The organism is Brevibacillus sp. FSL K6-0770 (genome assembly GCF_038000275.1).
GTDB classification, from domain to species: domain Bacteria; phylum Bacillota; class Bacilli; order Brevibacillales; family Brevibacillaceae; genus Brevibacillus; species Brevibacillus parabrevis.
In genome coordinates, this window is sequence record NZ_JBBOBQ010000001.1 from 4697844 (window position 1) to 4812827 (window position 114984).

Genomic DNA, 114984 nt, shown 5'->3' on the forward strand with positions numbered 1-114984 from the left:
CATGCCGTGTTCCTCACGAATCCTTTTTTCAGATTGCACCCGCTGGCTAGTCATTGTCGCTGTTCATCGCTTTTGCAATTGCTGCACATGCTGCAAGCTGTTGCTCAACACCTCCTGAAAGGGCGGAGCTACGACTTTTTTCCAGCCAACTACAGGTAACTCGCTTTGCGGTCCATCGATTGCTACATACACCAAAACTTTTGGCTGGTCACTCGGCGCGAATCCGATCACCGAAACGGTATATTTCCCATCAAGTGCCTTCCCTTTCGGATCGGTTTTCTCGACTACACTGTGCTTCGCTGCCACCGTGACATTTGGCAAGCCAAGTCCAATTCCTGAGCCACGCTCGCCTGCAACCACCGATTCCAGTATGTCGCGTACCTTCCGGGCGGTTTCTTCCGAGACAACCTGCCGAACCATGTACCGATTGTGTTCGTCCGTACCTGCCTGCTTGTACAGATGCGGCTGCATCAGCTTTCCGCCATTAGCGATGGCCCCCACAGCTGCCATCTGTTGAAGCGGAGTTGCCGCACCGCCCAGCCCCGTTGCCGCCAATGCCGCCTGCCTCGGTTCGTCCATATTCGGCAGCTTCCCCGCCTCTTCGTTCGCTGCCTCCACCCCTGTTTCGCGTCCGAAACCGAACCGTTCGAAGTATTCCAGCAACGTATCCCCGTGCAAACGTTCGTGGACGAGCTTGGCAAATGCTACGTTGGATGAGCGCAGAAATCCTTCCAGAAACGTGATCTTCCCCCAGCCGATGCCGTTGTTGAAATCTTTGATCGGTTCGCCGGGAATCCCTTTATATGTACCGGACTCGTATATCTCCCGAGGGTCGAACTTCCCCTCTTGAATCGCTGCCGCCAGTGTCACGATCTGATAGGCTGCACCAGGATTAGGCTGCGCTTTTCCTGCGGCGGCAAAACGTTCCGCATCGTCCGTCGCTCCGTTTTTGCTTCGGCTGCCGATCGCCAAAATCTCGCCTGTGCCCGGATCGGAGACAATCACCGTCATTCGCTCCGGATGAACAGCGTCAAATGTCTTCGCGATTGTTTGCTCTATCGAAGTCTGGATTTGCGCATCAATCGTCAGCACAGCAGCTTCTTTCCCTGCTTCTGCTGGCTGCCCGTTGACGTCTGCCCTTGCTGCCTGCGTGCTCTGGCCGCCTGAATGAGCAGGCGCCAGGGAGGATGGGGATGGCAAAAACGGCGAAGCGAACCACAGCATGCCCAATAATGCGGCTACGCCTCCGCCTCCGATGACGTAGCGATACGCAGCACGCCCCCTCCGCTTTTTGAGCAGCTCTTTTTCACGTCGCAGCTGCTGGATCACCTCGCGTTGCTTTTCCTCCTCCATCCTGAGCGTCGGAAAAGATTGCAGCAGACTGCTAACCTGTTTTTCTTCAAAAGATGGCGTCATGCAGATGAACCTCCTTGCCGCTATTGGACATGCGTTTTTGCAGAGCTTTGACTGCCCGGTGCAGCGTGGTGCTGACTTTTGCTTCGCTCCATCCCAAAATTTCGGCTGTCTCTTCCGTCGATATGCCTTCGATCAGGCGCAAGATCAAAACTTCCCGATACGTTCTTTTGAGCTGGTTCATCGTGTGGTAAACCTCTTGCAACTGCTCTTTCAGCACTAAGGCATTTTCGGGCGAGCGCTCTTTGGAGCGGAGAAATCCAAGGACCGTCTCCGGGAACCAGTCGATCATTTTTTGCTTGCGGCTATGGTCAATCGCTGCGTGACGCGCGATGGACAGCAGCCACGTCCGCGGTTGCGCCCTGCCCTCGTAACCGGATAAAGCCTTGAGCGCCTTCGTGAACACTTCCTGAACCAAATCTTCCACATCTCTTCTTCCCGTAAAATACGCCAAATACTGGTACACGTCGTTGCCGTATCGGAGAAACCATTGCTCGATTCTGTCATCCGGCTCCATTGCTTCGCTCCTTTGTTACAGCTTTGTATTGGATTAGACGAAAAAATCCGATTTGCTTACAGTTTTTGTCCAAAAAATGTTCGGGAATAAAAAAACAGGCCGCCAGCTTCGCAGCCAGGCGACCTTTGTGTGCTTATTTTAGCTCGTTCAGGCGCTCTTCCAGGCGATCCCACGTTTCGGTGATGCCTTGCAGCATGCCCATGTCCATAACGGTTTTGAGCGCCTCTGCCGACACGTACTCGGCGCGGTTGACCAGCTTCGTCCGCCCTTCCTGGTCAATAAATTCCAGCGTGACTCTGGTCGATGGCATCTCCGCATTCGCGTTTCCTTCGGCGTCCGAGAAATAGTCGGTGTACACAATCCGGTTCGGCTCGTCGATTTCCTCGTACACGCCTTTGCCCCACGATTCCATGCCGTAAAACTCGCCCTGATTTTGGTCGACACATTTCATGCAGTAGTGCCACACTCCTTCCGGACGAAAATCGATATGACAAACCGGAACTTCCCAGCCTCTTGGCCCCCACCAGCGTTTCAGGTGCTCTGGCTCTTTAAACATTTGGAACACAAGCTCGCGCGGCGCGTCGAAAATACGCTCCAGCACCAGGACACGCTCACCCTCAACTCGCGAAACGATTGCATTTCTGGACATGGTTATTCCTCCTTGTTTTCGTGCATTTGTTCAGGACGATTTTGGCCCTGCAATTCCCGCAAGTAATCCTCTAGGTTGTCGTACCTTTCCTCCATGACTCGCTGGAACGATTTCACCCAGGCATCAAGCGCTTGAAATGGCTCTGGCCGGAGTCTGTAGATTCGACGGTTGGCTTCGGCCTTTACTTCCACGATGCCGTTTTCGCTGAGTACCTTCAGATGCTTGGAAGCCTGGGGCTGACGCAACCCGAGCCGCTCGGCGATTTCGCCTACAGTTAGCGGACCTTCGCGCAAAAGCTCCACGATATTCAGTCGATTCGGCTCAGCCAAAGCGCCAAGCGTCGTCATGCCCATGTCCGGAATGTCCCCTGACATGTTGTTCACCTCATTACGTGATGACCTCCAGATTGCCGTCTCCTATCTCATCATTGTGGTCATCTTTCTGTTATCCTAAATATACACGAAAAGGAATATTCCTTCAAGAGAATGTTTTAAAAAAAGAAAAAGACCGGAAAAAAATTCGTTTTTCTCCGGCCTTGCTTGCTGTCACGCTTGCGTTCCCGACAGCCCGATCCTTTTTCCAGCTCAGCTTGAACGCTTATTGCTTTTTCAGCAACATGCCGCCAATCTCGTCGAGCAGCATTTCCTTGCCGAGCGGGCCAAACGCTTTTGTATTGAATGTTTCGTTCGTTACTTCATAGAGATGGTTTTGTTGAACGGCCTTGTTGCTTTTCCACACCGGACTCTTTTTCAGCTCCGCGTAAACTTCATCCGCCTTGCCGCCAAAATTGACGAGGAACAGATGGTCAGGCTGGAACTTCGTCAAACCTTCCAGCTCGATCATTTCCATCGTTTTATCGGCAGGTGTGCCTTTTGCCGGCTTCAGTCCGAGATCGGTGAACAAAATATCGGCATATCCGTAGTTGCCGTACACGCGGAACAGCTTCGGCGTTACAGCCAGGAACATAAAGGACTGATCGCCGTAAGCTTGCTTGAGCTGCTCACGCATTCCTTTCGTCTTCTCGTCGTAGCCAGCCAGCCATTTGTTCACGTCTTCTTCTTGTCCGAACAAGCGACCGATTTCCTTGAACTTGTCGCGCCATTTGTCCATGTCAGTTTCCAGCACGACGGTCGGCGCGATTTTCGCCATTTGCTCGTACAGCTTTTGCTGACGGTTGTTCATGATGATCAAGTCTGGCTTCGCTTCGATCACTGCCTCCATATTGATCGAGTCATCCCACATCCAGCCGACAGGTTTGACGTCTGGCAGCTTGTCCGTCAGGTGGGACATGACTTTTGTTTTGTATGTATTGGCCGTAGCAATCGGCTTGTGCCCCAAAATCAGCAGCTCCTCGGCTGCTCCCGATACGTCGGCAATCCGTTTTGGCTCTGCCGGAATCGTCACTTCCCCCATCAAATGCTTGACTACGCGCGTCGCAGGCTTCTTGTCCGCCTCCGGTGCCGTTTGGTTGCTTCCACAACCGGCAAAAACAGCTGTGACTGCTGCAATCAAGCAGGCCAGTACGATTCGTGTTCCTTTTTTCATACGCTCTTTTCTCCTTGCCACTTGGTGTTTTGTGTGAAACAGTTTTCTGATAATAATTCTCATTATCAGCGACAGAGTAGATAATCACATATTCGAACGCTTATGTCAATGGTTTTTATTTATGTCGTGAATATAAAAAAGGCTGTCCCATTGTCTTTCGACTTTGGGAACAGCCTCTTTTTCCTTTCAAAAAGCCACTCTATGCGGTACGAGCTTGCGCTTTTCGCCCTGGCTCAGCGCACGTTTGGCGGTCAAACCTGGACAGCACCTGTCAGGCGTTTCGCCGTCTTTTCATGCGTGGCGATGGTGATCGCGGTCAAAAAATTTGTTTGGCATCAGGAGCAAGCTGTGAAACACGATGCAAGTAGCTCGTCACGCGCTCGTCATCGTCGTGCGGGTACTCGTAGCCGAAAGCGTCTGCTACCTCCCCCGCGACTTCGCGGAACAGCTCGCCCATCGCGAACAGTGCCGTCCAGACGCCTTCGTAGCTGCCGCCCGGATAAGTGGACAAAAGCTTTTGCCAGCGTTCGGCAGACAAGTGTGCTTCCAAATATTTGCCGCTCTTCCCGATGCTCACGGAAAAATCGGTTTGAATGCCCACCCGCCACTCGATCATTTTCAGCAGCATCGGTCGCACGTACCGATCCAGATGCTCGATGGCAAACAAAATTTCTTTTCGCCACAAGCCTTTTGCCACATACGTCGACACCCACCAAAACTCGTTGCAGCAGTCGCGGAAGAATGCGGCAGAAGGGCGTTTCACCCAGTAGTCTTCATCCGTCGGCGCAGGTACGTGCGGCAAGCATTGATCCTTGTCGAGCAGCACGACCAATAGCTTGTCCTCCTGGCAATACGCGTCCTTTTCCTCAAGCGGGATCAAGGTCAAGTCGATCCGGTTCCCGTCGGCAAACAGCATCAGGTAGGAAAAGCGCTCGCCCAGCTCTGGCGGAAACATGCTCATCGCTTCTGGGGTTTGCAAAATGATTCTCTCGCCGAATCGATCAATCCATGTCGGCTCGTCGAGAAACGACTGCATATCGGTGACGAGAAAGCTGATGTCGTAATCTTGAAACATGTCCTTGGGAGCGCGCGGATTGGTCCGCGAGCCTTCCAGTGTCACCGCGCGAATCCGTTCGTCTGCCCGCGCAAAATCGAGTACCAGCGCCATCATTTCACGTTCTGTTCTCATCGTCTGCAACCACCCTTTTTGCGTGACAACTGCCTCGCCATTTTCCTTCATGCGGATGCGAATACAGCCGCTTGCGGTCGGTCGGCGAAACCGTCACGTCCAATTTGTTTTTTGACTTGCCTTCCGCAAAAAACAAAGTCTGGCGGGCGGGCCGCGAATCTGAGTGAGACGATGAGCGTGTTACACGATCAACAGCGACACGAACGACTCCCGGTCGAGATTGCCGAAAAACTCCTGCAAGTTGACCAGAGCGATCCGCTCGCTGACAGAGGGACGGTCGTACGGCGTGTCGCGCAGCAGCGCTTCCAGCTCCGCCACGTCTCTCACGCCGAAGAAATCGCCGTATATTTTGGCGTCCTTGATTTTTCCTTTTTCGATATCCAGTTGCACTTCGATGCTGCCGACGTTTTCGAATCGCTTGGATTGGCGATAGTTGCTCTTCGGCGATTTGCCGTAGTTCCAGTCCCAGCTTTGGTAGCGGGCTTTGGACAGCTCGTGAATCTTGTCCCAGTCTTCGGCGGTCAGCTTGTACTCTTCCACTTCTCCCTCTCCGAAAATCGAGTGGAGAATCGCCAGGCGAAACTCTGCAATCGTCATGCTTTCCGGCAAAAATTCCGAGATATTCGCAACCCGGCTGCGGATCGATTTGATCCCTTTGGACTGGATTTTCTCGGCGTTTACTTTCAGTGCCGAGACGACGTTTTCCATTTCCGAATCAAACAAGAGAGTACCGTGGCTGAACATCCGGCCTTTGGTCGAATACTGCGCATTGCCAGAAATTTTCCGCTCTCCAACCTGGATGTCGTTGCGCCCGGTCAGTTCGGCTTCGACGCCGAGCTTTTTCAGCGCCTGCACAACCGGCTCGGTAAATTTGCGGAAGTTGTGAAACGATTGGCCGTCATCGTTCGTGATGAAGCTGAAGTTCAGGTTGCCGAGGTCGTGGTAGACGGCCCCGCCGCCAGACAGCCTGCGAACGACGTGGATATGGTTCTCCTCCACATAGGCAGAGTTGATCTCTTCAATCGTATTCTGGTTTTTTCCGATGATGATCGATGGTTCGTTTATGTAAAACAGCAAATAGTCGTCACTTGCAGGCAAATTTTTCAATGCGTATTCCTCAATAGCCAGATTCATGCGAGGGTCCGTAATTCCCTGGTTATCTATGAATTTCATCACGCTGCCTCCATCCCGATTGGATTTACATCCTTTCTATCATACCATGAGTCGCTGGCAAACACCGCAGTTGCTTTCCCTATCATTTCCAGAAGCTGCAATCCTTTCAACGCCAGACCCAAAACGTTCCAAAAACTTTTGGAAAATACGCCAGAACAGACTAAAACAGTGCTTTACTTCTGTCGATAAAAGTCATAAGCATCGTAGTAAAACTCCAGATGGATCGGTTTCCCCTGCTGTGAATCCACAACAAAAAAGCGTCAGCCTGTGGTGATCATCTTGGTGTTTCCTTCATGTCCGAAATCTTTTGAAGCAGCGAGGTGTTCATTTATGAAAGCAGCCAAGCAAGCCAAGTTCGTTTCCTTGCGCACGAAGCTCGTGATGATGTGTTTGCTGTTACTGGCAATCCCTAGCTTAGTCATCGGTTTTCAAGGCTACAATTCCGCCAGCGCCGGAATGAGCGACTTGGGTTCGCGCATCCTGAAAAACAACGTGCATTTGACGATCGAAATGATCGACGCCCTGCAAAAACAGGTCGATGCCGGCAAACTCAGCAAAGAAGATGCGCAAGAGCAAGTAAAGGAGCATATTCTTGGCCCCAGGCAAGCGGACGGCAAACGCCCCATCAACCCCAATATTGATTCCGGTGCAAGCGGCTACATGTTCGTAGTCGATCAACAAGGAATCATGCTCGCCTCTCCTTCCATCGAAGGGCAAAACCAATGGGACAAAAAAGGTCCTGACGGCGTGTACTTTACCCAGGAAATAATCAAGCAGGGCTTGAATGGCGGCGGGTTTACGTACTACCAGTGGACCAAGCCAAACGAACCTGATGTGATGTATCCGAAAGTAGCCTACTCCAAAGCTGATCCGCACTGGGGCTGGATCGTAAGCGCGAGCAGCTACATGGAAGACTTTGACGGTCCCGCCAACAAAGTATTGTACGATCTTTTGATTACCCTCGGCATTTTCCTGCTAATCGGCTTCGCAGTTTCCTGGATTTATTCCGGTCATATTTCCAAACCGATTGTGCAAATGGCAACGCGAGCAAAACAAGTAGCAGAAGGCGACCTTACCGGAGAAAAAATCGAGATCAAAAATCGGGACGAACTCGGTCAGTTGGCTGATGACTTCGCACTCATGACCGACAATTTGCGCCAGTTGATTTCGCGTGTGCGCCTCGGCTCGGAGCAAGTCGCTTCCACCTCTGAACAGTTGACCGCAAGCGCGGAGCAGACGAGCAGAGCCACCGAACAAATCGCCGTCACCATGCAGGAGATGGCGGTAGGAACAGAAGACCAGGCGAAAACGGTCGATGCCACATCCGAAACGATCAATGAAATGTCGGCTCGGATGCAAGACATTGTAGACAATACCGAGCTGGCGACGCGCACTGTAGAGACAGCCGCCAAAACCGTAACCAGCGGAAACCAGGCGATTGAGACTGCTATCGCGCAGATGAACTCGATCAGCACCACCGTAAGCGGCTTGGCCGAATCGATCAAGCTGCTCGGCGACCGTTCAGCCGAGATCAGCAAAATCGTCGAAGTGATCACTTCCATCGCGGAGCAAACCAACCTGCTCGCATTGAATGCGGCTATTGAGGCTGCGCGTGCGGGTGAACACGGACGCGGCTTTGCCGTCGTCGCCAATGAAGTGCGGATTCTCGCGGAGCAGTCTGCCAAGTCGACCCAGCAGATCAAAGACTTGATTGCTGCCATTCAGATCGACACGAACAGCGCCGTTCTGGCGATGGAATCGACGACTTCCGAAGTGTCGGCCGGAATCGAAGTGGTGAATGACGCAGGCAAGGCGTTCCACGGCATTTTGTCCGGTACGCAAGAAGTCGCCAGTCAAATCCAGGAAGTGTCCAACGCGACCCATCTCATGTCGGAAGGCTCTGCGCAAGTCGTGTATGCCATCGAAACCATCGCCAAAACAGCAGAATCGACCGCGTTTGGCACGCAAAACGTTTCCGCCGCTGCCGAAGAACAGCTTGCCTCGATGGAAGAAATCTCTTCCTCTGCTGCTGCCCTGTCCGAGATGGCGGAAGAATTGCAGGATTTGGTCAAACAGTTCAAAGTTTAGCTTTATGCTTACGCTCAGCCGCCAGCTTGTTTTTCCAGGCTTGGCGGCTGCGTTGTTTTCCAAGTGATAGCAATGACCGTCCCTTGCCCTTTGGCAGTCTCGACCTCAATCGAGCCGCCCAACGCTTCCACCAACGCTTTCGTGACGGCCATGCCGAGGCCCGATCCCTCTCCACGTGTTTCGGTATCCGTACCGCGGAAGTACCTCTCGAACAAGCGCTCCGCCGTTTCCTCGTCCATTCCTTTTCCATTGTCGGCAAAAGTCAGCTGAACCGTGGACGATCCGCTTTTACGAAACCCGATTGTGACAGTCGTGCCCGCTTCGTTATGCAACAAGGCGTTGGCGACCAGATTTTCCACAATCCGCTGAAACCACGGCTTGTATACGTGCATGTAAAGTGACGTCTCAGCCGCTGGTTCAAAGCGAATCGAACCCGCCGCGTACGCAGGATGGTTCGCTACTTCCCTGACTACCTCTCTCGTGTAGCTGTTCAACTCCACAAGCTCGACAGCCGGAGCTTCTTGTCCGTTTCGCAATCGATACGTAAGCGTCAAGTCATTGATCAACTCATCGAGGTAAGCGGACTTGTCCAAAATGATTTCCGCAAACGAACGCGTCTCCTCTGCACTCCAGTTGTACGCCTCATTTCCCAGCAAGTGCGCGTACCCTTTGATCGAGGACAGCGGCGTTTTCAAATCGTGGGATACTCCCGCGATCCATTCGTCGCGGATGCGCTCGGTTTCCTCCCTCAGCTTCTCGTTGCGGTGCAGCGATTGCGACAAGGAATCCAGCGAATCCATGACGTCCTGATACACGCGGTAGTTGCGCTTTCGCCGTCCGCGCTTGTCCATGCTTCGCGCCATTCCGTTTGCGCCCGCAGGCTCGGCATAGCGCCCCCTGCGCAGGTGGGTCAGCCATTTCATCATGTGGACGATCGGGGCGCCAAAGCGTTGTCCCAGCCAGTACGCCACAACCAGAATGACCAGCATCGAGCCAGCCAAAAGCGAACCTAAGCCAACGAGCAAAACTTGAATCTCCGGTTCCAGCAGCGGCTTTTGCCCAGGCTTCATGCCTGCAAGCGGGGTGCTCAACACCCACGTTTGCCGCTTTTCCTTGTCATAGTAGGAAACGAGCTTCGTTCCGTACCGATCCGGATACACGGAGCGCAAAGCCAACTCTTGCAGCGAAAAGTCGTGAATCGCTTCCGGCGGCTTGTTGAAAGAAGCCAGCTCGTTGCCTTTTTCATCGAGCAATTGCAGCCAGGCGCCCTCGCTTCTCACTCTGTCCGCCAAGTCGGCATCAACTGCAATCTCGGCGCCTGTAACCGTAGAACTGTCGATGAGCAGCTTTAAAAACTGTTCCTGCTTTTTGCCTACTCCGTACACCAGCGTGTGCCGGACGCCATTTTTCTCCTGTATCCACAAAAACAACTGGTACGGAAACGGACTTTTTCCCAGCCAATAAGCGGCAAGCTCTCCCGGCCCATACGCGTGCGGCACGTCATCGGGCGTGAAAAACGAATCGGTGACTTTTCCCGATTCATCCAGGCGTTGCAGCCAGCCCCCGCTCTCGCGAATCAGCTCCAGCAGTTGCGGATCAAAGTAAAGCTGCCCGTCACGTGATTCAAGCGTTTGAATCAACTGGTACAGCCCGGCATTTTCAAACTGGCGGTTCGCTTCAATCTGCGTCATGCGATCGATGATCCAGAAAAGCGCCACGCCACCCAGGATCGATAGCAACAACCCGACAATCACCAGCCAGGAGATCAGCCGGATCGCCAGCCGATTTTTAAAGTTCATGCGGCAGCCCTTTCTTCACCAGCTTGTAGCCCAGCCCGCGCACGTTCACCAAATATTCCGGTTGCGCCGGATCAGGCTCGATTCGCTCGCGAATCCGATGAATGTGCACCATGATCGTATTGTCGTCGCGAATGCTGTGTTCTCCCCACACCCGCTCATACAGCTCACTTTTGGCAAAAATGCGATTCGGATTTTTGCACAGAAACAACAGCAACTGAAACACGAGCGATGGGCACGCGATCAGCTTGCCTTCCACATACAGCTCTCCGGCGATTTCGTGCACCTGGAAGCGTCCGAAATCAAAAACGCCGTTGACCGCGCTGGCATCCACAGGCTGCAATTTGCGCGAACGGCGCAGCAACGCCCGAATGCGGGCGACAATTTCCATCGGATTAAACGGCTTCGTCACATAATCGTCTCCGCCCACGGCAAAGCCCGTCAGCTTGTCGAAGTCCGTATTTCTCGCACTCAAAAACAAGATCGGCGCTTCCGTCAGTCTGCGGATGAACGGACATGCGTCGATTCCGCTCATCTGCGGGAGCGTCACGTCAAGGACGATCAGGTCGTAGGCTTTTTTCTCGCAAGCAGCCAGTGCCTCTTCCGCTGTTTTGGCCTTGTCGATCGTTTCGAATCCTTCTTTGCGCAGCACCGTCTCCAGCAACTGGAGGATCGCCTGCTCGTCGTCCACAAGAAGAATAGCGGCATCCTTCACCTTGCATCCGCTCCTTTTTCTAGCTTCATCCCTCATTTTACCATGTCCCTTGCGCCCGCAGCTTTTCAAGCTACCTTAACGGAATCATAATTTTGCCTGTCCGATTTAAGTCGGGCGTAAGTTTCCGTTTCTTTGTGGATAAGAGTAGCTTTTTATAATGGAGGCAACCAAGACGCGAGAGGATGGAAACAGAACATGAAGAAAGTCTCACTGCTGTTAGGAGCGTACGCTATGCTGCTGGTCGGTTGCGGAACCGCTACGCAATACCTCGGGAAGCCGCCCACTCAAGCTGGAACAGCGCAGGGCGCAGCAGAACAAGCGGCGGCAAAGCCAATCAAAGCTGAACAGCTCGGGCAAGCTCTCCTTGCCGGAAAAGCCGCTGCCGTCTACGATCAGACCAGCGCCGATTTCAAGCAAAGCATCTCCAAAACCGATTTTGAAAACACGTTTCAACAGTTGAACGCGACGATAAAAGAATGGAAGCACCATTCGCAGCTTCGTTTGAACGGCGACAACTTTTACGACACCTGGCTGGATCAGGACGGGAAGTTCGCCCTTACCGCTGTTACGGACTCGAAAGGGACGATTACCACCCTGCTGGTCAAGCCGCTGGAAACCTTCCCGGCTACGGACAACACCTTGACGAAGCTTTCCTATCAGGCGCCGTTCAAGGGCGACTGGTACGTGTTCTGGGGCGGACAGGATGTGCTGTCGAACTACCATTACGCGATACCGAGCCAGCGCTATGCCTACGACATCATCAAAATCAAGGACGGCTACTCCTACTCGGGAGATGCCACGAAAAACGAAAGCTACTACGCCTTCGGGCAAGAAATTCTCGCGCCGCAGGACGGAACAGTCGTGCATGTCGTGAGCGATATTCCCGACAACGTTCCCGTCGGCATCATGAACGACAAGCAGCCTGCCGGAAACGTGGTCGTCATCGATCATGGAAACGGCGAGTTCAGCTATCTCGCCCACCTGAAGCAAGGCTCGGCAAAAGTAAGCGTTGGCGATCGGGTGAAAAAAGGCGATCCTCTCGGCTTGTGCGGCAACTCCGGCTCTTCCAGCGAGCCACATCTGCATTACCAGGTTTCCGACGGCAAAGAATTGTTCTTTAGCAAGTCGATCCGCGTGCAATGGGAAGGCGGGCTGAATCCGCGTCAGGGTGAAACCGTAAAAGCTGGCAGCTAGTCCACCATGAACAAGAGCATCGAATGAAAATGCAAAAGTCCGCCCTCGGCCCTGTCCCGGCCAAGTGACGGACTTTTGCATTGTCTTCACACATACATTTCGTTTATGATCGAATTATCAATGTGAAAGCAGGTGGATCGAGATGAGTACCAGTCCGAATATCGCCGAGCTTGCCTCCCTGATCGGCGAGCCATCCCGTGTGATGATGCTGGTCAGCCTGCTCGGAGGAAAAGCGCTCCCTGCGAGCGAGCTGGCGCAAAGCGCCAAAGTGACGCCGCAAACAGCCAGCACGCATCTGGGAAAGCTCGTCGAAGGCGGACTTTTGACCAGCGAATCGCATGGCAGACATCGCTACTATCGGTTGGCGAGCCCCGAGGTGGCCCATGCGCTGGAGGCGCTTTTGACCATTTCTGCTCCCCAGCCCGTTCGCTCCTTGCGCGAGTCCGATCAGATGCGGGCGATCCGCTATGCGCGTACGTGCTACGATCACCTCGCCGGAGAAGTCGGCGTCGCCTTGACGCAAAAGCTGATCGCGCTCGGCATGATCGAGGCATCCGGACAAGATTTTGTCCTGAACGAAGCCGGAAAAAGCAAGCTGCGGTCACTCGGCGTCGAGGTCGAGAGCAGCCCGAAAAGCAGACGGCGGTTTGCCCGTCAATGCCTGGACTGGAGCGAGCGTCGCCACCATCTCGCTGGCAGCCTGGGGGCTTCGCTCACCAACCGCTTGTTTGAACTGGGCTGGATCGAACGAATCCCCGGCGGACGTGCCGTGCGCGTCACACCAAAAGGCACAAGCGGGTTCATCGCGGAGTTCGGCCTTGACGTCACAGGCGAAAAAGAACGCGTCTAGGCGAGCTTTCCCGACTCTTCGCGCTGCTTCCGGGGCGCAAACGTCCAGTTGACGAGAAAAATTCCGGCAAAAATCAGGCAACCTCCGGCGTATACGTTCCACAACACAACCTCCCCGAGCAACAGCCAGCCGGACAGCACGCCAAAAAACGGGGCGAGAAACAAAAAAGCGCTGGTGCGCCCAGGATCGCCGTGGCTGAGCAAGTAAAACCAGGTGGCAAACTGCACGATGGACGCCATGATCGCCAGCCAGAGCACGATGAAGATCGACTCCGGCGTAACGATCAGCTTGGGCGTCTCCAGCGTCACGCCCATGATCAAGAGCAAAATTCCGCCGCACAGCATCTGGTAGGCCGTCAGCACCCAAACATGAAACTGCACGCCCCAGCGCTTGACCAAAATCGTCGCGATCGACCAAGCGAGGGCCGAGCCGATTCCGAACAGCGTTCCCGTCTCCCATTGCAGATGCGAGCCAAGTGTCAAAAATACGCCGGCAAGGCCGATCAGCACCCCGAGCCACTGGGAAAAACGGTAGGCCACTCCCAGAAACAACGTTCCCCAGATGACGACCAGAAGCGGATTCATGAAGGTCAAAATCGACGATTCCCCGGCAGTAATCGTTCGCAAGCTCAAAAAAATACAGCCCATGACCGCCGCCGTCTGCAAAAATCCGATCAGGCCGATCTTCGCCCATTCCTTTCCCGAGCGGGGCAGCGGCTTTTTCCACACCCACAGAGCCATGAGCAGCCCGGCGAGTGTGAAGCGCAAACCGACAAGCAGCAGCGGCGAAAAGTAAGCCAAGCCGATTTTTCCCACCGCAAACGATGAACCCATGAGTGAAGTCGTGACTACGACCAATGTTCCGAACAAGAGCCGATTCATGTAATCCTTCCCCCTTCAAGCAAATGCTTCGCTGCTTTTCAGTGTATAGGGAAGAAGTTACGATCCGCGTCGAAGTGTGTATGAAAAGGCACTACAACTCGTATTTTTCCACCAATTTGATCCCGATTCGCTCAAGCAATACGGCAAGCGTCTGCCAAATCCACCGCCGATAAACAGGCAGGTGCTTGACGTACACAGCCGTGTATTCCGTCTCCCCGACGGCCCCCCTGTCTGCCTTGAACGCCCCGACTCCCGCGCTCTGGTGCAGCAAAAGGCTTCGCCGCTGTGCCTCCTGCACCAAAAGACTCGACAGCATCCGGTACAACCCCGTCTCTTTGGGCAGTCTGGTATCGTAGCCAAACAAAGGAGTCGTCATCACGCCGTTGCGGACGAAATAACCGAGTATGCCGTCCAGCCGCCCGTCCTTTTCCAGTCCGATCAGCGTGAGTGTCCGCTTGCGCATCGCAAGCCTGATAAAGTCCTCCGTAAACTGAGGGTTCAGCCGGGAGTATTTGTCCAGGTACAGAGCGTTGTACAGCTCGACGATCCGCCCTGCCTGCCCTGCTTCCAGCTCATCGTGCCAAAGCACCCGGTAGCCGGACTTCTCCAGCATTTTCCGATCGCGGGACAGCGTATTGCGCACCCGCCACGTCCCTTTGCCTGGCCATTCCGGGTGAAACAAGTACACGTAGCGGCTCGGGACCATCAGGCAGCCTGCATCCTTCAGCCCTTTGTACAGCTCGGGACTCAGCTTCTGGCAAACGGAGCGGAACGCGATGATGTGCCGCGGCAGCTTTTTCGCGCAAAAGTGTGTGATTTCCCGCGCTTCCTGCACCGTCCAGTCGTGGTACAAATTCGTGGACAACAGCCAGTTGTTCACAATCGCGATCCGGTTGCAGCGGCTTGCCTTCATCCATAAGCCAAGCGCGGCCAGCACAGGCGCGAGCAGCCTTTTCCACAGCATGGAATCGAGCATGTCCAGCTCTTCGCGGGCGTAAGTGACAAAATGGGTGTACGGTGAACAAACATACGAATTGGTGTACTCCTGCTCATTCACCGTCACGGGCACGAGACGCCCTCCTGCGCGCAGGCCCAGCAGCTTTGTTTGCACGTTTTGGATGTGGCGCTCAGGAGAATCTGTCGCGAGTGTCGTCAAATAGTCGCGGGCGTAGTCGCCATCTGCAAGCTGCGTCCAGTCCAGCGCCAAAAGCTCGTCAGGCTCATACAGCCTAATCTCGTCCTTTTTGCTCATCGAAAGCAAACACCCTCTCTACGCGCCGCAATTTTTTAGCGCCCGAATGAGGCTGGTACGGCACAAAATGGATCGCGGGCACGACAGCGCCGTAGGAGCGAATGACAGCCGCGAGACTTTGCCGCACCTCTTCCTGCACCTCTTGCTCGGAGTGCTGCCCGTTTACCAACAGCGCGACTTCCACCTGCTCTGCACCAAGCTGGCGAACCGTGTATTCCTCGATCTTCGCGGATGCCACCATCACAGCCCGCCGGATGAAATCCGGGAAGATGGAAATCCAGCGATCCTCGTTTTCATGCCCATGCCGGAACCAAAACAGATCGTCCGAGCGCCCTTCTATCGCTTCCAGTGCCATGAACACGGAGCCGCATGGACACGGCGTGCGCCGCTCCGTCAAAATGTCGTTCAGGCGGTAGCGGATAATCGGCTGCGTCTCGCGGGAAAAGTCGGTCAAAATCGGGAAAAACCGCTCCTTCTGCTCATCGAGATACTCTTTTTCCATCACGACGATATCTTCGTTTACGTGCAAAGTGCCGTGCTCGCACGTGACAGCCAGAAGCCCTTCCGTGCACTGGTACACTTGATGAACGAGCTGAGCGAAGCTGTCCTGGATGTACGCCTGATCAAGCGGGTCGAGCACTTCCGCGACCGAAATGACTTTGATCGGCGATACTCGCAGTGTTCCTTGCCGCTTGGCTGTTGCCAGCATGCGCAGCATCGATGCCGGGGCGACCAGCACAGTCGGCTGATAACGATTCAGCCGCTCGACGTGCTCTGCTAACGAATTTTGCAGATCAAAAAAAGCAAACTGAATACGCCGTCTGTCTACGGCTGTGTACAAATTGCTGTTCGCCCGCAGGAAAAAGGCGATCCGTTGCTCAGACCAGAGCGGCCCGGGCAGCATTTTGGCCATAATCGTCCCGGCCCATTTGGCCTGCTCTTTTGGCCCGACGAGAAACAGCCCGCGATTGCCGGATGTACCGGACGACAAGCCGACCGTGACTCCTTTGAGCTGTGGCGTAAAATCGCGCGTGTTCTCCGCCTGCAGCGCCAGACGGAACGCCTCTTCTTTGGCGATGCGCCGCGTATTCAGCTCGTCAAAATGCGCCATCATCAGCTTTTTGTCAATCGGCGCGAGCTTTCTCCACTCTGCCTTGGACAAAGCGCCCATTCTTTTCAAGTAAAACGGCGACACAGGCAGTATCCGGTTCAGCAGCGCCTTGACCTGGCGATCTTGCCATTTTTCCAGCTGTTCTCGCGTGGAAAAGCGCCGGGCGAGCCACTTCGTCCGCACATACTGCGCAAGCAGCGTCATGATCTCCATGAAAAATCCCCGCCCTCTTTCGTCGTCTCCCACACTTCGCTGCAATGCGTCGGCATGATCCGCAAGTCTGCTCGATTGCGCGACAGGACATGCAGCTTGTGCAGCTCGTCGCGGTATGCCTTGCGGTCGGACATGATCAGCCTGGCAAGCGGATGCGGCAGCAAAAAGCGGCGGTACGCCTCGCTCGACCAGGCGGCATCCGCGCACAAAAACAGTTCGCCGTGATCGCGGTCACGCACAAACACGCCAAACTGGCCTTGTGCATGCCCGGGCAGATCGACCACCCAAGCGCTCTGGTCGCCAAACAGATCGTATCCTTTTGCATACGGCGCGTACCGCGCTGGCAGCTCAACCGGGGCCAGCCGATCCACAAATGTCACGCGTTCGGCAAAATCGGCAGGCATTAAATCAGGCAAGTACGCCTCGCGCACAGCAGCCAGCCCTGTCTTGTCCTTGATATGCAGATAGGCGCTCTCGTAGCAGTACAGACGCGCTTTGGGAAAATCGCGCAATCCGCCGATGTGATCCGCATGAAAATGGGAGAGCAAAATGCCTTTTACCTCATCTGCCGCGATCCCCCGCTGGTTGAGCTGGGCCAGCACGCTTTGCTCAGGCGCTGTCACGACAGGCGTCAAGCTGGCGTAAAGCGAGTACGGAAACGATTGGGTCGCCTGGAAAAACCGCGGCGAGTAGCCTGTATCAAACAGCCAAATGCCGTGCTGCGGGTGCTCGATCAGCCCGGCAAGCGCGTGAAAGCGAATCATTTTCACCCTGCCGCCTTTGCGCGAGAACAGTTCCAGCTGTCGGCAGTAGCCAGTGTCCAGCCACGTCAATTTAACGTCCATGTTCTGCCCTCCACCATGCCGTAAAAGTTTCAATCCCTTGCGCTATGCTCACGCGCGGCTCGTACCCAAGCTCCTGCCGCGCTTTCGTAATATCGAGCGTCTGCGACTTGGCGAGTACCCCGACGGAATAACGGGTCAGGATCGGCTCGCGGTAGCCGAGCACGGTGCGGGACAACAGCTCCAGCACCCAGGCCGCTCCGTACGCTTGCCAGTACGGCACCTCTTTCGCTCGCAGCGGCATGTCCAGTCGCCGGAACACATCCGTCAGTACGTCGATCAGCGTGACAGCCTCCCCGTTTGTAATGTTGTAGGCTCGGCCGAATGTGCTTGCAGGTGAATCCATGCACAGCACGAGCGCATCCACGACATTGTCCACGTAAGTCAAATCGATGAGCGCTTTTCCGCCCCCAATCAGCGGCACGTATTTTTGTTCGTTGGCGCGAATCAGTCTGGGCAAAATCGCATTGTCGCCCGGCCCGAACAAGGCGCGCGGGCGCAGCGTAATCGTCGGCAGCCCCTGCCGATGCGCCTTGTCCACTTCCAGTTCGGCCAAATGCTTCGTTTGCGCATACACGTTGGCAAAACGTTCTGGCAGCGGCGCATCTTCCCGGATGCCGTACGCATCGGCAAACGCAAAGTAAATGCTCGGACTGGACACGTGCACCAGCCGCTCAATCCCGTGCTTGTCGCATCCAGCAATGACATGGACGGTTCCGCTCACGTTCGTCTCGTACATGTCGCGAAACCTTCCCCACGGCGAGGAAAACGCGGCAACGTGATAGACGATCTCCTGACTGCGGCATGCGTCTGCTACCGCCTCCCTGTCTCTAATATCTGTACGGACAAAACGGATGCCCTGCTCTCGCAGCTGCCGCCCGATGCCCTCATCCCGTCCCAGCGCAGTCACCTCGTGGCCTTGCTCATGCAGCCGCTGCACCAGCTTTTGTCCGAGAAAACCCGTTCCTCCTGTGACGAGCACACGTTTTTTCATGTGCCTTCTCCCATCCTTTCCAAAGAAACCCGCTCAGCGCGGCACTTCCCCGTTCCATTCGATATCGCTCGTACTGCATGCGAGCATGCTTGTTCTCGTGCTCACGCTTTGCCAGGCCAGATCGCCGAGCATGGCAAACTGGTCAAAAAACGGGCGCAGATCGTCCAGGCGAAAGAGCACATCCCGCGCGCCGGACAGGTCGCGCGCCCACCTTTTCCAGCCCGACCAGCCCTTGACATTTGCCAGTCCGTAGCTCAGCATGGCAAGGCCAAGCATATAGGATCGTCCTGTCTCTGGCACGAGCACCTCTTTTCCACCTGCAAAAAAGGCATCCGCCACCTGTTGCTCCGCAAACAGATGAATCCCGCTCGTCAGCCGCGGATTGCATTCGAGCACATACAGTTCGCCTGCATCGCTCTCGATCAGGTCAAAAGCGATCTGCCCGTTGAACTTGTGCCTGCGGACAAACCGCGTGACAAAATCGTATACTCCGCCATGTCCGGCAGAGGCAAAATGAATCGTCGCCCCTTGCCCGGCCGTGTGCACCGTCTCATAGTCCGCATACAGCGCAAGCTCTCCTTCATGGGCGACCGCGTAGCTGCACAGCTGGCGTCCTGCGATGAACTGCTGGACGAGCCACGGCTGAGCGGCAGACGGGACAGGAAGCCTGGACAACTCCACCCTGGACAGATCGCGGATGATCTGGACATGGGCGGCGAAGCGGGAGTAGACAGGCTTCAGCACGATCGGGCCACTCGCTTGGCGAATCGCTTCATCCCGTTCGTGCGCAGATTCCACCCGAATCGTATGCGGAACTTTCGCCCCTGCTGCCTGTGCCCGTTCCTGAAACAGCCATTTGTCATGCAAAGCGCGCAGCACAGGAAGCGGCTCCACCAGCACGGCGCCATATGCCCGCAACCGCTCGCGGCCGTGCGCGACGTAAAAAATTTCCTCGCAAGTCGGAACGAGCAGGTCGACGCGCTCCTTTTGCATGATCTGGCACAGCTCGGCGATATAGGCATCCGTCTTCGTCCGGGGTGGCGGAACGCGATAGGAGCGGGCTACATAGCGCGAATGAGCGCACAGGTGCCGCCCCGCGCTTTCCGCTACAACGACGCGGTGTCCGCCCGCGTGAAACAGCCGGGCCAACTCCAGCGTGGCAGGTGCCCTCCCTCCTGTCAAAAGGACCGTCCGCTCAGTATTCAAGCACAATCCCTCCGAGCGACAACCCGGCGGAAGTACCGAGCAAAAGCAGGCAATCTCCCCTTTCTACCCGCTTCTGGCTGATCGCCTCGTGCAAAGCCATCGGGATCGAAGCGGCAATGACGTTGCCGTGGTCTGCCATGATGTCGACCATTTGCTGCTCCATAAAACCGAGCTTCGTTCTCATGATGCGCAGCGCCATCCCGCTCGCCTGGTGGGGAATGACGGCCTGCAGCTGCTTTTTGCTCACGGACGCTTTCGCGAGCAAGCTGTCGACAAAGCCGGTAATCAACTGCGAGGTCAAACGAAAAATTTTGCGTCCGTCCATGTCAAAAGCGAAGTCATCCTCGTGTCCGTTCGCATAGTGGCGCGGGTGCACCATCGTTCCGCCGCCGCGAATTTCCGAATAGTGCGCCCCTTCGCTGTAGGTTTGCATCGCTGAGCTTATAATGCGGGACGACTCGCCTTCCGGTGTCTGCCCCACGACGACCGCTGCCGCGCCATCGCCAAACAGCACGCAGCTTTCTTTTTGCTTCCAGTTCAGTCCCATCGAAGCGATCTCCGTCGAGACGATCAGCACGCGCTTGTATACACCCGCAGCCATCGCGCAAGACATGACGTCGAGCGCAGTCACGAAGCTCAGGCAAGTCGAATTGATATCAAAGCAAGGAATCCCGGTACGGGAAAGCCCCAGCTCTTCCTGGATCAAGGCCGCTGTGCACGGAATTTCTTGCTGCGCCGTTCCGCTCGCACAGACGATGCAGTCAAGCTCCTGCAACGAGACTCCTGCCGCTTCCGCCGCTCGTTTGGCGGCAATCGCCCCCATCTGCGCGGCTGTTTCCGTTGTAACATAATGGCGAATCCGAACCCCGGATTTTTTTTCGGTCCATCCTGTAGCCAGCCCGAGCTGTTCATCCAGCTCTGCCGCTGTCACGACTCGCGCGGGCAAGTATTTTCCCGTGCCCAGCAATTTTACTCTTCTCTCCATGGTCTGGTTCTCCCTCGATTGTCTGTCTCTCACACTGTATGCTGTCACTGACACCCATTTTACGCAAAAGAATGGCAGCTTGTGGAGGGCATACGCAAAAAAGACTACCTTTCGCCTACGCAAAAGATAGTCTACTGTTACAAAGACGTATGTTCAGCTTTTTCGTTTCCCCCACGGCTTGAACACCGACAAAAGAAACAACAGAATCAGCGAAAGCAGCTGCAAGACAATCCCGATCCAGAGCTTTTCGCTGTTGACGATAAACGCGGGATTGCCCATCGCTTCCAACCCTTGCGCCCAGGCCAGGCTGACCGCTGGCAACGTCCAGACGTACATGGCGACGGGACCGAGCAGGATCGTGACGAGCGTCAGCACTTCTTTGGCGATGAGCCAGTAATAGCGAAACAGCCCCCAATGCGTCCAGACGGAAAGCAGCACGCCTGTGACGATCGTGCCGATGGTCGACGCGCGCACGCTTGTTTTCGCCAAGGTGTGCATCGCGGTGTAACAGGCGGCAAATATCCCGGCATCGTCCGTATTCGCCGCCACGATGCTCAAAACGAGAAACAGAACCGCTCCGCCCAGCATAATCGCTGAAAAGAGCAAATGCAGGAGCAGCAGCCACTTCTTCCCTTTCATGCCCAGCTTGTACATGCTTTCACCTCTTTTGAGCCTCTGTGAGCCGCCGCAGCTACATAGCTACACCTACAGTTGAAAACGGTACCCGACTCCCCAAACCGTTTCGATATACTGCGGCTTCGTCGGGTCGATCTCGATTTTTTCGCGCAGCTTGCTGATGTGCACGGTCACGGTAGCAATATCGCCAAGGGAATCCAGTCCCCAAATTTTCTCGAACAAATCGTTTTTGCTGAACACCCAGTTCGGATGCGTCGCCAAAAACAGCAGCAGCTCATATTCTTTCGACGTAAAGGCAACTTCTTGTCCACGGACGTACACCTTGCGGGCGAGCTTGTCGATCCGCAAGCCACGCATGCGAATTTCGTCCTGCGGCGCTCGCTGGCTCTGGGAACCATCGGAAACGAGGCGGTCGTAGCGGGCCAGGTGCGCTTTTACTCTCGCCACCAGTTCGCCCAGGCTGAACGGTTTGCTAATATGATCATCCGCGCCAAGCCCCAAGCCGCGGATCTTGTCGATGTCCTCTTTTTTGGCGGAGACGAGCAGGATCGGGATGTTTTTCGCCTCACGCACCTCGCGCAAAATGGCAAAGCCGTCTACCACAGGCAGCATCAAGTCGAGGATGATCAGATCGTATGGCTCTGTCAGCGCTTTTTGCAAGCCGACCTCTCCCGAATGGGCGAGCTCGACTGTATAGCCGTTTGCTTCCAGGTAGTCTTTTTCCACCTCTGCGATTACCGTGTCGTCCTCAACGATCAATATGTGCTTCATCCGCTCCACCTTCCGTCCCTTTTTGCAGCGGCAAGGAAAAACAGATGTCCGTTCCGCTGCCGACCTCGCTGCGCGCCCAGACGCGTCCTCCGTGCCCTTCTACCAATTGCTTGACGATCGCAAGTCCCAGTCCGCTGCCGCCCGTTGTCGTGTTGCGCGCAGGGTCCGCCCGGTAAAAGCGGTCAAAAATGTGCGGCATCGCTTCCTCCGCAATACCCGCTCCATTGTCGGCAATCGTCACAATAACTTCGTCTGCTGTCCGCTCCACTCGCACGTCGATTTGTTTCAGTGGTTTGTCCATGTATTTCATGCTGTTGTCGATCATGTTCATCAGCACCCGATGCAGCTTTTCCCGATCTGCCATGACGGCAAGCGGGCCGCCGTCTGTTCCCGCCACGTTCAGCCGTACGTCAGACATACCAGGCTCCAGACGCAGCGCCTGCACCCAATCGGTCAGGTAGGCCCGAATATTGACCGGCTCCAGATGAAAAGGCAGACGGTTCAAGTCCAGCCGCGAGTACAAAAGCAGCTCGTCGATGAGCCGATCCATTTGCGCGGATTTGCTGGCGATCATCCGCATGTATTTCTCCCGTTTCGGCTGCGTATCGGCAATTCCGTCCAGCACAGCCTCCACGCACGCCTTGATTCCGGTAATCGGCGTCTTCAAATCGTGCGAGATGCTCGCAATCAGCTCTTTGCGGCTTTCCTCGTATTGTAGCTGCATGCGAATCGAGTCGTACAACCGGACGCGCATCTCCTCAAAAGCCTCGCCCAGCTCGCCCAGCTCATCTTTTCGCCCGAGTTGCACAGGCCGCTCCAGATGGCCCTCCTTGATCTCGTGAGCCGCCTGTTTGAGCGCGTACAGCGGACGGATGATGCTCTTGGACACCAAATACGTCAAAATCCCGTTCGTCAGCCCGATAATGACGAGGAAGCTGACGATCATGAGCGCAAAGAAAGAGATTCCTGACGAAAACAAGGAGCTGTCGTCAGCCAGAAAATAAAGAGTGCCCTGACTCTTGTCGGCGAAGGAAAACGCATACGTCCTGGCGACATGCCTGTCGCTTTCCCATGGCGGCCACTGGCGCGGGCGTTCTTCAACCGCAGCGGACTGCATGTATTTCGGCAAATCGGCCTGAGCCAGGGAAGAAGAAGCGAACAGCACCGCTCCCTCTTTCGCCAATATGAATGCTCCGCCAAACGGGCGTAGTTGCTCATCCGTTTCGGTCAACAGCTCATTGTCCAGCAACCGCTCCGCATCGTGCTGCGCCAAAAACGCCACTCCTGCAAACAGCTCGTCTCGTCTGTCCATGTTTTGCCGAAACAGCGGTTTCCCCGGTGCTTTTTCGCGCGGGAATGACTCTCCCCAAAAAACCGCCACCAGAGTCGAGGCTACCAGTCCAAAACAGACCACCGGAACGACGATCATGGCGATATAAGACAACCAAAGCCTCGTTTTGATTGACATGGTTCCTCTCCTCCGATGCGCATAATTGCTGTCATTATACTACAGCGCCTGGCAAAAGACGCACGCCCCTGCCTTAGTGCCGCCAGCCGCCTTTTGCCCAGTGGCTGCGCATCTCTTCGCGAGTCACTTTCTCCACTTGTTTCCCCGTCAAATCCACGCGCTCGGGAGTGGTCGCTGCCAAATCCGACAAGCGGACGTCCACAGTCAGTTGCAACGTATGCACGACGCCGGAAGCGTCCGTCCCGACCAGCTCCACCTTGGCGGTTTGCTGCTCGATCTGGTTTTGCTCGTTGATCGTCGCGTTCAGCACGACTTGCTCCAGATGCACGTCTTCCTGCAAAGCGGGCAGCTCCAGCGCGAGTTCTTTTTCGGCTTCACCCGCCCTCGCTTCCTGGCTGCGTTCAACGATTTTCGCGTACATGATCGGGCCTAGCATTTTGGCGAACACAGGCATTTGCTCCTCGTCGAGCTTCAAGGATACTCGTTTCCCGCCATCCGGCAAGTTTTCCATCGTCGTCCATTTCTCCATGCTTCCGAACAATGTTTTGTGCACCTGCTCCATCATGGCGCTGCTCATAGCGTGCTGATCCTGCTCAGGCTGTTGTTGTTGCCAATCCATTGCCTCCATGACGCGATACAGATCGCGATCCCCTTTTTTAAAAACCATTTGAGTCGGCTCGCGAAATGCTTGAAAGCTTCCTTCGCCGTTCGCATCGACATACGTGCCATCCACGCTGCCCAGCTTCTGCTCATGATCGACTTTGGCCACCCCGTCGACTGCAAAAAGCTTCGTCTGGTTGTCTGTCAACTCCAGGTGAGCGTGCGCAGTCAAGCTCCCTGCTTCTTTCGTCTGCTTTAACGCCGATTTGTACGACTCCAGTGCGCCGTTGTCCGCTTGCGCCGAAACGCTCATCCCCCACGTCGCTCCCCCGCCGATTCCGACCGCCAATGCCACCGCCAGCCATTTTTTTCGCACCAGTCATCCCTCCAGTTTCATGTAGAAAGCAGCCTCACTTTCTCTACTAGCGATGATAAAGCGGAAGCCTAAACGCGTTCTAAACGAAATCTAAAAAAAGTGTAAAATCATGCGCTTGGCGCACGCACACAGCTACTCACGCAAAAATCTTCTAAAAATGGTATATTGGTAAAAAGAATTGGATCAACAAGAGTGACAAGTGGAGGATGAAAAACGATGAACAAGCAGGAAGGCTACATCGAAGTTCCTGGCGGAAAAGTATGGTACAACCGCGTCGGCACAGGCAATCACACTCCGCTGATCGTGTTGCACGGCGGGCCTGGCAACACGCACGACCCGCTCCAGTCTGCATTGCACGTGCTTGGCGACGAGCGTCCCGTTATTTTTTACGACCAGCTCGGCTCGGGCAACTCGGACAGACCGACCGACTCCTCGCTGTGGAAAACGGAGCGCTTTGTAGAAGAGCTGGCCTGCATTCGACAGGCGCTTGATTTGACCGAGGTTCATATTCTCGGCCATTCGTGGGGAACGATGCTGGCTGCGGCTTATTTGATTGACGCTAAGCCTGCGGGCGTTGCGAGCGTGATTTTCTCCAGTCCTTGCCTCCGTGCCCAGCTCTGGAAAGAAGACGCTGATCGGCTGATCGCCCAACTGCCGGAAGACGTCCAGCAGACGATTGCCCGGCACGAACAGCAAGGAACGACGGATTCCAAAGAGTATCAGGACGCGATGAAACAATACTACGCGCGCCACGTTTGCCGCATGGAGCCGTTGCCAGAAGTCATGACGCAAAGCCGTGCGAAAGCCAACAAAGACGTGTACATGACGATGTGGGGGCCGTCCGAGTTTTGCCCGACAGGCAATCTCAAGACGTTTGATTACACGCCGAAGCTGCATGAAATCGCGATTCCTGCCCTGTTTGTGTGCGGTCGCTACGACGAGGCGACCCCGGAAGCAACAAGCTACTACCAGTCGCTCGTGCCAAACGCCGGGCTGCATGTGTTGGAGCACAGCTCCCATCTCGGCTATTTGGAAGAAACAGACGAATACGTACAGACCGTCCGCGCGTTTTTGCGCCAAGCGGACAAGCGATAATTCCGGTTGACTCGATATGGAAAACACAAGAAGCCCCGTCTCGCAGCAGTGTGCAAGACAGGGCTTTTTGTGTTTGTTTACCAGCTTCTGCTTTTTTCTTTGCCGATCAAGTAAAGGAAGTACGGCGCCCACCGGAACCTCAAGCGGAGGTAACAGCCATCTGCCCAGTCCGTCCGCTGCAACCAGCAAAATGGCCCCGAGCAGGGCAGCTACAGGAAGTAGCCAAATGCGCTTGCCCCCGACCAGCCTGCCAGCCATGTGCGGAGCAAGCAAGCCGACAAACCCGATCGAACCGACAACCGCGACACAAGCTCCGGCCAGCGCTTTGCGCCACTTCCCGCAAGCGGCTGGCTGGCAGCTCCAGCAGCACCTTTGCCCGGTCGATCCGCAAACGGGTTATGTAGTCGGAAAAGCTCACACCTTTGAGCGTCTTGAACATGCGCGAATGCATCCAGACTTTTGTGCAGTTCCTCCATCAAATGCAAAACCTGCGAATGGCTGCGCACGTGAAACGACTTTTCCAGCGGGAAATCGGCTGTTCCCTGGAGAAAAGTCCGCTCCGTCCCGGACGATGCTGCCTCCGTCCAAAAAGCAAACTCGATCAAAAAGACCTCCAGCTGCTTGCCCGCTTGCGCGCAAATGGAGGTGTCCGTCCACGGCCTGAGAAAAACGACATCGCCCGCCTCCACAGCCTGCTCGATCGCATTGCTTGTCAGCGTACCTTTGTGACTTTTGACAAACCCGATGCGCTGGCAGGAAGAAGCCGGAAGCGAATGCGGCTCCTGGTGAGCACATGTGACAAGCGATACGCTCTGCACGGAAAAAATCATCTGCCGGAACTGTCGATAAACCTCGTCAGCATGCAACGTTGGCCCCTCCTCTCCTGTATCCCTTTTAGCTATCCACTATTATAGCTCGTCTGCCGTGCCTCCGCGCATCAGGGAACGGGGATGGAAAACAAAGGAGGCCGTAAAAAGCGTAAAGGCTCTCTCGACGGGTCGAAGGGTTAAACTGATTGATTGATTGATTGTCTGCGATTTCCGGATTTTCGGTCGTACTTTTTATTTGCTGTATGGATGGTTTTTTAGGGGTGGCAAAGTTCGATTTGTTTGTTGCCGTTTCAGGGATGCTTCATGCTTCAATGGTATGTCTGTCTTTTCTCTCTATGCAGCCGCACGGATTCTAGCATGAACTTGTCAAGTTAGCTTCTAAAGGCTGGGCTTTTTTTCAACAAAAATACACCCCTTAGGTTGCATCGGATCTACCAGGAGGTTTAATCCAATGTCTATTTTAGGAGGTGCACTTCATTGACCGATAGTAGGTCAGCGCTTTTGGTTTAGCCGCTTTTTTGTATTTATTTTGCAAAAGGACAAGAATGGTATTGCGGGTTTTAATTGCTCTTATTTTACCTCTTCGAAGTCTATGATTTTTCCCTCACTTTTTTCCGTGCTAATTTCATTCCAGCCCTCTTTATCTGTGCCTATATTTTTTGCGCCAACAGTTCGTTCAGTATCAGAGCCTTCATTATTCTTGCTATACTTATGCAAGATATTTGTACCATCCGCTTGTTTTTCCAAAATGTACATCTCATTGTTCTCTTCATCCATATAAATACTTGGCACTACATCACCGTTTGCTTGCTCAAGCATGATATTCATTACTATTTTAGCAATCCCCTTATACTCTTCACTTTTTAAAACCTCTTTGTGATCCAGCTTTTTCAAGTCGTCCAGATTAATGTCAAAGCTGCTTGCAATGTCATTGTCAACCTTTTCTTTAAACTCTGCAATTCTTTGTTTTACAATCACCATGTCATCTTGCTTGCTTGCATTTGCATAACCGATAACGGAAAACGCTAAAGCTAATGCAATTCCACTAAATAAAACCGATTTTTTCATGGTAATATCTCCTTTTCACTATATTAAGGCATCCAAATCGCATCATCGTATGAGTGATTTTCTTCTGTCAATTTATCTTCCTTTTTTGCATATTCTTCATGAAAGCTGCTTATTTCCCAATACCCTTTCTTCGTAGGATTAACTACTTTCCTTTCTCCTGTTTGTTTGACCTTATATGAATTATAATTGGTTGCTCTTTCTGTCTCACCTTGCTTCTTTGCATTGAAATAGATAGTAGACTGCACCGTAATTTTTGCACACTTGACATCAGATTCAGTGATAGCGGTAAATCCCGCCGTATGTTTTGTAGATGTTTCAGACGCTATATAAACGTCCGATGAAAATTCTGTCATTTCAGCATAAACTGTAGCTGCTGAGAACACAGTAAATGCCAGCAATCCTATAGATAGAATTCTTTTAACCATACTCTCCCCCATAGCTATGCATCATCTTTACTTTACGTTAAATTCCTGTTCTTCATAATTAATACCGCTATCTGTTGTCCCATCGGTATAGTAAACATCCCCGCTGGCGGCTACCTCCCATATCGCTTTTCCATATTCCTCCTGATTACTAATCTTTGCTTTCAAAGATTTAACATAGGAATCTTCTGTTGTTTTTGAGGAAACTTTCTTCCCGTTTCTAGTAATAATAGCAAAGGAAATGATTTGCTTAATATCACTAGATTTTACTCTAGAGGAGATATCACGCGTAATACCATACGAAGATATTACATAATGTTTTTCTCCCCCTGCCGTAGACAGATTTCCACTGATTGACGCTTCTGATTGTGCTATCCCCATCGGAGTAGCTGCGAATGCAGTAGTGATTGTCGCCAGAACAACGCAAGAAGTAATAAAACTTGCTACAAGCTTTCTATTCAACAATACCCCTCGCTAAAAATATTTTGAAATTTTTTGCATATTAATCTTTAATTTTTCTATTTTCAACATTTTTTTCCATTTATGTTTAAGGCTTCATTAGTAAGACGATGTAGCTTGTATTTTGTTACAATCCCCACAAAAAAACTGCACACAACCGTCCATATTGAAAACGGTTTATGTGCAGCAAGTCTCTCGTGCAGCTTTTTTCGCGTCTTTTATAAGTTTTTCCATCTTTTCCATCAAATCTACTTTCTCTAGCATCTTTTGTTGTCGGAGCATCGCGAGCAGGCAAGGCCAGCTTAGTTACAGTCTTCTGTTTTTTCGGATTTGTAATATAACGAGATAACCAAATACGAACAAAAATGCAAGAGCCTTAGTTTCAATTCCGCTTGCTTTTCGGGTCTTCGATGTAACGTCGCGCCGCTGAATTTTGTCGGCGGGTGGAAGGCATGGTTTCAGTCCCCTAGCTTCTCGGGTCTCCAATGTAACGTAACTCCCCATTTGACCGTCAACAATCACCACGTAGTTTCAGTCCCCTAACTTCTCGGGTCTCCAATGTAACCATAAAAGGACATCATGCCAGTTACACGATCACCTTCGGTTTCAGTCCCCTAACTTCTCGGGTCTCCAATGTAACAAGATGCAGAGCTGCGTATCATCAACCAGGCTACAGTGTTTCAGTCCCCTAACTTCTCGGGTCTCCAATGTAACACTACTTCCAGAAGCATTCCTAATCCAATAATCGCAACGTTTCAGTCCCCTAACTTCTCGGGTCTCCAATGTAACAGCAAATGGTAAATGTGATAAAGGCGCGGTTTTCAAGTTTCAGTCCCCTAACTTCTCGGGTCTCCAATGTAACCGTTCCTTAGAAAATGCTTCAGCCATCTGCTCAGTTGTTTCAGTCCCCTAACTTCTCGGGTCTCCAATGTAACTTGGGAGCTCCATGCCCCACTGCGTTCTTATTGCCTCGGTTTCAGTCCCCTAACTTCTCGGGTCTCCAATGTAACGAGCGCCAAGCGCTCTGGCAGGTGCCAGGTATGCGGAGTTTCAGTCCCCTAACTTCTCGGGTCTCCAATGTAACTTCTCACCCCCTTTCCCTGCCTCCTCTCTAACATAGGTTTCAGTCCCCTAACTTCTCGGGTCTCCAATGTAACCAGGCGCGAGAATCAATCCCGGCACCATACCGAATCGTGTTTCAGTCCCCTAACTTCTCGGGTCTCCAATGTAACTGCATCGGAATTTCGTAAACTTTGTACTCGATCCCAGTTTCAGTCCCCTAACTTCTCGGGTCTCCAATGTAACGACCAGCAAGTCTTATCACAATAGTTAAATTGTATCTAGTTTCAGTCCCCTAACTTCTCGGGTCTCCAATGTAACAAACCGTGGAATGGACAGACCCGACCCATTTAAACATGTTTCAGTCCCCTAACTTCTCGGGTCTCCAATGTAACGTAAAGGAGATCAATCCGGTGCCAGTAAAAGGGCATCAGTTTCAGTCCCCTAACTTCTCGGGTCTCCAATGTAACGTAGGTTGGGGTTTATCAAGCTGTGATCCCCGAATATCCGTTTCAGTCCCCTAACTTCTCGGGTCTCCAATGTAACTGGTACAAGCTGTGATACTGGTTCTCCTGCGTGTACAGTTTCAGTCCCCTAACTTCTCGGGTCTCCAATGTAACACAAGCTACTGGGTCACGGTGCTGCATAGAGAATGAGTTTCAGTCCCCTAACTTCTCGGGTCTCCAATGTAACCTGACTACAGACCGTTCCGCGCATGATGTAGCTGCAGATGTTTCAGTCCCCTAACTTCTCGGGTCTCCAATGTAACGATGCGAGTCCGTTCGGTAGCGTGAAGCCCGTTGAAGGTTTCAGTCCCCTAACTTCTCGGGTCTCCAATGTAACCAGTCCTCAACGAAAGTCCTCTCTGCCGCTTTCGTTGTTTCAGTCCCCTAACTTCTCGGGTCTCCAATGTAACTTAAACAAGACAATGATATCTGAGTTGCTAAAACAAGTTTCAGTCCCCTAACTTCTCGGGTCTCCAATGTAACGTATTCGGCCAGTTCCAGCGTCGGGTACACGACGAGTTTCAGTCCCCTAACTTCTCGGGTCTCCAATGTAACTAAGCCCCAGCGCTCACCGTCATATTCCTTGTTGATTGTTTCAGTCCCCTAACTTCTCGGGTCTCCAATGTAACAGGTTCAGTTAAACGTTAGTGTGCAGCGCTGGATTAGTTTCAGTCCCCTAACTTCTCGGGTCTCCAATGTAACTGGACAAAGATGTAATGCGCTGCACGGCATACTCTGTGTTTCAGTCCCCTAACTTCTCGGGTCTCCAATGTAACCGACTTTGACTACCATGCTTAACCTCAATAACGCCAAGGCTTTCCTCATACTCACTGCCAACAAGAACCCGCTCTTTTTTCGAGGATTCACTTCTCGTCAAAAATCACGCCCTATCCTCGAAAATCGGCTGTACGCATCTTGTTCATTTCTTTTTCCTCGCTACAGGGTAACCATTCGCCCTCATACTTATAATAAAACATTATCCCCCATCCCATCTATCCATTTCTTTACACGATCCAGCACCCAAACAACTTTTCATCCACAAACGCAAATATCTTTCAACCGCCACTTCCTTCATCCAACTCCCCAAACAAATCACTCTCCTTTAATACGGCAAGTCCGCTCCCGTACAAATCCCCCCTGCGTGAACAGACCACTTCATTCCATTCCGCTACAATCCCACAAAAAAACTGCACACAACCGTCCATACTGAAAACGGCTCATGTGCAGCAAGTCCCTCGCTCAGTTGCACTCGCGTCCCCTACGAGTTTCTCCAGCTTTTCCACCAGCTCCACGCTTGCGGCTTTCTCCAGCGTCTTTTGCTGTCGGAACACCGCGAGCGCGGCAAACCAACACCCGCTTTCTGCACGGACGGCTCCGTGACGATTCCCCAAGCAGCCGTACACGCAGCCAATCTCATCTGCTTTTCATCCTCTACTCGCCTGCTCATTGCTCCCACCGCTCCTCTGTCCTTTTCTCTCTGCTTCTATCCTAGCGAAACTAGCGAAACGAAACGCTTGCTCTATGCTGCTTACGCCCCCACGCCCTGCAACAGCTTGGAAAAAATCCGCTTGATTCGCGCATCGAGCACATGGCTGCCGCCGCGGCCTCTGACGTCCTCGACCATCATCGTGACCAGCAGGCGCGGATCATCCACATTGAACACCGCGTACCAACCGTTTTCCTGTCCTTGCTCGCCCTTTTTTTGCTTCAATTCTGCGGTGCCGGTCTTGCCCGCCATGCGGATGCCCGGCACACGCGCTCCCCGGCCTGTGCCGCGGGGGTCTTCCATCACCTGCACAAGATCGGCCCTGACGATGGCTGCCACTTGGGGCGGAATCGCTTCACGCTTCCAATACCGCTCTTTTTGCTCGCCCTGAAGCAGCGACGGGTACACGATGTTTCCCTCGTTGACAAAAGCGCTGTACACGAGTGCCAAGTGAAGCGGCGTCATTGTCACCTCGCCCTGCCCATAGCCCGAGTCTGCCAACTGGATCTCGTTTCTCATGCCGTTGTTGGCAAGCCGGGACGGATCGAGCGGATACGGGATCGGCACCGCCTCGTCAAAGCCAAGCTGCTTTCCCTGTGCCACGAACGGCTCCTCCCCGATGGACAGCGCCGCCTTGGCAAAATAAATATTGTCCGAGTAGACGAGTGCTTTTTTCAGGTCGACGGGCGCTCCGTAGTCACTCACCCGCGTCACTTCGTATGCGCCCCAGGAGGCGTCCTTTTGCCAATGCAGTCCTTTGACCGAAACAGTATCGGCTGGCGTAATCGCTCCGGTCGCAAGTCCCATTGCCGCGGTAAGCGGCTTGAAGGTAGACCCTGGCGCAAAGCCGCGGGCAAAGCGATTCAGCAAAGGCTTGCCCGGATCGTCATTGAGCTTTTTCCACTCTTCTGTCGACATGCCGAGCACAAATGCGTTTGGATCATACGAAGGCGAGCTGACCAGCGCCAAAACTTCTCCCGTCGCGGGCGAAATCGCTGCGGCTGTCCCAGCATCCTGCTTGAACTCGCTGTAAATCGTTTGCTGGACAGTAGCATCGATCGTCAGGGCGAGTGGCTGCCCGTTTTTGGCGGGTTGCTCCGCCACGATTTTTTTCACCGTCCCGTCTGCACCGACAATCGCGATCCGGCCGCCGGATTCCCCGCGCAATTGCTGTTCAAAAAGCTGTTCCAGCCCCGCCTTGCCGATGATATCCGAGGCGCGGTAGCCCATGTCTTTGCGCTTTTCGTACTCCTCCTGGCTAATCGCACCCGTGTAGCCGACCAAATGAGCCGCCGCAGCCTGATACGGGTAGTACCTGACCTGCTTTTTCTGCAAAACGATGCTCGCGGTTTGTTGCAAAGTTTGCAAGCGTGCATCATCCTCCGGCAAAGTTGCGATGCGGACAAACGAGCCAGACTTCCCGGCATTGGCACTCACCACACTCATCAGGTTTGCCAGCGGTATTTGCAACAGCTTGCTGACTTGTGTCCTCCCGGCTGGAGGCGTTTTGCTCCATTCATCTGGACGAATCCCGACATCGACCACGATCCGGCTCGTAGCCAGCCTGCGTCCGGCCCGGTCCAATATTTCTCCCCGCTTCGGATACAGCGTGTTGGCGCGCACCTTATCCCCTTCCTGCATCCCGGGAAATAAAAAAGACGGATTCCAATGGATGTACCAATCTTTTTTGTCGTTTTGCGTCTCTTTGATCAAGGTTGCTTTTCCTGTAAACGAAATCGGTTCGACGAATGTGTCCAGCTTGATCCGGTAATGGAAGTTGATTTTCCCATCCTCAGTCGGGACGACATCTCCGTTGTAAAGCGGCTCGACGAGGATCGGTTTGGCCTCGATCCCGCCGTAAATGTTCTCGTATCGCGAAACGAACTCGTCCTTTGTCACCTTTGCCTTTGTATCCAGTGAAAGCTGTTCGTACATATGTGCAAACTGCTGATTTTTCCAATTCGTCGTATAAGCGGTAAACGCCGCCTTCGCCATTTCCCCGTCCGTTTTCGGCCCTTCCTTCCAATAGTCCCAAAAAAGGAAGACAAATCCCGAAAGAATTACGAGAAAGACACTCCAAAAACATATCCAAGCCTTTTTCACCAGTTCCTCACCTTCCCTTTCCCACGATAAACCAGCCGGATTAGAGAATAAATGGAAGAAAACTGATGAAATCATCAGATCACACTCACAAACAAATGATAAGTGTCAGACAATTAAGCAGGAAAAAGCGCATGGAAAAAAGGAAGACCACTGGCTCGTCTCCCTTGTTCAATCCTCCCACATATAGCCGAAGCGAGGAATCGTGGTGACCTTTTCCCCGTACTTGCCCAGCCGTTTGCGCAAACGGTACACGAGCGCATTGATTTCGGCGCGTCCCACATCCGGCACGCTATTGTCTGTGTAAATCATTCTTTCCGGCCAGATCGACACCATGATTTCCTCATAGCTGACTGCCTGATTGGCCCGTTGATACAAAAGCATCAGCAAATCCATATCTTTTCCTGTCAAATGAATCCTCGCACCATCCAGGCGAATCTCGCGCCGCTCCAGGTTGATGACCAATCCTGTCGTGGAAACAGTCGAAACCATCGATTGCACCAGCGGAAAAGAAAATTCCCTGGTCACGTCCAACTCACTGCCCTCCGCAAAAAAGACCAGCTCGACGACTCCTTTGGCAAGGCTGATCAGATCGCCGTGAAATAACGGCTGCGGCGCTTGGCGGACGCTCTGCCCGTTGACTTCTGTTCCATGCTTGCTGTCCAGATCGGAAATCGTATAGCGATTGCCGATCTTGCGGATCACGGCATGCCGTCTCGACACGTATGGGCTGGAAAAAGCGATGTCAGGCGCAAGTTGGCTCCCTCTCCGTCCAATGGTGTACTCATCCTGACGAAGAAACTGGCGTTTTTGCACAAGCTCCGGATCGCCTTTTTTGATCAGGACATAGACGCCGTCTTCCAACGTTCATCACCTCAAAAAAGAGTTGCAGCTATCCGTATTAATTACATACCAAAATACCGGAAAGTCAACCCTTTTTTCGCCTATAGTACAAAGCCGCAGGGCATGAATAGTATCAACCACTCGCAAACCCGTCTCTTAATCATAGGAGACGGGTTTTTCTATCCAGTTAAAACTAACTCAACCTCTTACTCATGGATATCAATTAATCTGTAATCACACTCATCGTACTTTGAAACAAAATAATCCCAAGCGACATTTTTTCTATTGGAAGAATGATAAGAGACAAGGGGAATATCGTATCGACCATTATTTGTGAGTTTAGTTACGATGGCAGTGTGGTTCCAGTCTCCATCGCTATCGATGTCGTATTGAACTACATCTCCTAGACTAAGCTCACTTGCGTAATCCAAATCTGACCCGAAGATCGTATACGAGTTTGTAGCTACTTCGTAGAAATCATCGACATTAATCCAACTGTTAGAGACGTCCCATCTATCACGATAATACCATTTTTTATAGTTACCTGATGTAGTACCTCTTTCGGGAATCCCACCATAATTCAGTGCTTGAGAGACAAAGTTTGTGCAATCGTTGTTCCAGGTGTAGTAATTAGGATTCGGATTTAAAGCATAATCCAAGGCATAATCAGCAGCTTCCGATCCATCGTAAGAATATGAAGCTAGGGCAGCACCTTCTGGAGCTTCAATGGATAGTTGTTTTTTTGTATTTTGTTTTTTCATTTTAGCCTTAAAATCTTTCCCCTTCTTGATTACATCCTCACTACTTAAATCTGTTTCAAGGGTGTCAGAAGACATTTTTACAATTTCAAAATCATTTGACGTTTCATTTGAGTCATTAACAAGGCTATTCTTATTCAATGATGCAGCAGGCTTATTAAGCACCACCTTCACATCATCTGCAAAACCAGACTCAATCGAGTTATTTACAACAAATTCTTGGATCAGGTAAATATGTACCTCATAGTTATCCTTGTTTTCAGTTATACCTTTCATATCATAAGACGTTTCGTAATTTGTTATTGTAAAATTTTGAACATCGTTAATATATCGAAAATAAATGGCTGTTTCATCTATTTTATCAAACGGTAGACTGCTAAAATCCCAAACAAATCGACTTCATATTACATTTATATGGAAAATATTACAATATTCGTTTTCTAATTAGTAGGCTATTTAGCTGTATAAGTAAATCTCTCTTTGATTACTTTCCATTCCAGATCTTCGTATACAAGAACATATTCATAGTGATTTACGCGATTTTTACCTTCACTTGTAATAACATTTTTATTCACATCGATATAATACTTACCTTCAGCAAATTGGACATTGGTATGATTTTCAGCACCTTCATCTGCCAGTTCATTTAATTGTTTGTTGTGCTTATTGATTAATTCTTTAACTGTAAGAAGCGCGCCCATATTTCCAGGTAAGTCTTTGATTTGAAAAAAAATCGTTAAAGCAATTGAAACGAGAGCAACAGCAATAATCCATTTCCTAGTTTTATTCAACATTCTTCATTCACCTCATTTTCAAGTCCTAATGTATGGGTTTGATCACATCCAAATACCATAATATAATACTTTTTCAATAAATTGGAAGTTGCGTACAGACACATATTTCTCAGTAAACATTCTTTTGTAAAATTTTTTTCTATAAAGAGTGAGGGCGGGCGACATTTTGTCTAGGATCGTTTGTTTCATTCAAAAAAAGAATAAAAACTAAAAATTATGAACATGAATGCCAAAAGGGCACCCTGTATAAAGACTACAGCGCACCATAAAGGCTCATATTTAAAAACCAGTTAATATTCGGACTAAAACTATTTTTGCTCCTGCTTTCAATGACTACTCAACTCGTATAATCGTAGTTTTTTCGCCGCCGCTTGGTCCCGACAATGACAGCTATCTCGTTCACGCCATCTATCTTTCATGCTTGCTTGCAATCTATCACGAACAACGCTTGAGCGCCGCCAGCTGTTTCGGCTCGATCACCAACAGATGGCAAACTCCGTTGGGCACGAACCATTTGTACGCCGTTCCTTTTGGTATGACGAGCAATTCGCCAGCCTCGATCCAAATATTGCGCTCATGGGACATCAATAGCAATCTTCCGTTTACGACGAGAATCATTTCGTCCTTGTGGTCGTGCTGCTGCCAGGGATATTCTCCCGAAAGCTGCTCCAGCTTGATCGCCGAATCGTTCAGCTCCCCTACGACCGTTGAACGTAAAGACTGTTGTATCCACGAAAATTGTTCTGTCAGATTTATCTTCTCCATGATGGATCTCTCCCCTTTGTCCCCAAGATAATACAAAAGACGAGGAGGGAAAATAGAAGCGATCTGATAGAGTTATGATAAACAAAATCACAAAACGATGATAAGCGGCGAAAAATTCAATCAACAGAGTCAGCCGGTTGGGATTGGGGCGTGCCGAATCGTTTGGCATTTCTTGCGCGGGCGCGTTCGATTTCCGTCTCGCGGTTGCGCGGCTCGGCGTTTGTCACCAATGAATCGAGCAAAGTCTGGGCGACTGCTGTTACCTCTTTGACCGCCCGCTGAAACGCCTCTTCGTTTGCTTTGGAGGGCGTGTTGAAGCCCGAGAGCTTTCTCACAAACTGCAGCGCGGCTGCCTGAACCTCATCTTCGGTAGCGGGAGGGGAGAAATTGAACAAGGTTTTAATATTTCGGCACATGGCGATCTCCTTTGGCAGAATGTCTTTTTCGCTCATCATACAACATACACAGTGAAGTCGGTCAAGCGCCGCCTATGAAAAAAACGGACGCCTGAAAAGCATCCGTTTTTTGCTCGTGCCCGCTTTTGCTATTTTTGGTTCTTTTGCAAAATATCTGCCGCTACCTGCTCGATCATCGCCTTTTTCCCGAGGGCAAAAAACGCTTCGTTGTAGCTCTGTTTTGTAGTGACGCGGTACACCTTGCCGTTTTTCTTCGCCTTCATATTGTTCCAGATCGCGGTATCTTCCAGCACATTGTGCTCGGAATCGGCGAGCAGCACGATATGGTCGGGATTGAGCGTCGACAGTCCCTCCAGGTCCGTCTCCTTGCCTCCCCACGGATCTGGCTCCGGTATTCCCGCCGCTTTCGGCAGCTTCAAGTCGGAGAAAATCATGTCAGCCAGCCCGGTTTTCGCGTAGAGGCGAATCCCTTTTTGCGTCGCTTCGATCACTGCGAACGATTCCTCTTTGGTAGTTGCCACAATCTGATCGTGCAGCTGCTTCGCATGGTCATCGTACGCTTTCAGCCATTCATCCATCTGCTGCTTTTTCCCGAGCGTATTCGCCACAAAGTCGAACCGCTCGCGAAACGCGTTGAAACCGTAAGGCACGCGCACGGTCGGGGCAATTTTGTTCAACTGCTCGTAAATTTTTTCCTGGGCCGGACCCACGAGAATCAGATCGGGATTGGCTGCGGCGATCGCCTCGACACTTACCTCATTTTGAAACCAGCCCGCCACGGTCACGTCTTTTCCCAGCTCTTTTTGCAAAATCGGCGTCAAATCCATCGGGCTTTCATACTGGCTGTTCGCGGTCAGCACGGGACGAATGCCAAGCGCCAACAGCTCCTCAGTCGATCCAGATACGTCCGCGATTCTTTGCGGATTGGCCGGGATGGTTACTTCGCCTGCTGCATCCTTGACTGTCCGCGTTTCTGCTGTTTGCGCAGCCGGCTTGTCTGCTGGCGCTTGTCCGCCTTGTCCTCCTGCACTGTTGTCAGCAGCTTGGCTGCATCCCCCTACAAGTAACGCCAAACCGAGCAATCCCGCGATCCAGCCGTGCTTTCTTTTTGCCATACCTTCCGTCAGCCTCCATCATCTGTGATAATAATTCTCAACAACTACGCTTGATCGTACCTTTGCCAGCTGTTTGCAACTACCGGACGAGGGCGAAAACTACGGTTGGCGGGATAATAGAAAAAAGCGAGAGACATCGCTCCCGCTTTTTTCGCTACAAAATATACCTGCCCCGCTTCACATCGGACGGATTCATTCCGTACTGCTTGCGGAACGCTTCGGAAAAGTGACTGAAGTTGGAAAAGCCGACCGACAACGCTACCTGGCTGACATTCATCTCGCCCGAGCGCAGCAGTTCCAGCGCTTTTTCCAGGCGCTTTTCCCGCAAGTACGCGAAGACGCTCGTGCCAAACTCCTCTTTGAAGCCGATTTTCAGCTTGTATTCGTTCAGCTGCGCCATGCGTGCCAGCTCGATCAAGGAAGGCGGCGCCTCCATATTCGCCAGCAAAATTTCTCTGGCGCTATGAATTTTTTCCCGATCGCTGCGGGACAAAAAGGGTCGGGTGACTTCCGCCTCTCGCTCAAACAGCAGCATGTCGAAGGCGTGCGCAGCGATTTCCAGCGTCTTGCCTTCCGCATGAAGCCGCCGCAATCTGGGCTGAGACGCAGGCGGCGCGATCAGCTGCTGGAGCCGCATCATCAAATCTGGCCGAAGCGGCATGCGGAACATGCGAAAAGGACGGTTGCCCAACAAGCTTTCAAACGTATACGGCGTTCCTTCGTCGATTTGCGCAAGCCATTCGTTGAACAGCTCGACGGAAATCCCGATCGCTACCGAACGAAACGGCGCTTGGGCCATATAGCAAAAGTCGGCTTGAAAATCCCGCATCAATTGCAGCGAGCAGCTGTCCGGAACGAGATCGTGCTGGGAACCGCCCGAAACCGCTACCTCCCCCGTTCCTTGCAAGCAAAAGCTCAGCTCCACCATGGCGGCTTCCGAGCGAAAACGCATGGCGTGATCATCCTGAAAACGATGGAAGGAATCGACAATCTCCAGTCCAGGACGAGGCATCATTCTGTTGATGTATCCGTTCCAACCGGACAAGTCATCCCCCGCCATCTCCGTCCCGATGTCATCAAGCCGAATGTTCGGCAGCGCGTCAATATAACTGTCGTAGATGGAATGAATGGATGTGGCATGCATGGCAATCTCCCGGTTTTGATTTTGTTGAAAACGATTCTTGTTCTCATCATATAGAAAAAAGCAATGCCTTGGCAACCTTTTCGGTGTAGCGCGATTGCCTCGGCAGTTGAATCGGCTAGTGCAGCAGATTCAGCAAGATCGTCAGCGTCCCTACACTGAACACGGTCGTGACCAGGACACTGCTGGAAACAAATTGCGGACGCATGTTGAACTGGATCGCGTAAATCGCTGTCGTCGCAGCAGACGGCATCGCTGCGAGTATGACCAGCACTTTTTGCAGCAAAGGGTCAATCGGGAAAAACAGACAGATCACGTAAGCGAGCACAGGCGAAGCGATCAGCCGAATGACACTGGCGGCACTCAGTCCTTGCCACTCCAAGGCTTTGGACGATACGTTGGCAAGCTGCATCCCGAGAATCAGCATGACGACCGGAATCGCTGCCTGCGCCACGAGATCAATCGCCTGATAGTAGCCAGCTGGAATCACGACATTGCCTTGTTGCAGCAAAATCGCCAGCACAACCGCGTAGTTGGAAGGCTGCTTGAAAATCGCCCGAATCGCCGTGCCCGCGCCACCCCCGCCCCGCGAAGCGAAGTAGACGCCGAATACCCCCATGATGATCGAATGAAAAACCATGATTTGGACCGCATACGTAAACCCGGCCTCCCCGTAAGCAAACAAAATGATCGGAGTCCCGTAGTTCCCGCTGTTCATGAAGGCGGTGGAAAGCATCAGGGCGCTCTCCTGCGATTTGTCGTAGCGAAACAGGCGAGCCGTAAGCTGGGTGAGCACGATCAGCGCTCCGAGCAGCAACAGCGAGATGACGACGATGTAAAACAATTGCAGATCAAGCTCGGTCTTGTAAAACGTGCGAAAGACAAGCGCCGTGGTCAACACGTAGATCGCCAGCGACGAAATCGGCTTCAAATCCATTCGGAACTTGCGCTGAAGAATGTAGCCCGACAAAAAGATCAGCAAGACAGGCAAGATCACTTCGAGAAAAATCATGGTTCATACCCACTTCTTCCATAGAAATGCGAAATTACGAATAGTATATCAAATCGCTCGCCAAAAAAGCCGATTCCCCGTTATTTTCTGACAGAGAATCGGCTGAACCGTGCTATATGCGATTTTCTGCCACAAAGCGCTCGACATCAGCCAGCGCTGGCAGCGCCGGAATCGCGCCCGTCCGCGTGGTGGTGAGCGCTCCTGCCGCATTGGCGAAGCGAACCATACGTGTCAGCGTGTCATTGTCCATGGAGCGAAGCGGCTGCTTGGCTTCCAGCACCTGATAAAGCAAGCCCCCCAAAAACGCGTCTCCTGCCCCGGTCGTATCGACAGCATCGACCGCGTAGCCTGGAACCATCCCCTGCTCTTTTTCCGTTCGGAAGTAACAGCCCGCTTTGCCGCGAGTGACGAAGATCGCCTGATTGCGGCAAGTTTCCATCAGCCATTCTGTCCCCTCCGCCAAGCCGCTTGCCGGAGCGAGCAGCTCCAGCTCCTCTTCCGACAGCTTGACGATGTCCGCTTGTCTGATCCCGTGCAGCGCCATTGCCTTCGCCTGTTCCATGTCCGGCCACAAGCTTTCGCGAATGTTTGGATCAAACGATACGAGCAGCTTGTGTCTTTTCGCTATATCTACAGCCTTCCAGGTTGCGCTGCGCGCTGGTTCATGGGTCAAAGACAAGGAGCCGAAATGAAACAGCCTTGCTTGCGCGATCATTTCCTCATCTATGTCCGCCTCGCGAAGCTGCGTATCTGCTCCGGGGTTGCGGGCAAACGAAAACGAGCGCTCGCCACTCGCGTCGATGTGTACAAAGGCGAGCGTGGTCAAGGCAGCATCCGTCAGGACAAGCCCGTCAGTCCCGATCTCCAGGTCCATCAGCGTCTGCTTCAGAAAGCGGCCGAACGCATCGTTTCCGACTGCGCCGAGAAAAGCTGTCTTTTTATGAAACCGCGACAAAGCCGCAAGCACATTTGCCACTGCTCCGCCCGGATTTTGTTCATACGCCATTTTCCCCGGTTCGGGATGGGGCATCGGCGTGAAATCAATCAAAAGCTCGCCGCAGGCAACAACATCAAGCATTTGTCTGTCTCCTTTTCGTCTCTCGTCTCGCAAGCAACTTCAAGTACACCGTCATCCCTGCTTGGGCAAAAACAGCTCGGACGCCGTGTAAAGCGCCGGAGCGCCACCCGTGTGCAGAAAAAGCACATGGTCATCCTGCGAAAAGCGCCCCTCGCGAATCAGCCCGATCAACCCCGCCATCGCTTTGCCCGTGTAAACCGGGTCGAGCAAAATTCCTTCTGTGCGGGCGACGAGCTGCACGGCTTCGACCATTTCCTCTGTCGGAATCGCATAGCCTGGCCCGACAAAGCGATCTTCGCACTGCACCACATCTGCCTGGATCGTCGCTTGCAGACCGACCTCGGCGGCGGTACGCGCAAGCAGCTCCTGTACTTTCGCTTCCTGAGCGGCGCGGTCGCGGCTGACATTGATGCCAATCACTTTGGCAGACGATTGTCTCGCCAAAAACCCGGCGATCAGACCCGCCTGTGTCCCGCCACTGCCTGTTGCCGTCACCACGTAATCAAACGGAGTGCAGCTCTCCCACGCTTGCTGCTCGATTTCCTCTGCGCACGCCATGTAGCCAAGCGAGCCGATCTCGTTGGAGCCGCCAACCGGAATCAGGTACGGCTTCCTGCCTGCTTGCCGCAGACTGTCCGCCAGCTTTTCCATCGCCGCAAGCATATCGCCGTCTGCGGGAATGACCTCGATCTGTTCGGCACCAAGCAAATGAAACAACAGATGGTTCCCGCCCGCCTGCGGATTGTAGTCGCCTGTCTCGGGCGCCGACAAAACGAGCTGGCAACGCAGCCCTTCGCGAACCGCCGCAGCCAGTGTCAGACGGCAATGATTCGATTGGACAGCGCCGCACGTAATCAGTGTATCTGCGCCTTGCCGGATCGCGTCGGCAACCAAATACTCCAGCTTTCGCGTCTTGTTGCCACCAGCCGTCAAGCCGAGCAAGTCGTCGCGCTTGATGAAAATGTGCGGGCCGCCCAGCACCTGCGACAGCCTCTCCAGACGCTCGATCGGCGTCGGGCCTTGCGTATATTTTCTGCGTTCATAGCGAATCGGCTTCATTTTATTGCCTCCTTCAAGCCTGTTTGGGTATGAATACGATCTGGCTACCGCCGATTCCTCCCTTGCCTGGCGAGTTTCCCGATTCCCGGTTGCTTTTTCCATTGACGAAGAAGGCACGATCCATTACCATGATCTAGTCATTTTTATGAAATTCATCCAATTTTAGCGAAGGTGTTTTTCGATGCACGCAACGGCATTTTTTCCATGATCCGGATAACGCACTTCCGCCTGTCCAAACGGGTGAAAAACACGTTTGTTCGCTAGACGCAATCGAACAAACCGGAAAGGAGGGCTTCCTTTTGCCAAAATGGCTGTTTCTGCTTTTTGCCAGCTACCTGTTTTACAGTCTGCCTGCCATGCTCGGCTTCGGCGTAGCCATCCAATTCGCGCCGGGAGCCACTCCGCTTGAAATGGCATCAGCCTACGTCTACGACGGAATTGTCGCTGACTTTTGGCCAAAGCTGTGGAAGGCGGCTCTTACCACCCTGATTATATGGCTGCTCCTGCGAAAAAAGCGCCAGGCGTAAATCGGCATAATCCCCTCGTTGTTCATCTTCCGTTCATCTTCTTTTCCTACACTCAACCGTGTAGACAATCAAGAAGCGAATGGGAGATGATTTTTTATGCTAGTATGGGCTGTCATTTTCATCAATTTGGCGCTCGCCTCGTATACAATCGGAGTCTGGTCGGAGCACCGTGCCAAGGAGCTTGCCTGGAAGCACTTCGTCTTTTTTGGCCTGGGGCTTGTCTTCGATACAGTCGGAACGGCTTTCATGAAGCTGCTCGCCGACGGCAATTCGCTGAATTTGCACGGGATTACCGGGCTGGTCGCGCTGATCCTGATGTTTTTGCACACCGCCTGGGCCGGCTTCGTCCTCTGGAAAAAGCAAGACCGCCAACGCAAGCAGTTCCACAAATTCAGTCTGTTTGTATGGGTGCTCTGGCTGGTCCCTTATTCCATCGGTGTCGCTTTAAGCTTTACACGCTAACCAATCAAATACTTGCCAAACAGGTTGTCTTCGGATAACCTGTTTTTGTTTTCCGAAAATCTCTCCCCCATCGCCACACGCTCCCTCCAGGCTGTCTTTTTGCCGTCCGAGAGATTAGACTTCGCAAATTGCGGGTAAAGATTTACAGCAAGAGCTTTCAGAAACAGAAAAAAGGAGTTTGGCATGGGGAAAAGAAGAACCTATACGCTTCGCTTTATTATGGAAATGCTCGTTGTGTTTTCTGTCCTCGCGACAATTTTGATTGAGGTCATTTCTTCTCTTCATGTCAATCGCACCTCGCTCTCCACCAACTACCTGGAAAACAACTACCAGTACGCGAAGAAGCTGGCGAGAAACACAGCAGACATATTGACCGTCCTGCAAAACAACGTCGACACGATTGCCAGACAAGCTGGCGAGAAGCCGCTCGTAGAGAAAGACTTGGACGACTGGTATGCGGCCAACAGACAAAATTTTCATTCCTTGTTCATCACAGACGCTGAAGGTCACATCCAGAAAGTCAGCCCGCTGAAATCCGGCGTTGCCCTCGGAACGTTGCTGACCTCGCATGCTGTGAGACTGGCGTTGATCCAAAAGAAACCGCTGATCTCCGAGCCTTACCGTGCGGTGTCGGGCCGGCTGATTTTGATGATTTCTTCGCCGATTTTTGACAAACAGGGAGTGTACCAAGGCTTTGCGGGCGGAACGATTTATTTGGAAGAATCGAATGTGCTCAACCGGACCTTGAAGGAACACTTTTATGGGGACGGTTCCTACGTATATGTGGTCGATCAGCAAGGGAGGCTCATTTTCCACCCCGAAACAAAGCGCCTCGGAGAAACCGTGCTATTGAATCCCGCCATCCAGCAAGCTCTCGCGGGCAAAAGCGGCTACCAGCAAATCGTCAACAGCAAGGGCAAATCGTATTTTGCCGGATATACGACCGAAAGCGTCAGCGGCTGGATTATCGTCTCCCAGACGCCGACCTCTGTCATTGACGAGTCGAATCACAAGCTGCTCCACAATCTGTTGATGACTTCCTTGCCTTTTTTGCTGCTCACGCTTGGTATCGTCTGGTTGATTGCCAAAAACATCAATACCGCGCTGTCCAAATTAACCCACATTTCCGATGAGTCTGGCGGAATGGACTGTCCTGCCGAGCTTACGACCACCTCCAAAATTTACGAGGTGCAAAAGCTGTACCAAAGCACGCGGCTGGCACTTCGCCAGATGAACCGCAAGCTGCGGCAGCTGCAATCCGAAGTGGAGAAGGACGGATTGACCGGACTTGCCAATCGCAAAACGTTCGATGCCTGCTTGCAAGATGCTTTGCGCAGCGAAATTCCGTTTTCCCTCATTCTGCTCGACGTCGATCGGTTCAAAAGGATTAATGATGCTTTCGGCCATGTCACAGGTGACGAGGTTTTGAAACAAGTCGCCCAAACGATGCTGGATACGACGCGCGAAGACGACTTCTGCTTCCGCTACGGAGGGGAAGAGTTCGGCATTTTGCTGCAAGGAGATCGGCATCTGTTTGCCTATCAAATCGCCGAGCGGCTGCGGCAAATGATTGAAGCGCTCGACAATCCGACGGGACATCCGGTGACGATCTCCCTAGGAATTGCCAGCTATCCGCTGCACGGTACGGAAGCGCTCGACATCATCACCTGCGCGGATCAGGCGCTGTATCAATCCAAAGCGGCCGGGCGAAATCGGACGACGAGCTTTCGGCTCGGCATCGAATCGCTTCAACCGTAGACGCGAACGAGCAGCACGGTCACATCCCATTTCATGAAAAACGTACGTCTCGACGTTTTTCACAGCAAAAAAGCTGCCGACAGATTTTGCTCTGCGGCAGCTTTTTTCTAACCAAACAAGTAATAGCGGGATAAATCCACGCGGTAGTTTTGAATAATCTCATCGACTTCCCGTTTGCCCCGCATCAGGATTTCCAGGCACTCTGCCTTCTTCTCCTCGCTCATCCGGTAAATCGGGCCGGATATGGTCAACGAGCCCATCACATGTCCGTCGTAGTGGAACAGCGGGCACGCGATCGCCAGAACATCCGGCGTATACTCGCCCGTGCTCATCGCCCATCCGGTTTCGCGAATATGCACAAGCTCCTCGCGCAATTTGTCCGGATCGGCAATCGTATTTTTCGTGTACTGCCGCAAGCCTTGCAAAATGATGTGCTCGATTTTCTCTTGCGGCAAGTAGGCCATGATCGAACGGTACGATGCGCCTACAAACAAAGGGGCACGACTGCCTACCGACACGGAGTATTTCACCACATTGTCCGGCTCCAGCGCATCGAGCGTAAGCGCTTCGTCTTCGTCCAGGCAGGTCAGGAAGATCGACTCGCCCGACTCCTCCATCATCCGTTGCAACACAGGCCGAATCAGTCGTGATACATGGAACGACTCTCTCATTGTCAATCCAAGCTCCCACAGGCGAATGCCCAATGAGTATTTTTTCGTCTTGGGATCTTTCTCCAGAAAGCGATTGGCTTCAAACGTAGACAATACGCGGAATACATTTGCGTGATTCAAACCGACTTCCTTGGCGAGTTCCCTTGCTCCCCATTCCGGTTTCTCCTTCGTGAACAGCTGTAACAATTTGAGTGATTGATCCAACGTTTTTAGCACGACGACTCCCCTTATTCACGATTACTTTTCAAACCCGTTTATTGCTCGTACAAAAAGTCAATGGCTGCCGCCACGTACACCTTCGCGCAGCGGATGACGTCTTCGACCAGCACTTTTTCATTGAAATTGTGGATGCTCGGCAAGTACGCAGGCCCGTATTGCAAGACCGGAATGTCGTACGCGCGGAAATGTCTGGCATCGCTGCTTGCCCACTGCTGAACGCCAAAAGCGTGCTCGCCTGTCACGTACGTGATGTTGTCGACGATCGCCCGGCAGACCGGATCATCCGGCGACGTGTAGTTCGCATGGCTTTGCGTTCCCATCGGCACAATTTCGTAATCAATATCCAGCTCGTCCAACTGGCTGGTGATGTAGCCCATGACTTCTGCTCTCGTCACGCCAAACGGCAGGCGGCAATCCACTTCCACGGTGCAAGTGTCAGGGACCACATTTGCTTTCGTGCCGCCCTCAATCGTACCGATGTTGCAAGAGACGCGCTCCAGCACATCCTGGTACGGTTCCCGCTCGGTGCCGAGCATGTATGCTTTGGATACCTTCACGAGTTCCTTGACTTCATCCGGAATCACGACCGGATAATCCCATACGGTGCGAATCCGTTCGATAGCGCGAATCGCATCCATGATCGCATTTTTGCCGGCGATCGGCCCGAGGCTGCCGTGAGCTGGCTTGCCTTTGACCGTGAGCTGGAACCAGCAGGAACCTTTTTGTCCCAAAGTCGGATTATGCGGCGAGGACGGCTCGGCGATCAGGCATCCGTCTCCCTCGACCAGCTTGCGCTCCAAAATCCACGGAACGCCCATCGCTCCGCCTGTTTCCTCGTCCGGCACGATCGCCAGAATCAATTGTCCCGGCAGTTCGACTCCCAGCCGCTGCAAAATCGTCGCGGCAAAAATCAGTCCAGCCAAGCCGCCCTTCATGTCAGAAGCGCCGCGGCCCAAAATCCAGCCGTCTTTTACTTCGCCGCTGAACGGAGCAAATTCCCACTTGGACAAGTCCCCGGCAGGCACGACATCCGTATGGCCGCAGTAAATCAGCTTTTTGCCCGATTGCAGATTGCCGATCCGGGACACGAGGTTGTACATGTTTGGCCCTGCTTCATGCCAGTCTGTAGCGATGTCAAAACGCTCCAGATATTCCGTAATAAAGCGGCTGATCGGCCCGGAATCGCCAGGCGGGTTTTCGCTCGGGAACTGGATCAGCTTGCAGCACAGCTCGATCAATTCGTCCTTGTTTTGTTCGACGGCGGCGATGACCTGGTCTTTTAACGCTTTCAGTTGATCGCTCATGACACGCTCACCTTGCCGTCCAGTGTGAGCAGATGCTTCATGGAGCCGTACAGCGATGTCATCCGCGCAAACTCTTCCTCGTCGTAGAACGCGCACTTGCCTGTTCCAAACAGCTTGGCTACCTCGATCACGAAGCGCACGACTTGTTCGACGTGCACGAGATGAGTCGCACCTGTGGCGCAGCCTGCTACTGGCACCTGGGTCGTCAAGGCAATCCCGACAACCGGGCTGTCTGTTACGACACACGGCTGCATGATGCTGTTGATGTGGTGCAAATTGTTGCCGTACGGCGTGATGTCTTGTACCGTAATCGGCAATGTCACTGGCATGTTGCCGGACGTTTGCTTCACCAGTTCAAGCAAATCGTTGCTGATGCGCAAGATGTACCCTTCCTTGACCGTCGGGGTGATCGCATAGCCTGTATGATTGAGAATCATGTTTCCTTTTGTGGTGTCGATGGACAAAATCGCGTCCATCTCGGACGATACTTCATTCGCATTCATGATCTGCATGTCCACCGGAGAGTTCATGAACGGCACGGGATCATGCGGAAGAGTCGGCGCATCCGGGCAGATGTGCGTAGTCAGGAGGATGTCTCCTTCCAACACGTCGCCGCGCTGCTGCATGTCGGCAAGCTTCGCTGCTGCTGCCATGCACGCCAGAGCGCCGTCGCCATCAGATACGAAGCCGACTTGCTCGGGACGGGCGCCAATCCCGCCCAAACGGCCAATGACGCCAAGTGTCGGCGCCGTTCCGCCGCTGCTTTTTCCGTTCTTTCCTTTTATTAATACTTTGACGAAATCGGTCTTTCCTTTTTGTCCAGTAACGGTAGATACTTCTACATCGCGAAAGCCGCTTTGTTCAAAATATCGTTTCAGGTCATCCCCTGTAACGTAAGCGCTGTCCATAAGATCGTACATTTCGATTACATGCTTGAAAGACATAAAAAAGTCTCCTTTTCCATTATGATAGATTTCCTAAAAGATGACAAGAAACCTTGTGCTGCCCTTCATACAACGTGAGCGCAGGCGCTTCTGTCTTGCAACGGTCGGTCGCATACGGGCACCGCTTGTGGAAATGGCAGCCGGATGGCGGATTCATCGGACTCGGCACATCACCCGTCAGGATGACCCGCTCCTTTTTGATCAGCGGACTTTCCTTCGGCACTGCCGACAGCAGCGCTCGCGTATACGGGTGCTGCGCATTGTGGTAAATCTCCTCGTACGTTCCCATCTCCACGACACGGCCCAAATACATGACGGCAATCCGGTCGCTGATGTAGCGCACGACGTTCAAATCGTGGGAAATGAAAATGTAGGTCAGGTTGAAGCTCGCCTGCAAATCCTTCAGCAAGTTGATCACTTGCGCCTGAATCGACACGTCCAAAGCCGAAACGGACTCGTCGCAAATTACAACTTCCGGATTGAGCGCAAGCGCCCTGGCGATGTTGATTCGCTGCCGCTGTCCGCCGGAAAACTCATGCGGGTAACGGGTGGCGTGATAATCGGAAAGCCCGACGACTTCCAAAAGCTCCTTCACCCTTTTTACCCGTTCCTGGTGAGTTCCGACCTGGTGAATGACCAGCGGCTCCACGATCAGCTGCTCGACTGTTTTGCGCGGATCGAGCGACGCATACGGATTTTGGAAAATCATCTGGATCGATTTGCGCGCCCGCTTCATTTCCTTGTCGGACAGCTTGGCCAAATCCTGGCCCCCCATGATGACGGAGCCTTCCGTCGGACGAATCAGCTGCATGATCAGGCGAGCCAATGTCGACTTGCCGCACCCGGACTCGCCCACGATCCCGAGCGTCTCCCCTCTTTTCACCTCAAAGCTGACGTCATCGACTGCCTTGACGACTTTCGAGGATTTGCCGAACAAAGACTGATCCTTTACGGGAAAATGCTTTTTCAGCTGATTGATTTGGATGATCGACTCACTCATGCCTGGCTTCCCCCTTTCCGTTCAAGACGGTGGTCGCTCGTCTGGAAGTGGCAGGCTACCAGATGGTTGGGAGCCACTTCGACGAGCGGCGGTTTTTCGCTGAAGCACTTGTCTTTGGCATATGGACAGCGGGGAGCGAAGTAGCAGCCCGCAATATCTTCGCGCAGGTCAGGAGGATTGCCCGGGATCGACGGCAGCTTGCCCGTTGTGTCTGATTTGATCTGGGAATCAAGCAATCCCCACGTATAAGGATGAAGCGGCTTTTCGTACAACTCTTCTACCGTTGCGTATTCCACCGTGTTTCCGGCATACATGACGAGAACTTTTTGACAGCTCTCCCAAACGACACCCAGGTCATGAGTAATCATGATGATCGATGTTTGCAAATCGTCTTGCAGTTTTTTCATCAAGTCCAAAATTTGCGCTTGTACCGTTACGTCCAAAGCAGTTGTCGGCTCGTCCGCAATCAGCAGCTTCGGATTGCAGGCGAGGGCAATCGCGATCATGACGCGTTGGCGCATCCCGCCGGAAAATTCGTGCGGATATTGCTCCAGCCGTTTTTCCGGCTCCGGAATCCCGACCAGCTTCAACATCTCAATCGCCCGCTGGCGAGCCGCTTTTTTGTCCAGCTGCTGGTGCAGACGGATTACTTCGATAATTTGATTCCCCACGGTAAAAACCGGATTGAGGGAGGTCATCGGGTCTTGAAAAATCATCGAAATTTCGTTTCCCCGAATCTTGCGCATCTGTGCCTGGGAAAGCTTCGTCAAATCTTTTCCTTCAAACAAAATGCTGCCTCGCTCGATTTTTCCAGGGGGAGACGGAATCAGCCCGAGAATGGCGGTGGAGGTCACGCTTTTGCCCGAGCCTGATTCTCCGACAATCCCGATCGTCTCCCCCTGCTTCAGATCAAAGCTCACGCCGTTTACCGCCTTCACGACTCCGGACGAATAAAAATAAACGGCCAAATCTTGCACGCTGAGTAGTACATCTGACTTTGCCAATTCCCCTTCACCCCAATCTATGTCTCACTTTTGTCGCTTACACTTTCATTTTCGGATCGAGTGCATCGCGCAAGCCGTCACCGAACAGGTTGAAGCCGAGTACCGAGAGCAAAATCGCCAGCCCGGAGAACGTTGCCATGTGCGGCGACAAGACGAGGAAGTCTTTTCCGTCCTTCAGGATGCTGCCCCATGAAGCGGTAGGCGGCTGCACGCCCAGGCCGAGGAAGCTCAGCGCCGCTTCGGAAATGATCGCTCCGGCTACGTGCATCGTTGCGTAAACAATAATCGGCGCCATACAGTTTGGCAGGATATGGTGAAAAATAATGCGGGAATCGTTGGCCCCAAGCGAGCGCGTCACCTCGATATACTCTTCCTCCTTGACCGCCAGCACCTGGCCGCGGACAATTCGGGCGAAGCCGGGAATATTGGCAATCCCGATGGCGAGAATGACGTTGAACAATCCGGCTCCAAGCACGGTCATCAGCGAGATGGACAACAGGATGAACGGGAATGCAAACAATCCGTCCATGAGGCGCATGATGATCGCATCCCATTTGCCTCCGTAGTAGCCTGCCAAAAGACCGAGCAGCGTGCCGATCATGCCGCCGAGTCCGATCGCAAAAATACCGACGATCAAGGAAATGCGCGTGCCGTAGACGATCCGGCTGAACAAATCGCGTCCGTAGTTGTCAGTTCCGAGCAAATGACCGTCGATGCCAGGCTCGGACAGCGAATTGGCCAAGTCCATGTCATTCGGCCCGTGCGTCGCAATCAATGGCGCGAACAGGGCGAAAATGACCATGATCGCGATGATGACCATGCCGACCATCGCCAGCTTGTTTTTCAAAAGCCGGCTCCATACACTGTTTTCCTTGCTTTTTTTCTTGGGTGCGTTAGGTGCGAGCGTCGCGGGAGCTGGCGATAATGGTTGCGCGTGGTTGCTCATATCGGATCAGCCCTCCCCTTTATTCGTTAGTTTCACGCGCGGATTGACCACGGTGTACAAAATGTCGACGAGCAAATTGATCAACACGAAAATAACGGCGATGAACAGGACGGTTCCTTGCACGACGACAAAGTCCCGATTTTCAATCGCGTCCACCACGAGACGCCCCATCCCCGGCCAGCTGAAGATCGTCTCCGTCAGGACAGCCCCGCCGAGCATGGAGGAAATTTGCATCCCCATGACCGTAAGCAATGGAGTCATCGCATTTTTCAAGGCGTGCTTCCAGACGACGAAAAATTCGCGCAGCCCTTTCGCCCGAGCCGTCTTGATGTAGTCCTGGCGGATTACTTCAAGCATGCTGGAGCGCGTAATCCGGGCAAAAGTAGCCATCGGAATCGTGGACAAGGCGATGCTCGGCAAGATCAGGTGCGTGACTACGCTGTCGAAGCCTTCGGACAACGAGCCCATCCCGGTAGCCGGAAGCCAGCCAAGATGCACGCTGAAGTAAAGAACGAGCATGACCCCGAGCCAAAAGATCGGCATCGATACGCCAACGAGCGAGAGAATCATGACGGTGTAATCCCAGAACGAATACTGTTTGGTTGCAGAAATGATGCCTGCCGGAATCCCGATGAGCAGCGAGAGAGCGAGCGCACAGGCGGACAGCAAAAGCGTGTTCGGGAAGCGCTCCATGATCAAAGACATGACCGGCTGATTGTAGCCGAGCGAGGTTCCCAAATCTCCCTGCAGCAAGCTGCCGAGGAAGTCGACGTATTGGAGGTACAACGGCTGGTTCAGCCCGAGTGTTTCCCGCATTTTGGCGATTTCATCAGGGGAAGCTTGCGGCCCAAGCAGCACTGCCGCCGGGTCGCCGGGAATCAACCGCGTGATGATGAAAACGGTCGTGGCAACGACAAACAGCGTAGGGATTAAATCGAATAACCGTTTGAAAATCAGTTTGAGCAAGCCACTCTCCTCCTTCCCACTATTCGTTTAAAGCTTGGCCTGGTAAGAAATGCCCGAAGAGAGGGCTTTGTCGCGGCCTCTCTTCGAAGCGTGGAAGCTTTTAGGCGTGTGTATTACTTGTTCAGCCAAACGTTCGTCTCGCTGTTGACCAGGAAGATCGAGCTGTCCGCACGCACTTGGTAATCTTGCACGTATTTCTTCATTCCGGTCGCAACATCGAGCAGGCCCAGTTCGACGTGAACGACGTCATCGTTGATTTGTTTCATCGCCTGGCTGTACAGCTCTTTGCGCTTCGCTTCGTCTGTCGTCTCTGCCGTTGCGCGTTCCAGAAGCTTGTCTACTTCCGGATTGCTGTAAGCGTAGCCGTTGCCGAGCGAACCGATTTGCTTGCTGTGGAACATTTGATAGAGGAAGAAGTCAGGGTCCGGGTACCAGGACCAGCCCATGATGTAGAGCGGAGCTTTTCCTTTGGCTACGATGTCGCTGAACGTTCCCCACTCAACGGTTTTGATCTCTGCGTCGATGTTCAGGTTGTCTTTCAGCTGTTGCGCTGCGATGGTCGCTTGCGGCACGCGGGAAGCGATTACATAAAGCTCGGTTTTGAATCCGTCCGGATAGCCTGCTTCAGCCAGAAGCTGTTTGGCTTTTTGCGGGTCAAAAGCAGGAACGGCTGCTTCGAGAGACGAGTCATAGCCCCACGATGCTTTTGGCAGCGGCAGGAAAGATTTTTCCGCTCCGCCCCATTTGAATACCCCTTTGACCAAACCTTCCACGTCTACCGCGAGACGGATTGCTTCACGCACTTTTTTGTCCTTCGTCGGGCCTTCGATCTGGTTCAAACCCATGTACTCAATGGACAAACCTGGCTTCGTTTGCAAGTTCAAGTTTTGATCCTTCTCGATGATCGCACGGTTTTGCCCTTTGACATCGGTCACCATGTCGATGTCGCCGGAGCGCAGGGCGTTGGTCATCATGTTCGCATCGGTGATGAATTTGAACTCTACGCCATCCAGGTGAGGCTTCGGACCCCAGTATTTATCAGAACGCTTCAAATTTACAGAATCGTCCTGGTTGAATTTATCGATCATGAACGGCCCTGTTCCCACGAGGTGAGTGCCGAACTGATCTTTCCAGCCTTCTACCTCTTCGCGCGGAACGATGATGTTGCCGCCGTCTGTCAGCATGGCAAGCAAAGCGGCGTTTGGCGCGTCCAGGTGAATCGCTACTTCGTTTTCGCTGATGACTTCTACTTTTTCCACGCCGCGCAGACGCTTGAGTGCGGATTGCTTCGCAGAACGTTCCAGACTGTACTTCACGTCCTCGGCTGTCATTTTCCGTCCATCCTGGTATTTGCCAGGCTGGAAGTACACATTGTCCTGGAGCTTGAACGTATACACCTTCATGTCATCCGACACTTTCCACTCTGTTGCGAGGCTCGGTTCAATTTTGGACAAGTCATTCGTGTAACGGACGAGCGTGTCGCCAATACTGCGGATGATGTTGGATTCATAAGCACCCGTGTAAGCAATTGGGTCCAGTGTTTTTGCCGTAGAAGACAAGCCGATTTTCAGCACGCCGCCATCTTTTGGCTGTCCAGCCGCCTGCTGCTGGTCGCCGCCCTTTGCATCTTGAGCAGGAGCGCTTCCTTGTCCACCACATGCAGCGAGTGCCAGCATGGATACGACCATGACAGAAGAAAACAACGCTTTGGCTTTCAACATTTTCCTCACTACGATTCCCCCAGACATTTTTGTGTGTATCAAATAATGAAACACATGTTCAATATGTGTTACGTTTTGGATTATAGCAAATGCTTTTTTTAGTGTAAATAGTCAAAAAACAAAAAAATTAAGACTTGATTAACCGCTTTTTCTTTCAGTACAATCTCTTCAAGATTTACATTTACTAAAAATCAGGAGTGAGCGACCGATGAGCCAACTCGTGGAAATCAGCCGCAATTTGCTGGCGACTTGTTTAGGCGTAAAGGAAAAGGAAGAATTGGTCATTGTTACCGATGAAGATAAGCGTCCTTTGGCAGAAGCTCTCTATGAAGCTGGAAAGCTGCTCGGTGCGGAAACCGTGCTGTTAGTCATGCAGGAGCGCGAAAAATCCGGCCAGGAGCCGCCGCAGGCGATTGCCAAAGCGATGGAGCAAGCGGACGTAGCGGTGTGCATCACGAAACATTCGCTTACGCACACACAAGCGCGAAAAGTGGCTGCTGCCAACGGAACGCGCGTCGCCACCATGCCGGGCATTACCCGCGACATGTTTACCGCTGGAGCGATTTCTGCCGATTATCAGGAGGTCAAACGGCTGACCGAAGAGGTGACAGACATCCTGACCCGCGGCAAACAAGTACGAATTGAAAAAGCCGGCTACGCGCTGGAATTTTCCATTGAAACACGCAACGGCGTTCTCAGCACTGGCATGTATCTGGAAAAAGGACAATCGGGCAATCTCCCGTCTGGCGAGGCGTACATCGCCCCCATCGAAGGCTCGGCCAACGGACAAATTTTGGTCGACGGCTCCATCGGCGGAATCGGCATGATTGACGAGCCTTTGCTGCTTACGATCAAGGATGGTCGGCTGATCAGCGCAGAGGGGCCGACGGGTTCGCGACTGCTTGCCACGCTCGGGGATGGCGATGGCCGCATGCTGGCGGAATTTGGGATTGGAACCAATCACAAGGCGAGAATTATCGGGGTTGTGCTGGAAGACGAGAAAGCATTCGGGACGATCCACGTTGCGTTCGGCAGCAACGCGACTTTTGGGGGTACCATCCAGGCTGGTGTGCACATTGATTTAATCGTAAACGAACCGGATGTGTTCATTGATGGGCAACAAATCCAGGAAAAAGGGCGCTTTCTGTTTGGGGACGAGTAGCTTGAAAAAGAAAAAGCAGAGGCGGATTAAGTCGCCTCTGCTTTTTTGTGCTTCAGATGAACCGGGATTTATCTGTTTTTCTTAGGCTTGATGTATTCGTGAGTCGTTGCTTCGAATACATCGCCAACATAGCGATTTAGTTTTCTCTCCTTTTTGTTATCTATGGTATATCCATACCAATCTGCGTATATGTTGTACCTTTTCGCCTGAGCATAGAAATACAACGTGTAATCACCCGGTTTAGATACATTGACACTGGTTTCAGTACCTTTTGTATATTCAATTATTTCCTTAGATACATAAGTATGGTCAATGTGTCCTTCTATTTCTGCCAGGAACTTATAGCCTCCCTGAGCTCGCACGCCTGATTCAAGCGAATGCGATGTTTCATTCGTTTTTTTAACTGTCTGCATAAATTTGTAATTGATTTCTGTGCCATCAATTACCTCGACATCTGCTTTGTGCACTAGCAAATAATCACGCTCGTATCCATCTTCTTCAGCTTTTAAAGACCCTCTAACATAACCATCTTGCTTATATACTACAGTGGAAGAATAAGGTTTAATTGACGCTTCTTTTTGAAAATAAGGGTACTTACTCTCGGGAGTATAAGTCAATTCACCTACAGAATAAGAACCTACTTCTCGATCAACTTCACTTGCATAGACAGTTGCTCCAGACGCTAAAACCCCAAGAACTAAAGCACTAGATAGAATGTGGCTGATGGCCTTGCTCCGATTTCTCTTCAAAATAAGACCTTCTTTCTCAATACTATATTTAGATATTTCCTTGAAGGAATTTATCTACTTGAGTTATGAAGTCTGCTAAATTATTTGCTCCCTTATCATATTTAGAATCAGATATAAGGACGCAACTTACGTTATATCCATATTTTTCAAAGCTATATTGATAGGCATTTACAGACGGATAGACATTCGCATAATATGCTTTTAAATCATTATCCGGCGAATTATATCTGGCGTTGCTATAATAAATACTGTTTTGCCATTGTTCTTGCTGGGCTCCAAGACGTTTACTAATGCTCATTAGAATGACAGTTCCGTTTGTTTTATTTTTATATATGTAGTTTTTCTGTCTGCCAAATATGGAAGTTTCTATTTCTTTTTGCTGTGGGCCCAAGATAATGTCCGGAGTTGTCAGCATGTTTTCATTACCTTGCAGTAACTCTTCATAGCCTTCTGGCTTAAACTTTTCGTCTATTTTTTTGGTAAAAGCTATAAATTTGTCTCTATCAGTTTCCGACAGATATCCCGTCTGCTTGCTTTCAGAAAGAGAAATAAAACTATATGAATACCCACCAATTCCAAAGACAATTAAATAGCTGACGACCAAAAAGATTAGTTTAGTTTTTCTCATCTACGAGCCCCCTTTTTATGATCTATTTGTTGTTACTAAACAAAACTCAAATAACAAAAAATGTAAATCAATTACTCAAAATGAACTGTACTATATTTTACAATTTTTGGTAAGTCACTTTGTATAAGTTTATATATTTTGAAATTTCATTAATCCATCATTAACTCCTTGATAATATGCCTTATTTCGCTATCCTCATTAGTAGTCTCTATCAGCAAAAGTTTTGGAGCATACGATCATCCACACAAAAAAACGCAGAAGGTCACGCCCCTTCTGCGTCCTGGTATACCGCGGTTGTCGCCGCCCATTTTTCTTTCAGTCGCTCCAGCAGTTCTTGCCCGTCGTTGCCCACCACGTTTTTGCCGTTGAACAGGGCAAACGCTTTTTCCAGGCATTGACCGCAATAGTTGACACAGCGCTCATCGATTACTTGCACGTCGGGAAGCTGCCTGACCTCGTCCCTCACCCATTTCAGACTGCCTTCCAGATTGCACGGACAAAACTTGATTGTTTGCACCAGCGTATCCTCCACTCGAATTTTGGCATGCGATTATACCGGAATTTTACAGTCTATTCAGAATACACAGCAAGAGCATGCGTAAAACCACAAACGCTTTAAAGCAGCAAGGAAAAAACAAAGCCGGGCTAGTTGCCAGAACCTGTACAGCAAAACCTGCACATGATCTGGAACCGCCCGGCTTTTGTTAATGGACCGCACACGCCACAGCATTCCGCTTACGTCTGCGGCAGCAAAAATTGCTTCCCGTACTCCCCGTGATCGAGGATCATCGGGTGCTCGATCTGAATCGTCGAATGCTCGATGCCGTACTTTGTTTTCAACAGATGATTGATGCCGAGAATCACGCAATACGGTTGAATATCTTCCCTCACGAACACATGCGCCGTCAGCGAATAGTGCTCCGTCGATACCGCCCACAGATGCAGCTCATGCACATCGTAGACTCCTTCCACACTGGCGAGGTCTGCCCGGATTTGATCCAGGTCAAACTGCTCCGGCACAGACTCCATCAACACAGCGAGAGATTCTCGGATGATTTTAAAGCCGCCCATAAAAATGATGGCCCCGATCACCATACTGATCAACGGGTCGAACAAGTAGTAGCCTGTGAAGTAAATGAGAATAGCCGAAGCGATTACCCCGACAGAGCTGAGCAAATCGCCGATGAAGTGCCACAGCGCGCTTTTTACGTTCAGATTGTTTTCTTCCTTCGTGCTTCTGGAGAGAACGACGGTCAGGACGATATTCACAATCAGCCCGATCGAGGCGATCGTCAACATCAGTCCCAAGTCGACGTCTTGCGGATGAATCATCCGGTTGATCCCTTCGATCGCAATCCCGATGGCAATGACGGCAAGAGCCAGACCGTTCAGAAACGAGGCAATGATTTCAAAGCGCAGAAAGCCAAACGTATACTTTTTGTTCGGCTTGCGCGTCGCCATGTAAATCGCGGTCATGCTCAGGCCGAGGGCGATCACGTCCGAGATCATATGCGCCGAGTCGGACAAGAGCGCGAGCGAGTTGGACAGCAAGCCGCCCACAATTTCGACAATCGTAAAAAACAAAGTCAAGATCAGTGTAATCCACAGCGTTTTCTTCGACTTTTGCTGTTCCTTCACGTGATCGAGATGATGATAGTCAGCATGATTCATAAGAAGCACCCCCATAATCAATATAGAACAATTACAATATAATAATTAATTTAATTATAGAGTGTTCCAGTGATTTCATCAAATGAACATTTTATGGATCATACTACTGATTTTCATTCCCATCCCGGCCATTCTCAATGCTTTGCGCCCCCAAAAGGCAAAAAGGCTTCGCCAGTCGTCGTCGCCTGGCAAAGCCTTCGTTACACCGTCTGAATCAGCTATGTCCTCCTCTACCTGGACACATGCCCTTCCATGATCGGTCGAATATTCCCTTTGTATTGTTCCAGCAAGCGCACAGACTCTTCCCGCGCCAACGCTGTTTTTTTCATGACAATCGCCAGCTTGGCGTCTCCATTCGCTTGCGCCAAAAGCTGCTCCGCTTCTTCCGGCGGCACTTGCGCGGCCTCTGCTACGATCTGCTTGGCTCGCTCCTTCAGCTTTTCATTTGTGATCTGCACGTTCACCATCAAGTTTTTGTACACCTTGCCCAAGCGCACCATGCATGTCGTCGTAATCATGTTCAATACCATTTTTTGCGCAGTCGCCGCCTTCAGCCGCGTAGAGCCTGTTACGACCTCCGGGCCGACCACCACGTTGATCGAGGCGTCCACGCCCTCATTGATTTCGGCAGCAGGGTTGCACGACAAGGAAATGATTTTCGCCTTCAATCGTCCCGCTTCCTCCAGCGCCCCTTTTACATAGGGAGTCCGTCCGCTCGCGGCAATGCCCACTACCGCATCGCCTTCGCGCACGCCATGCGCCACAACATCTTCCTGCCCCAAATGGGCGAGATCCTCTGCGCCCTCGATTGCTTTCACGACCGCTTCCACTCCGCCAGCGATCACGCCTTGCACCAATGCAGGGTCTGTGCCAAAAGTCGGCGGGCACTCCGCAGCATCCAGTAGTCCAAGACGTCCGCTGGTGCCTGCGCCAAAATAAAACAGCCTTCCGCCGTTTTGCAGGCATTCCGCGATCATATCGATTGCCCGAGCAATGGCAGGCAGTTCTTTTTCCACGCAATAAGCGACTTTTTTATCCTCTTCGTTCATGAGTCTGACGATATCGAATGTCGAGAGCAAATCCAAATCTTCGGATTGCTTGTTCTTTGTTTCCGTGGTCAAGCCGCTCAGTTGATTTCTCATGCGCTACCTCCCCGTCAGTTTTGTTTTGTCACTTGTTTTTGCGTCCAAAGTTTCCATGCTGCTCCTACATCCTGACAGGTAATCGACCAGTTGGTTTTTGCTTGCCAAACAATACATCCGCTACGGCTTCGATTGCCAGCTTGCGATGATCGTACACCGCGAGACAAGCATCGACTTCGGGAAATGCGCCCAGGTCGTACGGGTTTCGCAGCGCTACCGCGATCACTTTTTTGCCTTGACCGGACAGTTGCTTGACCAACTGCGCCTGCCCTTCGTAAAGATGGGCGTTGTACGTAAAGACAATGACCGTTTCAAAAGGCGCCATCGCGGCAAAAGCTTGCTCTACTTCTTCCCGCGTCGGTTGCAACGAACGCAGAAAATGGCATTGTACCGGGCTATACGCTTGCAAAGACGCTGCCAAAAGTTCCGCTTCCGCCTGCTGGTCCTCATCCTCGGCCAACGTCACTCGCCCGACTCGCGGCATGATCACGCCAAGCGTCGCAGCCTGCTTCGGAATGGGGACGATCCCGCGCTCATTTTTCAGCACCGTGACAGCCTGCGCCAGCACTTCCTTCGCCAAATGCTCGTGCCCGGCCCGGTCAAAAGCAGGAGGCGTCGTCGCAGCATACGTCTCCCAGGAAAGAAAACGCCGCTTCAAAGCCAAAACCCGATTGACTGCTTCGTCTACGCGGGCTGGGGAAATCTCGCCGTTTTCAATCGCCTCGACCAGTCGGTCATACGTCTGCTGCTGAACCTCATGCGTATGGGAGACCAGCACCATATCCACGCCAGCGTTGAGCGAGAGCACCGCCGCTTCCGGCACGCCAGTGGAGTTGGCAATCGCCGCCATTTCCAGGCAGTCGGTAATCGCGACTCCGGAAAACCCAAGTTCCCTTCGCAAAATGTCCGTCACGAGCTGCTGCGAGATCGAAGCAGGCAGTCCGCTGGCATCGATGGTCGGTAAGCTGACATGACCAATCATGACCACCGGAGTGCCTGCCTCGATGCAGTGCCGAAACGGAGCCAGCTCGACCTGTGTGAGCCTTTGCCAATCGTGCGGCAAAACCGGAATCGCTTCATGCGAGTCTGTGTGCGTGTCTCCATGTCCGGGGAAATGCTTTACTGCCGGAATGACGCCGCTCGCCAGCAAACCGTGCATGGCTGCTTCGCCAAATTGCCCGACTGCCGCTGGGTCAGCCCCAAATGAACGAACGCCGATCACCGGATTTTGCGGGTTGTTGTTCACGTCGATGACAGGAGCAAAATTGACGCCAATCCCGGCCGCTCGCAGCTCCGCGCCTGTCGCTGCGTATATTTGCCGCGCCAAGTCTGGATTTCCCGTCGCTCCGAGCGCCATCGCCCCGGGGAATGCTGTCGCTTCTTGCAGTCTCGACACCACCCCGTTTTCCTGATCCGTCCCGATCAATAGCGGGCAGCAGTGCCCGGCCTCCTTTGCCCAGCCTTGCATCGTGCCCACGCGCTCAAATGTTTCCGCGTGCGAACCGATGTTGCGGCTGAACAAAATGACGTTGCCAATCTGCCGCTCCTTGATCCATTTTTCCATCTCTTGTGGCAGATCGAGCGTCTGGTACCCGATCATCAGCAACTGCCCAACTTTTTGCTCCACACTCATCTGCTCTGCGCGCATGGAGATCCCCCTTCTCACAGCTCCTTGCTGTATTTGGCGTACTGCTTCCAGCTTGAATAGCCGAGCTTGGCGTAAAAGTTCATGAGCGCAGTCCAGTCGATGACAATTTGCCGCACGCCGCGCTTGCGCAGCATGGCAATCCCTGCCTGGACAATCGCCAGTCCCAAACCGCTTCCCCGATGCGCCGGGTCGATGCCAAGCGGCCCGATCCCGCCCAATTCCTGCTCAAACAGCGGCGACCAGTACACGTTTTGGGCAATGAACGGCGAGTTGGCATCGTTAATCCGGCAAAAGCCGACGATTTCTTTTTGCCGCTCCAAAACAACGAACTCGCGCCCGGTTCCCCCGCGCTGAAAATAGTGGATCGCCTCGTACTCCCAGCGCCCCGGAAAGCAGCGGTGCAAAAAGGCCAGAAAAGCTTCCTTGTCTGCTTGCGTCAACAACCGGAAGCAACCGTCGGAAACTTGCGGCAGCGGCGATGCTTCCTCCTCTGCGGCATAGCGGCAGAGCAGATCGTTTTCCAGCGGCTCCAGCAGACTGTATCCTCGCGCGGCAAACCAGTCTTTGACCGCCGTCGATTCATCAGGGATGCCAGGAAAGTAATGATACGGATCGCGCCCCAGCCAAATTTTTTGCACCCCTCGCTGCTGCAAAGCCCGCTCCGCCCGCGTCAGCAGCTCCCCGCCGATTCCTTGCCCGCGAAACTCGTGATCCACCAGCAACACTTGAATCCAGCCGACACCTTTTCCCAGCTGGACATCGAGTTTTTCCTGCCAGCATTTCGCCACAGCGAACCCTGCCGGACGGCGCGTGGCAGAATCGATGGCAATCCAGGAGCCGGCTTGCAGCACGTTTTTGTCTGCGAAGCTGTTTTGCTGAAAAAGCTCGGGCCGCATCGGGAAGCGCTCGCCAAGCTCCTGGTTCCACAGCTCGCACAAAGCATCCAGATACAGCTCGTCTAATGGTACATAAAACATGCGTTTCATCCGCCTCCTATTGCCTCGCCTACTTTAGCCCGGAAGTTTTGGAGCCTTCCACGAAATATTTTTCCGCAAACAAAAAGACGATCAAAATCGGAATCAAACTGATCAACGCCCCGGCGACCAGCAGCTGGTCATCGGTCTTGTACTGTCCGCGCAGCGACAAAATTCCGATCGGCAGCGTAAAATGCTCTTCGGATAGCAAATAAATCACAGGCGCGAGAATCTCGTTCCATTTGCCCATGAACGTAAATACGGCCAGTGTCGCCAGCGCCGGCTTGCACATCGGCAAAAATACCCGCCAGTAAATCTGGAACGGATTGCAGCCATCCAGCTTGGCCGCTTCCTCGTAGTCTTTTGGAATGCTCAAAAATGCTTGCCTCATCAGAAAAATCGCGAACGGCTGTCCCAGCCACTCCAAAATCCACAGCGGCGTGAGCGAGTCGAGCATGCCCAAATTTTTGAAGATAATGAACTGCGGGATGATCGTCACAATCCCCGGAATCATCATCGTACCGAGCACGATCATGAACAGCGTGTCACGAAACGGAAACTTCAAGCGAGCGAAAGCAAACGCGATCATCGAGCTGGACAACAGCGTACCGACTACGGAAAGAACGGCGACAATCACACTGTTCACCGTATAGCTGCTGAAATTCGCCTGCTCCCACACCTGCGAGTAGTTGCTCCACTTCACAGGGTCAGGCAGCCACTCCGGCGGAAATTGCATGTATTGCTTGTACGTTTTCAACGAGTTGAAGACAGTCGTCAAAAACGGCACAACCATGATCAAAGTGCTGGCGAGAACAAACAGGTATCCGAATAGTTTATTGAGCGGAAAACGCTTTTGCATGGCTACCCCCTTTTCCTCTGCACATCCAGTCAAGTTTAGTCATAGTGAACCCATTTCTTTTGCAATTTGAATTGCACCAAAGTAATCGCCAGCAGGATGAGGAACAACACCCAGGCAATCGCGGAGGCGTAGCCCATCTTGTAAAAGCTGAAGCCTTGTCTGAACATGAGCAGCATCAGGACGAGGCTCGCATTGTTGGCGCCGCCCGTCGATCCTGCTTCGGTTGACCCGCCCGTCATGACAAAGATTTGCTCGAAATTTTGAAAAGAGTAGATCGTGTTCAAAATAATGACGAGAAACGTCGTACCGGAAATCATCGGCACAGTCACCCGCCAAAACTTTTGCCAGGCGTTGGCGCCATCAATCGAAGCCGCCTCGTACATGTCGTTGGAAATCCCTTGAAGTCCCGCCAAAAAAATAATCATCATGTAGCCGACCGACTTCCAGATCGCGATGAGCACGAGCACCGGAATGACCCACACTTCGTCGATCAGCCAGCTTTGCGGTGCAATCGCGAAGTGGGCGAGAATGGCATTGGCAAAACCGATCCGCTGGTTGAACACCGCATCCGCCACATAGGCAATTACCGTCCAGGAAGAGATCACTGGCAAAAAGTGCGCCATGCGGAACAGCTTTAGCCCTTTCAGCTTTTGGTTCAGCGCGACTGCCAGCAAAAGGGCCAAAAACGTCTTGGCCGGAACGTACAAAAGCGTGAAGTAGACCGTGTTCCACAGCGCCTGGTAAAACAGCGGGTCCGCGAACAGCTTTTCATAGTTGTCCAGGCCAGTCCACTTGGGCGGATTCAAAATATCGTAGTCGGAAAAGCTGAAATACAGGGAAGCAAGGGAAGTTCCTACGACAAACACGAGAAAATGGATCAGGTAGGGGGAGACGAGAAGCAGTCCCCATCTCCCCTCGCTGTCCAGCCATTTCCGTTTCTTTTTCACATCAGGCTGTGCCTGTAGCTTGTTCGGTATCTCCAGCATCGCTCGCTACACTTCCTCCCCTGATGGTTTGCTATTGCTTCTTGAAGAAGTCATCCAAAACTTTTTGTACCCCTTGATCGGTTTTCGAGATGTAATCGTCCACACTCATCTTGTCCATGAACAGCTCGGCCAAGTTGTCTGTGACGACTTTCAGCCATTCGGCAAAGACGGCATTCGTATCGATCGTTCCGGCGAAGTCCAGGCTATTCAGGAACACTTTTTTGTTGTCGGGCTTGATGCTCGGATTCAGGAACATCTCGGAGTTGGCGACCGATTTTTTCACCGGGATCGCTTCGCCCACCTCTGCCCATTCTTTTTGCGCCTCGTCCGATGTCGTCCAATACGTGATCCATTCCTGGGCTGCTTTGACTTTTTGCTCCTCGGCTTTTTTGTTGATGACCCACGAGTTGGCGATGACAGGCGCAAAACGTTTGCCGTCCGGGCCTTTAGGCATCGGCGCGACATCGTAGTTCAAGCCTGCTCCGTTCATCGAGGTCGTCGCCGCGTAAATGTCGATCTGCATCGCCGTGGCCCCGCTCAAAAACACCTTGAAATTGCTTTGGAACGCTTTCAGCTCTGCCGGGTTGGGGAACAGCTTGCGCTTCATGCCGTCCGCCATCCACTCCACCGCTTTTTTGTTTTCCGGCGAGTCGATGATCGATTGCGTCATCGTCGGATCGAGAACGCCGCCGCCGTACGCTTTCATAATGTTGAACGCACCGCGCGAGCTTCCGAAGAACGTAAATCCGTACTGCTTCACCGCGTTTTTGTCAAAAGCAGGGTCGTCCGCATTTTTCCCGCTCGCATCAAGCGTCAGCTTGGCGGCAGCCGCCTTCAAATCATCCCAGGTCCAGTCAGCCGTCGGATAAGCGACTCCAGCCTTGTCGAACAAATCTTTGTTGTAGAAAAGCGCCCCGACCTGGATGCCCTGCGGCACGCCCCAATATTTGCCGGAAGCGTCTTTGTTGAACTCCACGCCAAGCACTTCGTCTTTGTTGACTTCCTTCGTGACGTAATCGGTAATATCGCGAATCGCTCCGCGCTGGGCAAAGCCGAATACTTTCGTCCCGTCGCTTTGCCAGATGTCAGGCGCATTTCCTGCGGCGATTTGCGTCGTCAGCTTCTGGTAAAAGTCTTCGTAGGGCGCTGTCACTGTCTTGATTTTGATATGCGGGTGAGACTGTTCGAATTTTGCAATAATTTCTTCCATCTTTTTCTTCGTCGGCGGGTCAGAAGTATACCCCATGTACAGCTCCACCTTGTCTCCCTGCTGCGTCGACGATTGGCTACATCCTCCCACGAGCAATGCCGCTGCCAGACTGGCGATCCCTACTACGGATAAAAACTTGCTTTTTTTCATGGAAAGCCTCCCCTTTTCAAAAAATGTCCTTCTCTCTAGCAAAAGAAAAATGATTGCTTTGCCAGCCGTTCGATTCGTCCCGCTGTACCGTGGCTAATGAGCGTCAACCAAAAACTCCCCCTTCGCCTTCTGCTTGCAGCGCCTCTATTGCGAGAATTTACTGGCAATTTGTTACATACCTGTATTATAGACTCTTGAAACAAAATATCAAGATATCTTCTTAATCATAAAATAAAATTTCAAAATTTCTTTTTCGACACCCGCTGTTCGCTTTTCTCGTTCCGTGTCGAGAGCCAACCTTACACCATTGTAATTTTATGTAATCTAAATCGATTTCTTCTCTGCTGCCCGTTGGTTAGTATTTTCCTATTGTCAAAGAAAGGGGCTGGCTATTTTTGAATTTGATGGAACTCAATGTGCAGTGCTTCCGGGCGATCAACGACCTGGGAAAGCAGTATCCAGAACTGAATCCGGCGTTTTACGCCATCGCGGAATATACGGTCTACGCGCTGGCTCTGTGCGCCCTGCTCTACTGGTTCACGCGAGACTCGCAAAATCGCATGATGGTAATCTGTGCGACAGCCACGTTTGTCATGGCGGAGGTGCTCGGAAAACTGGCTGGGACTCTGCATACTAACAACCAGCCATTCGCCGAGCTTGCCAATGTGAATCAGCTGGTGCAAAAAGCCGTAGACAATTCGTTTCCGAGCGACCATACGATCTTGTTTTTCTCTTTCTGTGTCAGCTTTTGGCTGTTCCAAAGAAAAACGGGCATTCTCTGGATGCTGCTCGCTGTGTGCGTAGGTTTGTCCCGCATTTGGGTAGGCGTACACTATCCGGCCGACGTCCTCGTAGGCGCTCTGATCAGCATCGGCTCGGCATTGACCGTCTTCCTGCTGTTGCCGCGCTTCGCTTTTGTACATAGCTTGCTTTCCTTCTATGAAAAAATGGAAAGCGCTATTTTGCCCGTCAAGCCACGCTCCAAAGGATTGTAAAGCAGCACAAAAAAGCCCGAAGCGCGCTCCTTTTGCTCAAAGGAGTGGATGCTTTGGGCTTTTTTGCGATCTCAGCGAATTTTGTTCAAGTTGCTGAAGCCGTAAACGAGTTGAATGACGATCCCGGCTGCCACGACAGGCAAAAACCATTTGCCGAATCCGCCTCCCCACCCCATGGCGATCGAAACCGATTCCAGCAAAATCGCAGAAAACACGATCAGACACATATTTTTTAACTGATTCACTATTTTTCGACTCTGCAAATAAAATTGCTCCGCGTTGGACTCATTGAATCGCTTCGGGTAGTTGTACACTTCCGGATGCTTTTCCAAAAGCTGCATCAAGCCAAAGATGAATGCCCCGATCCCGGGCAAGATGAGCAGCTCCCACTTGGACCCCCAGCGATCCACTTCTCCCACCGCGTCAAAATGGGCTGGAACCTTGTCCGGCAGTTCCCCCCAAACGAACAGCAAAAAGACGATTCCACCGATATAAAAGAAGGCCCCCAGAATGTCCCATATCCATTCGCTTTTCGACTTGGCGATTTCGATTTTTGGGCGTCCCCACCAATCGGACATAGAGATACTCCCTTCTGTTTGTCAAACTGGTTTGACTTTTCTAGAAATTGGAGATAAGATTCATCCAGTTCCGTTTCCCATGAAACCATTTTGCTACATACAAACAGCTACAATAGAAGGAGAGAAAGCCATGGTGCGTCATTCTAATCATAATTTGCAGCCTTTGCAAAATCAACAGGCCCATTTTCGATGTTTTATCGATTCACCCCATGAGCGACAACGGCTTTACAAGCGGACACTCTTGATCGTCGTCATCTCGCAAATTTTTGGCGGCGCCGGACTCGCCGCTGGCGTCACGGTCGGTGCCCTGCTCGCCCAAGACATGCTGGGAACCGAAAGTCTCGCTGGCATTCCCGCTGCCTTGCTTACGCTTGGCTCCGCGCTGGCCGCTCTGTTGGTCGGCAAAATTTCGCAACGCCATGGTCGCCGCTTCGGTCTGGCAGCCGGCTTCCTCGCGGGCGGAATCGGCGCCATCGGGGTGATCCTCGCTGCCACGACGCAAAATATCGTCCTGCTGTTTGCCTCGCTGCTCGTTTACGGCGCCGGGACAGCCACCAACCTGCAAGCCCGCTATGCCGGAACCGATCTGGCCCAGCCGCAGCAGCGCGCGACCGCTGTCAGTACCGCACTCGTTTCTACCACCTTTGGCGCAGTGGCTGGCCCGAATCTGGTGGAAACGATGGGCCGTTTTGCCACTTCCATCGGCGTGCCGCCGCTGGCTGGTCCCTTTATTTTAGGGGCTGCGGCTTTTCTTTGCGCCGGACTGGTCTTTTTGTTCCTGCTTCGCCCAGACCCGCTGCTGGTTGCCCAAGCGATTGCCGATGCCCAGGCCCGCGAAGAGAAACATCCCGAACATCTGGCGGATAGCCAGTCTGTCGCCAACAGCCGCGGCATCATCGTCGGTGCAACGATCATGATTTTGACCCAAATCGTCATGGTTGCGATCATGACGATGACTCCCATCCATATGAAACATCACGGCCATGGCTTGAGCGAAGTCGGTCTCGTCATCAGCGTGCATATTGGCGCCATGTACTTGCCTTCGCTTATGACTGGCATACTCGTGGACAAAATCGGACGCTCTGCCATGGCGCTTGCTGCTGGCATCACGCTGCTCGCGGCAGGAGTGCTCGCTGCTTTGGCCCCTGCTGATTCCATGCTGCTGCTCGTCCTCGCTCTGGCCCTGCTCGGACTCGGCTGGAATTTTGGCCTGATCAGCGGTACAGCCCTGATCGTCGACGCGACTCCGCTCGCTACACGAGCGAAAACCCAAGGGACGGTCGACGTCCTGATCGCCCTTGCCGGAGCATCTGGCGGAGCTTTGTCCGGCATGGTCGTCTCCGGTGCCAGCTACGCCACGCTGTCGCTCGCTGGCGGCTTCCTTTCCCTGTTGCTGATCCCTGTTTTGATCTGGTCGAAAAAGAAGCAAGCGGCAACGCATTCTGAAAACGCACCGCTGGGGTAAGGCAGGCAGCGTTGGACGATTCCCGCAGAAAGAGGCGAAGCTTTTCGCCTCTTTTTGTCATTTTTGCTGCGCTCTCGCCGCTATACGCGCAGCTCCCCACGCACACATCATGTCGTTTTGTAGAGTTGAAAACTGAATTTTTCGGGCGGCCTTCGTGTTGCCCTACTTCTCTCAGCTCCCTCTCATCAAACCGTACGTGAGGTTTTCCCACATACCGCTTTCCGGGCACGCTTCACACAGAAAAAGAGGCAGAGAATCTCCCGCCTCTTTTCTTTTGCTCATCAGCAAAAATTAGCCCAGCTTGCTTGCAGCATTCCCGATGACAATTCCGTTTAGCTTGAGCGTGACCGGATTGGCAATCGTGTCGCCGACAGGGCATGTCTTCTCCAAAAACTGAATGAATGCTTCCACTTGCTCTCGGGATGCGTCCGTCTTGATATGAAAGGTATAGCGAATCTCGGAGTAACCGCGACGCACATCGGATTTGTTCATGAAGCCATCTGTATCGAGGTCGCCTTCTACCTCCACCCAAAAGTCGTCGAGCTGCACACCAAACTTTTTCGCATACGCACGCGCTACAATCGATTGGCACGCGCCAAGGGCGGACAGCACCAATTCGACAGGATTCATCGCTGTATCCGTTCCGCCAAGGCTTCTCGGCTCGTCGACCGTTACCTCGAAGTTTCTGGAATGCGCCTTGACGACCATTCCCTCCTGAAGATGCGCGGTTGCTTTGAATGTTTCAACTGGCATGATCCCACTCCCTTTCCTATCTTTCACATCCTATTGCAAATCTTAACACATTTATCCGATTGTTTTAATATGAATTATTGCAAAATCTTGAAAAGATAAAAAAGATAGCAAGTCGAGATGTTTTGTCGCGAAAACTTTTTATCTATTTGGATTTCCTGTGACCCGATGTACTCTTCTTACGGCTAAGCCAATGGCGGAAACTGCCCTTCATTTCGCACCTCTTCCCGCATGCTGGCATACCATTTCTTTCTTTTTTTGTAACTTTTCAACCTTTCGGGCGTCTTCTTATTGCAGAAAGGATGATTCGATGAAAATAACCCGTATGATTGCTCTAACAACATTGTTTCTTGCTGTCTCACTGTTTCCGTCCCTGGCATTGCCGACAGCAAGCGCAGCAACTGCATCGGCAACAGCCACTCCAACAGACCCGCCAAGCAAAATATATCGGATCGGTCTGGATGGCAAAAAGCAGACGCTCGTCGCTCAATTGCCTGCCGTACACCGCGCGAGCATGTCGCCGAGCGGACGTTTTGTGTACGCCGAAAAGCAAGGATTCACAAACAACGCACCGACCATTCCTTATTTGTACGACACCAAAACCAAGCAGTTCAGCCAGTTGAACGGCTTCGCCAAATGGGCTTCTGGCAAAGATGAGCTGTTAATGGTCGAGCAAGCCAGCTTGTACCGCTACAACCCGCTCACCAAGCAAAAAACGTTGCTTGCCAACGGCACGGCCGACACGCCAATCCTCGATTATGCGATGGCACCAGACGGCCATTACCTCGTCTTTGTGCAAGCCAATCTCAAAGAGCCAGATGCCACCAAACGCTACAAGCTGTACTTGCAAGACATGAACTCACTGAAAATGAAGGTAAATGACCAATTTTCGCTCAGTGACGACCAACTCAAAAGCTACATGGTGCCAGACTTGTTTTATTGGGTGCCGACATCCAAAAAAGTGCTGTACAAGGCAAACGGAGCGATAAAAGAACTCGATTTGCCAACCGGACTCAAGTACACGTATTCTTTTAAAAACTTCCCCTCGTATTCCAACGATATGAAGCTGCGGTTTGACTTCAAGGAACTTCACGGTTTCATCACCGACCTGCAAACCGGAAAGAGTGTATCGACCCAAGATAATTACACTGCGGACCCAAACGATTTGGAGCGTCAATTGACGAGAATCTACTGGTCGCCGACTGGCCATAACTATGTCGCGGACAAATACTGGCACCCCTCGAACGGTCAAGATTTCTATGCCCAGCTTGTGATCAAAACAACAACCAAATCGTTTGTGTATCCATTCGATAATAGCTTTTACATGAACTCAAGCGACAATATCCAGTTTTTAGGGTGGGCAGCTGACGGCAAGTCATTTTTTGTCGGCGGTTTGGACTCCGTGCACATGAGCCGTTTTGACAAGTGGGAGTATCGGGAGAGGTAAGACAGATTGGGGAGATGGTGAATGATCGAGCCAAAATATGCAGTAAAAAGCTGCGCACTTCAAGAAGGCGTCGGACAGCTTGAAGTATTTTGGGAAGTTAACAACGTTGATTTACAAATCACATACTTCCTCTTCTACGATTGTGATGGAATGCAGCACCAGTAAAAGGAGCCGAATTGGTCATTAAAAAGCTATCTTAAACGCTATTCCATCAACGTCCCTCGGGTTACCGAGGGGTGTTTTCGTTTTGCCTGGTAGTATCCGAAATTAACACTTTGTTCATGCCCAATTGTTCGCACTTGAAAAAAAGAAAGAGGAGCCACTTTCGCAGCTCCTCAAAATCTTGAAAAAGGAAGTCTTATTACGGTTTGATAAACGTAAACGGAGAGCCTATTGCTTGTCCATCAACGGTTTTGACTTGAACGGACAGACCATCACCAGAGTCGAAACTTGGTCCGGCAGTCATGATGCCAATATCAAATGTTGTTTGCCCTTGAGCATTTGTTGCATCAAGTTGGACATCGCTTATTGTGGTAGTTCTAGCCACACCTTTTATCCAGTAAGATTCATCATGCGCAGGATCGTTAGCCGTAATTGTAATGTCGATCTTGAACTGGTATCCCACTATTGGAGTAGAGTAGTTATCTCTTGCAGTGACAGTTACCGTTCTTATAACCGAATCATCTCCAATCGGATTATCGATTATCGCAGTTGAGGTTAATGGATGCACAATTCCTGGCATCGGAGGAGTTATTGGTGGGATCACTGGCGGTATAACTGGTGGCACGCTATTCTCGTCTTTTCCCTCTCTATCTGCGGGAGTATAACGAGCCTACACCGTGCGGGCGACTTTCATCGCACACGGCGTGTCATCACCGGATAGGAAATAGTCCTTTCGATCTATTTTTACAACGGACAAGTGTATTATATCACGTTAAAATAAGAAAATAGTAGTATTTTTCAGAAGAAAAGTATCAAATTAAACAGAGTATTCCGTAGACTTCCAGGACAGGAAAATATACTATTATCTTGTATTGATCTATTTTTATTTTAAAGTGAGGGATTTCTGTGATTATTGCGCTTCTGGTCCTTATTGCCGCCGTGTTACTATTCGGCGCAAAAAGTGTGCGGGATTTTATTTCTTCAGCAATCACAGTCGCATTTGCTCTACTAATCCTATTATTCGGAATCGGTTTGATCATGGACAATAGTTGGGGATGGGGAATAGTATGCACCGTATTAGGAGGAGGAATGCTACTCTTAATGCTCTTGATGTTGATCGGGAATACGGTAATGAAAATCATGAAAGTATTTTCTTCTAAATAAAGAAGGCTGAACGGTATCAGGAGCTAACTATGGCATAGCATATAACATAACAAAAGGCTTATTCCTCTTTATGTTCAAGTGGGAATAAGCCTTTTGAATGTTTATCAAACTTATCTTATGCCAAAACAGGACCAGCTTAAAAAAAACGGCTTGCTTTCGAGTGAACTCGAAAGAATATACTTTGTATATGGAAAAGCTGCTAACTATTCGTCAAGTTGCAAATGCCACTGGTCTTAGTGTACACACGCTTCGCTATTACGAAAACATCGGTCTTCTAAGTTCCATCCACCGTAATAAAAATGGCTACCGTTGCTACACAACAGACGACATTGCTTGGATTGATTTTTTGACTCGACTGAAAGCTACTGGCATGCCGATCAGCGCAATGCTCGAAATTGCCGAGCTAAAGCGCCAAGGGGATTCGACACTAACGAAAAGGAGAATCATTTTGGAGGAGCACTATGCAGCTGTGGAGCAGCATATCATGGAGCTGCAAAATCATTTACAATTGCTCGCAAAAAAGATCGTAATTTACAAGGAGATGGAAAAAAACCATGAGTCAACGCGGTAACTTGCTTCACATTTATTTATACAGGGAAAGGAGGTCGCTTGTATGAACAAGCCGTACCTTGCTTTCTTAATTGCTTTCGGAATATTCGGAATCATAAACACCGAGCTTGGCGTAGTCGGTATTTTACCGCAAATTTCCGAGCACTATCAAATCAGCGCTTCGCAAGCAGGACTGCTCGTAAGCTCTTTCGCCTTAATCATCGCCATCTTTGGCCCGGTCATGACGTTATTCTTTTCTGGATTAGACCGTAAAAACATCATGGCTATGGTTCTCGTCGTTTTTGCCATTTCCAATCTGATATGTGCCTTTGCCCCGAATTATGTGGCGTTATTGCTGTTCCGGATCGCGCCTGCCTTTCTCCATCCTGTTTACTTCTCTGTAGCATTTGCGGCGGCTGCCAGTTCAGTGCCAAAAGAGCAGAGCGCCCAAGCTGTAGCCAAAGTGTTTGCGGGAGTAAGCGCAGGAATGGTATTAGGTATTCCCGTCATCTCATTTATTGCTGAACAGTTTTCTCTTGAAGTCTCTTTTCTGTTTTCCGCCAGTCTAAATGCCCTGGCTGCCGGATGTATTTTTTGTTGGGTTCCATCCATGCCCGCAACGGAAAAATTATCGTTCCGCGCCCAACTGGGAGTGCTGCGAAAACCTCCGTTATGGTTTAATATTGCGACTGCTTGTTTCATCCTTGCCGCTTTGTTTGCCGTATACAGCTACTTCGCCGAATATCTTGCCCAAGTGACAACCATGGATCGCAAAGTGATCAGCGCCATGCTGATCGTGTTTGGTATTAGCGCAGTCCTAGGCAATCTGCAAGCTGGCAAGCTTTTAAGCAAGAGTGTTACGAAAACAACATTTTTTTATCCCATCATACTAGCGATGATTTATTTGCTACTATTTTTTGCGGGAACGTACACGATTCCAACCATTATGTTGATCATTTTGTGGGGAGCGGTTTTTGCCAGCGGACTGATTATAAGTCAAACATGGCTTACTTCTGAGGCAACGAAAGCTCCCGAGTTTGGCAATAGCTTGTTTGTATCTTTCGGCAACCTGGGTGTCGCGATAGGCAGCGCGTCAGGCGGCTGGTTCCTATCTGAGCTGGGCACACATCATATTGTCTGGAGTGGGGTGCTTTTTCTCACCCTCGCGTTCCTTTGCATTGTATTGAAGATAAAAATTTTTGATCGACATAATTTATTTGCAAAAGCGTAGTTCATTTCTTGCATCGCAATGCGCTCGCCGACGGCACCCGTTTGCAAACCTGTGCGCTGCCTGCCTTCACTCTTACTAAAAGCAAAGGCTGTCCTGAGGCTCAAATGCCCCCCTATCAGACAGCCTTTGCTTCATTTTTATCCCGATACCGATGCTTTTAGCTCTTACCCCTTATTCCTCAAAAACAATAACCCGAACGCGGACAAGATGCCTAATCCGGCAGCGCCATACGTGTTGATGAGCACTTTCCGTTCCCCCGTTCCCCAGTACAGCAGCCCGTGCAAGGTCAACGAAACGACACAAAGCAAAAATGTCCATTTTACTACTTGCTTCATCGTCGATCTGCTCCTCCCGTCCGCTACTGTAGCACATCGACACGCTCGATATTGCGAATCGACATAAACGCGACCGCCGCTCCGAGTAGTGCAAGGCCAATCGGCACCGCTATGATGGAGTATAAAGTGAAGCCGTTGACGTTCTGGCAAACGAGCGTCACCACGAAAATCGATGACACGATGGTGGCCGCGCCTGATTTCTTGCGCATGCCGAAGTAAAGCGGAATCAGGCTTAAAAAGCTGGTCGCCAGCGCACTCATGACGACCGTCAGCAGTCCTTTGGCTGCGACAGGCAACGTGAGCGGCTCTGAAACAACGGGCATAAACAAATTAAATACATAAAATCCAGCGCCAACAAACAGGTTTGTCGCAATATCGGCAATCAGCGTAAACAGCACGACGACAAGCAGCTTGGCGGCGATAAGCTTTTTGCGATTGATCGGGTACATGAATAGCACCATGATCGATTTGTTGCGGAACTCGTCAATGACAAGCCGTGAAATGAGCACTGCCGCGAAAACGATAAACGTTCCCCGAATAAACGTATCTATGACGGAAAACGCCATGTCATAACTTTTAAAAGACATATCTTGTTTCATTTCCGCGTCAAGACTGATCAAGCAAATAAAACCCAGAATCACGACGTTGGCAATGATCGCCCCCCGTATATAAGACCATAGGCGAAGTTTGCGCATTTCGAGCTTCATCAGTTTAAGCAACTACCCCACCCCCACCCAGGATAGAGAGGAAATAGTCCTCAAGTGACCCTTTTTTCTTATGAACCGCTTCGATCGCGACATCGTGCAGCACCAAAACCTTCATCAGCTCACTTTGTGGAATGCGGCTATCGTAAATGCGGACTTGGCCTTCGTCGGTGATGCGCACGTTGGAAATATGCAAATGGTTCTCAAGTATGTAAGCCGCCTTACTGCTTTCATTCGTTGTAATTTCAACATATTCTGCCGTTTGCCTGGCGACTTGTTCCATCGAAACCTCCTGCAGCAGCTTTCCCTCGTTCATGACTGCAATCGTGTCAGCGATCAGCTCGATTTCACCAAGAATATGGCTTGAAATGACAAGCGTCATCCCGTACTGCTTGCACAGCATTTTGAACAGATCGCGAATCTCCTTGATGCCTAACGGATCGAGGCCGTTAATCGGCTCATCGAGGATAAGCAGCTCCGGTTTCGTCATGATCGCCCGCGCGATGCCAAGTCGTTGCTTCATCCCAAGCGAAAATTCCTTGACCGCTTTCTTGTCAATCCCGTTCAAATTCACCAGATCAAGCGCCTCGTCGATCGACTTTTTGTTATGGTAGCCCATGTATTCACCATGCAGCTCCAAGTTTTCGTGAGCCGTCAGTTTTTCGTAAAAAATCGGGTTTTCAATGATCGTACCCATCCGTCCCAACAAATGGTACGAATGATCGGTCAGCCTTTCGCCGAAAAGTTCGATTTCGCCCGCCGACGGCTTCACCAGGTTGGTGATCATTTTCATGACGGTTGTTTTGCCTGCTCCATTTGGGCCGAGCATGCCGTATATTTCGCCTTGCTTGATGTTCAAATTGACGTTGGAAACAACTTCCTTGCCCTTATAAGCCCGGGTCAACTGCTTCGTCCTCGCGATATGCGTCATCGTTCGATGCCTCCCTCGTTCTTTACAGGCTTTATTGTAAGCATCGAAATTTGCTTATTCCTTACCTGATTCTTACAAATTCCTTAATCAGTGAATGCGATTCGTTTCAGCTTGACGGTAAACATCGTTTTTTCATAAGGCTTGCTCTGGATGCGAATCGTTCCTCCCTGCGCTTCGACAAGCCGTTTCGTAATCGTCAGTCCGAGACCGCTGCCTTGATACGCTTTGTTGCGGGAGTCTTCCAGCGTGTACATGCGCTCGAACACCCGATCTTGATGCATCTCATCGATCCCTTTGCCCTGGTCCCATACGTCCACGTACACGAACTCGTCGTCGCCCCGCAATGTTAGTCCGACGGCCCTTCCCTCCCCGCCATGCTGAATCGCATTGGCAATCAAATTGTTCAGGACACGATCCAGCGCTTCCTCGTTCCCCCATGCAAGCAGCGGCTTGTCCGGAATGTCGATAGCGACTTCGAAGCCTTTGACCGTCAGGGTGTCGTAAAAAGCCAGCATGTTTTTTCCGCAAACGTCGTTCATGTGAATCCCGGAAAGGGAAATCGGCTTGTCTCCCGACTCCAGCCTGGCCAAATCAAAAAACTGGCGGATCAGCTCCAGCACCTCATTTGCCTTGGCGTGCACCTTGGTCAACAAAACTTTTCTTTCTTCGGCGTCCATATCCGGGTCCAAATTGATCGTTTCGATGTAACCAAGCACAACGGTAAGCGGCGTCTTCAAATCGTGCGAAATGTTCGAGAGCATTTTTCGCATCGACTGCTCCATCTTCAAGAAATTCGCCGTCCTGTGCTGGTTGTGCTCCAACAAATGATTGATTGCGATCAAGACTGGTATCAAGGCGCGATCGTCCGTAAAAACGAGCAACTTCTCGCTTGTGTCTCCCGCGATAATTTCGTTTAATTTGTTATGCATTTTCTCCAGGTTGGAGCTTCTTGCTCGATAAGCACGGTATTGAATGGCAATCACTACAGTCAAAATCACAACGAGTACAGCCAGCGCGATCACCATGTCAGTTGCCTTCCCACTTGTAGCCGATGCCCCACAGCGTCTTGATATACTTGGGTTCGGACGGGTTGTCTTCGATTTTTTCCCGCAACCTTCGGATGTGGACGTTAATGACGTTTTCGTCGCCGTAATATTCGTCATTCCATATAAAACCGTACAGCTGCGCTTTCGTGAACACGCGATTCGGATTTGTGGTGAACAGCTTCAAGATTTCAAATTCTTTGGCCGTCAGTTTCAGGTCAACATCGTTTTTCGCCACTGAAAAATTGTCCAGATCAATGCGCAGCACGTCAAATGTCAGCACTCTGGCCGCTCCAGACGCCTGTTCTGTTGCTTCGGTGGCGATTTGTCCGGCAGTCGAATACGTCGTGGCACGACGAATCGCCGCTTTGATTCGGGCTGTCACTTCAATGAGCGAAAACGGCTTCGCGATATAATCGTCAGCCCCGAAGCCAAGCCCGATCGCCTTGTCGACATCGCTGTCCTTCGCCGACATGATGAGAATCGGCACCGAACTTTTTTCGCGGATCAGCTTAATTACCTCGATGCCGTCCAGTTTCGGCATCATCACATCGACAATGACGATATCGAAAGCCTTTTGCCGAAACAGAGAAATCCCCTCCAAACCATTAAACGCCTCCGAGACGTCGTAGCCTTCTTTGACCAAATAATTACGCAACATTTCTACGATCTGGGTATCGTCTTCTATTAACAATATGCTGTGCGGCATGATGCTCCCTCCTAAAATTTCCATCGTGAAAATTATAGCCCGGTGCAAAGAGGATGCATAGAATTTGCGTAAAAATAGAGTGGACCTCTCACACAGGCAATACAACCGTCGAAAAAGCAAAAAAACAGCCAGCACAGAGCGGCTCTGCAATGGCTGTTGACAACGAATGCTGGGTGATTAGCGGTTCATGAGGCGTTTATCAGAAAGAGCTTACTCTATTCATGCATCCGCAATCCGCCAAAAAAGAACCCCACCTTTTGGATGGGGCTTAACTTAAACTGGATTGATTACTTCCAACTCAAACGATACCGATCCGCTTCCCCCTTTCCCATCATTTGCGGTAAGCGTTATGACTGCAACACCAGGCGTCTTTGCTGTAACCAGAATCCTTGTACTTGTATTCGGTTGGCCATTAATATCAGTAAAACTCTCCTGACCGATTGCTACGTCCACAATAGTGGAATTACTAGAAGAAACTGTGTAAGTCAAGCTGTCCCCATCATCATCAATAAGCCAGCTTTTTTCCGGCTTTTCGTTAATTCCCACCACCATATACATCCCAGGAATGTTTGCAGGAAAGTATTCACGCTGGCCAATAAAAGCATTTGTGTTCACTCTTGGCGCATGATTGCTAGTCTCGTCTTGAACCTTCTCTATCTCTCGGTTGTATAACGAGCCTACACCGTACAGGCGTCTTTCAACGCATACGGCGTGCCATCAGCGGATGAGACATGTACTTTTTACAACGGGCGTTGATAGAGTAACAAAAAGGATCAAGATTTTCGCCTAACTAAGGTTAGGGATTTGGGTGTTAAACATTAGAACCACAATATGTTCGATTGTCATGCTTACTCGTCCCTCCCCAATCTGTTCAAAATCTGTCTACCGATCTCCTTATTTCTACAACCAGTTCTCACACGTAATACTTGATTTAACTTGGTTCATTTCTAGAAGCGCTACCAAATGGGTTAACTTTCGTTAGCAGACACCATTGAAGGCGTGGCGTATGTTAAAGTTGCCCGTTGTAAAAATTCTCTTCTATCTGTTGATGGAACGCCGTGTGCGATGAAAGTCGCCCGCACGGTGTAGGCTCGTTCGAATGCCTTCGATTAGAGAAGGAAATAAGGCGAGAATAGCGATATAAAACCAATTGATGATGTCGTCATTTCTGGGTCTGGTTGGCATGTTTCTCATGGTAGATTTGTCGATTTTTATTACACCGTCCCACAGGACGCCGCATCTGAAAAAGTCTTACAGTCTACGGACAATGGAGAAACCTGGGAGGATGCTTACCTGCCATTAGGAATTAAATCCGCCTCCGTTAATGGGATTCCCAAGCATACTGTACGTGCTGCTCAGCTAGAGGCTGGAAAAACTTATCTATTTAAAGTTGTCATTACAGGTGGCAAGAACGAAGGCGAATCAAATGTTATTACTCAAACAGTCATGTAATCCATCAACAGCCCCCGGGGATAATCCAGGGGTTATTTTTATCGCTTGGACTACGTTTGTACCAGTCGTGTGAAGTGCTAGAATGCCTCTTTCAGAAGCATTTCTGTCACTAACCATTTGTGTGCTTCTCTTTGCTGCTTGTGATATGAAAAGAAATTTATTAGAAAACGATGAAACCATAAGTAAGATCGGGGTAGCGCCAACAAACCGCACCGAAGAACTCCTGATCACTATATGCAAGCGGTATCAGCGAGCCTAACGTTCTGATTTTTAGAAAAATTTTCCATCTATACTTCTTCATGCCTCTTACCTCCCGAAAAACTTACTCGTTTTCTTCTACCGACCTCCGCAATTTATAGGGAGGTGATTACTATGATTAAATCTATCAAAAATTTGTTCGAACGCTTTAATTGGGTTTTGAGAGTGCTATATTTCACTGTTCGGGTAGTTGAACAAATCATGAAGTTCTTTAGCTAATGTTTTCAACCAGGCTGGGAGAAAAGAAGCTGTGCCTCCCAGCCTTCTCACAAGTAGTATCACAACTACAAAAGTACATTTTGGCTTAACCCTCGTCTGACCTGGTATAGAAACGGTTTTCTGCAACCTGTTTAAGTGAAAGATTCGTGATAATATGCTGATTAAATCTTTAATAGTGACCACGAGGAGGTTTGATTTTCAAATGGCTGAAAACATGAACAAAAGTCTCATGCTTGACATCACTCCGCTAAGAGCAGAGGATCGAAAGCGTTGGGACGTATTGGCTCGAAGCTACAAAGCCTTTTACGAGACAGAGCTCCCAGATTCCGCATACGATGAGATCTGGAACCGACTGCTCATTGGCGATAGGATATTCGGTTTCGGTGCGCATCTTCATGGCAACTTGATCGGTATCACCCACTACGTTTTTCAGCCTACGGTCTGGAAAGAAGATGTGTGCTACCTGCAAGACCTCTTCGTTGACGAAACCGCTCGCGGACATGGGGTGGCCCGTGCCCTTATAGAACGGGTCGCTCAAGCTGCACGAGAACAAAAAGCTTCTGGGCTGTACTGGCAAACCCGCCAGGATAATTTCACTGCTCGTGCTCTTTATGACAAAATTGCCTATCATAAAGGCTTCATTCGCTACGACTATACACTTGAATAGAAGTGGAGGCCTACTTCTCTTTGCTGTTCGTTATATGAAAAGAAACTTATTACAAAACGATGAAATCATAAGTAAGATCGAGCGTCTTGTTGTGATCCAAGAACAAAAACAGTCAACTCATTTTTCCACCAAGGAAAGCGATGAATAAGTTATGAATGTAGAAGAAACAATTGACATGGTTGCTTCAAGTGTAGGAGTTGTCCACGATGTAATCTTTGTTTATTTCCTGGTCCAACTATTTCTTTTTTGGCGAAAACGTATATTTCAGAAGAAGAAAAAAGCAGAACTTCTCAATAGACTGATCTAAAAACTCGGGTTTCAACTGATGAGCAAGCAAAAGATGGCCACTCCATCGATGCTCAGCAGGACCGCCTTCTTATGGCGCTGCAATTGGTGGCACCAATCGGCATGCAGCATACAAAAGAAAAATCTTCCCCAACAAAAAAAGAGGCGAAATTCTCGCCTCCCTCTTTTTTGCAATCAATCCCAAGCAAATCTTTGATTCAAGTTCATCATGCTCAAGTGATGGCATCGGAACCAATTTCTCGTCTTCCTTCATCTGCAAGTACAATTCCCGCTGTTGCGGAAGCACGAAACGTCCTGAAGTTGGATTATCTATCTTGCTGATTCTCATGCTGTTCGCCCCTGAACAAGAACATTTGTTTGTATTATATGCGAACGGATTGCCAACATGCAAATAAAAAAAAGGCCCCTTCTGCAATGAGTGAACTGTGACCCGCAAGATGGACACTTTGAAAAAAGTGACCGTCTTGCGGGTTTTTGTGTTTTAATCTTCTTTAACGAGAAATGAGTGAGGAAACGGAAAATGAGCCGAGACAGAAAACGTTTTACTGAACAAGAGATACAAATGTTGGAGAAAAATCCAAATGTACTTCGAGTAACGGGGAAAAACATCTCGTATTCTCCTTCATTCAAGGTTGCCGCTGTACAAGCATACCAAGAGGGACAAACGCCGATGGAGATTTTTCTTCAGGCGGGTTTTTACATGGAAATGATCGGTCGGGATATGCCAAAAAAGTGCTTGCTTCGATGGCGAAAAGTATATGCTACCTTTGGTGAAGCTGGATTTATTGAGGAGCGTAGAGGTAAGGGCAGCACGGGCAGAAAGTCAGAAGGAGAGTTATCGGCGGAAGAGAAATGGAGACGTGCTCAAGCGCGAATTAGGCTTCTTGAGACAGAGAATGAACTTCTAAAAAAGCTAGAAGCGCTCGAAAGACAAACCAGTAAGACGTTACCATCTTCCGAGCGCTTTCAGCTCATTAACCTAGTCCTTCGAAAACATAGCTTGCAGCGCGTAACCCGTTATCTATGTCAGATTGCAGAAGTTAGCCCGAGTGGCTATTATCGCTGGTGTCGTGCTGAAGAACACCGTCAGCTTCGAGAAGCGGCGGATGAACGTGACTTCCTGCTAATAAAGGAGCATTTCGAAGCCCTGAAAGGGAAAGCCGGGGCACTGGTCATCAAAATGAGATTGGCGCGTTTGAACGGTGTCGTGATGAACCATAAAAAGATTCGTCGTCTCATGCGAAAGTTTAAGTTGGTCACTGTCATTCGGAAAGCGAATCCATATCGTAAAATGGCCAAGGCAACTCAGGAACACCGCACATGTCCAAACCTCCTGGAACGCCAGTTTGACCAAGGTATACCCGAGAAGGTTCTGCTTACTGACATCACTTATTTGCGCTATGGCACTGGCCAATGGGCCTATCTGTCCTGTGTGAAAGACGGTGCAACCAAACAGATTTTGGCACACTATCTATCTTCCACGTTAGAGTTATCCCTGGTTAAACGAACGCTGGCCCAATTAATCAGACGGTTGGACGGTAACGTCCATCCTGATGCTATTTTTCATTCAGATCAAGGCATGCACTATACTCATCCCTTAACGAGGCTCCTTATTGCTAAAGCTGGCTTTAAGCAGTCGATATCTCGCAAAGGTAACTGCTGGGACAATGCTTCCATGGAATCATTCTTTGGTCATATGAAAGATGAACTTGAATACAAGGACTGTGCATCCCTGAAAGAGTTGCGTCAGCGTGTTAATGAATACGTAACCTATTACAATTCAGAGCGTTACCAATGGACCTTAAAAAAGATGACCCCTGATGAATTCAGGAGTCATCTCATAGCCGCTTAAGTTTCGAGAGGCCCTTTTCAAATACTGTCCATTTCTCAGGTCACAGTTCACAATTGAAGGGGCCTTTTTGTCAGTCTGATATTAAATTAATAATCAATCTGGTACACAGTAGCCCGCAGGGATAGGAGTAATTATGTAGTAAATGGTATACCCATTACCATCCCAATTGCACAACTCATTTGCTCCGTATAAAGCAGTGAGTACCGCAGCTACAGCAGCTGGCAGGCCAAATTCAGAAGCTAGTGCAGCAGCTCCGATACCCGCAGCTAACGCTTTTCCAATCTTTGTGGCTTTACTTGCACTAATGTGGTAATCATAATAAAGCGCCATAGGTTTTATGTTGTTGGTTGAATTCTTAGAACTGCAAGCTTTACTCGAATTTGTGTTAATAATGTCTGCTTTTGTATCTAAAATGTTCTTGCCAACAACCATGTTCCCTTTTTTGATTTCCTTATTTGCATAACTAACAATCTTTTCAAATTCTTCAAACGCCTCTTGGCTGACTCCCGCTTCTTTGTAGTTGCTATACCCATTTACAACTACACCATTCTTGACAAAGGTCTTTTCTTCCAAATCTGATTTTGCAATTTCAAGTAGTACATCAAAACTTTGGTCAATAGTTTGTTCTGCTGCATGAACACTAGGCATCGCTACCGGAGAGTATCCAGTAAATAGAAAAGCTGTAGTCAATGCAACTGCTAGTAACGATTTAGTTATTTTATTTTTTTTCACTCGTCTTTCCTCCACCCTTATAGTCCAGATAAGTCATCCAAGCAACAACCGCAACTGTGATAACTACAGAAACCTTTTTACTTATTCCCATGCTAACGTCAAGATCAAAAAAACTGAATGCCAACAGCCCAAGAAGTATAACCAAGAGAATTTTTTTGATAATATCACCTCAAATCAATATTCTCTTACTCATAATAATGGTAATTAATTGAAAATGTTGTAAAAACATGTCGAATCAAAAATAAAATTTTGTAAAATCATGCACGCTCAGTATGAATAAACAGGAGTCAGCTCGAATCCTTACTCTTTTTTTCAATTACGCTCCCCGCAAGTATCAATACATATGCGGTACCTGACACGACCATGTCTGCTTCCACCAACTATTGTAAATCCGTTTCTTATCCTCCATGAGTCGTTACACGAGCTGTCGTTACACAATCTAGGGCTAAATTTGATCTCTATTCTCTCACCTTTACACGAGCGTTTATTCCTGTCTTATGATGGATGACAAAAAGAAAAGCCCCACTTTTTTTGTGGAGCGTCTTCCTATTCATATTGAGTATTAGCAGTAAAGAAATTAATCAAGCCATCAATGATTTCGGAAACATATCTATGGTCGACTCCTTCGTAAGTCTTGAAGGAAACTCTATTACAACCTAATTGGCTAAATATAATTTGTGTTTTCATCCACCGATCGGGCATCATTTTCTCACCAATTAGGTTGTAAATTAATTCAATGTCCTGGATATCAAAAGTTTCTGGAGCATATTTGATTTGAACTTGATCATTTATATCTAAACTTCCCATGAATACAAAATGGGGAACTCTTGCGTATTGGGGAAAATCAAAGACTTTTCCGGTTAAATTAGCAAGATCAGATACCCCCACTGGGTAGCGTATGCGTTCGCCATCCAAAGACTCCAACGGTAAAGTTAAGATAGCGTTTACTCCTCCGGCGGCAACTGCTTGCACCATCTCAGGATGCATTAGTGTAAACCGAGTCACAAACTTACCAGAAGCTGAAAACCCATTCATCAGTATTTTGTCTTCTACATTGACACCACTAGTTTTTAGAAACTCCATCGCATCTTTTTACATTTTTTAACTGCAGATCAAGTCGACAATACAGACCAGAGTGTACTTCCATTACTTTGCGAGTCAGTGAATGGGTAAAAAGAATTTGAGAATCCATTGGCCTCGGAAATACAGGAAAGAGTACAGGCACACCCATTTTTTGAATAAAAATTTCTTTCAAATTGTGATATACCACGTTCTCACTCTCTCTTTCTACAAATCATACAATTGTCCCAGAAAATAGAAAAGTCTCTTCTTTACTTAGACTAATATCGAGATGTCGTTGTATTCCATATATCGCCAAAATAGGACAAATGAGGTAATATTTCTTTGGAGGGTGTTACTTTTCACCTGAAAATAGAGAGGAGGATATTAGGAGGCGAATTTTCGCCTCCTTTTATTGGTAATTAATCCCAAGCGTAACGTTGTTGAAGCCACGGATCTCCATACATGTTGTATCCATTCTTCTCCCAAAATCCCTGCCTGTCCTTCTCCATAAACTCGATGCCGCGCACCCACTTCGCGCTTTTCCAGAAGTAGAGGTGCGGGATGACGAAGCGCAGCGGCCAGCCGTGTTCGGGGGTCAGGTTCTCGCCGTTGTGTTTGTTGGCGAACAGGTTGCCTGCTTTCGTGAAGTCGGCCAAAGGCATGTTCACTGTCCAGCCGTGCTCGGCGTGCAGCATGACGTACTTGGCTTCCGGCTTTATTTTCACGAGCTTCAGCACTTCTTCTACCGGGATGCCCTGCCACTCGTTGTCCAGCTTGCTCCAGCCTGTGACGCAGTGAATGTCGTTCGTCACTTCGCCTGTCGGCAGCGCCATCATTTGTTCGTACGTCAGTGTGACTTCTTCCTCGACCAAGCCGAACAGGCGGAAGTTCCACTCGGTGGACAGGTCCGTGTACTCTGGAACATCTCCGTAGTGAAGTACGGGAAAACCCGTCGTCTGCTTCTGGTTCGGGGGGATACGGTCGCGCTTGGTGTCTGTCGATGGATGGATAAACATAGGCCCACTCCTTGCTGTCTTTGTCCGCTTGTCCTGCTTTTTCTTATCATATCCAGCGAAAGCGATAACGTGCAAGAAAAAATGACGGCAAAAGTGCAGCGCCTGCAAAGCGTGGGCCAGCGCCGTACCACATACCAAGTAAGCCTCCAGCGCGTTTCCCCCGAAAACCAGCCCGAACCGAACCTGCTCATGCTGCAAAAAGACCCCCGCCATGTGAGAGCGGAGGCCCTTTGCCTTTTCGCAAGGTAGCATCCCGTTGTACCAACCGTTGCAACACGAGTGTTAGCTCAGGTCATAGGGCGCATGACGATTTGACGTCATCCCCGCCTTCCAAAGAGAAGCAAAAAGAAAAAATCTTACTTGCCAACGCGCAGCAGCGCATGGTCTACCTTGATGCACATATCTTGCACGACTTCGATGCCTTCGGCGCGAACTTGGTTCGCCGCCTCTTCATTGGCAATCCCTTGCTGCATCCAGAACACTTTCGGCTTCTGTTGCATTTTCAGGGCGTCTTCTGCGACAGGCAAAATGTCTTCGCTTTTGCGGAAAACGTTGACGATGTCCACAGGCTGATCGATTTCTGCCAGGCTGGAAACGACTTTTTCGCCCAGTACCGTTTCCCCGGCAATAACCGGGTTGACCGGAATGATGCGGTAGCCGACATTTTGCATGGCCTGTGCGACCATGTAACTGGTGCGATCCGGTTTGTTGGACAGTCCTACTACAGCGATCGTCTTCGCATCCTCCAACATTTGGCGGCGAACTTCGTTGCTAGGATTTTGGCTCATGTCAATGCACTCCTTTTCGTGTTTAGGATTGGCTGCGGCTTGCTACAAATTCGGCAATCGTGCGCGTCATGACGCCTGTACCGCCAGCTGGCTGCATGTCGCCCGTTGTGGCCGTGTACGCTGTGCCAGCGATGTCCAGGTGTACCCATGGTGTCTCGCCGACGAACTCCTGGAGGAAAACGCCGCCGATGATGCCGTGGCCGTAACGTCCGCCCGAGTTTTTCAGGTCGGCAAAGCGGCTCTTGTTCAGGCTGCGGTACTCCTCGAAGGTCGGGAGCTGCCACAGGCGTTCGCCAGCAACATCCGCTGCTTGCAAAAGCTCATCCATGAGCGCCTTGTCGTTCGTCATTGCCCCGGAGCAGTAATGTCCGAGCGCAACGACGATTCCGCCTGTCAGCGTGGCGGCGTCTACGATGCACGACACTCCTTGGTCTTTTGCATAAGTAATGCAATCGGCCAAAACGAGGCGGCCTTCCGCATCTGTCGTGATGATCTCGACCGTTTTTCCGCTCATGGTCGTGATCACGTCGCCAGGACGGAATGCTGTGCCCGACGGCATGTTTTCCACTGTTCCAATGACCGCGAGCACGTTTACTTCCGGCTTCATTTGGCCCAGCGATTCCAGCGCGCCGATCATGGCAGCCGCGCCGCCCATATCCGACTTCATGTCTTCCATGCCCGCTACCGGCTTGATGGAAATACCGCCCGTGTCAAAAGTAACGCCCTTTCCAACCAGGCCGATAACGTTATCCCACGTTTTTCTTCCCTGATATTTGACGGCTACGACGTACGGTTCCAGCTCGCTGCCTTTTGCGACACTGAGAACTCCGCCCATGCCCAGCTCTTCCAGCTTGGCTTTCTCCAGAACTTCCACGGTCATGCCGTAACGCTCTGCCACAGCGACAGCTGCGTCCTTCAGAGCGCGCGGCGTCAAGTAGTTGGCTGGCTCATTGACGAGCGTACGCGCCAGATTCGTACCGGAAACGAGCGCATTCCCCCGCAGCACGCCAGCCTGTACAGCGCTTACAGCATCGTCCGCTGCCAAGATTCGCACAGTGGCGATTGGCGCAAATTCCCGCTTCGCTTTTTGACGATAGCCTTCATAATTGTATTCTGCCAGACCGAACGCCTCTGTTACTGCCTGGGACAGACGCTCGGCACTCAAATGCCCGGTTGTCGGCAAATCGATTGCGACGTTTTTCGCGTTTCCTTTGGACACGACTGATTTGGCTGCCCGGCCCCATGCGTTGCGTGCAGCGACAAAGTCAAATTTGGCCGGATCGCCCATGCCGACGATGAGCAGCTTTTTCGCGGCAATCCGGTTCAAGCCATGAATGACTGTCAGTTCTTTCGCCTCGCCCGTGATTTCGCCTTCCTGCTGCAAACCGCTGAGGCTACCTGCAAAAGCTTCTTCCAGTTCCGGGTACACCTCGGAAAGCTGTTCCCCTTTCCAAAGCGGCACGATCAGCTCATCACATACGTAGCTCACAAGCTGTGAGCGTTTTTCTACGGTTACTTCCATATACTCTTCCCTCTTTCGCTGTGATAGGATACAATTATGGGCACATTTGTGTTTTAACACGATGTGTCTACATGCAAGCGCAAGGATGGAAACGTCATGGCTTTCGCCTCTGCATACGGAATCGCATCGCGATCCGGCAACACAGCCTCGCAGTCCTCTATGTAACGAAGCACTTCCTCTACGTCTAGCCCCCAATGCACGGGTCCGTAGCGGGACAAATACTTCCGCGCATTGCCAAACATCCAGCGAGCGCCTTTCAAGTTGCCGTATTCAAGATGGTACAACCCGACTGACAATTGCAGCATGCCTTGCAAAAATTTGTCGGTCTTGTCCTCCATCCAGATGTCTTCCAGCAGATCGTGGCATTCGTAGAACTCCCCTTCATTGAATTTTTCAATGAACTGCAAATACTGCACGGGATAGCCCATGGATGCACACCTCCGTTTTCCACCTGCTTGATGGCAAAAGCTACCTAGATAAGAAGTGCCTGCGGCTTGCAGGCTGACCCTCTAGCAGGAGCTTTCCTTATGGTACCACAGATTGGCAGCGCTTAAAATCCAAATGAAAACTTCACGGATTAAGACAACGCCCTTCTGTTACAATAATCTAGAGAAGCGCACAGTAGAAAGGAATGGATTTTCCGTGGCGGATATTTTTGAAAACTTCCCCTTATGGGCTGCACTGCTTGCCATAGGAATCGCCCAATTTATCAAAATTCCCCTCCATTTTTTCGCAACGAAAACATGGCAGTGGTCCCTGTTGCTCAGCACAGGCGGCATGCCCAGCTCCCACTCTTCTGCCGTGACAGCTCTGTCGACCGCAGTGGGACTGCGTGAAGGTTTTTCCAGCAACATGTTTGCTATCTCCGCCATTCTTGGCGTGATCGTCATGTTCGACGCTGCGGGCGTTCGCCGGCATGCCGGCATGCAAGCCGTCGTCCTCAACAAGCTGGTGGACGAATTTAACCACCTGTTGGAAGGAATGAAATCGTTAAAAGTTCGCCCGAACCAGGAAAAGGCGAAAAAGCTGAAAGAACTGCTCGGACACCAGCCGATTGAAGTGCTGATTGGCGGATGGCTGGGCATCATGATTGCATTGCTGGTGCAGCCGTTTTTTTAGGATGTTTCCACAGGGGGGAATCACATGCGCATCGTGTCCATCTGTCCGAGCAATACGGAAATCCTCTATTATTTAGGTCTGCATGAGCACGTGGTGGGGCTGGACGATCACTCCGACTGGCCTTTGGAGTGGCAGCACCTGCCGCGCGTCGGTCCCGATCTGACCATTGACATGGAACGGGTGGCTGCACTCCAGCCTGATCTGGTCGTCGCCTCGCTAAGCGTTCCCGGAATGGAAAAAAATGTGGAGGCATTGCAAGCCTTGGGGCTTTCGCATATCGTGCTGAACCCGCAAAGGATTGGCGAAATCGCCGCTGACATCCGACTGGTCGGCGAGGCGACAGGCTTTCACAAGCAAGCGGAACAGCTTGCCGCCCATTTTGACGAAAGAATAGAAAGCATCCGACAACAGACGGCTTCCTGTACGCAGCGTCCCAAGCTGTATTGGGAATGGTGGCCGAACCCGATCTATACGCCCGGACAAACGAACTGGCTGACCGATGTCAGCGAGATAGCCGGTGCTGTCAACGTATTCTCCGACTTCCCTGTCGCCAATGTAAAAGCGACCAGAGAGATGGTGCAAGAGCGCGATCCTGATCATATTTGCGTCGTCTGGTGCGGCATCGAACTGAAGCGCATCAAGCGGGAAACGATCACGAGCCGTCCAGAGTGGAGCCAGATGACAGCTATTCAAAAAGACCAGGTTCACCTGCTGGAGGAAGGGCTTTATTGCCGCCCGTCTCCGCGCATACTCGATGGCCTGGAACAGCTCGTGAAGCTGATTCATACATAAATCACGGCATGAAAAAACGTTCAAAGCACATCGCCTTGAACGTTTTTTTGTCTTCCATTGTCTCGCAGCAAACCTCTAGTTTGCCACTTCAGCCATTGCCGCGATGCCCTTCTGGTTCAGATTGTTGAGAAAGGCTTCTGTCAGCTTCCCTTCCCCGCGTCTTACGATATATACATCGAGTGATTTTTTGCCCCATTGGGTGAACACATCCTGCTTGGTCTCGAAGTACAGGTCGATCTTGTGACCACGAATGGCACCGCCCTTGTCCGCTACAACCCCGTATCCGTAGCCCGGTATGTACAGGACCGTTCCCAGCGGAAAAATGCGCAGATCGGCTGCAATCGTCGAGTAATCGTCCCGGCGAACCTTTACGCCCGAATACGTAATCCCGTAGGACGGATCAGACGGGTTCTTTCCGGTCGATTCAAACCCGGCATAGTATCCGGTTGCGACGACGCGAACTTTCGGATATTGGTCGAGGAATACATCCGCTTTATCAATGACTTGAGTGAGTGAGCTGGCCGAAACTGTCCGTTTTTTTACGACCCGTTGCCCCTCTTTGGTTTCCTTGATTCCGAATGTGGATGAAAGATTATGGTCTCCTACCACGTTGTAGCCGTATCCGTCGCTTGCAAATGCCGTCAAAACGAGGACGAACAATGCGAGGATACTTACAAACTGCTTCCCATTCATTTCTTGGTAAACCTCCTCTCGGTTCTAGTCATGTCCCGAAGAGGAGGAAACTATACACAAATTTTGGATGATTTCAGAAACATTCTGTATGTTCCCGCTTTGGCAAACGATGAAAAAAAGAAAAACAGGCCCCTGAATCAAGACCTGTTTTCCGCCTGTTAAAACATCCGGTATCCTTTTTTGCGCAGGGTAGCAATCGTCCAGCCGCTGCCCACTGTGCCTGCCATTCCACAGCCGAGAATGATCGCGTCCCAGACACCCGGAACGATTTTTTGATAAACGAGGGCGCCAACGACCACGCCGACCGCGATCACAACCGGAAGCCACGTCGTTTTCAAAATCATGTTTAAAATAAACCCAATGCCAAAACCGAGCACGGTGAACAAAACGATGGAAACCATAAATTGCAATAAGCTCATCGACCGCCAAACCTCCTGCCATCGCCTCCGGCTTTTGCCAAGGCTGGTTGGCAAATCAAGGGAGGACGGGCTATTTTCGCTATTTAGTGTAGCAAAAATGGCAGATACAGGTCAATACGTGCAGCCTTGCGAAGCGTAGACGAAAAGAGCCGTCAGCTCCCTGACGGCTCTTGCTCTATGCAACGGCAAGTATCGGCTATTTGTTTGCAGATGCGGACTCCTGATGAGCGTCTTTTCCTACGCCCTCACAGTTCGGGCAATTTTCCGTGCCACCCAGGAGCAGCTGGAAATACCCTTGACCATTGCAGTACGGGCATTGTTCTTGGTTATGTCTCATGATGAGCTCCCCTTTCTCCATACATGCTCCTTCGTTAATTGCATGTATTTTCAGATTATTTTGATGTATCTAACTATATCAGATCACTGCCTTTTTTCACAACACAGTTTTTCTCCGATATAACAGAAAAAACCGCGATGTAAGCGGAAACATCGCGGCTTAGCTATTTCATTCTCAGCTTTGCTTGAAGATTTTATAGGAAGTGTACTGAAAGACAGGATCAATCTCATAGGATTGCCCTTCCATCCCTTTTTCCCGTTTTGCGTAGCCTGGCAGGATGATTTTCAAGTATGTAGAAGACAGCGGATCTTCCATCAGCTCAGGAATCGGCAAAAATCGGGCTTCGACGATTTCCCCCTCCTGCGGGCGCGGTTCGCCGCTTACATAGTCCATCCAGAACACAACCATGTTGTCGCTGATCGACCCGCGAATGACCCCGGAACGAATACCCGCTACTTGCCGCACGGCTGCTTCAATCCCGGTTTCCTCCAAAACCTCGCGCACGGCTGCCTCGTCTACCGTCTCGCCCTGCTGTACGAATCCGGCCGGAAACGACCACTGCCCTTTCAACCCGCTGTACGCCTTTTTGACGACCAGCGCCTCCTCGCCGCGGATGACGATTCCGCAGGCGCCAAGCCACACTTTCCCTTCCCGCATTCGCTCGCTTCCTTTCGCTTTGTCCTTCCTGACCGTATGTACACGAAACCCCCGGCGTTTCGCTCACCGGGGGTAGCTATTACTCATCATCGTCGTCCAAAAGTCCGTTGTCAATCATGTAGCGCAGATTTTCCCGATCCCTCTCGCGGCCTTTTTCCTTCAGCCGATCGATGGCAGGCAGGATGAGAATATCAATTTCACGCTGGACATGCCAAGCCAGGTCGTGCCGCCCTTGCTCTTCCAAAAAGGCGCCCACTTCCATCATGGCATTGTACCGCTCCATTTCGTCGCGGGTCATAAGCCCTCTGACCTGAATACTCGCGTGGCGCATCGCTTACAGCTTTACCTTTTTCAAGGCGAGGCCGACCCCGCCGATTTTGTACAGATAGCGCAGATCGCTTGCCTTTTTCATCATCGCCGCTGTGCTGCCAAACAGCTTTTTCGAACCGACCTGGCCGATTCCCTCGCCTTTTCCGAGAGAAGCCAGCGTTCCTTGCAGATGAGGGACAAACTTCTGTGGTAGCTCGCCACGGATCAGCGCGGCGAGGTTTTCTCCGAGCGTCTCGCCTTCCTGAACCGCGATTTGCGCTGTCGGAGGGTACGGACGGCCTTCTGCGTTGAAAATCAGGGCGCAATCTCCGACAACGAACACATTTTCATAGCCCGGCGCGCGCAAATATTCATCTACCTTGACGCGGCCGCGCATGACTTCGAAGCCAGCTTTTTCGACGATGCTGTTGCCGCGCACACCTGCTGCCCAGACCACCGTTTTCGACTTGATTTCTTCCCCGGTTGCCAAAAGGACGCCGTCCGGTGTGCACTGCTTGATCGGCGTGCCGATTTTGAACTCGATGCCTTTGCGCTCCAGCACATCCATGGCGTACTGCACCAGTTCGGGATCAAAGCCCGGCAAAGCAGATGGAGCCGCTTCGATGCAATATACTTTGACCAGCTCCGGGTCCACGTCAAACTCCTGGCACAGCTCCGGCAGACGGTCGCCGAGTTCCCCGCAAAACTCGATTCCCGTAAAGCCCGCTCCCCCGACAACGAAAGTCAGGTAGTCCGTACGATGCGGCTCGTTTTTGTATTTGGAAAACATGTACTCGATATGTTCGCGAATATGGCGGACAGCGTTGATGCTGCGAATGCTGAACGCATGCTCTTTCAATCCCTCGATGCCGAACGTCTCCGGTTCGCTGCCCAATCCGATCACGAGATAATCGTAGGTCAGCACTTCGCCGCTATCGAGTGTGACATTTTGCTCCTGCGGATCGATCGCCTGAACCGTTCCTTTGATGAACTGGACTTTGTCCTGGTTCAAGATTCCTTCCAGACTCACCCGCGCATGGTCGGCAGAAGCCGTGCCAGCAGCAGGCTCATGCAGCCAGGTCGTGATGTAGTGATAGTTGTGCTTGTTCACCAGCGTGATTTCCGCTTCGTTGTAATTCAGCTTTTTTTGCAGCTGCAACGTGGTCAGCAAGCCGCCGTATCCCGCTCCAAGAATGAGGATTTTGGGTGCACTCATCGGTATCCCTTCCATTCATTGTTAATGGTAACCAGAGGAAGATTGTGCGAAATTTCACGTAGGCTGTTACCAAGTAAGATGCCCAAGTGAATAAAAAATGACGTATCGGAATAATTGCCTGTTATGTCATATGTTCCAACCTGTGAAAAAAAGCACAAGCTTAGAAACAAACAAATGTGACAATTTCTTTACAGTCACCCTCATCTTATCGATTGCCACCATGATTTGCAAGGGTTTTTTGCCTATCGAGGCGTTTTTTTCCCTGCTTTTTTTTCTTTCCTTTGTTGGGTTATAATGGGTGAGGAGTTCGGTTTTTCGAATATTCGGAGGTGCTTTCGATTGAATTTTCTGCAAAAGGACGAGCAAATCTACGACATTACGATCATTGGCGGAGGCCCTGCCGGACTGTTCACTGCATTTTACGGTGGCATGAGGCAGGCAAGTGTGAAAATTATTGAGAGCATGCCCCAGCTTGGCGGGCAACTGTCAGCTCTCTATCCGGAAAAATACATTTACGATGTAGCCGGGTTCCCAAAGATATTGGCTCAAGATTTGATCAATAACCTGAAGGAGCAGCTTTCACGTTTTCAGCAAACCGTTTGTCTGGAAGAAAAAGTGGAAAACGTAGAGAAAAAAGCGGACGACGTTTTTGAAATCACTACGGACAAAGGCGTACACTACGCAAAATCTGTCATCATCACGGCAGGCGTAGGTGCGTTCGAACCCCGCAGACTGGAACACCCAGATGCCGTCAAATACGAAAAATCCAATCTGCACTATTTCGTCACCGACCTGAACTCCTTCAAAGGGCAGCGCGTCGCCGTCATTGGCGGCGGAGATTCCGCACTGGACTGGTCTTTGATGCTCGAACCGATCGCCAAAGAAGTCCATCTCATCCACCGCAGAGACAAGTTCCGTGCGCATGAGCACAGCGTAGAGATGCTCATGTCGTCCAAGGTAAACGTCACGACACCTTATGAAATATCCGCTCTTCACGGAGAAGAAAAAATTGAACGCCTGACTCTGACGAATTGCACCACGAAAGAAGAACTCAACCTGGAAGTCGATGCCGTCATCGTCAACTTCGGCTTCATCTCCTCGCTCGGTCCGATCAAAAACTGGGGATTGGAGCTGGAAAAAGGTTCGATTGTCGTAAACACGCGCATGGAATCGAACATTCCCGGCATTTTTGCGGCGGGAGACATCGCGACTTATCCGGGCAAAGTCAAGCTGATTGCTGTCGGCTTCGGGGAAGCGCCAACGGCCGTCAACAATGCGGTAGGCTACTTCAACCCGGATGCCAAATTGCAGCCAGGGCATTCCTCCAGCATGGACAACTTCAAAGCTTGATTCAACAATCAGCAAGCATTCAATCCTTGTGCCGCTTTTCTTTTGCGGTGCAAGGATTTTTTCGTGACGGCGAAGCTTTCGGGCAGGATGCATAGCGGCTTTCCTTCTGACGCAGAGTAGAGAAAACGACAACCAGCGTTTACGTTTTTGGAGGGAAAACCATGGATTATCTTTGTCCGGTTTGCAATGGGCTCGCTTCTCTCTCGCAAGCTTGCCCACAATGCTACACGCCACTTGCGGATGCAGGCCGCCTGTACGACTTTTACGGCGACTACAGCCCTTACCGGGAGATCGATGACGCCAAATGGGACAACGGCTATCCCGATCGCGAGAAGCACCTGTGCTTGCATACCGGCTGGTGCAGCACTTGCCAGCTGGCACAAACGGTAGCCATTCAAGAATGGACACCCGACATGCTGTAAGCAATCCCGCTATCGCCCACGGCAGAGGCGGGATTTTTTTCTTCCCTTTTTGCAAAAACACGCTATACTATAAGGAATTATTTGTTAAAGGACGGAAAAATCATGTAATCGGTTAAATTGTCGACCCCCTGCACTCGTCTATTGGAACCACTTTTTGAGGGGAGCGTCATTTTATGAATAAATTCATCATGATGGTGGGCATTCCCGGAAGCGGCAAAACCCGCGCAGCCGGGCTGATCGCCAAAAAAGAACGGGCGACACTCGTGTCCACGGATGCCGTTCGGTTAGAGCTGTTCGGGGATGAAGCCAAGCGCCGGAAAAATCCGCTCGTTTTCCACGAGGTTTACGCCCGTATCGAGCAAGCGTTGGCTGCGGGAAGCGACGTTGTCTTCGACGCCACCAATGTCGATCGGGACAAGCGGATGAGCGTACTGAAGCGATTCCCGCACGCGACGGCGGAATGCTACTACGTGAGCACTCCGTTTGAAATTTGCCTGCAACGAAATCAGGCGAGAAAACGCAAGCTGGATGAGCTGGTTCTCGCCAAATACCATAAAAACTTGCATGTTCCTTTGCACCAGGAAGGCTTTGCCGCCATCCACCTGCTGCATGAGCCTGTGCCGTACCCGATGACCAAAGAGGCGTTTATCGCCCTTTTGCAAAGCGAACCCGGCTACGACGAGCTGTTTGCCGCCTTGTCCGGAATCGCTTATTTTCAGCAAATGAAAGATTTTCAGCAAGACAACCCGCACCATCAGCACACGCTGTGCAAGCATACGTACCACGTCCTCGATTACGTCAATACTTTTTACGAAGAGGACGACAAGCTGCTGATGCAAATTGTCGCGCTGTTTCACGACGTGGGAAAATTGTATACAAAAGTTTTCAAGCAAGCCAAAGGCCACAGCAGCTACTACGGGCACGAATACGTGTCGAGCCAGATTGCCGTTCATTTCCTGAAAGAGCTGGGATTTGCCGACGAGCTTGTCTTCCGGGCCGCCGCTCTGATCGAAATGCACATGAAAATTGCCTACGGCGGCGATGAAGGCGCGTCGGAGATTTACCATCTGGTCGGGGCAGACATGCTGACGAAGCTATACTTTTTCAAAGAGGCGGATCACTATGGAAAATAAGTCGACGAGCCACTATCAAAAGTATCCGCGCACCTTTCACCTGCCCTGGTCCCGGAGCAAAACCGACGACGATCGGATTTTGCGAGATACCCGGCATTTTGTTGGAAAAGAAATTGTCGTGACAGAAAAGCTGGACGGAGAAAACACCAGCTTGTACCGCGACTACTTGCACGCCCGTTCGATCGACAGCCGCGACCATCCGTCCCGCCACTGGATCAAAATGCTGCACGGCTCGATTGCCCACCACCTTCCACCCGGTTACCGCATTTGCGGGGAGAACGTGTTTGCCAAGCATTCGATTTTTTATGAGGAGTTGTCGAGCTACTTCTACCTGTTTTCCATCTGGGATGACCGCAACGTCTGCCTCAGTTGGGACGATACATTGGAATGGGCAGAGCTTCTTGGTTTGCAGACTCCGCCTGTGCTCTATCGCGGCCCATGGGACGAGGAAAAGGTGCGGGCCTGCTATACGCGGCAATCCGTGTTTGGCGGCGAGCAGGAAGGCTATGTCGTCCGGCTCACCGCTTCCTTCGCCTACGCTGACTTCAAATACAGCGCAGCGAAGTTCGTCCGCAAAAATCACGTCCAAACCGATCAGCACTGGATGGCGAAGGCTGTTGAGCCGAATCAGTTAAAAGCGGAGTAACACAGAATAGGCTAACTTGACCGTTCTTGCTCTCGTTTGCTATAAGCAGTCAGTAGCCTGTCATTGTCCTCGCTAAAATGTCTCGCAGCAAAAAGGCGTGTTCGAACCATTGTCCTGGTTCACACGCCTTTGCTCGTTCATCCGCTTATTTCTTCTTCTGCTCCAGCCGCTGGGCCATCGCCGTATTTTTTGCCTTCATCTGCTCCAGCATTTGCGGCAGCACTTGCTTGATTTTCGCCGCATCCCCCGATTCAATCGCGGCTTCAAACGCTTCGTGCGTCGTTTTCATCTTTTCCATCCGGGCTTTTCTGGCTTCGCGATCTTCCTTCATGCCCGGCATGCCCATGTTTTTCTCTCTCCAGTCTTTCAGCTGCTGCTCCATTTGCTCACTGGTAATCTCGCCTTTTTTCACTTGCTCATTCAGCTTGCTGACAAGCTGCCTGCGCTCTTCGCGCTTCGCCTTCCATTTCGGGTCTTCTCCCAGAGCCGCAAATTCGTTCATCAGGCGTTCCCGTTCCTTGAACACTCCTTGCCACTCGGCCACACTATCTGGCGTATATTTTTCCGCCAAAAGCAGCATGTACATTTTTTGGTGGGCGCTGCCGTGCATCCCGTGCCGAACCTTGATGTCCACCCGCTCATGATCGCCGTGGCTGTGTGCTGTTCGACTGGCTGTCGTCATCCCTGTCGTTGCGAGAGTTGTTTCCTCTGCCAGTGCAAGACCAGGCAATACCAGTCCCGCTGCGATTGCGGCTACTACCACGCTGTTTGTCCACTTTTTCATGCTGTTCTCTCCTTTTCGCTCGTTTTGCGCCTTCGCCTTGCTTGACTCATGGCGCTCGCCTCAAGGCATCACTCGTTTTTTGGCCTTGTTCGTCGTCATTGTTCCCAGCGGTTGTGGCAAGCTTGTCGGATAAATATGTAAAAATGTGTAATTTCTCAAACAGGCTGATTACAGCGGCCGGATTCCCGCTCTCTCGAAACCGAACAGCTTCACAAGCCCCATTTGCTCCAAATCTTGCTTCGTTTTTGCCGTACCGTGCTGGTAGATCAACCGATAAATTTCCCGCAAGTTGTCATCGTACTCGTCATTGTCCCGATCCGGCATGTCCGACCAGAGTGTATGCCCGTGCATCCACATCATGAAGTCGCCGTGAATACAGTTGTTGAACAGATCGCGCATCATGCCGACCTCCACGTCTGTTGCCTCGATCTCAAAATCGTAGGTGGAGGAGCCTTTTTCATCGCGAATTTCCGCAACCGTCGTTCCCGCTTGCATGGTGACGTAGTACGTCTTTCTTTCCAAAGCTGTCATCTCCATTCGTGAAAGCAAGCTTGAAAACTTTTCCTCCTTAATCTGTGCCAAAAGGCGGGAAAACATGTGTCATCGCCCTGTAAAGCACAGTGGATCGGCAAAATAAAAAACACCCCAACCCGCTAATGCGAGCCAGAGTGTTTGGGTTTGGCATTTATTTGACTACCAGTTTCGCGATCATGTTGCCGTGTTCCGGTCCGCAGATCACGTTGCAGAAAATTTTGTACTCGCCAGCTTTATCCACTTTCAGTGTTTTGCTGCCGTCTTTTTGAATATCGACGTCCAAGCCCTCAATTCCGATTCCATGGAAGCCTTCCGTGGACTTGAAATTGATTGTAAACTCTTCGCCTGCTTTTACTTCATAAACATCTTGGTTGAACTTCCAGTTGCTAGCTTCGATGTTGATTCCATTGCCATCCGTCGCTGCCGCCGGAGCCTCTGTAGAATTGGTGTTTGCCGCTTGCTCCTTGCCGCCGCATGCTGTCATCAGCATCGCCGAAAAAGCAACTGCCGAAACCAACAGAGTCCACTTCTTGTTCACAATGACCCCTTCTTTCTACTTGATTCTACACTTCCATCTTACTGGAAAGTAGCCGTCCAAAATCTGGGAATCTGTGACTGAATCGTGACGAAATTGCTACCAATTATTGAACGGTCTATTATTTCGGACCGTCCTCTTCCGCCGGCAACTCGATTTGGTACACCTTTGTCGGGCGCCCCCGCAGCTTTTCTTGCTTTTTGTACAAAATTTTGGCGACCCCTTTTTCCTCCAGGCGATTCAGGATGCGATTGGCGCTGCGCACCGTAAGTCCGAGGTGATACGCCAGCTCGTCCGCCGTCAGCTCGTTGCTTTCCGTCTTCGCGAGTACCGCCAATATTTTTTGCAACTGCAAGGTAGACAAGTCTGTCTCTTCGCTCAACCGCTGAATGTAGTCGTTGATCTGGTTGCGGTATTGCAAGCATGTTTCCTCGCCCAACGGCCCGATGACCTGGTCGCTGTCTGTTACGACGTACGTGCCAGATGTTTTGCCTGCTGTAGACATGCTGTTCGCTGATTGGGCGTTCATCCTTGCTTTGTACATGCTGTTGCCCACCCCCCAGCCGACGTGGACGGGAAACGGCAACGTCTTTTCCAAATAGGCGAGTAACAGACAGTGCGTGAGGTTGTCCGTCAGCATTTTCAAATCTTTGAATGAACTGATGATCTCAAAGCTGGCAGCCGATTTCTGGATGATGAACGGCACTTTTTTCTCGGCACTGAACTCCAAAAGTGACTTGTGCAGAAGCATTTGCCGCAGCTCCCATTCGTTGAGATTCTCCTTTTGCCCCTCGACATCCCCGATTGTGATATGCCCGATCGCAATCCGGCTCTCCGCCAGCTTGATCGCCGCCAGTTCGGCAGCCATCTGTTCAAACTGCGCTGCGGCCGATTCCGGCGAAGGAAACACATACTGATGCGGCACTCCGTGGTCCGTCAAATCTTGCACGATGTTGCTCATCCGCGTCATGGAAAAGTCGATTTTGCCTGCTTTCCACAAGCGGAGATGCTCATCCAGCACCGCCTCGTAAATCTGGTCGTTCACTTCCACCGGAGACAACGTGTACGGCATGGCGTCTGCCCCGACTACTTCTTTCAATCCGAGGTACTGATTCGCCTCAAAAATAAAGTCGATGTACACTCTGGAAAAATCGAGATCGCGTTTGCGCAGGCTGAGCTGAAACAGCTTTTTGTAAAACTCTTGCTCGCTGATCGAAAGCGTATATGTCGGAATCGGGAAGCTTCCCCATTCTTGCAGCAAATAGGCATACGCAAGCTCTGTCAGGACAAAACCGTCTACTTTTTGCTGATTTTGCCTGTAGATTGTCGGTGTTTCATGCAGACGATGATAGGGCAGCATGACCAGCTCGCAGCTGTCCTGAACCCGCATGGGGACAGATGCCAGTTCTTTTTGCGAGTGCTGGGCAAGGATAGCACCCAAACGGATCATAAAGATTCCCCCTTTACTCTTTTGTCATTATAGGAGATTTGCGCCTCTTTGAAAATATTTTGAAAAGACTTGCAATGTTCAAAACAATGCCGTAAAGTTGTTTTTAGAAATCGTCTTTATAGTGTCCAAAAATAGTTTTTAAAGGAGTGTGCTGCCTTCCGACTTGCTCGCCGATGTTTTTTTTGCACCATTCGCATCCAACCATGAAAACGCTAACAAGGAGGCCTTACGATGAACACAAGCGCAGTAGCGAACAGCAAGAACAAGTACCTGGTCCTCGGACTTCTCTGTCTCGGCTGGATTATCAACTATTTTGACAAGGTTGCCATCAACGTTGCCGTGATCCCGATTTCCCAGGAATTTGGCCTGACCGAAACCCAGGTCGGACTGATTTTGAGCAGCTTTTTTCTGAGCTATGCGATCATGCAGCCGATCGGGGGCAGTCTCGCCGACAAATTCGGCTCGCGAAAAGTCATTCTCGTTTCCGTCGTCGTCTGGTCTCTTTTTACGATCCTCACAGGTACTGCCTGGTCGTTCCTCTCGCTCATCGTCATCCGCTTTCTGTTCGGAATCGGCGAGGGAAGCTATCCTTCCGCCAGCTCTGTTGCGGTAGCGGAAAGCTTTTCGCAGCATGAACGCGCCCGGGCCAAGTCCATCTTGACCTCTGCCACCACCATCGGGTCTGTACTCGCCACGCTTGTAGCCGCCAGCTTGTCCCAACACTTCGGCTGGCAAATCATGTTCGTCATCCTCGGTGTTCTCGGCTTGTTTTTAGCGCTTTTGTACGCCAAATTTTTACACCCAACCAAAGCAGCAGAAAGTATGGCAACAACGAAAAAGGATAAGCTGCCCCTCCGCTCGCTCTTGAAAATCTCCATGCTCTGGAAGCTGATGGCCATATACTTCGGCATCTCCATGGTAACGTGGGGCATGATGTCCTGGATGCCTTCCTACATGGTCAAGGTTCGCCATCTCGATATGGTAGCCATGGGGGCATTGGCTGCGATTCCAGCCGTTCTGTCTTTTGTGACGGTTCTCATCACTGGCTGGCTGTTGGACAAACGAATGGTAGGCCGCGAAAAATTATTGATTGTCATCGGTTCTTTCATCGGCATCATAGCGCTTTATCTCTTGTCGAAAGCTCCTACCGTCGCTCTGGTTGTCTTTTATCAGGCCATTGCCAATATCGGTCTCGCCGCAGCTGTTACCACTACGTTGACGATGCCGCTCAAATACATAGACGCGTCTTCTGTCGGTGCCGCTTCCGGCTTGATCTATCTCGGCGGGCAGCTCGCAGGAGTGATCGCGCCGACAGCCATGGGCTTCATGATCCAGCAGTTCAACGGCTCCTATGATGCAGCATTTTGGCTTTTGATCATCGCTGTCGCCATTCCGTTTTTTATCGGGATGACGATTCGCACAGTACCGCCAGCCACAAGCGAACCTGCCAGCTCGGTTCCCGTCGGCAACTAGCGCCAGACTGTACGCGCGGCGCAAGCCAGCATGCAAAAAAGAATGGAACAATGAGGTGTTATTATGTCCTATCATCAACGCATTTCTGAAATCATCGAGCAAAAAAAGGAATGGTTCACGCATGTGAGCGACCGGATTTGGGAGTTTGCCGAAACACGCTTTGAAGAATTTCGCTCCGCAGAGCTTTTATGCGAGGCATTGGAAAACGAAGGCTTCACAGTAGAAAAAGGCGTGGCGGGAATCGAGACGGCTTTTGTCGGAAGCTACGGGAGCGGTGCTCCGGTGATCGCTATTTTGGGCGAGTACGACGCTCTCTCCGGGCTTAGTCAGGAACGCGGAACAGCCGCCCACACCCCGATCCAGCCAGGCGGAAACGGTCACGGCTGCGGCCACAATCTGCTCGGAACAGGATCGTTGGCTGCCGCAGTCGCCATTCGCCATTATATGGAAGAAAACCAACTGGAAGGGACCGTGCGCTACTACGGTTGTCCGGCAGAAGAGGGCGGTTCCGGCAAAGCGTACATGGCTCGCGAAGGCTTGTTCGACGATGCGGACTACGCGATTTGCTGGCATCCGCAAACGTTTAACACGCTCATGTCGATCAGCAGCCTCGCCAACTATCAGGTGTACTTCAAGTTCAAAGGCAAGGCTGCTCACGCCGCGGCTGCACCGCACCTTGGCCGCAGCGCCCTCGATGCCGTCGAGCTGATGAATATCGGGGTCAACTACTTGCGCGAGCACATCATCCCGGAAGCCCGCGTGCACTATGCGATTACCAATTCGGGAGGCTTTTCGCCAAATGTCGTGCAGGCGGAAGCGGACGTGCTCTATTTGATCCGCGCTCCCCATGCGAAGCAGGTCGAAGAAATTTATCAACGGATCAGAAAGATTGCCCAGGGAGCGGCCATGATGACGGAAACGGCCGTGGACATCATTTTTGACAAAGCATGCTCCAACCTGATTCCGAACCAGACGCTGGAGCGCGTCATGTACGACAATTTCAAACAGTTGGGCACTCCTGCTTTTACCGAGGAAGAGCAGAACTTCGCCCGCCAAATTCGCGAGACGATTCCCGAGTCGGACAAAAGCAGCGATCTGAACATGATTGCCAAAGTCATGGGGGCATCCGGTAAAAAGCTGACAGAGCAGTTGAGCAGCGAGGAGCTTTCCACTGTACTCCTGCCTCTGCTTCCGCAAGCAAGACTCATGTCGGGCTCGACTGATGTGGGCGATGTCAGCTGGATCGTCCCGACTGTCCAATGTTCAACGACGTGCTTTGCGATGGGCACCCAGTTGCATTCGTGGCAAGCCGTAGCCCAAGGCGGCATGTCGATCGGCCACAAAGGAATGTTGCACGCGGGCAAAGTCATGGCCGCAACCGCCATCGACGTCCTGCTTCACCCGGAAAAAATCGCGGAGGCCAAAGCCGAGCTGCGAGAAAAGCTGGACGGCACCTCCTACGTCTGCCCAATCCCGGCCGACATCAAGCCAGCCGCTCGGCGCTAATAGGATAAACCTGCTGTATCGTATAAAAGCCCTTGCTTCGCTCTTTTTTTCAGAGCGGCAAGGGCTTTTTGGGCACAACTGGAACACTCTCCCTCTTCCCTCGTCAAATAAATACCGGGGGTGATTTTCCATGCTGTTTCGCGCCATACCATACTGGCTATTCGCTGTCGCGATCATCGTTACCTCTTTGCTCAGCCCAAGTCCGGCAGCGGCTTGCAGTTGTGCTCCTGCTCCCGATCCGGTGACAGCGCTGGGGCAATCTGCTGCCGTCTTCAGCGGAAAAGTGCTTCGCGTCGAGGAGCCTGTGAGAATGCCCTTTTCGTCTACCCCGGCAAGAATCGGCTTCGATGTTACGTTTGAAGTGCAGACTGTCTGGAAAGGAGCCTTGCAATCACAGGTGCTTGTCGTCACGAGTGGCTTGGGCGGCGGATGCGGCATTCCTTTTCAGCCGGGAGACGAATACCTTGTCTACGCCTCGTACTGGGAACACAGCGATCTGGAGACAAACATTTGCACCCGCACCACCCTGCTCGCCGATGCGACAGAAGACTTGCAAGCCTTGGGAACCGGAAGCGCTCCGCTCCCTCCGCCCCCTTCGTCTGCAACCGATTGGACGCTTCCCGCTTTCGCCGGCGCAGTTGCGGTCGTCTTTTGTGTCATCGCCTTGTTCCTTTTCTATCGCCAAAAAAGCAAGCGGAGACGATAGCTGCCCCTCGTCTCCGCTTTGCTTTTTGGTTAGGGAAGGTACTGCTTCGCCCTGTACTTCGACCAGTTGAACGACTGCCAGCTCGACTCTCCGCGCAGTTCCGCCCATTTGTTTTCCAGCTCATACGTCACAGCTGCTTTCAACGATTCGTCCGCTTTCAATTCCTGCAAATACGGCACCACATCGTACGAAAGCCTGCCCAAATACTCGACGTCAATATTTCCCGTTGCCCGATAGCGCTCTAGGTTATTTTGGGCGATGATGACGTCCATGTTGATGTAGTTGATAAACACGTAGCTCGCGAGCGTCACGAGCGCGTAATATTTGAACAACGAAAAGCTGTCTCGCCAAATTTTCCACAAGGCGATCGCAAACAGGATCAGCAAAAAAATCATGAACAGATGAGCGAGCAAACGGGTATGCGTGTAGCCATAAGCTGCTTCGTACAACGACAGCCGATAGTACGCCGAAAAGAGCATAAAGCTGGTACAGACCGTAAGCAGCGTGAGCAACACTTGTACAGAGCGATACAACAGCCGATTTTTGCGCGATACGAGATACAGCGTGGCAAGCAAGATGATGAAATTGATGACCGTCACTGTCAGCAGCTCGTTGAAGCCGTTTTTGGCATACTCGGCGTACGTCAGTCCTTCCGGGAGAGCTGCTTTCGCTCCGCTGAACAAATACGAAATCTGGATGTATGTAAAAGCAGCATACACGGCATCAATAATCGTCAGGATCGTCACCAAAATAATCCCGTCCCAGACGATCTTTTCCTGCTCTTGCGGCTGCGGAAGCTCCACCGTGTCTGCCCGTTTGCCAAACAGGGAGTACATGTAGCCAAACACTACTAGCGTTACAAGTCCGATCACAAACAGGCGAAACATGCCTTCGACTGAATCTACATCAATCAGCATATCGGGAATTTCATTCAGAAAATGGCCAAACACGCGGTCCGCTTGTGACAACAAGGTCAGCACGACGAGCAAAATCGGCAAGGAGATCAAGAGCCCGGTCATGATTTTTTTCAACACGCCGTAGTTTCGCTGGTTCATCCGGCCTTTGACCGATCCTTTGATCATGATGAACGGCAGCCGTGTATGCTTCGGCGTATAGTAAACCAATATCTCCAACAGCTCTCCCACAAACATAATCTCATGCCATTTTGCTTTATGGCGCCCGGTGAAAAGCATCGTTTGCAGCACAAACAGCATCGGCACCAGCACGAAGTTGAACAAGTGAAAGTAGCCATTGGAAAAGAGCGCAAACGTAAGCGACAACATGCCGATCGGCACACACAGAAGCCAGATGTATTTGTTTTCCCGTGAAAAGCTCAGTCTCTGATGCAGCTTGGCTTGCCATACGAACAGCGCATACATTCCTATAAAAAACAGCGGGTACGATACGCCATAATTTTTGCCGTAAAACAGCAAATCGCCAAAACAGCCGATTCCGAAAGCCCCCAGCAGCAACCACTGGTAAGCTTTTTGTTCCTGTGACCGTTCCGCCACGTCCTTCACTCCTTGTGATTTTCCTCTTCTGAAAGGAACAGAGATCGCAGCTATGCGGCAACTGCTTGTAGTTAGTACGCGCGGGCTTGGTCATTTGTTACAAATGCTGGAAGCAATAAATATTTTACGATAAGAAAACCGCCCCATGGAAGAGGCGGCTTATTGGGCTATCGTACCCGTTAGTAAAGTTCATGCATCACGACTAAACGTCCCTTATTTATTGCCGAGCTGTTCCGCCAAACCGATCAGCAGTCCTTCAACTCCACGAATGTAGCAGAGCCGGTACGAGTCCTTGTACTGAACCACTTCGCCAACGAGCTGAGCACCATGCTTAGTGAGTCTGGATACCATTTCGTCAATGTCTTCAACCGCGAACATGACGCGTAGATAACCGAGGGAATTTACAGGAGCAGTTCGGTGGTCTGATATAGTGGGTGGGGTGAGAAAGCGCGAAAGTTCAAGTCGGCTGTGGCCATCCGGAGTAACCATCATAGCAATCTCTACACACTGCGAACCTAGCCCGGTTACGCGACCAGCCCATTCGCCTTCGACAGTAGCTCGCCCTTCGAGCCTCAAGCCAATCTCCTCGAAGAAAGCGATTGCGTCATCAAGGGATTCTACAACGATGCCAACATTGTCCATTCTTAGCAATTTGTTTTTGTCCATAGTTTTATCTCCTTATGTGTACAGATAAATCACAGTATAGTAAACTACGAAAAATTCTAACATTTTTGTAATTTAACAATTCGGAGTTACGCTATTATCTCCTGCATATTATTTTTAATCATTAAACGAAACTGCCCTTTTCGGAGAACAAGAAATACGTTTCGTCCATTTCCACGGTTCCTTGTACGGCGTTTTAACATAGCCACAAATAAAAAACCCCCTTCGGTTCGTGCATTCGATCCACACGAACCAAAGAGGTTTTTCCCATACAGTCTAGCCCTATTTTAATCGTCACATTTTTCCTCTTTGCCTTTTGCCAGCGCGGTCTTGAAGGACGACCCACAGCCGCAAGAAGCGATGGCATTCGGATTTTCGATGGAAAAGCCGCCGCCCATCATCGATTCCTTGTAATCAATCTCGGTACCTTTAATGTATAGATAGCTGTCCTTGTCGACAACAATCTTCACGCCGTGTTGTTCGAAGGTTTCGTCGCCTTCCTTCATTTCCTGATCCCAGCCCATCCCATACGTAAAGCCGCTGCAACCGCCAGGTCGAACACCTACCCGCAAAAACATCCCGGGCTTGTTTTCTGCTGCCAACATCTCTTTTACTTTCAAGCTGGCTTTTTCTGTCAATGTAATCATGCTTGACTCCCTCCTTTGCAGGCTAACTTTACCCTTTCTATATGTTCAGTATACAAAAGATGCAACCCTTCTCACAAGGTTCCCCTGCACTTCGGGCGCTCATACTGCTGGAAAAAGGCAAACAAAAAAGAAGGGCTCCCCCTCCTTATGCAAAAAAAGCATTGTTCTCGGTTAAATAAAAACGATACGTCTTCTTTCGGCCTACCTTAGACAGATTATGATCTATCTGGTTCAGTTCGTTGTGTAGTTGATCAATTTGCATACTGTATTCTAGGACTTCTGGATGATCCAACCCAACCTCTAACCCCATAATTACCATACGCTGTCGAAGGAGTTCGATTTTTTCGAGCAAAACGTCCCGCATTATGAAGCTTCAGGCTTTCTTACTATATTTTACAAGAACGGCCATCATTTCGCAAACAAAATTTCCCACATTCCCCCAAAAATGCAACAAAAATATGGCGATAAATGTTAGAATTTTACAGCAAACAGTTGGAGAACTTATCTTATTGTTCGTACATACTAACAGGTTTATAATATAGATGCCTTGTTGCCCGAGATTTTCCCTTTTTATTGAGCTTTCTCCACCCCCAAGGAACGTTTCTGATTGGGCATGGCCTGGACGAACAGCTCTTATCCCTTACCACTCGATCTAGAAAGGAAGTGTTTGGAATGGCGCTTGAAACCATTGCCATCCAAGACAAATCGCTCGCCGGAATCGCGGAAAAAGTCATGCACGGCGAACGCCTCACTTTGGAAGACGGCGTTACTCTCTTTAACTCCAACGATCTTTTGACGATCGGACAATTGGCAAATGTCGTCAATTACCGCAAAAACGAAGATAAAGTCTACTTTTTGCAAAACATGTACATCAATCCGACAAACGTTTGCGAAGCTCACTGTAGATTTTGCGGATTCCGTCGTGATGAAGGCGACGAGGGCGCATACACAATGAGCAAAGAAGAACTGCTTCATTATGTTGAAACCCGCTTTCATCCAGGGATTCGTGAATTTCACATCGTGGGCGGCCACAATCAGCACAAGCCGTTTGAATACTATCTCGACAACGTGCGCATCCTGAAGCAAGCTTACCCGGATGTCACCATGAAAGCCTACACAGGTGCAGAGATCGAGTTTTTCTCCCGCATCTCCGGTCTGTCCATTCGCGAAGTTTTGCTCGAACTGAAAAAAGCAGGTCTGGAAACGCTGACTGGCGGCGGCGCCGAAATTTTGACGGAGCGCTACCGGATGAAAATGAGCCCGGAAAAAGCGAGCACAGACATGTACCTGCAAGTTCACCGCACCGCTCATGAGCTTGGCTTCCGGACACATACAACCATGCTGTACGGCTCCATCGAAACTTTGGAAGAGCGCGTCATTCACATGCTGCGCCTCCGCGAGCTGCAAGACGATACAAACGGCTTCATGGTATTCATCCCGCTCGCTGTTCAGCCGATCAAGGCAACTGCCGGCATCAAACGCCGCAACTCTGCCATCGACGACCTGAAAACAATGGCAATCAGCCGCCTCATGCTGGACAATTTCCAGCACATCAAAGCTTACTTCATTAATATCGGTACACAGCTGACGCAACTGTCGCTGACTATGGGGATTTCCGATGCGCACGGCACTTTGATTGAAGAGCGCATCAGCCACTCGGCCGGAGCACTCACCCAGCAAGCCTTGACGGTTGACGAGCTTGTCTGGCTGATCAAAGGCGCTGGCAAACGCGCCCTGGAACGCGATACGTTCTACAACGTCATCAAAGAACACTAAAAACGGCAAGAAGCTGATGCCCGACCGTCGCGTCGTGGGACATCAGCTTCTTTTTTATTTCCGTACACACGCGTTTTTTCGCGGGCTTCAATGAACATCCTAAGAAAACAGCTTATAGAGGAAAGTCTGCATTCAGCAGCTCTTCTTCCTCCCGCAAGTAGTTCTTGATTTTTACAAGCAATTCATCGGCCGACGGAGCTTGCAAAAGCGTTCCGTTTACCAGGGCAAACGGCTCCATGTAGCACTCTCCGCAATAGCCGAGACAGCCGTATTCAAGAACATCGACGTCCAGCTCGGGGTCGTTTTCCAGAGCGTCCACGACAGGCTGTGTGTAGGAAGATACGTTGCTCGCGCAAAATTCTACCAAAGGTTTCATCTATCTTCACCTACCGATTATTCCAACATCGTCACGTACTTTATTGTACCGCGACTTTTGCAAAAATCCAGCGGAGAAAACGGGAAAAAGATTCTGCTTGCATTTTTACGGAAAGAGACTAAAAATAGAATGGGTGCTGTAAAAAACGGACAGAAGAAAGGACTAGACCTTCTATGAAACGACTTGTGATCCTTGGTGGAGGATACGGGGGTCTTCGTATTATCGAGCGAGTCCTGTCCCCTGATTTACCAGACGACGTGTTTATTACCCTCGTAGACCGTATGCCGTTTCACGGCTTGAAAACGGAGTACTACGCTCTGGCAGCAGGTACTACGCCAGAATCTCACTTGCGAGTTAATTTTCCAAACGATCCGCGCCTGACTGTCAAATACGGCGAAGTCAGCGAAGTGGATTTGGACGAGCAGGTCGTCAATTTTGCAAACGGGGACGCCCTCTCGTACGATTGGCTCGTCATCGGATTGGGCTGTGAGGATCGCTACCATGACATACCTGGTGCAGAGCAGTTTACTTGCTCGATCCAATCCATGGGAGCTACCCGCAACACATACATGGCAATCAATAATGTGAATCCATATGGTACGGTTACCGTTGTGGGTGGTGGACTTTCCGGTGTGGAAATGGCAGCAGAACTGCGCGAAAGCCGTCCCGACCTGAACGTGCGCATCATCGACCGCGGCCCAAGCATTTTGAGCCCATTCCCGAAAAAATTGCAGGAATACGCTTCCCAATGGTTTATCGAGCATGAGGTTCAGCTTGTCTCCATGGCTTGTGTAACAGGAATCGAACCGGGAGTGGTGTACAACCACAACCAGCCGGTTCAAAGCGATGTCATCGTGTGGACAGCCGGTATTCAGGCCAATCGCATCATTCGCTCCCTGCCGATTGAGACAGACAACATCGGACGCGCCAAGTTAAATCAGTATCACCAGATTCCTACCCATACAAACGTTTACGTCGTAGGCGACTGTGCGAGCACGATCATTGCGCCGAGCGCCCAGACAGCCGAGATTCAAGGTGACCAAATCGCCATGATGCTGAAAAAAGACATTAAGGGCGAAGAATACCCTGCCTCGCTGCCAGCGCTCAAGCACAAGGGCTTCCTCGGCTCCCTCGGCAAAAAAGAGGGCTTTGCCAGCATGGGGAAAATGTCTCTGGTCGGCCAGATGGCACGCGTCATCAAAAGCGGTCAGCTCTGGATGTACAAAAAACATATGGGATAACATGCAAGCCTGTTGGCCAGTTGGTCAAACAGGTTTTCTTTTTGTGTCATGCATGCTGAAAAGGCGTGAATGTTCAAATGAATGAACGTATCCAAACGATGTGCCGCCTGATTGGTCAAGAAACATTGATTACGATGGGGTGTGGGGCTATGATCGAGGATAGGCAGGGGATTTCGGATGCCGTATTCGTGTTGCTTACATAGTCGTCTCCGTCCGCCCAGCCTCTCGCTCCTGCGCCCTTTTCCACTCTTCATGCTTCGCGCACACTTTTTGCCAAATCGCGTCCCGTTCCAGACTGTTGTAACGAACGAGATGCTCGCCAAACATGTCTCCCAGCAATTCGAGCCACATGGCTTTCGATTCGATCTCCATCTTGCGGATGCCGTCTTTGTCATGCTTTCGCCAGATGCACCCCCGCAGCTCGTTGGACGCCTGCTCGCTCCGGTTTCGGATGAGAAACAGATTGATCCACGGAGAATCAGCGGAATGACAGTAATGCTCGTGATTGGGCTGGAATACACGAATGTCCTCGACAACTTCGGGAGCAAAGTCTACTCCGGCAAAATTGGCCTCGGGGTCGTGATCCAGACGCCATCCCCCAGCCGCAACACTCGACGGCAGGAGCTTGTGGGTGTACGGAGTTTGCTCATAGACGCCAAAGCGCATCGGCAACGGTTCCACAGGCATGTCTCCGAGGCCGACATCGACCAGCCAGTTTTCCTCTTCTCCCGCATCATTTGTGAGTTGGACGGTCAAACCGAGGTGGAACGAGTTGACCCGCGGCGATTCTCCCAGCGGCTGAACACCTGCCCGATGCATGGAAACTTTATATCCCAACGAACGAAGCAACGCAGCAAACGCCCCGTTTAGATGAAAGCAATAACCGCTCCGGCCTGCTATCACCATCTGGACGGTTTCACGCGGCTCGATAGTGGTTGGCTTTCCCGCAAAAATATCGAGCGTCTGCCAGGGCAGCTTGTGTACATGCGCTTTTTGCAGTTCAAACAAGTACGATTTGGTCGGAGCTGAAATATCCGCTATGCCCAGACGTTTTACATACGCTTTTTGTTCTTCTCTCGTCAATATCATCGGTCATCCTCCGCTCCAGCTTTCTTCCTCCCTTTTTTGTTGAAGGGAATCCTCCCTCAATTTATACTAGAACTGCCCCTGCAAAAAGAGACAGTTTCGAAGTATTTTTTAAAGACAGATGCGAAAGGAGCTTGTCGTCGGATGCTTTCTCTTTCCATCAACAGTCACGCTCCCGAGCCACAGTACATACAGGTGTACACGCAAATACGCGACCAGATTAAAAACGGCGATTTGCCGTACGGCTCCCGCTTGCCTTCGATCCGATCGCTTCAGCAGCATATGCACATCAGTAAAACGACGGTCGAAACCGCCTACCAGATGCTGGTGACAGAAGGCTATGTGATCAGCAGGCCCCGCTCCGGTCTGTATGTAGCCAGTCCGTTCCAGTTAGAGCCGCCCCAGACACAAACGAGACAGATGGTTGACCAAAAAGACCTGTCATCGCTGCCTTTCGCGCCCGGAGTTGCTTCCGCCCTGATCGATTTTCGCCCTTCAGCCATTCATGAACAGACCTTCCCTTTTCGCCTTTGGCGAAAGATGCTGCACCATGCGCTGGATCATGCCCAACACAAAATTTGCAGTTATGGCGATCCACAGGGCGAGCTTTCGTTTCGTACCGTTCTTGCGTCCTATTTGCGCCATTCAAGAGGGGTTCGCTGCATCCCTGAACAAATTGTCGTAAGCTCCGGGATTCAATACAGCATCGCCATTTTGATCAAGCTCCTGCAAGGTGTGAATCATATCGCGTTTGAGGAGCCTGGCTATGCCCCTGTTCGCGACCATTTTTTGCAAAGCGGCTATCGGGTTACACCGATCGGCGTCGATGAAAAAGGGATCTCTCTGGACGAAGTCGCTCGTTCCCAGGCACAAGTCGTCTATATTACCCCTTCTCATCAATTTCCCACGGGGAGCATCATCCCGTACCCGGAGCGGGAACGCTTGCTGCAATGGGCGCGCACCAGCGAAGCCTTCATCATCGAGGATGACTACGACGGCGAATTTCGCTATGTCGGCAAGCCTATCCCTTCCCTGCAAGGGCTGGATCACGCCGGAAGGGTCGTCTATCTGGGCACTTTTTCCAAAGCATTCTCTCCTGCGCTTCGCATGAGCTACATGGTGCTGCCCGCTGAGCTTGCCCGCAAACTTCCAAGCATTCAATATTTGTATCAGGGGCCTTCAAGGATCGATCAATGGGCCATGCAAGCTTTCATGGAACAAGGCCACTGGTACCGTCATATTCGCCGGATCAGGCGTACATATGCAAAAGCGCATCATCGGTTCATCGAGCTGCTTCACGCTCATTTGGGCGAGCTCGTCACCATTTCCGGCCACAATGCAGGTCTGCATGTCCAGTTGACGGTGAAAACGCGCGAGCCAGCTTCGTCTCTTGTAAAACGGGCAGCGGAAAACGGTGTGCAGGTGTACGATGTCAGCGAGCTGTGGATGACTCCGCCTGCGTCAGAGTATCCGCGTATTTATATGGGGTTTGCCGGGATGGATGAGAGCAAAATGGAGGAGGGCATCAAACGGTTGAGCCAGGCGTGGAAAGGAATCAGCGAGCTGTCCCGCTAGGCGCAAAGCCTCCGGAACAGCTCGTTTTAAACGTTTTACAAGACGAAAAACAAAAAGCGCAACACTTCCATGTAGTCGTCCGCCGCAAATTCGACGGTCTTGGCGCCCGTCTGCTTGGCTCCTGGATAGAAAGAGCCGCGATAAGCCAAATAATGCTCGCGGAAAGCGATCTCGACATGAAACGTTTCCGGCAGTTGCACCTTGTATTTGGACAAGTCATCGGCAAGTACAGCTTGAACCTGTTCCTTGATTTGTCGCAAAGCGACATTCGGATGAATCGAGATAGCTGCGTTGCCGATGCCTTCATTGACGGGAACCGTCTTGATGTGCGGGTTGATCGTCTGCGCTTCTTCGCAAATCATTTTGTCTCCGGTGACCAGCAACGCAGGCACACCCATGGAAGCGGCAATGTAGACGTTGATCAGCAGCTCGCTGGCGATTTCTCCGTTGATTTTGACATACTCGTTTTGCATGTTCATGGTATGCGCCAGCGGGTTGCCATTCGCCCCCGCCGCCGCGTGGTAGCCGATAAACAAAACGCCGTCGAAGCTCTCGTCCAGCCCTGCCATCATCGAATACGGATCGCGCGTCCAGCCCCGCAAAATTTTCACCTGCTCAGGCAGTTTGGACGGATCGAGGTTGCGCGCTGTGCTGTGCGCGTCTTTTACGAGAATGTCCGTTGCCCCCGCCGCAATCGCCGCTTCACAGGCTGCATTCACTTCTTTCGTCATCTGTTCGGTAAAGTATTTGGAAAACGAGCTTTCGATGTCGGCTTCCGTCCAGTTGACGATGCCTGCTACTCCTTCCAAATCCGCGCTGATAAACAGTTTCATGCCGATACCTCCTTTTGTTTGTGGACAAGCGATGCTTGAATAAACGCAGAAAACAGCTTCAGAAACATCGGGTGTCGTTTGGTCATGCATTCCGGGTGCCATTGAACCCCCAGCAAAAACCGCTCCTCCGTGCTTTCGAGCGCCTCCACGATCCCATCCTCGGAAAATGCCGTCGCGATCAGGTTTTTTCCCAGTTGTTTGACCGATTGGTGATGGAAAGAATTGGTGAAAATTCGCTCTTCTCCAAAGATATCATACAGTTGCGTATGTTTGCTGATTTGAATGGAATGGTACAGTTCATCGGAAGCTGTTTGCGTCGGCGAGTGCCCCAAAGCGCCGGGAATTTGGCTGTAGATGTCCTGATAGAGACTGCCTCCCAGCGCGACATTGATCAGTTGGATGCCCCGGCAAATCCCGAAAATCGGCACGTTTTTCTCATACGCTTTGCGAAAAAGCGAGAGTTCGTATTCGTCGCGGATCGAAGACATCGAGTGCAGCTCTTTCAGCGGATTTTCGCCAAAATAGTACGGCGCGATATCGTTGCCGCCCGTGAACAAAATGCCGTCTACCAAGTCTATGTACTCGCTGTAATCTGTCTTGTCCTCTACGATCGGAATCGTGATCGGCACGCCTCCCGCAGCGTAAATCGAGTCGACGTAGTTTCGGCTTACCGTACTGTACTTCGACTGTTCGGACAAAAATGTGGTCAAACCGATAATCGGCTTCATCTTCATGGCTCCCTCGTGAGGCAGGGCCGACAAGCTTCCACTTACCGGCCCTTTCCCCGTTGAAATGTTATTCTACATGCGCATATTCAAAAATGGTGTGACCGATGTAGTTTTTCAGCACGCCTTTGACATTCGGCTTCGCCAGGAACTGATCTTCAAAGAAGCGAATCGGCATCAGCGGCATTTCGTCGGCCAAGATTTTTTCCGCCTTCGCGAAGTTTTCCATCCGCTTTGCCTGATCGGAGATTTTGCGGTTTTCTTCCAGCAAACGGTCGTATTCGGCGCTGTTCCATCTCAGGTCGTCGGCTGTATTCACGCCTTCAAAGATGTCGAGGTTCGTCATCGGGTCCGGGTAGTCTCCTGTCCAACCGTCAGAAGCGATGTGGAAATTGCCGTTTTCAATCTCGTCCCAATACACTTTCGATTCAAACGTCTGGATGTTGACATCTACTCCCAAATTTTGCTTCCACATGCTTTGCAGCGCTTGGGCGATGTCTTTGTCCGACTGGCTCGCCATGACGATCATCGTAATTTCCGGGATGCCTTGCCCGTTCGGATACCCTGCTTCGGCGAGCAGTTTTTTCGCCTCGTCGACGTTTTCGCTGAACACGTTGCCGACGACATCGCGGTATTCCTTGTCTTTTTGCACCCCATCCGGGATTCCGTACGGCACCATGCCAAAAGCAGGCTTCTCTACAGACTGCACGATATTTTTGATGATCTGGTCGCGATTGATCGAGATGCTGAATGCTTTGCGGACTTTCGCGTCATCAAACGGCTTTTTGGATGCGTTGAAATCAAAATATTGCATGCCGATCCGGGGAACAGAGAAAAAATCAGACGTGCTTTGATACTGCTTCATGCCTTCCGGGCTGATGTTGTCGGACACGTGAATCTCGCCGTTCGTATAGGCGGCAAGCTCTGCTTCGGTGGACTCGATGAACACGATTTCCAGCGTATCCAGCTTCACTTTATCCGCTTCGAGGTAGTTCGGATTTTTCTTCAGGACGTATTTTTCTTTCGGGCGAAGCTCTGTCAGCATGAACGGTCCTGTCGTCAAATACGTCTCGGGCGATTTGGTCCAGCCTTCTTTTTCCACTACGTCCTGACGCACCGGGTAGTAGGCGGTAACGCACAACAGCTCCAGGAAGTACGGAGTCGGATTTTCCAGCGTTACTTCCAGCGTGCTTTCATCGACGGCCTTGACGCCGACATCTTCTGCTTTCGCTTGCTTTTCGTTGTACGCCTTGCCGTTTTTGATGTAGTACAAGTAAAAAGCCGCGCCGGAAGCGACGTCCGGATTGAGCACACGCTTCCAGGAATACTCGAAGTCTTGGGCGGTTACGGGCTTTCCGTCAG

The 114984-nt window shown here is 51.2% G+C and carries 118 protein-coding genes, 1 pseudogene and 1 CRISPR repeat array (1 of these 120 cut by a window edge); of the genes and pseudogenes, 30 read left to right on the plus strand and 89 right to left on the minus strand.

What is annotated here, in order from left to right:
* Window positions 1-63: 63 nt before the first annotated feature.
* The 7 genes from NST23_RS22255 to NST23_RS22285 form a co-directional block, all read right to left on the minus strand.
* Window positions 64-1416: a penicillin-binding transpeptidase domain-containing protein gene (locus NST23_RS22255; RefSeq protein WP_217022272.1), complete on the minus strand. Its 1353-nt coding sequence runs from the start codon at window positions 1414-1416 to the stop codon at window positions 64-66.
* Window positions 1400-1930 carry an RNA polymerase sigma factor gene (locus tag NST23_RS22260; protein WP_122964638.1) on the minus strand — a complete coding sequence of 177 codons (531 nt, stop codon included), beginning with the start codon at window positions 1928-1930 and terminating at the stop codon, window positions 1400-1402. The genes NST23_RS22255 and NST23_RS22260 overlap by 17 nt, the downstream gene beginning before the upstream one ends.
* A 133-nt stretch (window positions 1931-2063) precedes the next feature.
* Window positions 2064-2579, minus strand: a complete 516-nt coding sequence (locus tag NST23_RS22265; protein WP_122964637.1) for an SRPBCC domain-containing protein — start codon at window positions 2577-2579, stop codon at window positions 2064-2066.
* A 2-nt stretch (window positions 2580-2581) separates the two neighbouring features.
* Window positions 2582-2953 (minus strand): ArsR/SmtB family transcription factor, encoded by a 372-nt coding sequence (locus NST23_RS22270; RefSeq protein WP_122964636.1) that lies wholly within the window; start codon window positions 2951-2953, stop codon window positions 2582-2584.
* 223 nt (window positions 2954-3176) lie between these two features.
* Entirely contained in the window at window positions 3177-4124 is a 948-nt protein-coding gene (locus tag NST23_RS22275; RefSeq protein WP_328139494.1) for an ABC transporter substrate-binding protein, read from the minus strand.
* Between the two features lie 316 nt (window positions 4125-4440).
* On the minus strand, window positions 4441-5313 hold the full coding sequence (locus NST23_RS22280) for an aminoglycoside 6-adenylyltransferase (RefSeq protein ID WP_122964752.1): 873 nt from the start codon (window positions 5311-5313) through the stop codon (window positions 4441-4443).
* Window positions 5314-5493: 180 nt separating this feature from the next.
* Entirely contained in the window at window positions 5494-6486 is a 993-nt protein-coding gene (locus tag NST23_RS22285; RefSeq protein WP_314303831.1) for a lipoate--protein ligase, read from the minus strand.
* A 330-nt stretch (window positions 6487-6816) separates the two neighbouring features.
* Between NST23_RS22285 and NST23_RS22290 the strand changes: the two genes are divergently transcribed.
* Entirely contained in the window at window positions 6817-8574 is a 1758-nt protein-coding gene (locus NST23_RS22290) for a methyl-accepting chemotaxis protein (protein WP_274874276.1), read from the plus strand.
* A gap of 14 nt (window positions 8575-8588) precedes the next feature.
* Here the strand turns inward: NST23_RS22290 and NST23_RS22295 are convergent, their stop codons facing one another.
* Together NST23_RS22295 and NST23_RS22300 are read right to left on the minus strand one after the other, a co-directional pair.
* Window positions 8589-10373, minus strand: coding sequence for a sensor histidine kinase (locus tag NST23_RS22295; protein ID WP_340964587.1), 1785 nt, complete (start codon window positions 10371-10373; stop codon window positions 8589-8591).
* Window positions 10363-11085 carry a response regulator transcription factor gene (locus NST23_RS22300; protein ID WP_280648534.1) on the minus strand — a complete coding sequence of 241 codons (723 nt, stop codon included), beginning with the start codon at window positions 11083-11085 and terminating at the stop codon, window positions 10363-10365. Before NST23_RS22300 ends, NST23_RS22295 begins: the two co-directional genes overlap by 11 nt.
* Window positions 11086-11280: 195 nt before the next feature.
* Here NST23_RS22300 and NST23_RS22305 point away from each other — a divergent pair, with 195 nt between their 5' ends.
* Together NST23_RS22305 and NST23_RS22310 are read left to right on the plus strand one after the other, a co-directional pair.
* Window positions 11281-12279, plus strand: coding sequence for a M23 family metallopeptidase (locus NST23_RS22305; RefSeq protein ID WP_340964588.1), 999 nt, complete (start codon window positions 11281-11283; stop codon window positions 12277-12279).
* A gap of 142 nt (window positions 12280-12421) precedes the next feature.
* Entirely contained in the window at window positions 12422-13129 is a 708-nt protein-coding gene (locus NST23_RS22310) for an ArsR/SmtB family transcription factor (RefSeq protein WP_122964629.1), read from the plus strand.
* Here NST23_RS22310 and NST23_RS22315 read toward each other — a convergent pair.
* The 11 genes from NST23_RS22315 to NST23_RS22365 form a co-directional block, all read right to left on the minus strand.
* Window positions 13126-14010, minus strand: a complete 885-nt coding sequence (locus tag NST23_RS22315) for a DMT family transporter (RefSeq protein ID WP_340964590.1) — start codon at window positions 14008-14010, stop codon at window positions 13126-13128. The two genes, NST23_RS22310 and NST23_RS22315, sit on opposite strands and share 4 nt — an antisense overlap.
* A gap of 91 nt (window positions 14011-14101) precedes the next feature.
* Window positions 14102-15262: a GNAT family N-acetyltransferase gene (locus NST23_RS22320; RefSeq protein WP_274874281.1), complete on the minus strand. Its 1161-nt coding sequence runs from the start codon at window positions 15260-15262 to the stop codon at window positions 14102-14104.
* Window positions 15240-16586 carry a F390 synthetase-related protein gene (locus tag NST23_RS22325; protein WP_340964592.1) on the minus strand — a complete coding sequence of 449 codons (1347 nt, stop codon included), beginning with the start codon at window positions 16584-16586 and terminating at the stop codon, window positions 15240-15242. Before NST23_RS22325 ends, NST23_RS22320 begins: the two co-directional genes overlap by 23 nt.
* Window positions 16574-17431: an MBL fold metallo-hydrolase gene (locus tag NST23_RS22330; protein ID WP_340964594.1), complete on the minus strand. Its 858-nt coding sequence runs from the start codon at window positions 17429-17431 to the stop codon at window positions 16574-16576. Before NST23_RS22330 ends, NST23_RS22325 begins: the two co-directional genes overlap by 13 nt.
* Window positions 17421-18422: an NAD-dependent epimerase/dehydratase family protein gene (locus NST23_RS22335; RefSeq protein WP_122964625.1), complete on the minus strand. Its 1002-nt coding sequence runs from the start codon at window positions 18420-18422 to the stop codon at window positions 17421-17423. Before NST23_RS22335 ends, NST23_RS22330 begins: the two co-directional genes overlap by 11 nt.
* A 33-nt stretch (window positions 18423-18455) precedes the next feature.
* On the minus strand, window positions 18456-19628 hold the full coding sequence (locus NST23_RS22340; protein ID WP_173597548.1) for an ATP-grasp domain-containing protein: 1173 nt from the start codon (window positions 19626-19628) through the stop codon (window positions 18456-18458).
* Window positions 19618-20736 carry a beta-ketoacyl-ACP synthase III gene (locus NST23_RS22345; protein ID WP_340964596.1) on the minus strand — a complete coding sequence of 373 codons (1119 nt, stop codon included), beginning with the start codon at window positions 20734-20736 and terminating at the stop codon, window positions 19618-19620. Before NST23_RS22345 ends, NST23_RS22340 begins: the two co-directional genes overlap by 11 nt.
* Before the next feature lie 30 nt (window positions 20737-20766).
* Window positions 20767-21267 (minus strand): hypothetical protein, encoded by a 501-nt coding sequence (locus NST23_RS22350; protein ID WP_173597547.1) that lies wholly within the window; start codon window positions 21265-21267, stop codon window positions 20767-20769.
* A 51-nt stretch (window positions 21268-21318) separates the two neighbouring features.
* Complete coding sequence (locus NST23_RS22355) at window positions 21319-22020, minus strand: response regulator transcription factor (protein ID WP_287102585.1); 702 nt, start codon at window positions 22018-22020, stop codon at window positions 21319-21321.
* Window positions 21998-23488, minus strand: a complete 1491-nt coding sequence (locus NST23_RS22360; protein WP_287102584.1) for a sensor histidine kinase — start codon at window positions 23486-23488, stop codon at window positions 21998-22000. Before NST23_RS22360 ends, NST23_RS22355 begins: the two co-directional genes overlap by 23 nt.
* Before the next feature lie 73 nt (window positions 23489-23561).
* Entirely contained in the window at window positions 23562-24464 is a 903-nt protein-coding gene (locus NST23_RS22365; RefSeq protein ID WP_340964599.1) for a hypothetical protein, read from the minus strand.
* Window positions 24465-24680: 216 nt separating this feature from the next.
* Between NST23_RS22365 and NST23_RS22370 the strand changes: the two genes are divergently transcribed.
* Window positions 24681-25559, plus strand: a complete 879-nt coding sequence (locus NST23_RS22370) for a proline iminopeptidase-family hydrolase (RefSeq protein ID WP_122964619.1) — start codon at window positions 24681-24683, stop codon at window positions 25557-25559.
* A gap of 168 nt (window positions 25560-25727) precedes the next feature.
* Here the strand turns inward: NST23_RS22370 and NST23_RS22375 are convergent.
* The 16 genes and pseudogenes from NST23_RS22375 to NST23_RS22450 all read right to left on the minus strand — a co-directional run.
* Window positions 25728-25832: pseudogene (locus NST23_RS22375) on the minus strand (iron chelate uptake ABC transporter family permease subunit); the annotation flags it as partial.
* Window positions 25833-26959: 1127 nt separating this feature from the next.
* On the minus strand, window positions 26960-27457 hold the full coding sequence (locus NST23_RS22380) for a hypothetical protein (RefSeq protein ID WP_309539131.1): 498 nt from the start codon (window positions 27455-27457) through the stop codon (window positions 26960-26962).
* A gap of 23 nt (window positions 27458-27480) precedes the next feature.
* On the minus strand, window positions 27481-27882 hold the full coding sequence (locus NST23_RS22385) for a hypothetical protein (RefSeq protein WP_309539130.1): 402 nt from the start codon (window positions 27880-27882) through the stop codon (window positions 27481-27483).
* A 27-nt stretch (window positions 27883-27909) separates the two neighbouring features.
* Entirely contained in the window at window positions 27910-28341 is a 432-nt protein-coding gene (locus NST23_RS22390) for a hypothetical protein (RefSeq protein ID WP_063229941.1), read from the minus strand.
* A 452-nt stretch (window positions 28342-28793) separates the two neighbouring features.
* Window positions 28794-30679: a CRISPR direct-repeat array (repeat unit 37 nt; unit sequence GTTTCAGTCCCCTAACTTCTCGGGTCTCCAATGTAAC).
* 482 nt (window positions 30680-31161) lie between these two features.
* Window positions 31162-31350, minus strand: coding sequence for a hypothetical protein (locus NST23_RS22395; RefSeq protein WP_340964601.1), 189 nt, complete (start codon window positions 31348-31350; stop codon window positions 31162-31164).
* Window positions 31351-31431: 81 nt separating this feature from the next.
* On the minus strand, window positions 31432-33492 hold the full coding sequence (locus NST23_RS22400; protein ID WP_340964603.1) for a penicillin-binding transpeptidase domain-containing protein: 2061 nt from the start codon (window positions 33490-33492) through the stop codon (window positions 31432-31434).
* Window positions 33493-33660: 168 nt separating this feature from the next.
* Window positions 33661-34353, minus strand: coding sequence for an FHA domain-containing protein (locus NST23_RS22405; protein ID WP_122964613.1), 693 nt, complete (start codon window positions 34351-34353; stop codon window positions 33661-33663).
* Window positions 34354-34538: 185 nt separating this feature from the next.
* Window positions 34539-35366 (minus strand): amidase domain-containing protein, encoded by an 828-nt coding sequence (locus NST23_RS22410; protein ID WP_340964605.1) that lies wholly within the window; start codon window positions 35364-35366, stop codon window positions 34539-34541.
* 176 nt (window positions 35367-35542) lie between these two features.
* Complete coding sequence (locus tag NST23_RS22415) at window positions 35543-35884, minus strand: hypothetical protein (protein ID WP_340964608.1); 342 nt, start codon at window positions 35882-35884, stop codon at window positions 35543-35545.
* 435 nt (window positions 35885-36319) lie between these two features.
* Complete coding sequence (locus NST23_RS22420; RefSeq protein WP_122964612.1) at window positions 36320-36649, minus strand: cupin domain-containing protein; 330 nt, start codon at window positions 36647-36649, stop codon at window positions 36320-36322.
* Between the two features lie 116 nt (window positions 36650-36765).
* Window positions 36766-37065 (minus strand): DUF2277 domain-containing protein, encoded by a 300-nt coding sequence (locus NST23_RS22425; RefSeq protein ID WP_173597541.1) that lies wholly within the window; start codon window positions 37063-37065, stop codon window positions 36766-36768.
* Between the two features lie 128 nt (window positions 37066-37193).
* Window positions 37194-38180 carry an ABC transporter substrate-binding protein gene (locus NST23_RS22430; protein ID WP_122964611.1) on the minus strand — a complete coding sequence of 329 codons (987 nt, stop codon included), beginning with the start codon at window positions 38178-38180 and terminating at the stop codon, window positions 37194-37196.
* 154 nt (window positions 38181-38334) lie between these two features.
* A complete protein-coding gene (locus NST23_RS22435) occupies window positions 38335-39324 on the minus strand; it encodes a helix-turn-helix transcriptional regulator (protein WP_274874291.1) in 990 nt (329 codons plus the stop codon).
* A gap of 115 nt (window positions 39325-39439) precedes the next feature.
* Window positions 39440-40333, minus strand: a complete 894-nt coding sequence (locus NST23_RS22440) for an AEC family transporter (RefSeq protein WP_122964609.1) — start codon at window positions 40331-40333, stop codon at window positions 39440-39442.
* Window positions 40334-40445: 112 nt separating this feature from the next.
* Entirely contained in the window at window positions 40446-41411 is a 966-nt protein-coding gene (locus NST23_RS22445) for a carbohydrate kinase family protein (RefSeq protein ID WP_217022267.1), read from the minus strand.
* A 51-nt stretch (window positions 41412-41462) separates the two neighbouring features.
* Entirely contained in the window at window positions 41463-42470 is a 1008-nt protein-coding gene (locus NST23_RS22450; protein WP_217022266.1) for a D-cysteine desulfhydrase, read from the minus strand.
* 299 nt (window positions 42471-42769) lie between these two features.
* Here NST23_RS22450 and NST23_RS22455 point away from each other — a divergent pair, with 299 nt between their 5' ends.
* The 3 genes from NST23_RS22455 (at window position 42770) to NST23_RS22465 (ending at window position 45217) form a co-directional block, all read left to right on the plus strand.
* Complete coding sequence (locus NST23_RS22455) at window positions 42770-42997, plus strand: hypothetical protein (RefSeq protein ID WP_173597536.1); 228 nt, start codon at window positions 42770-42772, stop codon at window positions 42995-42997.
* Window positions 42998-43093: 96 nt separating this feature from the next.
* Window positions 43094-43459 carry an HsmA family protein gene (locus NST23_RS22460; protein ID WP_122964604.1) on the plus strand — a complete coding sequence of 122 codons (366 nt, stop codon included), beginning with the start codon at window positions 43094-43096 and terminating at the stop codon, window positions 43457-43459.
* Between the two features lie 183 nt (window positions 43460-43642).
* Window positions 43643-45217 carry a sensor domain-containing diguanylate cyclase gene (locus NST23_RS22465; RefSeq protein WP_217022265.1) on the plus strand — a complete coding sequence of 525 codons (1575 nt, stop codon included), beginning with the start codon at window positions 43643-43645 and terminating at the stop codon, window positions 45215-45217.
* 107 nt (window positions 45218-45324) lie between these two features.
* Here the strand turns inward: NST23_RS22465 and NST23_RS22470 are convergent, their stop codons facing one another.
* The 8 genes from NST23_RS22470 to NST23_RS22505 form a co-directional block, all read right to left on the minus strand.
* Window positions 45325-46104, minus strand: a complete 780-nt coding sequence (locus NST23_RS22470; RefSeq protein WP_217022264.1) for an IclR family transcriptional regulator — start codon at window positions 46102-46104, stop codon at window positions 45325-45327.
* Between the two features lie 38 nt (window positions 46105-46142).
* The gene (locus NST23_RS22475; protein WP_173597534.1) at window positions 46143-47411 is read right to left on the minus strand and encodes a M20 family metallopeptidase; all 1269 of its coding nucleotides are present in this window, start codon (window positions 47409-47411) and stop codon (window positions 46143-46145) included.
* A complete protein-coding gene (locus NST23_RS22480) occupies window positions 47408-48355 on the minus strand; it encodes a DUF1177 domain-containing protein (protein WP_217022263.1) in 948 nt (315 codons plus the stop codon). Before NST23_RS22480 ends, NST23_RS22475 begins: the two co-directional genes overlap by 4 nt.
* A 19-nt stretch (window positions 48356-48374) precedes the next feature.
* Entirely contained in the window at window positions 48375-49355 is a 981-nt protein-coding gene (locus NST23_RS22485; RefSeq protein ID WP_122964598.1) for an ABC transporter ATP-binding protein, read from the minus strand.
* Window positions 49352-50359: an ABC transporter ATP-binding protein gene (locus tag NST23_RS22490; RefSeq protein ID WP_167470306.1), complete on the minus strand. Its 1008-nt coding sequence runs from the start codon at window positions 50357-50359 to the stop codon at window positions 49352-49354. Before NST23_RS22490 ends, NST23_RS22485 begins: the two co-directional genes overlap by 4 nt.
* Before the next feature lie 37 nt (window positions 50360-50396).
* Entirely contained in the window at window positions 50397-51305 is a 909-nt protein-coding gene (locus tag NST23_RS22495) for an ABC transporter permease (protein ID WP_122964596.1), read from the minus strand.
* 6 nt (window positions 51306-51311) lie between these two features.
* A complete protein-coding gene (locus tag NST23_RS22500) occupies window positions 51312-52271 on the minus strand; it encodes an ABC transporter permease (RefSeq protein WP_340964611.1) in 960 nt (319 codons plus the stop codon).
* 113 nt (window positions 52272-52384) lie between these two features.
* Window positions 52385-54001 carry an ABC transporter substrate-binding protein gene (locus NST23_RS22505; RefSeq protein WP_173597532.1) on the minus strand — a complete coding sequence of 539 codons (1617 nt, stop codon included), beginning with the start codon at window positions 53999-54001 and terminating at the stop codon, window positions 52385-52387.
* A 199-nt stretch (window positions 54002-54200) separates the two neighbouring features.
* Here NST23_RS22505 and NST23_RS22510 point away from each other — a divergent pair, with 199 nt between their 5' ends.
* Entirely contained in the window at window positions 54201-55154 is a 954-nt protein-coding gene (locus NST23_RS22510; protein WP_340964613.1) for an aminopeptidase, read from the plus strand.
* A 68-nt stretch (window positions 55155-55222) separates the two neighbouring features.
* On the opposite strand, the gene NST23_RS22515 is transcribed toward NST23_RS22510, so the two are convergent.
* The 10 genes from NST23_RS22515 to NST23_RS22560 all read right to left on the minus strand — a co-directional run bounded on the left by NST23_RS22515 (window position 55223) and on the right by NST23_RS22560 (window position 65171).
* On the minus strand, window positions 55223-55903 hold the full coding sequence (locus NST23_RS22515; protein WP_217365265.1) for a hypothetical protein: 681 nt from the start codon (window positions 55901-55903) through the stop codon (window positions 55223-55225).
* Window positions 55904-55931: 28 nt separating this feature from the next.
* Complete coding sequence (locus NST23_RS22520; RefSeq protein WP_173599261.1) at window positions 55932-56531, minus strand: hypothetical protein; 600 nt, start codon at window positions 56529-56531, stop codon at window positions 55932-55934.
* Between the two features lie 262 nt (window positions 56532-56793).
* Window positions 56794-57048 carry a DUF1450 domain-containing protein gene (locus NST23_RS22525; protein ID WP_242774519.1) on the minus strand — a complete coding sequence of 85 codons (255 nt, stop codon included), beginning with the start codon at window positions 57046-57048 and terminating at the stop codon, window positions 56794-56796.
* Window positions 57049-57266: 218 nt separating this feature from the next.
* Complete coding sequence (locus tag NST23_RS22530; RefSeq protein ID WP_122964591.1) at window positions 57267-58202, minus strand: cation diffusion facilitator family transporter; 936 nt, start codon at window positions 58200-58202, stop codon at window positions 57267-57269.
* A gap of 230 nt (window positions 58203-58432) precedes the next feature.
* Complete coding sequence (murQ, locus tag NST23_RS22535) at window positions 58433-59344, minus strand: N-acetylmuramic acid 6-phosphate etherase (protein WP_122964590.1); 912 nt, start codon at window positions 59342-59344, stop codon at window positions 58433-58435.
* A gap of 64 nt (window positions 59345-59408) precedes the next feature.
* Window positions 59409-60992, minus strand: a complete 1584-nt coding sequence (locus NST23_RS22540) for a glycoside hydrolase family 3 protein (RefSeq protein WP_173597529.1) — start codon at window positions 60990-60992, stop codon at window positions 59409-59411.
* A 14-nt stretch (window positions 60993-61006) separates the two neighbouring features.
* Window positions 61007-61969 (minus strand): GNAT family N-acetyltransferase, encoded by a 963-nt coding sequence (locus NST23_RS22545; protein WP_280648546.1) that lies wholly within the window; start codon window positions 61967-61969, stop codon window positions 61007-61009.
* 28 nt (window positions 61970-61997) lie between these two features.
* Window positions 61998-62825: a carbohydrate ABC transporter permease gene (locus NST23_RS22550; protein WP_122964587.1), complete on the minus strand. Its 828-nt coding sequence runs from the start codon at window positions 62823-62825 to the stop codon at window positions 61998-62000.
* 35 nt (window positions 62826-62860) lie between these two features.
* Window positions 62861-63811: a carbohydrate ABC transporter permease gene (locus NST23_RS22555; RefSeq protein WP_340964615.1), complete on the minus strand. Its 951-nt coding sequence runs from the start codon at window positions 63809-63811 to the stop codon at window positions 62861-62863.
* A 31-nt stretch (window positions 63812-63842) separates the two neighbouring features.
* The gene (locus tag NST23_RS22560; protein ID WP_281869468.1) at window positions 63843-65171 is read right to left on the minus strand and encodes an ABC transporter substrate-binding protein; all 1329 of its coding nucleotides are present in this window, start codon (window positions 65169-65171) and stop codon (window positions 63843-63845) included.
* Window positions 65172-65566: 395 nt separating this feature from the next.
* Between NST23_RS22560 and NST23_RS22565 the strand changes: the two genes are divergently transcribed.
* Window positions 65567-66166, plus strand: coding sequence for an undecaprenyl-diphosphatase (locus NST23_RS22565; protein WP_122964584.1), 600 nt, complete (start codon window positions 65567-65569; stop codon window positions 66164-66166).
* Window positions 66167-66237: 71 nt separating this feature from the next.
* Here NST23_RS22565 and NST23_RS22570 read toward each other — a convergent pair whose 3' ends face one another.
* Window positions 66238-66744: a DUF1648 domain-containing protein gene (locus tag NST23_RS22570; RefSeq protein WP_122964583.1), complete on the minus strand. Its 507-nt coding sequence runs from the start codon at window positions 66742-66744 to the stop codon at window positions 66238-66240.
* 130 nt (window positions 66745-66874) lie between these two features.
* Here NST23_RS22570 and NST23_RS22575 point away from each other — a divergent pair, with 130 nt between their 5' ends.
* Complete coding sequence (locus tag NST23_RS22575; RefSeq protein ID WP_340964617.1) at window positions 66875-68209, plus strand: MFS transporter; 1335 nt, start codon at window positions 66875-66877, stop codon at window positions 68207-68209.
* 291 nt (window positions 68210-68500) lie between these two features.
* On the opposite strand, the gene NST23_RS22580 is transcribed toward NST23_RS22575, so the two are convergent.
* The gene (locus NST23_RS22580; protein WP_122964581.1) at window positions 68501-68962 is read right to left on the minus strand and encodes an OsmC family protein; all 462 of its coding nucleotides are present in this window, start codon (window positions 68960-68962) and stop codon (window positions 68501-68503) included.
* A 307-nt stretch (window positions 68963-69269) separates the two neighbouring features.
* Between NST23_RS22580 and NST23_RS22585 the strand changes: the two genes are divergently transcribed.
* Both NST23_RS22585 and NST23_RS22590 read left to right on the plus strand, forming a co-directional pair.
* Window positions 69270-70406 (plus strand): TolB family protein, encoded by a 1137-nt coding sequence (locus NST23_RS22585; protein WP_340964620.1) that lies wholly within the window; start codon window positions 69270-69272, stop codon window positions 70404-70406.
* Window positions 70407-70427: 21 nt separating this feature from the next.
* A complete protein-coding gene (locus tag NST23_RS22590; RefSeq protein WP_242774509.1) occupies window positions 70428-70571 on the plus strand; it encodes a hypothetical protein in 144 nt (47 codons plus the stop codon).
* Window positions 70572-70767: 196 nt separating this feature from the next.
* On the opposite strand, the gene NST23_RS22595 is transcribed toward NST23_RS22590, so the two are convergent.
* Window positions 70768-71193 carry a hypothetical protein gene (locus NST23_RS22595; RefSeq protein WP_173597523.1) on the minus strand — a complete coding sequence of 142 codons (426 nt, stop codon included), beginning with the start codon at window positions 71191-71193 and terminating at the stop codon, window positions 70768-70770.
* Between the two features lie 281 nt (window positions 71194-71474).
* On the opposite strand from NST23_RS22595, the gene NST23_RS22600 reads away from it, so the two are divergent.
* From NST23_RS22600 to NST23_RS22610, 3 genes are all read left to right on the plus strand, one after another.
* Window positions 71475-71732 carry a hypothetical protein gene (locus tag NST23_RS22600; RefSeq protein WP_063227427.1) on the plus strand — a complete coding sequence of 86 codons (258 nt, stop codon included), beginning with the start codon at window positions 71475-71477 and terminating at the stop codon, window positions 71730-71732.
* A gap of 187 nt (window positions 71733-71919) precedes the next feature.
* Window positions 71920-72303: a MerR family transcriptional regulator gene (locus NST23_RS22605; protein ID WP_280648552.1), complete on the plus strand. Its 384-nt coding sequence runs from the start codon at window positions 71920-71922 to the stop codon at window positions 72301-72303.
* 42 nt (window positions 72304-72345) lie between these two features.
* Entirely contained in the window at window positions 72346-73512 is a 1167-nt protein-coding gene (locus tag NST23_RS22610) for an MFS transporter (protein WP_340964622.1), read from the plus strand.
* Window positions 73513-73676: 164 nt separating this feature from the next.
* Here NST23_RS22610 and NST23_RS22615 read toward each other — a convergent pair whose 3' ends face one another.
* From NST23_RS22615 to NST23_RS22640, 6 genes are all read right to left on the minus strand, one after another.
* Window positions 73677-73847 (minus strand): hypothetical protein, encoded by a 171-nt coding sequence (locus NST23_RS22615; protein WP_173600144.1) that lies wholly within the window; start codon window positions 73845-73847, stop codon window positions 73677-73679.
* Window positions 73848-73870: 23 nt separating this feature from the next.
* Complete coding sequence (locus tag NST23_RS22620; protein WP_229049742.1) at window positions 73871-74566, minus strand: ABC transporter permease; 696 nt, start codon at window positions 74564-74566, stop codon at window positions 73871-73873.
* On the minus strand, window positions 74559-75482 hold the full coding sequence (locus NST23_RS22625; protein WP_122964565.1) for an ATP-binding cassette domain-containing protein: 924 nt from the start codon (window positions 75480-75482) through the stop codon (window positions 74559-74561). The genes NST23_RS22620 and NST23_RS22625 overlap by 8 nt, the downstream gene beginning before the upstream one ends.
* 83 nt (window positions 75483-75565) lie before the next feature.
* Window positions 75566-76507, minus strand: coding sequence for a sensor histidine kinase (locus NST23_RS22630; RefSeq protein ID WP_173600145.1), 942 nt, complete (start codon window positions 76505-76507; stop codon window positions 75566-75568).
* A gap of 1 nt (window position 76508) precedes the next feature.
* A complete protein-coding gene (locus NST23_RS22635) occupies window positions 76509-77234 on the minus strand; it encodes a response regulator transcription factor (protein ID WP_122964563.1) in 726 nt (241 codons plus the stop codon).
* A gap of 273 nt (window positions 77235-77507) precedes the next feature.
* A complete protein-coding gene (locus NST23_RS22640) occupies window positions 77508-77780 on the minus strand; it encodes a hypothetical protein (protein WP_141254198.1) in 273 nt (90 codons plus the stop codon).
* Window positions 77781-79365: 1585 nt separating this feature from the next.
* On the opposite strand from NST23_RS22640, the gene NST23_RS22645 reads away from it, so the two are divergent.
* A complete protein-coding gene (locus tag NST23_RS22645; RefSeq protein WP_242774497.1) occupies window positions 79366-79830 on the plus strand; it encodes a GNAT family N-acetyltransferase in 465 nt (154 codons plus the stop codon).
* Window positions 79831-80206: 376 nt separating this feature from the next.
* On the opposite strand, the gene NST23_RS22650 is transcribed toward NST23_RS22645, so the two are convergent.
* A complete protein-coding gene (locus tag NST23_RS22650) occupies window positions 80207-80464 on the minus strand; it encodes a hypothetical protein (RefSeq protein WP_340964624.1) in 258 nt (85 codons plus the stop codon).
* A gap of 192 nt (window positions 80465-80656) precedes the next feature.
* Here NST23_RS22650 and NST23_RS22655 point away from each other — a divergent pair, with 192 nt between their 5' ends.
* Window positions 80657-81988, plus strand: a complete 1332-nt coding sequence (locus NST23_RS22655) for an IS3 family transposase (RefSeq protein WP_242774494.1) — start codon at window positions 80657-80659, stop codon at window positions 81986-81988.
* 93 nt (window positions 81989-82081) lie between these two features.
* Here NST23_RS22655 and NST23_RS22660 read toward each other — a convergent pair whose 3' ends face one another.
* The 6 genes from NST23_RS22660 to NST23_RS22685 form a co-directional block, all read right to left on the minus strand.
* Window positions 82082-82720 carry a hypothetical protein gene (locus NST23_RS22660; RefSeq protein WP_122964547.1) on the minus strand — a complete coding sequence of 213 codons (639 nt, stop codon included), beginning with the start codon at window positions 82718-82720 and terminating at the stop codon, window positions 82082-82084.
* A gap of 546 nt (window positions 82721-83266) precedes the next feature.
* Window positions 83267-83755, minus strand: coding sequence for a hypothetical protein (locus NST23_RS22665; protein ID WP_242774491.1), 489 nt, complete (start codon window positions 83753-83755; stop codon window positions 83267-83269).
* Window positions 83756-84201: 446 nt separating this feature from the next.
* Entirely contained in the window at window positions 84202-84798 is a 597-nt protein-coding gene (locus NST23_RS22670; RefSeq protein WP_173599614.1) for a sulfite oxidase-like oxidoreductase, read from the minus strand.
* Between the two features lie 356 nt (window positions 84799-85154).
* Window positions 85155-85586, minus strand: coding sequence for a CoA-binding protein (locus tag NST23_RS22675; protein WP_173597515.1), 432 nt, complete (start codon window positions 85584-85586; stop codon window positions 85155-85157).
* A 22-nt stretch (window positions 85587-85608) separates the two neighbouring features.
* The gene (locus NST23_RS22680; protein WP_281869682.1) at window positions 85609-87108 is read right to left on the minus strand and encodes a leucyl aminopeptidase; all 1500 of its coding nucleotides are present in this window, start codon (window positions 87106-87108) and stop codon (window positions 85609-85611) included.
* A 53-nt stretch (window positions 87109-87161) separates the two neighbouring features.
* Complete coding sequence (locus tag NST23_RS22685) at window positions 87162-87536, minus strand: DUF309 domain-containing protein (RefSeq protein ID WP_122964542.1); 375 nt, start codon at window positions 87534-87536, stop codon at window positions 87162-87164.
* A 214-nt stretch (window positions 87537-87750) separates the two neighbouring features.
* Between NST23_RS22685 and NST23_RS22690 the strand changes: the two genes are divergently transcribed.
* Window positions 87751-88227, plus strand: a complete 477-nt coding sequence (locus tag NST23_RS22690; RefSeq protein WP_063227419.1) for a divergent PAP2 family protein — start codon at window positions 87751-87753, stop codon at window positions 88225-88227.
* 24 nt (window positions 88228-88251) lie between these two features.
* Window positions 88252-89019 (plus strand): cobalamin-binding protein, encoded by a 768-nt coding sequence (locus NST23_RS22695; protein ID WP_122964541.1) that lies wholly within the window; start codon window positions 88252-88254, stop codon window positions 89017-89019.
* Window positions 89020-89094: 75 nt separating this feature from the next.
* Here NST23_RS22695 and NST23_RS22700 read toward each other — a convergent pair whose 3' ends face one another.
* From NST23_RS22700 to NST23_RS22725, 6 genes are all read right to left on the minus strand, one after another.
* Window positions 89095-89712 (minus strand): 3D domain-containing protein, encoded by a 618-nt coding sequence (locus tag NST23_RS22700; RefSeq protein WP_122964540.1) that lies wholly within the window; start codon window positions 89710-89712, stop codon window positions 89095-89097.
* Between the two features lie 158 nt (window positions 89713-89870).
* Window positions 89871-90131, minus strand: a complete 261-nt coding sequence (locus NST23_RS22705; protein ID WP_063227416.1) for a YuiB family protein — start codon at window positions 90129-90131, stop codon at window positions 89871-89873.
* Between the two features lie 196 nt (window positions 90132-90327).
* The gene (locus NST23_RS22710) at window positions 90328-90489 is read right to left on the minus strand and encodes a YuiA family protein (protein ID WP_167470299.1); all 162 of its coding nucleotides are present in this window, start codon (window positions 90487-90489) and stop codon (window positions 90328-90330) included.
* A 153-nt stretch (window positions 90490-90642) separates the two neighbouring features.
* Window positions 90643-91125, minus strand: a complete 483-nt coding sequence (locus NST23_RS22715; protein ID WP_122964539.1) for an NUDIX domain-containing protein — start codon at window positions 91123-91125, stop codon at window positions 90643-90645.
* 79 nt (window positions 91126-91204) lie between these two features.
* Entirely contained in the window at window positions 91205-91456 is a 252-nt protein-coding gene (locus tag NST23_RS22720) for a hypothetical protein (protein ID WP_122964538.1), read from the minus strand.
* A 3-nt stretch (window positions 91457-91459) separates the two neighbouring features.
* Window positions 91460-92650, minus strand: a complete 1191-nt coding sequence (locus tag NST23_RS22725) for an NAD(P)/FAD-dependent oxidoreductase (protein ID WP_340964626.1) — start codon at window positions 92648-92650, stop codon at window positions 91460-91462.
* A 339-nt stretch (window positions 92651-92989) separates the two neighbouring features.
* On the opposite strand from NST23_RS22725, the gene NST23_RS22730 reads away from it, so the two are divergent.
* The 4 genes from NST23_RS22730 (at window position 92990) to NST23_RS22745 (ending at window position 96201) form a co-directional block, all read left to right on the plus strand.
* Window positions 92990-94000, plus strand: a complete 1011-nt coding sequence (locus NST23_RS22730) for an NAD(P)/FAD-dependent oxidoreductase (RefSeq protein ID WP_122964535.1) — start codon at window positions 92990-92992, stop codon at window positions 93998-94000.
* Between the two features lie 161 nt (window positions 94001-94161).
* Entirely contained in the window at window positions 94162-94422 is a 261-nt protein-coding gene (locus NST23_RS22735; RefSeq protein ID WP_167470298.1) for a hypothetical protein, read from the plus strand.
* 173 nt (window positions 94423-94595) lie between these two features.
* Window positions 94596-95555, plus strand: a complete 960-nt coding sequence (locus NST23_RS22740) for an AAA family ATPase (protein WP_340964628.1) — start codon at window positions 94596-94598, stop codon at window positions 95553-95555.
* On the plus strand, window positions 95545-96201 hold the full coding sequence (locus NST23_RS22745) for an RNA ligase family protein (protein ID WP_340964630.1): 657 nt from the start codon (window positions 95545-95547) through the stop codon (window positions 96199-96201). Before NST23_RS22740 ends, NST23_RS22745 begins: the two co-directional genes overlap by 11 nt.
* A gap of 145 nt (window positions 96202-96346) precedes the next feature.
* Here NST23_RS22745 and NST23_RS22750 read toward each other — a convergent pair whose 3' ends face one another.
* The 4 genes from NST23_RS22750 to NST23_RS22765 all read right to left on the minus strand — a co-directional run bounded on the left by NST23_RS22750 (window position 96347) and on the right by NST23_RS22765 (window position 99504).
* Window positions 96347-96985, minus strand: coding sequence for a hypothetical protein (locus NST23_RS22750; protein WP_122964532.1), 639 nt, complete (start codon window positions 96983-96985; stop codon window positions 96347-96349).
* A 168-nt stretch (window positions 96986-97153) separates the two neighbouring features.
* Window positions 97154-97534: a hypothetical protein gene (locus NST23_RS22755; protein ID WP_254223309.1), complete on the minus strand. Its 381-nt coding sequence runs from the start codon at window positions 97532-97534 to the stop codon at window positions 97154-97156.
* Between the two features lie 136 nt (window positions 97535-97670).
* Window positions 97671-98057: a cupredoxin domain-containing protein gene (locus NST23_RS22760; protein ID WP_063227407.1), complete on the minus strand. Its 387-nt coding sequence runs from the start codon at window positions 98055-98057 to the stop codon at window positions 97671-97673.
* Window positions 98058-98175: 118 nt separating this feature from the next.
* On the minus strand, window positions 98176-99504 hold the full coding sequence (locus tag NST23_RS22765) for an HTH domain-containing protein (protein WP_122964531.1): 1329 nt from the start codon (window positions 99502-99504) through the stop codon (window positions 98176-98178).
* 231 nt (window positions 99505-99735) lie between these two features.
* Here NST23_RS22765 and NST23_RS22770 point away from each other — a divergent pair, with 231 nt between their 5' ends.
* The 3 genes from NST23_RS22770 to NST23_RS22780 all read left to right on the plus strand — a co-directional run bounded on the left by NST23_RS22770 (window position 99736) and on the right by NST23_RS22780 (window position 103189).
* Complete coding sequence (locus NST23_RS22770) at window positions 99736-100977, plus strand: MFS transporter (protein ID WP_122964530.1); 1242 nt, start codon at window positions 99736-99738, stop codon at window positions 100975-100977.
* A 63-nt stretch (window positions 100978-101040) separates the two neighbouring features.
* Window positions 101041-102483, plus strand: coding sequence for a M20 family metallopeptidase (locus tag NST23_RS22775; RefSeq protein ID WP_340964631.1), 1443 nt, complete (start codon window positions 101041-101043; stop codon window positions 102481-102483).
* A 130-nt stretch (window positions 102484-102613) separates the two neighbouring features.
* Window positions 102614-103189 (plus strand): hypothetical protein, encoded by a 576-nt coding sequence (locus tag NST23_RS22780; RefSeq protein ID WP_274874319.1) that lies wholly within the window; start codon window positions 102614-102616, stop codon window positions 103187-103189.
* A gap of 29 nt (window positions 103190-103218) precedes the next feature.
* On the opposite strand, the gene NST23_RS22785 is transcribed toward NST23_RS22780, so the two are convergent.
* The 4 genes from NST23_RS22785 to NST23_RS22800 all read right to left on the minus strand — a co-directional run bounded on the left by NST23_RS22785 (window position 103219) and on the right by NST23_RS22800 (window position 106374).
* Window positions 103219-104700 (minus strand): DUF4153 domain-containing protein, encoded by a 1482-nt coding sequence (locus NST23_RS22785; RefSeq protein ID WP_274874320.1) that lies wholly within the window; start codon window positions 104698-104700, stop codon window positions 103219-103221.
* Between the two features lie 213 nt (window positions 104701-104913).
* Window positions 104914-105366 carry a VOC family protein gene (locus NST23_RS22790; protein ID WP_173597507.1) on the minus strand — a complete coding sequence of 151 codons (453 nt, stop codon included), beginning with the start codon at window positions 105364-105366 and terminating at the stop codon, window positions 104914-104916.
* 284 nt (window positions 105367-105650) lie between these two features.
* Entirely contained in the window at window positions 105651-106010 is a 360-nt protein-coding gene (gene erpA, locus NST23_RS22795) for an iron-sulfur cluster insertion protein ErpA (protein ID WP_063227403.1), read from the minus strand.
* Window positions 106011-106155: 145 nt separating this feature from the next.
* Window positions 106156-106374: an aspartyl-phosphate phosphatase Spo0E family protein gene (locus NST23_RS22800; protein ID WP_063227402.1), complete on the minus strand. Its 219-nt coding sequence runs from the start codon at window positions 106372-106374 to the stop codon at window positions 106156-106158.
* 308 nt (window positions 106375-106682) lie between these two features.
* On the opposite strand from NST23_RS22800, the gene mqnE reads away from it, so the two are divergent.
* A complete protein-coding gene (gene mqnE, locus NST23_RS22805) occupies window positions 106683-107786 on the plus strand; it encodes an aminofutalosine synthase MqnE (protein ID WP_173596761.1) in 1104 nt (367 codons plus the stop codon).
* A 112-nt stretch (window positions 107787-107898) separates the two neighbouring features.
* Here the strand turns inward: mqnE and NST23_RS22810 are convergent, their stop codons facing one another.
* A complete protein-coding gene (locus tag NST23_RS22810; RefSeq protein ID WP_173596760.1) occupies window positions 107899-108162 on the minus strand; it encodes a DUF1450 domain-containing protein in 264 nt (87 codons plus the stop codon).
* A gap of 173 nt (window positions 108163-108335) precedes the next feature.
* Here NST23_RS22810 and NST23_RS22815 point away from each other — a divergent pair, with 173 nt between their 5' ends.
* Window positions 108336-109403 (plus strand): NAD(P)/FAD-dependent oxidoreductase, encoded by a 1068-nt coding sequence (locus NST23_RS22815; protein WP_122964523.1) that lies wholly within the window; start codon window positions 108336-108338, stop codon window positions 109401-109403.
* A 77-nt stretch (window positions 109404-109480) separates the two neighbouring features.
* Window positions 109481-109606, plus strand: a complete 126-nt coding sequence (locus NST23_RS22820; protein ID WP_281869677.1) for a hypothetical protein — start codon at window positions 109481-109483, stop codon at window positions 109604-109606.
* Here the strand turns inward: NST23_RS22820 and NST23_RS22825 are convergent.
* On the minus strand, window positions 109599-110492 hold the full coding sequence (locus NST23_RS22825) for an arylamine N-acetyltransferase family protein (RefSeq protein ID WP_242774483.1): 894 nt from the start codon (window positions 110490-110492) through the stop codon (window positions 109599-109601). The two genes, NST23_RS22820 and NST23_RS22825, sit on opposite strands and share 8 nt — an antisense overlap.
* A gap of 141 nt (window positions 110493-110633) precedes the next feature.
* Here NST23_RS22825 and pdxR point away from each other — a divergent pair, with 141 nt between their 5' ends.
* Window positions 110634-112064, plus strand: coding sequence for a MocR-like pyridoxine biosynthesis transcription factor PdxR (gene pdxR / locus NST23_RS22830; protein ID WP_340964635.1), 1431 nt, complete (start codon window positions 110634-110636; stop codon window positions 112062-112064).
* Between the two features lie 35 nt (window positions 112065-112099).
* On the opposite strand, the gene NST23_RS22835 is transcribed toward pdxR, so the two are convergent.
* The 3 genes from NST23_RS22835 to NST23_RS22845 form a co-directional block, all read right to left on the minus strand.
* Window positions 112100-112897, minus strand: coding sequence for a M55 family metallopeptidase (locus NST23_RS22835; RefSeq protein ID WP_173596757.1), 798 nt, complete (start codon window positions 112895-112897; stop codon window positions 112100-112102).
* Entirely contained in the window at window positions 112894-113631 is a 738-nt protein-coding gene (locus NST23_RS22840; protein ID WP_208715206.1) for a gamma-glutamyl-gamma-aminobutyrate hydrolase family protein, read from the minus strand. The genes NST23_RS22835 and NST23_RS22840 overlap by 4 nt, the downstream gene beginning before the upstream one ends.
* A 61-nt stretch (window positions 113632-113692) precedes the next feature.
* A protein-coding gene (locus NST23_RS22845; RefSeq protein ID WP_340964637.1) for a peptide ABC transporter substrate-binding protein crosses the window boundary here: on the minus strand, window positions 113693-114984 show its 3' portion. The gene runs 367 nt beyond the window's last position; the window shows 1292 of its 1659 coding nt (coding positions 368-1659); its start codon lies off the right edge, out of view; its stop codon occupies window positions 113693-113695.

Bases quoted from the DNA above. Each gene is read 5' to 3' on its own strand.
- NST23_RS22260 (WP_122964638.1), bottom strand. From the start codon at position 1,930: ATGGAGCCGGATGACAGAATCGAGCAATGGTTTCTCCGATACGGCAAC.
- NST23_RS22420 (WP_122964612.1), bottom strand. From the start codon at position 36,649: ATGGAGAAGATAAATCTGACAGAACAATTTTCGTGGATACAACAGTCT.
- NST23_RS22605 (WP_280648552.1), top strand. From the start codon at position 71,920: ATGGAAAAGCTGCTAACTATTCGTCAAGTTGCAAATGCCACTGGTCTT.
- NST23_RS22445 (WP_217022267.1), bottom strand. From the start codon at position 41,411: ATGCTTGATGTTGTTGCCTGCGGCGAGCTTTTGATTGATTTCACGCCG.
- NST23_RS22695 (WP_122964541.1), top strand. From the start codon at position 88,252: ATGCGCATCGTGTCCATCTGTCCGAGCAATACGGAAATCCTCTATTAT.
- NST23_RS22815 (WP_122964523.1), top strand. From the start codon at position 108,336: ATGAAACGACTTGTGATCCTTGGTGGAGGATACGGGGGTCTTCGTATT.
- NST23_RS22675 (WP_173597515.1), bottom strand. From the start codon at position 85,586: ATGAGCCAAAATCCTAGCAACGAAGTTCGCCGCCAAATGTTGGAGGAT.
- NST23_RS22745 (WP_340964630.1), top strand. From the start codon at position 95,545: ATGGAAAATAAGTCGACGAGCCACTATCAAAAGTATCCGCGCACCTTT.
- NST23_RS22475 (WP_173597534.1), bottom strand. From the start codon at position 47,411: ATGAGCGATCAACTGAAAGCGTTAAAAGACCAGGTCATCGCCGCCGTC.
- NST23_RS22720 (WP_122964538.1), bottom strand. From the start codon at position 91,456: ATGCGCCACGCGAGTATTCAGGTCAGAGGGCTTATGACCCGCGACGAA.
- NST23_RS22280 (WP_122964752.1), bottom strand. From the start codon at position 5,313: ATGAGAACAGAACGTGAAATGATGGCGCTGGTACTCGATTTTGCGCGG.
- NST23_RS22480 (WP_217022263.1), bottom strand. From the start codon at position 48,355: ATGTCTTTCAAGCATGTAATCGAAATGTACGATCTTATGGACAGCGCT.
- NST23_RS22550 (WP_122964587.1), bottom strand. From the start codon at position 62,825: ATGCAAAAGCGTTTTCCGCTCAATAAACTATTCGGATACCTGTTTGTT.
- NST23_RS22615 (WP_173600144.1), bottom strand. From the start codon at position 73,847: ATGAAGCAAGTAGTAAAATGGACATTTTTGCTTTGTGTCGTTTCGTTG.
- NST23_RS22380 (WP_309539131.1), bottom strand. From the start codon at position 27,457: ATGAAAAAATCGGTTTTATTTAGTGGAATTGCATTAGCTTTAGCGTTT.
- NST23_RS22775 (WP_340964631.1), top strand. From the start codon at position 101,041: ATGTCCTATCATCAACGCATTTCTGAAATCATCGAGCAAAAAAAGGAA.
- NST23_RS22395 (WP_340964601.1), bottom strand. From the start codon at position 31,350: ATGAGCAGGCGAGTAGAGGATGAAAAGCAGATGAGATTGGCTGCGTGT.
- NST23_RS22585 (WP_340964620.1), top strand. From the start codon at position 69,270: ATGAAAATAACCCGTATGATTGCTCTAACAACATTGTTTCTTGCTGTC.
- NST23_RS22530 (WP_122964591.1), bottom strand. From the start codon at position 58,202: ATGAATCATGCTGACTATCATCATCTCGATCACGTGAAGGAACAGCAA.
- NST23_RS22430 (WP_122964611.1), bottom strand. From the start codon at position 38,180: ATGGCAAAAAGAAAGCACGGCTGGATCGCGGGATTGCTCGGTTTGGCG.
- NST23_RS22800 (WP_063227402.1), bottom strand. From the start codon at position 106,374: ATGCGGGACGTTTTGCTCGAAAAAATCGAACTCCTTCGACAGCGTATG.
- NST23_RS22725 (WP_340964626.1), bottom strand. From the start codon at position 92,650: ATGAGTGCACCCAAAATCCTCATTCTTGGAGCGGGATACGGCGGCTTG.
- NST23_RS22285 (WP_314303831.1), bottom strand. From the start codon at position 6,486: ATGAAATTCATAGATAACCAGGGAATTACGGACCCTCGCATGAATCTG.
- NST23_RS22440 (WP_122964609.1), bottom strand. From the start codon at position 40,333: ATGATTTTTCTCGAAGTGATCTTGCCTGTCTTGCTGATCTTTTTGTCG.
- NST23_RS22555 (WP_340964615.1), bottom strand. From the start codon at position 63,811: ATGCTGGAGATACCGAACAAGCTACAGGCACAGCCTGATGTGAAAAAG.
- NST23_RS22655 (WP_242774494.1), top strand. From the start codon at position 80,657: ATGAGCCGAGACAGAAAACGTTTTACTGAACAAGAGATACAAATGTTG.
- NST23_RS22650 (WP_340964624.1), bottom strand. From the start codon at position 80,464: ATGAGAATCAGCAAGATAGATAATCCAACTTCAGGACGTTTCGTGCTT.
- NST23_RS22465 (WP_217022265.1), top strand. From the start codon at position 43,643: ATGGGGAAAAGAAGAACCTATACGCTTCGCTTTATTATGGAAATGCTC.
- NST23_RS22325 (WP_340964592.1), bottom strand. From the start codon at position 16,586: ATGGAGATCATGACGCTGCTTGCGCAGTATGTGCGGACGAAGTGGCTC.
- NST23_RS22460 (WP_122964604.1), top strand. From the start codon at position 43,094: ATGCTAGTATGGGCTGTCATTTTCATCAATTTGGCGCTCGCCTCGTAT.
- NST23_RS22790 (WP_173597507.1), bottom strand. From the start codon at position 105,366: ATGGACAAAAACAAATTGCTAAGAATGGACAATGTTGGCATCGTTGTA.
- NST23_RS22590 (WP_242774509.1), top strand. From the start codon at position 70,428: ATGATCGAGCCAAAATATGCAGTAAAAAGCTGCGCACTTCAAGAAGGC.
- NST23_RS22570 (WP_122964583.1), bottom strand. From the start codon at position 66,744: ATGTCCGATTGGTGGGGACGCCCAAAAATCGAAATCGCCAAGTCGAAA.
- NST23_RS22450 (WP_217022266.1), bottom strand. From the start codon at position 42,470: ATGAAGCCGATTCGCTATGAACGCAGAAAATATACGCAAGGCCCGACG.
- NST23_RS22710 (WP_167470299.1), bottom strand. From the start codon at position 90,489: ATGGAGAAAGGGGAGCTCATCATGAGACATAACCAAGAACAATGCCCG.
- murQ (WP_122964590.1), bottom strand. From the start codon at position 59,344: ATGAGAAATCAACTGAGCGGCTTGACCACGGAAACAAAGAACAAGCAA.
- NST23_RS22680 (WP_281869682.1), bottom strand. From the start codon at position 87,108: ATGGAAGTAACCGTAGAAAAACGCTCACAGCTTGTGAGCTACGTATGT.
- NST23_RS22715 (WP_122964539.1), bottom strand. From the start codon at position 91,125: ATGCGGGAAGGGAAAGTGTGGCTTGGCGCCTGCGGAATCGTCATCCGC.
- NST23_RS22485 (WP_122964598.1), bottom strand. From the start codon at position 49,355: ATGAGTGAGTCGATCATCCAAATCAATCAGCTGAAAAAGCATTTTCCC.
- NST23_RS22705 (WP_063227416.1), bottom strand. From the start codon at position 90,131: ATGAGCTTATTGCAATTTATGGTTTCCATCGTTTTGTTCACCGTGCTC.
- NST23_RS22495 (WP_122964596.1), bottom strand. From the start codon at position 51,305: ATGAGCAACCACGCGCAACCATTATCGCCAGCTCCCGCGACGCTCGCA.
- NST23_RS22305 (WP_340964588.1), top strand. From the start codon at position 11,281: ATGAAGAAAGTCTCACTGCTGTTAGGAGCGTACGCTATGCTGCTGGTC.
- NST23_RS22665 (WP_242774491.1), bottom strand. From the start codon at position 83,755: ATGAATGGGTTTTCAGCTTCTGGTAAGTTTGTGACTCGGTTTACACTA.
- NST23_RS22540 (WP_173597529.1), bottom strand. From the start codon at position 60,992: ATGCGCGCAGAGCAGATGAGTGTGGAGCAAAAAGTTGGGCAGTTGCTG.
- NST23_RS22630 (WP_173600145.1), bottom strand. From the start codon at position 76,507: ATGGTGATCGCGCTGGCTGTACTCGTTGTGATTTTGACTGTAGTGATT.
- NST23_RS22370 (WP_122964619.1), top strand. From the start codon at position 24,681: ATGAACAAGCAGGAAGGCTACATCGAAGTTCCTGGCGGAAAAGTATGG.
- NST23_RS22320 (WP_274874281.1), bottom strand. From the start codon at position 15,262: ATGAGCAAAAAGGACGAGATTAGGCTGTATGAGCCTGACGAGCTTTTG.
- NST23_RS22780 (WP_274874319.1), top strand. From the start codon at position 102,614: ATGCTGTTTCGCGCCATACCATACTGGCTATTCGCTGTCGCGATCATC.
- NST23_RS22575 (WP_340964617.1), top strand. From the start codon at position 66,875: ATGGTGCGTCATTCTAATCATAATTTGCAGCCTTTGCAAAATCAACAG.
- NST23_RS22685 (WP_122964542.1), bottom strand. From the start codon at position 87,536: ATGGGCTATCCCGTGCAGTATTTGCAGTTCATTGAAAAATTCAATGAA.
- NST23_RS22310 (WP_122964629.1), top strand. From the start codon at position 12,422: ATGAGTACCAGTCCGAATATCGCCGAGCTTGCCTCCCTGATCGGCGAG.
- NST23_RS22410 (WP_340964605.1), bottom strand. From the start codon at position 35,366: ATGAAAGGTATAACTGAAAACAAGGATAACTATGAGGTACATATTTAC.
- NST23_RS22560 (WP_281869468.1), bottom strand. From the start codon at position 65,171: ATGAAAAAAAGCAAGTTTTTATCCGTAGTAGGGATCGCCAGTCTGGCA.
- NST23_RS22435 (WP_274874291.1), bottom strand. From the start codon at position 39,324: ATGCATGCCACATCCATTCATTCCATCTACGACAGTTATATTGACGCG.
- NST23_RS22825 (WP_242774483.1), bottom strand. From the start codon at position 110,492: ATGATATTGACGAGAGAAGAACAAAAAGCGTATGTAAAACGTCTGGGC.
- NST23_RS22265 (WP_122964637.1), bottom strand. From the start codon at position 2,579: ATGTCCAGAAATGCAATCGTTTCGCGAGTTGAGGGTGAGCGTGTCCTG.
- NST23_RS22580 (WP_122964581.1), bottom strand. From the start codon at position 68,962: ATGCCAGTTGAAACATTCAAAGCAACCGCGCATCTTCAGGAGGGAATG.
- NST23_RS22315 (WP_340964590.1), bottom strand. From the start codon at position 14,010: ATGAATCGGCTCTTGTTCGGAACATTGGTCGTAGTCACGACTTCACTC.
- NST23_RS22545 (WP_280648546.1), bottom strand. From the start codon at position 61,969: ATGTTTTATGTACCATTAGACGAGCTGTATCTGGATGCTTTGTGCGAG.
- NST23_RS22810 (WP_173596760.1), bottom strand. From the start codon at position 108,162: ATGAAACCTTTGGTAGAATTTTGCGCGAGCAACGTATCTTCCTACACA.
- NST23_RS22840 (WP_208715206.1), bottom strand. From the start codon at position 113,631: ATGAAGATGAAGCCGATTATCGGTTTGACCACATTTTTGTCCGAACAG.
- NST23_RS22520 (WP_173599261.1), bottom strand. From the start codon at position 56,531: ATGAGAAAAACTAAACTAATCTTTTTGGTCGTCAGCTATTTAATTGTC.
- NST23_RS22385 (WP_309539130.1), bottom strand. From the start codon at position 27,882: ATGGTTAAAAGAATTCTATCTATAGGATTGCTGGCATTTACTGTGTTC.
- NST23_RS22510 (WP_340964613.1), top strand. From the start codon at position 54,201: ATGAGCCAACTCGTGGAAATCAGCCGCAATTTGCTGGCGACTTGTTTA.
- pdxR (WP_340964635.1), top strand. From the start codon at position 110,634: ATGCTTTCTCTTTCCATCAACAGTCACGCTCCCGAGCCACAGTACATA.
- NST23_RS22765 (WP_122964531.1), bottom strand. From the start codon at position 99,504: ATGATCCGTTTGGGTGCTATCCTTGCCCAGCACTCGCAAAAAGAACTG.
- NST23_RS22295 (WP_340964587.1), bottom strand. From the start codon at position 10,373: ATGAACTTTAAAAATCGGCTGGCGATCCGGCTGATCTCCTGGCTGGTG.
- NST23_RS22360 (WP_287102584.1), bottom strand. From the start codon at position 23,488: ATGTCAATCAAAACGAGGCTTTGGTTGTCTTATATCGCCATGATCGTC.
- NST23_RS22670 (WP_173599614.1), bottom strand. From the start codon at position 84,798: ATGTTTATCCATCCATCGACAGACACCAAGCGCGACCGTATCCCCCCG.
- erpA (WP_063227403.1), bottom strand. From the start codon at position 106,010: ATGATTACATTGACAGAAAAAGCCAGCTTGAAAGTAAAAGAGATGTTG.
- NST23_RS22625 (WP_122964565.1), bottom strand. From the start codon at position 75,482: ATGACGCATATCGCGAGGACGAAGCAGTTGACCCGGGCTTATAAGGGC.
- NST23_RS22335 (WP_122964625.1), bottom strand. From the start codon at position 18,422: ATGAAAAAACGTGTGCTCGTCACAGGAGGAACGGGTTTTCTCGGACAA.
- NST23_RS22425 (WP_173597541.1), bottom strand. From the start codon at position 37,065: ATGTGCCGAAATATTAAAACCTTGTTCAATTTCTCCCCTCCCGCTACC.
- NST23_RS22750 (WP_122964532.1), bottom strand. From the start codon at position 96,985: ATGAAAAAGTGGACAAACAGCGTGGTAGTAGCCGCAATCGCAGCGGGA.
- NST23_RS22255 (WP_217022272.1), bottom strand. From the start codon at position 1,416: ATGACGCCATCTTTTGAAGAAAAACAGGTTAGCAGTCTGCTGCAATCT.
- NST23_RS22835 (WP_173596757.1), bottom strand. From the start codon at position 112,897: ATGAAACTGTTTATCAGCGCGGATTTGGAAGGAGTAGCAGGCATCGTC.
- NST23_RS22635 (WP_122964563.1), bottom strand. From the start codon at position 77,234: ATGCCGCACAGCATATTGTTAATAGAAGACGATACCCAGATCGTAGAA.
- NST23_RS22290 (WP_274874276.1), top strand. From the start codon at position 6,817: ATGAAAGCAGCCAAGCAAGCCAAGTTCGTTTCCTTGCGCACGAAGCTC.
- NST23_RS22820 (WP_281869677.1), top strand. From the start codon at position 109,481: ATGAATGAACGTATCCAAACGATGTGCCGCCTGATTGGTCAAGAAACA.
- NST23_RS22330 (WP_340964594.1), bottom strand. From the start codon at position 17,431: ATGGACGTTAAATTGACGTGGCTGGACACTGGCTACTGCCGACAGCTG.
- NST23_RS22770 (WP_122964530.1), top strand. From the start codon at position 99,736: ATGAACACAAGCGCAGTAGCGAACAGCAAGAACAAGTACCTGGTCCTC.
- NST23_RS22350 (WP_173597547.1), bottom strand. From the start codon at position 21,267: ATGTACAAGCTGGGCATGAAAGGGAAGAAGTGGCTGCTGCTCCTGCAT.
- NST23_RS22740 (WP_340964628.1), top strand. From the start codon at position 94,596: ATGAATAAATTCATCATGATGGTGGGCATTCCCGGAAGCGGCAAAACC.
- mqnE (WP_173596761.1), top strand. From the start codon at position 106,683: ATGGCGCTTGAAACCATTGCCATCCAAGACAAATCGCTCGCCGGAATC.
- NST23_RS22415 (WP_340964608.1), bottom strand. From the start codon at position 35,884: ATGTTGAATAAAACTAGGAAATGGATTATTGCTGTTGCTCTCGTTTCA.
- NST23_RS22610 (WP_340964622.1), top strand. From the start codon at position 72,346: ATGAACAAGCCGTACCTTGCTTTCTTAATTGCTTTCGGAATATTCGGA.
- NST23_RS22270 (WP_122964636.1), bottom strand. From the start codon at position 2,953: ATGTCAGGGGACATTCCGGACATGGGCATGACGACGCTTGGCGCTTTG.
- NST23_RS22645 (WP_242774497.1), top strand. From the start codon at position 79,366: ATGGCTGAAAACATGAACAAAAGTCTCATGCTTGACATCACTCCGCTA.
- NST23_RS22735 (WP_167470298.1), top strand. From the start codon at position 94,162: ATGGATTATCTTTGTCCGGTTTGCAATGGGCTCGCTTCTCTCTCGCAA.
- NST23_RS22700 (WP_122964540.1), bottom strand. From the start codon at position 89,712: ATGAATGGGAAGCAGTTTGTAAGTATCCTCGCATTGTTCGTCCTCGTT.
- NST23_RS22355 (WP_287102585.1), bottom strand. From the start codon at position 22,020: ATGAAGCACATATTGATCGTTGAGGACGACACGGTAATCGCAGAGGTG.
- NST23_RS22275 (WP_328139494.1), bottom strand. From the start codon at position 4,124: ATGAAAAAAGGAACACGAATCGTACTGGCCTGCTTGATTGCAGCAGTC.